The 91,748-nt window shown below is 30.4% G+C and carries 77 protein-coding genes and 1 tRNA gene (1 of these 78 only partly in view); 32 read left to right on the forward strand and 46 right to left on the reverse strand.

What is annotated here, in order from left to right; all coding sequences use genetic code 11:
* From Q0842_RS07250 to Q0842_RS07315, 14 genes are all read right to left on the reverse strand, one after another.
* Window positions 1-282 carry the beginning of a sensor histidine kinase gene (locus Q0842_RS07250; RefSeq protein ID WP_298496144.1) on the reverse strand. Its footprint begins 411 nt before the window's first position, so 282 of the gene's 693 nt are visible here — the first part of the coding sequence; it begins with the start codon at window positions 280-282; its stop codon lies beyond the left edge, outside the window.
* 522 nt (window positions 283-804) lie between these two features.
* A complete protein-coding gene (locus Q0842_RS07255; protein WP_298496146.1) occupies window positions 805-1,317 on the reverse strand; it encodes a hypothetical protein in 513 nt (170 codons plus the stop codon).
* Window positions 1,318-1,686: 369 nt separating this feature from the next.
* Complete coding sequence (locus Q0842_RS07260; protein ID WP_298496148.1) at window positions 1,687-2,472, reverse strand: hypothetical protein; 786 nt, start codon at window positions 2,470-2,472, stop codon at window positions 1,687-1,689.
* 83 nt (window positions 2,473-2,555) lie between these two features.
* Entirely contained in the window at window positions 2,556-2,912 is a 357-nt protein-coding gene (locus Q0842_RS07265; protein WP_298496150.1) for a VOC family protein, read from the reverse strand.
* A gap of 209 nt (window positions 2,913-3,121) precedes the next feature.
* On the reverse strand, window positions 3,122-3,790 hold the full coding sequence (locus Q0842_RS07270) for a hypothetical protein (protein ID WP_298496153.1): 669 nt from the start codon (window positions 3,788-3,790) through the stop codon (window positions 3,122-3,124).
* Between the two features lie 42 nt (window positions 3,791-3,832).
* The gene (locus tag Q0842_RS07275) at window positions 3,833-3,961 is read right to left on the reverse strand and encodes a hypothetical protein (RefSeq protein WP_298496155.1); all 129 of its coding nucleotides are present in this window, start codon (window positions 3,959-3,961) and stop codon (window positions 3,833-3,835) included.
* A gap of 241 nt (window positions 3,962-4,202) precedes the next feature.
* Window positions 4,203-4,802 (reverse strand): hypothetical protein, encoded by a 600-nt coding sequence (locus tag Q0842_RS07280; protein ID WP_298496158.1) that lies wholly within the window; start codon window positions 4,800-4,802, stop codon window positions 4,203-4,205.
* A gap of 194 nt (window positions 4,803-4,996) precedes the next feature.
* Window positions 4,997-6,313, reverse strand: a complete 1,317-nt coding sequence (locus tag Q0842_RS07285; protein WP_298496161.1) for a hypothetical protein — start codon at window positions 6,311-6,313, stop codon at window positions 4,997-4,999.
* Window positions 6,314-6,458: 145 nt separating this feature from the next.
* Window positions 6,459-8,204: an AAA family ATPase gene (locus Q0842_RS07290; RefSeq protein WP_298496163.1), complete on the reverse strand. Its 1,746-nt coding sequence runs from the start codon at window positions 8,202-8,204 to the stop codon at window positions 6,459-6,461.
* A 157-nt stretch (window positions 8,205-8,361) separates the two neighbouring features.
* The gene (locus tag Q0842_RS07295) at window positions 8,362-9,576 is read right to left on the reverse strand and encodes an ATP-binding cassette domain-containing protein (RefSeq protein WP_298496167.1); all 1,215 of its coding nucleotides are present in this window, start codon (window positions 9,574-9,576) and stop codon (window positions 8,362-8,364) included.
* Window positions 9,577-9,585: 9 nt separating this feature from the next.
* A complete protein-coding gene (locus tag Q0842_RS07300) occupies window positions 9,586-10,446 on the reverse strand; it encodes an N-acetylglucosamine kinase (protein WP_298496170.1) in 861 nt (286 codons plus the stop codon).
* A gap of 200 nt (window positions 10,447-10,646) precedes the next feature.
* Window positions 10,647-11,651 carry a type I glyceraldehyde-3-phosphate dehydrogenase gene (gene gap, locus Q0842_RS07305; RefSeq protein WP_298496173.1) on the reverse strand — a complete coding sequence of 335 codons (1,005 nt, stop codon included), beginning with the start codon at window positions 11,649-11,651 and terminating at the stop codon, window positions 10,647-10,649.
* Between the two features lie 18 nt (window positions 11,652-11,669).
* The gene (gene pfkA / locus Q0842_RS07310; protein ID WP_298496175.1) at window positions 11,670-12,656 is read right to left on the reverse strand and encodes a 6-phosphofructokinase; all 987 of its coding nucleotides are present in this window, start codon (window positions 12,654-12,656) and stop codon (window positions 11,670-11,672) included.
* Window positions 12,657-12,823: 167 nt separating this feature from the next.
* Window positions 12,824-17,194, reverse strand: a complete 4,371-nt coding sequence (locus tag Q0842_RS07315) for a translocation/assembly module TamB domain-containing protein (RefSeq protein ID WP_298496177.1) — start codon at window positions 17,192-17,194, stop codon at window positions 12,824-12,826.
* A gap of 271 nt (window positions 17,195-17,465) precedes the next feature.
* Here Q0842_RS07315 and tsaD point away from each other — a divergent pair, with 271 nt between their 5' ends.
* From tsaD to Q0842_RS07355, 8 genes are all read left to right on the forward strand, one after another.
* Entirely contained in the window at window positions 17,466-18,488 is a 1,023-nt protein-coding gene (gene tsaD, locus Q0842_RS07320; protein WP_298496180.1) for a tRNA (adenosine(37)-N6)-threonylcarbamoyltransferase complex transferase subunit TsaD, read from the forward strand.
* A 114-nt stretch (window positions 18,489-18,602) separates the two neighbouring features.
* Complete coding sequence (locus Q0842_RS07325; RefSeq protein WP_298496182.1) at window positions 18,603-19,241, forward strand: peptidylprolyl isomerase; 639 nt, start codon at window positions 18,603-18,605, stop codon at window positions 19,239-19,241.
* The gene (locus tag Q0842_RS07330; protein ID WP_298496184.1) at window positions 19,241-19,945 is read left to right on the forward strand and encodes a 16S rRNA (uracil(1498)-N(3))-methyltransferase; all 705 of its coding nucleotides are present in this window, start codon (window positions 19,241-19,243) and stop codon (window positions 19,943-19,945) included. Before Q0842_RS07325 ends, Q0842_RS07330 begins: the two co-directional genes overlap by 1 nt.
* Window positions 19,946-19,951: 6 nt before the next feature.
* Window positions 19,952-20,593, forward strand: coding sequence for a DUF4159 domain-containing protein (locus Q0842_RS07335; protein WP_298496186.1), 642 nt, complete (start codon window positions 19,952-19,954; stop codon window positions 20,591-20,593).
* A 12-nt stretch (window positions 20,594-20,605) separates the two neighbouring features.
* A complete protein-coding gene (locus Q0842_RS07340; RefSeq protein WP_298496188.1) occupies window positions 20,606-21,106 on the forward strand; it encodes a TrmH family RNA methyltransferase in 501 nt (166 codons plus the stop codon).
* Between the two features lie 21 nt (window positions 21,107-21,127).
* Window positions 21,128-22,216 carry an AI-2E family transporter gene (locus Q0842_RS07345; RefSeq protein WP_298496191.1) on the forward strand — a complete coding sequence of 363 codons (1,089 nt, stop codon included), beginning with the start codon at window positions 21,128-21,130 and terminating at the stop codon, window positions 22,214-22,216.
* A gap of 8 nt (window positions 22,217-22,224) precedes the next feature.
* Window positions 22,225-23,403 carry a class I SAM-dependent methyltransferase gene (locus tag Q0842_RS07350; RefSeq protein ID WP_298496194.1) on the forward strand — a complete coding sequence of 393 codons (1,179 nt, stop codon included), beginning with the start codon at window positions 22,225-22,227 and terminating at the stop codon, window positions 23,401-23,403.
* Between the two features lie 11 nt (window positions 23,404-23,414).
* Window positions 23,415-23,771: a hypothetical protein gene (locus Q0842_RS07355; protein ID WP_298496197.1), complete on the forward strand. Its 357-nt coding sequence runs from the start codon at window positions 23,415-23,417 to the stop codon at window positions 23,769-23,771.
* 7 nt (window positions 23,772-23,778) lie between these two features.
* Here the strand turns inward: Q0842_RS07355 and Q0842_RS07360 are convergent, their stop codons facing one another.
* From Q0842_RS07360 to Q0842_RS07370, 3 genes are all read right to left on the reverse strand, one after another.
* Complete coding sequence (locus Q0842_RS07360; protein ID WP_298496200.1) at window positions 23,779-24,237, reverse strand: RNA methyltransferase; 459 nt, start codon at window positions 24,235-24,237, stop codon at window positions 23,779-23,781.
* Between the two features lie 52 nt (window positions 24,238-24,289).
* A tRNA-Arg gene (locus Q0842_RS07365) sits at window positions 24,290-24,363 on the reverse strand.
* Window positions 24,364-24,500: 137 nt separating this feature from the next.
* Window positions 24,501-26,129, reverse strand: a complete 1,629-nt coding sequence (locus tag Q0842_RS07370; RefSeq protein ID WP_298496203.1) for a sodium/sugar symporter — start codon at window positions 26,127-26,129, stop codon at window positions 24,501-24,503.
* A 691-nt stretch (window positions 26,130-26,820) separates the two neighbouring features.
* Here Q0842_RS07370 and Q0842_RS07375 point away from each other — a divergent pair.
* The 5 genes from Q0842_RS07375 (at window position 26,821) to Q0842_RS07395 (ending at window position 31,321) form a co-directional block, all read left to right on the forward strand.
* The gene (locus Q0842_RS07375; RefSeq protein ID WP_298496205.1) at window positions 26,821-27,723 is read left to right on the forward strand and encodes an aldose 1-epimerase; all 903 of its coding nucleotides are present in this window, start codon (window positions 26,821-26,823) and stop codon (window positions 27,721-27,723) included.
* A gap of 38 nt (window positions 27,724-27,761) precedes the next feature.
* Window positions 27,762-28,151, forward strand: a complete 390-nt coding sequence (locus Q0842_RS07380) for a thioesterase family protein (RefSeq protein ID WP_298496208.1) — start codon at window positions 27,762-27,764, stop codon at window positions 28,149-28,151.
* Between the two features lie 69 nt (window positions 28,152-28,220).
* Window positions 28,221-29,780 (forward strand): hypothetical protein, encoded by a 1,560-nt coding sequence (locus Q0842_RS07385; protein WP_298496210.1) that lies wholly within the window; start codon window positions 28,221-28,223, stop codon window positions 29,778-29,780.
* 141 nt (window positions 29,781-29,921) lie between these two features.
* The gene (locus tag Q0842_RS07390; protein WP_298496213.1) at window positions 29,922-30,146 is read left to right on the forward strand and encodes a DUF2892 domain-containing protein; all 225 of its coding nucleotides are present in this window, start codon (window positions 29,922-29,924) and stop codon (window positions 30,144-30,146) included.
* A gap of 185 nt (window positions 30,147-30,331) precedes the next feature.
* On the forward strand, window positions 30,332-31,321 hold the full coding sequence (locus tag Q0842_RS07395) for a hypothetical protein (protein ID WP_298496215.1): 990 nt from the start codon (window positions 30,332-30,334) through the stop codon (window positions 31,319-31,321).
* A gap of 618 nt (window positions 31,322-31,939) precedes the next feature.
* Here the strand turns inward: Q0842_RS07395 and glyA are convergent.
* Window positions 31,940-33,211: a serine hydroxymethyltransferase gene (gene glyA, locus Q0842_RS07400; RefSeq protein WP_298496218.1), complete on the reverse strand. Its 1,272-nt coding sequence runs from the start codon at window positions 33,209-33,211 to the stop codon at window positions 31,940-31,942.
* Between the two features lie 200 nt (window positions 33,212-33,411).
* On the opposite strand from glyA, the gene fahA reads away from it, so the two are divergent.
* The gene (gene fahA, locus Q0842_RS07405; protein ID WP_298496220.1) at window positions 33,412-34,692 is read left to right on the forward strand and encodes a fumarylacetoacetase; all 1,281 of its coding nucleotides are present in this window, start codon (window positions 33,412-33,414) and stop codon (window positions 34,690-34,692) included.
* A 108-nt stretch (window positions 34,693-34,800) separates the two neighbouring features.
* Window positions 34,801-35,979 carry a hypothetical protein gene (locus tag Q0842_RS07410; RefSeq protein WP_298496222.1) on the forward strand — a complete coding sequence of 393 codons (1,179 nt, stop codon included), beginning with the start codon at window positions 34,801-34,803 and terminating at the stop codon, window positions 35,977-35,979.
* Window positions 35,980-36,025: 46 nt separating this feature from the next.
* On the opposite strand, the gene ytxJ is transcribed toward Q0842_RS07410, so the two are convergent.
* Window positions 36,026-36,415, reverse strand: a complete 390-nt coding sequence (gene ytxJ / locus Q0842_RS07415) for a bacillithiol system redox-active protein YtxJ (protein WP_298496324.1) — start codon at window positions 36,413-36,415, stop codon at window positions 36,026-36,028.
* A gap of 402 nt (window positions 36,416-36,817) precedes the next feature.
* Between ytxJ and clpB the strand changes: the two genes are divergently transcribed.
* A complete protein-coding gene (clpB, locus tag Q0842_RS07420; RefSeq protein WP_298496225.1) occupies window positions 36,818-39,424 on the forward strand; it encodes an ATP-dependent chaperone ClpB in 2,607 nt (868 codons plus the stop codon).
* A 375-nt stretch (window positions 39,425-39,799) separates the two neighbouring features.
* Complete coding sequence (gene deoC / locus Q0842_RS07425) at window positions 39,800-40,543, forward strand: deoxyribose-phosphate aldolase (protein WP_298496227.1); 744 nt, start codon at window positions 39,800-39,802, stop codon at window positions 40,541-40,543.
* A 171-nt stretch (window positions 40,544-40,714) separates the two neighbouring features.
* Here deoC and Q0842_RS07430 read toward each other — a convergent pair whose 3' ends face one another.
* The 6 genes from Q0842_RS07430 to Q0842_RS07455 form a co-directional block, all read right to left on the reverse strand.
* A complete protein-coding gene (locus Q0842_RS07430; RefSeq protein WP_298496230.1) occupies window positions 40,715-42,250 on the reverse strand; it encodes a YifB family Mg chelatase-like AAA ATPase in 1,536 nt (511 codons plus the stop codon).
* Window positions 42,251-42,315: 65 nt separating this feature from the next.
* Window positions 42,316-44,451 carry an OmpA family protein gene (locus tag Q0842_RS07435; RefSeq protein WP_298496232.1) on the reverse strand — a complete coding sequence of 712 codons (2,136 nt, stop codon included), beginning with the start codon at window positions 44,449-44,451 and terminating at the stop codon, window positions 42,316-42,318.
* Between the two features lie 11 nt (window positions 44,452-44,462).
* On the reverse strand, window positions 44,463-45,401 hold the full coding sequence (locus tag Q0842_RS07440) for a type IX secretion system membrane protein PorP/SprF (RefSeq protein ID WP_298496234.1): 939 nt from the start codon (window positions 45,399-45,401) through the stop codon (window positions 44,463-44,465).
* Between the two features lie 23 nt (window positions 45,402-45,424).
* Complete coding sequence (locus Q0842_RS07445; protein ID WP_298496236.1) at window positions 45,425-49,444, reverse strand: gliding motility-associated C-terminal domain-containing protein; 4,020 nt, start codon at window positions 49,442-49,444, stop codon at window positions 45,425-45,427.
* A gap of 63 nt (window positions 49,445-49,507) precedes the next feature.
* On the reverse strand, window positions 49,508-50,536 hold the full coding sequence (locus Q0842_RS07450) for a transglutaminase domain-containing protein (RefSeq protein WP_298496238.1): 1,029 nt from the start codon (window positions 50,534-50,536) through the stop codon (window positions 49,508-49,510).
* Window positions 50,537-51,253 carry a carboxypeptidase-like regulatory domain-containing protein gene (locus Q0842_RS07455; protein WP_298496240.1) on the reverse strand — a complete coding sequence of 239 codons (717 nt, stop codon included), beginning with the start codon at window positions 51,251-51,253 and terminating at the stop codon, window positions 50,537-50,539. It lies immediately after the preceding gene.
* Window positions 51,254-51,444: 191 nt separating this feature from the next.
* Here Q0842_RS07455 and Q0842_RS07460 point away from each other — a divergent pair, with 191 nt between their 5' ends.
* From Q0842_RS07460 to moaA, 10 genes are all read left to right on the forward strand, one after another.
* Entirely contained in the window at window positions 51,445-52,623 is a 1,179-nt protein-coding gene (locus Q0842_RS07460) for a molybdopterin molybdotransferase MoeA (RefSeq protein WP_298496242.1), read from the forward strand.
* A gap of 9 nt (window positions 52,624-52,632) precedes the next feature.
* Window positions 52,633-52,971 (forward strand): LysR family transcriptional regulator, encoded by a 339-nt coding sequence (locus Q0842_RS07465; protein WP_298496244.1) that lies wholly within the window; start codon window positions 52,633-52,635, stop codon window positions 52,969-52,971.
* Between the two features lie 45 nt (window positions 52,972-53,016).
* Window positions 53,017-53,370 carry a four helix bundle protein gene (locus Q0842_RS07470; RefSeq protein WP_298496246.1) on the forward strand — a complete coding sequence of 118 codons (354 nt, stop codon included), beginning with the start codon at window positions 53,017-53,019 and terminating at the stop codon, window positions 53,368-53,370.
* A 60-nt stretch (window positions 53,371-53,430) separates the two neighbouring features.
* On the forward strand, window positions 53,431-54,171 hold the full coding sequence (locus tag Q0842_RS07475) for a sulfite exporter TauE/SafE family protein (RefSeq protein WP_298496248.1): 741 nt from the start codon (window positions 53,431-53,433) through the stop codon (window positions 54,169-54,171).
* A 1-nt stretch (window position 54,172) separates the two neighbouring features.
* The gene (locus Q0842_RS07480) at window positions 54,173-54,757 is read left to right on the forward strand and encodes a molybdenum cofactor guanylyltransferase (protein ID WP_298496250.1); all 585 of its coding nucleotides are present in this window, start codon (window positions 54,173-54,175) and stop codon (window positions 54,755-54,757) included.
* Window positions 54,741-54,974, forward strand: coding sequence for a MoaD/ThiS family protein (locus tag Q0842_RS07485; RefSeq protein WP_298496252.1), 234 nt, complete (start codon window positions 54,741-54,743; stop codon window positions 54,972-54,974). The genes Q0842_RS07480 and Q0842_RS07485 overlap by 17 nt, the downstream gene beginning before the upstream one ends.
* Before the next feature lie 6 nt (window positions 54,975-54,980).
* Entirely contained in the window at window positions 54,981-56,066 is a 1,086-nt protein-coding gene (locus Q0842_RS07490) for a HesA/MoeB/ThiF family protein (RefSeq protein WP_298496254.1), read from the forward strand.
* A complete protein-coding gene (locus Q0842_RS07495) occupies window positions 56,056-56,499 on the forward strand; it encodes a molybdenum cofactor biosynthesis protein MoaE (RefSeq protein WP_298496256.1) in 444 nt (147 codons plus the stop codon). Before Q0842_RS07490 ends, Q0842_RS07495 begins: the two co-directional genes overlap by 11 nt.
* A gap of 68 nt (window positions 56,500-56,567) precedes the next feature.
* Window positions 56,568-57,479, forward strand: a complete 912-nt coding sequence (gene moaCB, locus Q0842_RS07500; RefSeq protein WP_298496258.1) for a bifunctional molybdenum cofactor biosynthesis protein MoaC/MoaB — start codon at window positions 56,568-56,570, stop codon at window positions 57,477-57,479.
* Window positions 57,479-58,486 (forward strand): GTP 3',8-cyclase MoaA, encoded by a 1,008-nt coding sequence (gene moaA / locus Q0842_RS07505; RefSeq protein WP_298496260.1) that lies wholly within the window; start codon window positions 57,479-57,481, stop codon window positions 58,484-58,486. Before moaCB ends, moaA begins: the two co-directional genes overlap by 1 nt.
* A 5-nt stretch (window positions 58,487-58,491) precedes the next feature.
* Here the strand turns inward: moaA and Q0842_RS07510 are convergent, their stop codons facing one another.
* Genes Q0842_RS07510 through Q0842_RS07525 form a run of 4 tightly spaced genes read right to left on the reverse strand, consistent with a single transcriptional unit; the run spans window position 58,492 to window position 61,529 of the window.
* A complete protein-coding gene (locus tag Q0842_RS07510; protein WP_298496262.1) occupies window positions 58,492-59,463 on the reverse strand; it encodes a type I phosphomannose isomerase catalytic subunit in 972 nt (323 codons plus the stop codon).
* A gap of 9 nt (window positions 59,464-59,472) precedes the next feature.
* A complete protein-coding gene (locus Q0842_RS07515) occupies window positions 59,473-59,931 on the reverse strand; it encodes a family 2 glycosyl transferase (protein ID WP_298496264.1) in 459 nt (152 codons plus the stop codon).
* 18 nt (window positions 59,932-59,949) lie between these two features.
* Entirely contained in the window at window positions 59,950-61,134 is a 1,185-nt protein-coding gene (locus Q0842_RS07520; protein ID WP_298496266.1) for a glycosyltransferase, read from the reverse strand.
* A 23-nt stretch (window positions 61,135-61,157) separates the two neighbouring features.
* Window positions 61,158-61,529, reverse strand: a complete 372-nt coding sequence (locus Q0842_RS07525; RefSeq protein WP_298496268.1) for a response regulator transcription factor — start codon at window positions 61,527-61,529, stop codon at window positions 61,158-61,160.
* Window positions 61,530-61,712: 183 nt separating this feature from the next.
* Between Q0842_RS07525 and Q0842_RS07530 the strand changes: the two genes are divergently transcribed.
* Genes Q0842_RS07530 through Q0842_RS07540 form a run of 3 tightly spaced genes read left to right on the forward strand, consistent with a single transcriptional unit; the run spans window position 61,713 to window position 67,530 of the window.
* A complete protein-coding gene (locus Q0842_RS07530; RefSeq protein WP_298496270.1) occupies window positions 61,713-64,802 on the forward strand; it encodes a hypothetical protein in 3,090 nt (1,029 codons plus the stop codon).
* Window positions 64,802-66,019 carry a hypothetical protein gene (locus Q0842_RS07535; RefSeq protein WP_298496272.1) on the forward strand — a complete coding sequence of 406 codons (1,218 nt, stop codon included), beginning with the start codon at window positions 64,802-64,804 and terminating at the stop codon, window positions 66,017-66,019. Before Q0842_RS07530 ends, Q0842_RS07535 begins: the two co-directional genes overlap by 1 nt.
* The gene (locus Q0842_RS07540) at window positions 66,013-67,530 is read left to right on the forward strand and encodes a cellulase family glycosylhydrolase (RefSeq protein WP_298496274.1); all 1,518 of its coding nucleotides are present in this window, start codon (window positions 66,013-66,015) and stop codon (window positions 67,528-67,530) included. The genes Q0842_RS07535 and Q0842_RS07540 overlap by 7 nt, the downstream gene beginning before the upstream one ends.
* 129 nt (window positions 67,531-67,659) lie before the next feature.
* On the opposite strand, the gene Q0842_RS07545 is transcribed toward Q0842_RS07540, so the two are convergent.
* The 3 genes from Q0842_RS07545 to Q0842_RS07555 form a co-directional block, all read right to left on the reverse strand.
* Window positions 67,660-68,865 carry a glycosyltransferase gene (locus tag Q0842_RS07545; protein ID WP_298496276.1) on the reverse strand — a complete coding sequence of 402 codons (1,206 nt, stop codon included), beginning with the start codon at window positions 68,863-68,865 and terminating at the stop codon, window positions 67,660-67,662.
* 118 nt (window positions 68,866-68,983) lie between these two features.
* Window positions 68,984-70,240 (reverse strand): oligosaccharide flippase family protein, encoded by a 1,257-nt coding sequence (locus Q0842_RS07550; protein ID WP_298496280.1) that lies wholly within the window; start codon window positions 70,238-70,240, stop codon window positions 68,984-68,986.
* Window positions 70,241-70,270: 30 nt separating this feature from the next.
* On the reverse strand, window positions 70,271-70,555 hold the full coding sequence (locus tag Q0842_RS07555) for an STAS domain-containing protein (protein ID WP_298496282.1): 285 nt from the start codon (window positions 70,553-70,555) through the stop codon (window positions 70,271-70,273).
* A gap of 327 nt (window positions 70,556-70,882) precedes the next feature.
* On the opposite strand from Q0842_RS07555, the gene Q0842_RS07560 reads away from it, so the two are divergent.
* Both Q0842_RS07560 and Q0842_RS07565 read left to right on the forward strand, forming a co-directional pair.
* A complete protein-coding gene (locus Q0842_RS07560; RefSeq protein WP_298496327.1) occupies window positions 70,883-72,019 on the forward strand; it encodes a response regulator in 1,137 nt (378 codons plus the stop codon).
* A 134-nt stretch (window positions 72,020-72,153) separates the two neighbouring features.
* Window positions 72,154-74,217 (forward strand): tetratricopeptide repeat protein, encoded by a 2,064-nt coding sequence (locus tag Q0842_RS07565; protein ID WP_298496285.1) that lies wholly within the window; start codon window positions 72,154-72,156, stop codon window positions 74,215-74,217.
* Here the strand turns inward: Q0842_RS07565 and Q0842_RS07570 are convergent, their stop codons facing one another.
* From Q0842_RS07570 to Q0842_RS07635, 14 genes are all read right to left on the reverse strand, one after another.
* Entirely contained in the window at window positions 74,218-77,427 is a 3,210-nt protein-coding gene (locus Q0842_RS07570; protein ID WP_298496288.1) for a type ISP restriction/modification enzyme, read from the reverse strand. It abuts the gene before it with no gap.
* Between the two features lie 113 nt (window positions 77,428-77,540).
* On the reverse strand, window positions 77,541-80,150 hold the full coding sequence (locus tag Q0842_RS07575) for a T9SS type A sorting domain-containing protein (RefSeq protein WP_298496290.1): 2,610 nt from the start codon (window positions 80,148-80,150) through the stop codon (window positions 77,541-77,543).
* A gap of 111 nt (window positions 80,151-80,261) precedes the next feature.
* A complete protein-coding gene (locus Q0842_RS07580) occupies window positions 80,262-80,759 on the reverse strand; it encodes a CAP domain-containing protein (protein ID WP_298496293.1) in 498 nt (165 codons plus the stop codon).
* A gap of 192 nt (window positions 80,760-80,951) precedes the next feature.
* Window positions 80,952-81,668, reverse strand: a complete 717-nt coding sequence (locus Q0842_RS07585) for a LytTR family DNA-binding domain-containing protein (protein ID WP_298496296.1) — start codon at window positions 81,666-81,668, stop codon at window positions 80,952-80,954.
* A 10-nt stretch (window positions 81,669-81,678) separates the two neighbouring features.
* Entirely contained in the window at window positions 81,679-81,996 is a 318-nt protein-coding gene (locus Q0842_RS07590) for an Hpt domain-containing protein (RefSeq protein WP_298496298.1), read from the reverse strand.
* A 2-nt stretch (window positions 81,997-81,998) separates the two neighbouring features.
* Window positions 81,999-83,045 carry an ATP-binding protein gene (locus Q0842_RS07595; protein WP_298496300.1) on the reverse strand — a complete coding sequence of 349 codons (1,047 nt, stop codon included), beginning with the start codon at window positions 83,043-83,045 and terminating at the stop codon, window positions 81,999-82,001.
* On the reverse strand, window positions 83,045-84,178 hold the full coding sequence (locus Q0842_RS07600) for an FIST N-terminal domain-containing protein (protein WP_298496302.1): 1,134 nt from the start codon (window positions 84,176-84,178) through the stop codon (window positions 83,045-83,047). The genes Q0842_RS07595 and Q0842_RS07600 overlap by 1 nt, the downstream gene beginning before the upstream one ends.
* Window positions 84,179-84,181: 3 nt before the next feature.
* Entirely contained in the window at window positions 84,182-86,140 is a 1,959-nt protein-coding gene (locus Q0842_RS07605) for a PAS domain S-box protein (RefSeq protein ID WP_298496305.1), read from the reverse strand.
* A complete protein-coding gene (locus tag Q0842_RS07610; protein WP_298496307.1) occupies window positions 86,140-86,679 on the reverse strand; it encodes a heme NO-binding domain-containing protein in 540 nt (179 codons plus the stop codon). The genes Q0842_RS07605 and Q0842_RS07610 overlap by 1 nt, the downstream gene beginning before the upstream one ends.
* A complete protein-coding gene (locus Q0842_RS07615) occupies window positions 86,679-87,089 on the reverse strand; it encodes a response regulator (RefSeq protein ID WP_298496309.1) in 411 nt (136 codons plus the stop codon). The genes Q0842_RS07610 and Q0842_RS07615 overlap by 1 nt, the downstream gene beginning before the upstream one ends.
* A gap of 134 nt (window positions 87,090-87,223) precedes the next feature.
* Window positions 87,224-87,517, reverse strand: coding sequence for a hypothetical protein (locus Q0842_RS07620; RefSeq protein ID WP_298496311.1), 294 nt, complete (start codon window positions 87,515-87,517; stop codon window positions 87,224-87,226).
* Between the two features lie 256 nt (window positions 87,518-87,773).
* The gene (locus tag Q0842_RS07625) at window positions 87,774-90,068 is read right to left on the reverse strand and encodes an FdhF/YdeP family oxidoreductase (protein WP_298496314.1); all 2,295 of its coding nucleotides are present in this window, start codon (window positions 90,066-90,068) and stop codon (window positions 87,774-87,776) included.
* 104 nt (window positions 90,069-90,172) lie between these two features.
* Entirely contained in the window at window positions 90,173-91,135 is a 963-nt protein-coding gene (locus Q0842_RS07630) for an alpha/beta fold hydrolase (protein WP_298496316.1), read from the reverse strand.
* Window positions 91,136-91,138: 3 nt separating this feature from the next.
* A partial coding sequence (locus Q0842_RS07635) for an adenine deaminase C-terminal domain-containing protein (protein WP_298496319.1) occupies window positions 91,139-91,748 on the reverse strand: 610 nt, incomplete at its 5' end.

The following is a 91,748-nucleotide window of genomic DNA, read 5'->3' on the forward strand; positions in this document are numbered from 1 at the left end:
TTCCATGTCATAAGAAAATAGATGATGTCCAATAGCTATTGTATTTACTCGATTATGTAGTTGCTTAATAAGTTCTTCGGTGGTCTTGTTGTTTTCTTGTCCTTGAATTTCAATTAAACTTAAAATAACAGCCAAATTATTTTTTACGCGATGATTAATTTCATGAATTAAAAATGTTTTGTCTTTTACTATTTTTTCAAGTTTTAATGCATCTTTTTCAATAATTAATTTTTGTTTGTCTATTTGTTTTTTTCTTCTGTTTTCTTGAATTAAAAATGCCAATAGTACAATGGCTATAATAAATATTAATAAAAGGTTATTTTGTAAAGTCTTATTTTCAGTAATAATTTCTTCTTTATGTATTTTTTCCTTTTTAAGTTCAAAATCTAAATTTTGCTCGTTTATTTTTATTGTTTTCAGATTAAAATTATGCGCTTTTTCAAATTCTACAGCTCTCTTATAAAAAAATATAGCCGAGTCTAATGCATTTTGCGCTTCAAAAGCTTCACTTTTTTTTAAATAGCTCGCAGATTTAATTTCAAGATAATTGGTGTTTTTAATATGGTAAAAAGCAGAATCAATATATTTATATGCAAGTGCTTCATTGTCTAGCTCTTCATAAATTTCACTAAGGTTTAAGTATAAATAAGCAACGCTTATTTTGTTGTTAAGTGCTTTACCAATAGCAATTGCTTTATTATTTAATTGTATAGATTTTTTGTAGTTTTTCTTATAGGCATAATAGAAAGACAGTAGTATACCAGCTTCAGAACTTTTACTTGTATCGTTTTGCTCTTCGGCATATTATTTGGCTTTTAAGGCAAATTGAAAAGATTTATTTCTTTGTTTTTGAATACGATACCAAGAAGAAACTCTTATAAGCCATGTTGCATAATATTTTTTTTTAATACTCTCACTTTTATCAATATTGTTTTTTGCCAATGTTAGGCTTTGAAAAGAACTTGGAAAGTCTTCCAAAATTTCAAAAATGAGCGCTCGTTCTATTAATAATTTGGTGAGGTGGTAGTCTGTTAAATGGTGAAGTGATAATATTTCGTTGGATAGTGCTAGTCCCTCATCTATTAAATTGGCATCAACAAGTACCTGAACCTTTAAAACTTTTAAATTATCTATTTGTTCTGCACTATAATTTTTAGGTTTGTTAGCAAGTACAAAATTTATTTCGTCTAGAACCTTAGCATGTTCATGATAAAAAATGAGGTTTTCTATTCTATCATAAAACACATCATAATTACTAGATTGGCTAAAGCAGTATATAGAATTAAGTAATGATAGGATTAAAAAAACAACTCTCAAGGTGGCTTATTTATAAATAATAGTTAACTATCGCTTTTTTAGTGATAATAAAACTAAAACGATTTGGTTTTTTTACTGCATTATAATTCTAATACTTCGTGAGTATTAAAAATTTTTTCAAAGTTACTATTTAAATTTAATGCAAGGATTTGAGAAAATACATTTCATAACAAAAAAGTTAGATTTTGTATCATTTATTATTTTTTGTAACCAATTTATAAGGACAAACACTAATTTTTGGATAAAGAATAACGACATTATTTCTAGTAAATCATGAAATAATAGGTAGTTATTTATTTGAGTCACAGAATGAAGAATACTTCCTAAAATCCGATTATTTTTATACGTTTGAGTAAGGTCTGGTGTTTTTTAATTCCAATAATCAACACATTTTTCTTGTTCTGCAATTCTCAAAACAGAAAAACCTAATGCAATTGCTTTACTAAAGTCTTCACAACCTTCTTCTTTGTCTCCCAATTCATATCGCGCTAATCCTCGAAGAAAATAGGCGTTTTTATTATTTGGGTCTATAGATATTGACTTATTACAGTCAGATACAACTCCAACTAAATCATTTGGAAACCTGGTCCCTGCTCTATTTATATACACTCTAGCATTTAATGTATCTGATACTAAATAGCTATTAAAATCTTCTCTGGCTTTATCAATCATACCAGTAGCCATATACATTCTAGCTCTATTAAGTTGCAATTCTGGATTAGTAGATTTAACTATTTCTTCATCAAGTTGTTTTATTAAATCTTTAAAGTTGGGTTTGGTCCAAAAACCCATTGTTGTCTTTATTCGTCCGCCACAATCGTCGTCAATAAGGTCAAATGCCAAATAATATTTCGTTTGATACATTTTATATTGACCACTACTCGGACACATTTTTCCATCTTTATCAATAAATTTAATAGTATCACCAGATACTTCATATTTTGTAACTACGTCTATTATTTGGTCGTTACCAAAATCTGCCTCTATCAATCCGTTTTCTTTAAAATTAAAGCCAATGGGTCCAGTTTGCCCAATTCTTACCCATTTACCAACAATACTATTTCCAGGTTCTATAACTGCCTGTTTGTTTTTATTATCATTACAAGACCAAACAGTTACAATTATTAAAATAAAAACAATCGATATTCGTTTCATATGTATCTCATTTTTAATGCTACTTTGTTGTTTTCTTTAAATAAAAAAGACACTTTTATGACGGTTCGTTTTTATTTTTTACTTCAAATATTTTGTCCAAATGTCAATAAATTACTGTCTGGGTCAAGAATTGAAAATTCTTTTTGTCCCCAAGGTTTAATTTCCAATTTTCCATTTGGGTGAATTTTAGTCTGTTTTTTTAATAATAATTTATAAAATTCCTCAATATTGTTAGTCCGAATATAGACTTGTCCATAATTTTCTTTCGGGTCTATTTCTTTAAATTCGAAGAAATGGATTTGGATTTGGTCTTTTTCCATTATCAAATAACCGTCAAAATCGGTACTTCCAAATTCCTTAAAACCTAATTGGTTTGTGTAAAATTCCCGAGTCACTTTTTTGTCACGCATCGGTAATTTCGGATTAATGTCCGTTAGCATATTATCTTGAGTTTTAAATCTATATTTATGTTGACCAAGTCAATTCAATATTCGCAATTTTACTTATTTCAGGACGTGTCAAAATTCTGAACAACGTGTTTGTGTATGATTTCGTTGCGTGTTTTAAGCACCTAATTTAGCAAATACAAACTGAACAGAAAATCCGTGAGGATTTTGTTAATAGGTTTTTATATAGCATTTAATTTTGTTCATTGTTGTATGCTGTGCATATTGTTCAAAGCATTTTGTACTATGAATAATCCAAAAACCCACAAAGAGATTGATTGAAACTCATCATAACGCAATAATTTTTGTGCCTCTCTAGATTCTGATAAATCAATGTGGTCTAAAAGTTTTTTCACTTCTTTTGGGGAAAATTTATCTTTACTTTTATAGTTTTCCTCACCAATTAACATGCTAAATTCATTTGCTAAATTCTTATAGTTCCCAGAATTTATTGTTTTAGCTAATCTTTCTTTTGATATCGCTTGCATCATTCCCCAATTTCCATCACCCTGCCATTCATTTAAAATTCCATATGTTTCAAAAAGTGTAAATTTTCTTTTTCCAACGTATCCTTTTAATTCAAAGTATTTTTTGAATCTTTTGTTGAATGTGTTTTTATTACATTTTGTTAATTCATAAAGATCTTTCTTATTGATTTTTTTCTTATAAATTAATTCTAAATATTTAACAAGTTGTTCATCAGAATATTGGCTGGAATCTTTAATTCTTAAATCAAGGAAACCTAAAAAATAGAATATATATATTAAAAAATTTCTAAATGAATTAAAATTATAATTACATAGGCATACAATTATAAATAGTACCGGAGTTTCATTTACATATCTTTTTCTTTTAAAATCAAAATCATCCATAAAAAATATGCGCTACTTTTTTCAAGTAGCGCATTTACTAATTTAGTTATTTTTAGTTCTAGGGGCTGGAGGTACAGTCTTTCCTAGCCTTGTTGGTGCATTTCCTCTGTTTAGTCCTGAAGGTTTTCCAGTTGTACTTGGTGCATTTTTTAATCCGCTTGATTTTCCCATTTTTTATAATTTTAAATTAAACTTAAACAAATTTAAATTTGTTTAGTTTTATGTTGTCTAAATTTTAATCGTTAGTAATTTTCTCATTACATAAAATGTTAATGTCTACGAAATTTGTGTGTTTATTTGCGAGGATTTTTCGAAGAAAATCTAATGTTGCAAATATGTAACTACCAATGTTTTATCAATAAACCGCAATTATATTTATAATTTGTTTGGCATAGTTTAATTTTAATAACGATTAATCCCAATTCCAACCTGTAATTACATAATTAAGTGTTTTAATCTCTTTTATTTTACCAAGCTTAATTCCATCAAATCCCCTGATATATAACTGACGTTTAGAACCAGTTCTTTTAATATATGATGCTTCTTTTCCATTCCAACTCCATCCATTAATATTGTCAGAATCGGATAATTGAATTGTTTTATGGTTGCCAAAAGTAGAACCGTTAAAACTTCTTATGTAAAGATTAATTGGGCCATTCATTTCAGCAATATAACTTGCCTTTTTTCCATCCCAATTCCATCCTCTCCAGTTGTCGTTTTCTTTGGCAACATCCTGTCTACTTGTCAAGGCACTAAAGTTAATTCCATCAAAATTTCGAATGAATAAAGTAGTTGTAGTCCCAGATTCTATAGCACAATAACTTGAAACTTTTCCGTCCCAACACCAACCTCTCCAATTACTTGCCTGAGCTACAGGGATTTCTTCTTCAACGCTAATTCCATTTCCAAAAGAATATCTTCCTCTTATTAGATAAGTTTTTCCTCCTTTAACTGCTAAAAAACTACATTTTCTTAATTGAAATTCATTTAATTCAGATTGAAAATCTTCCATTGTATTTTTGATTTAAATTAATATTCCTTGTTAAATAACCAAGTTCTAAATTATGCCAGCGACGGTCTAGGCTATGAGTAGTTGCGTGGTTTAGCGATTAACTTTGCAAGTACAAACCAAGTTGGAAATTCCGCAGGAATTCTCAAAGTAGGCGAGAACAAGCAATTACTTATAGCCATTGTTGTGCATAGTTTTTATTCTTTTTTTGCTTTTTTCTGTTTTTCGGATAATTCCTTTTTAACAGTTTTTTCTTTTACATCAGGATTATTTTTGATTTGCTCATCTATTATTTCCTGTAAAGGTCTTTTGGGTATTTCCAAAATATGATATTCTTCATCAAATATTTCTTTATATGTTTCTTTGAATTTGTCCTTTTTTCTTAGAGAATAGAATAAAGGCCAAGTCATATAATTTTCTTTATCAACTTCTCCATCATTTCCGATTTTCTTCATTAGTTCGTAGCATTCATCATATTTTTCATTTAGCACTAAATGTGCTAATTTAAAATCATCGCTACTTGCACTCCAATCTTTTGAGTTTATAATGGTTTTAGCTTCTTTCTTTTTGCTTTGCAAATATTGTGATAATGCTTTATTAACAACAAATACATTCTTAAAAGCATCATTATGATGTTTTTTTTGTAAGCAAGCAAAGTCTAATAATATGTCAGCTATTTTGTATTGTTTTGAACTCATAAGATCAAAACAAGTGTCATTTAATTTTCTATCAGCTTCTTCAATATCATCCTTTAATAATTTCCTCCATAATGTATGAGTAAGCTTTGTTGCAATCTCATATAAGCATTCATAAGTTTCTATGAAATATTCGAGTTCAACAGTCAATCTGTCGTTAACTTTAGTATCTCCAATTTTACAATGATTTTCTTTACATACCTTGATATATTGACTTGAAACCTTACCATCACAATGAACAAATAGGTTACGCCTCTCAGTTATTTCAATAAAGATTTTCCATATAGGAAGGTCTTTCCTCAAAGGCATTGAAAGCTTATTTTCTAAGTATTCAAAATGTTCTGTATGACTTTTTCTTAGAATTGTCTCAATTTCTTTTTCTATTATATACTCACGAGCTTTCTCGATTGAACTGAATTCTACTAATTGAGAGAAACTCAAATTTCTTTCTGAATTATTAAGATATTCTGGTCGAATGTCAAATAATGCTCTAAATAGTCTATTGAGAAAAGCATCAAATTGGGATATCAATGAAACGAATAAACTTTCGGGGATAATTTTAGATGCTAAAATTGAAATTTCTGAATTTTTTGATAACGTTTCAAAAATCTTTGATTCTTCATATTTTACAGCTATCGCTTTTTCACCATTTTCCACTTCAATTTCTTCAACATTCTCCTCTATAAATTTCTCGAACTTTTGACTGGCTTTTTTTTGATGTGGACCAATCAGAAGCATTGTCATTGGTAAAGTATCTTTTATTGAATCAATATGTCTTAAAAATGTATGTAAGTTTACGTGTAGTTCTTTTCCATTCATAAGGTTTCGTTCAAATTATGCACAACGTGTTTGTGTATGATTTCGTTGCGCGTTTCAGCAACTAATTTAGCAAATACAAACCGAATAGAAAATCCGTGAGGATTTTCGTAAGTAAGCCTGTACTAGCAATGAATTATACGCGTTGTTAGGGTACGTTAAACTTTTCATTTAATTCAATTTTATTCAAGACTTCAATAACTTCACTATCTATTTCAGATTTTTCAATATTTCGCGCTATTTTAAATGAATTTAGTGAGACTCCATATCTCTCTTGTGACCATTTGCTTAGTTTTTTTATTGCTTTCTTACCAGGTATTAAGGATAGTTTGTTTGATTCCCAATTTTGGTCAACGATATTTCTGGCAATTGAATTAGCTGACTTAACTGAAAGACTTTTGTCTCTTTGAGAAATCTCAGTTGCATAATTATCTGTGACTTCTTCTTTAAAGCTTTTTGCAATTCGTTTTAATTTAGTATCAATTTTCTTCAAAGTAATTGACTCCTCTTTATTTTCGTTTTTAATAGTTCGTAAAATTGCAGATGGTAAAAGAAGGTAATTTTCAATTTCCTTTTTTTTCCAAATATGCAAATTAATTGAGTGCTTTTGAGCTTCTTTATATCTAATTAATTTGTCCTCATCAATGTGATAATCAGAATCTAAAATACAGTAAGTGTTAATACTAATTTTACTGTCTTTAAAAACTTTATTTGAGCCAATTACACGTTGCCATCCTCCCCATCCTTCAACGAAGGTTTTTGGAATTGTATCTATAGGATCATTAGCATTATCAAATAAAGTATCTCTTAATATTCCTAATATTTTTGTGTCATCATGATTTCCTTCAACGATTAAGAATTTTTTATGCGAAAACATTCTAGCAATTTCCAAATTATGGACGCTACCAATATTTTCAATTATTTGCTGAACAACTGGAGAATTACTAGCGTAATTCAATCTTCTTATTGAAGAATCTACAGGCAATATATTATCAGGTTCAACTTCCGACATTATTTCTACTGAATGAGTAGCTATGATAATTTGTTTATAACGTCCTTTTAGAAGCCGAATGAGTTTTCTTTGTAAATCTGCATGCATATAAACATCAGGCTCATCTAAGATAACCGTTGAGTCGTCATCACTTTTACTAAGAAACCACATTGTTTGCAACCACATTTGGAGACCATGACCCATCCAACCAATCTCGGCAGAGAAATTGTTATCACTAACTATGAGTCCTAATGGTCGACCTTCAAAAGCAGATCTGCCATTAAGCTCTCGAATCCCTAATCCTCTCCATGTTTTTTCAGATAAATCTTTAAACTTCGGGAAGCATTCATAGTTATATTTGATTTGATTTCTAAAATGTCTTGAACTTAAGTATGAATCTAATCCTGATTGTACAGTTTTATATTTTAATACTGTTTCAGATTCTTGTAATGGAGAAATTTGAGGTAGTATATTAACTGATCGTATATTTATTTTTCTTGCCTGGGATTTAGAGCTTATTATATTCCCTTTTTGATCGTAAATAATTGCAAATACATCTGCTTCTTCTCCTATATAAATTTCAAATTTTGTTTTGTTGCTAAAATTTGCGGTAATTTTTGCAGGTGATTCACCATACATGTGAAACAAATTTTTAGTAGAAATATTTAGTTGAGATAGAGAAGGAGAAATTCCCAAGAATTTAGGGTTTAAATCTAACCAAATGGGTGAAGTTTTATAATAAATATTTATACATCTTGAGGCTACAATTCCTACAATTCTTAACACTTCTATTAATGTTGATTTTCCAGCATTGTTTTTGCCAACTAATATTGAAATATTTCCAAATTCAACAATTGTGGATTCAAAGCATCTATAATTTTCAATTTTTAGTTTTCTAAGCATATTTTATAATGTACCCTAACTAGTTATATAACAACTTTAACTACTATTACCCCTTAATAAACTCAGGATTAAGCAACAAAATACTGTTATGTACAATAAATATAAATATTACAAACTTGTAATCAAAATCTTATTCGACTAAATACAAATACAACTGCTAAATTACTTTTTTACCTACAGAGCCGGTTGGGTTTGGGGTGAGTTCAAAAATAAAATCGGGGGTAATAAAGTCTTCTTTTCTGTGCGATACATAAATAATAGCCGTTTCGCTTTCTTTGGCTATTTTGTTTACCAATTCTGAGAATAATTGGGCATCGGTATCGTCTAGTCCGTTGGTAGGTTCGTCTAAAATAAGTAAAGGCGGGTGTTTTACCATGGCTCTGGCAATAAGTACCAAGCGTTTGTGCCCGTTAGATAAAAACTGGAAGCTTTTATCTTTAATAGCCGTCATGTTTAAAAGTGCTAACCATTGGTTGGCAATACTTAGTTGCCTATCGGTTGGGTAATTATAAAGTCCTACAGAATCTACAAAGCCAGAAATAATCATACTTTCTATAGTATCTCTGCGTTTAAAACCACGTAGCATCTCGGAGGTATAAAAACCTATGTTTTTTTTAATATCCCAAACGGTTTCGCCACTCCCCTTTTTTATACCAAACAAAGTCATATCTGCCATATAGCCTTTTGGGTTATCGCCAGAAATTAACGAGAGTATGGTGCTTTTTCCTGAGCCATTTGGGCCTATAAGTTGCCAGAACTCACCAGGTTTAATTTGCCAAGTTATGTTATTAATTATAGGGCGTTCGCCATAACTTACAGAAACCTTATTGAGTTGTATTAAGGGGTTAAAGATTTCTCTATCTGTTTTATAAGGTTGTGGCAAATCTTGTGTAAAATGTATGGGCTTTGTTTCTTGTGGTGCTTCATACAATTTAGGTTCGCCATCTTTTAACACATAAATAGTTTTAATAAACTGTAAAATATCGCGTTTTCTGGTCGCTATTTGTATAATTTGAGTGTTTTGGCTTAATTGAGTAAGTGTGTTTTCTATTTTAGTTTGAGCTTGGATATCTAAACAATCAAAAACATTATCTAAAACAATATATTCGGGTGAAGATTTTAAAATATGATTGAGAAGCGCGCGTTTGCGTTCGCCTTCAGAGGAGTTTTTAAGACTGTTTTTTGTGGCTGTTTGCACATCAAAATGCCCATGACGTGTTTCTTCTTCTATAAAAGCATTGACTGTGAAATCTGAAAAAACAGCACCTTTACGTGTGTTTAAATCTTGAAACCACTTGCCTGAAGTAATATTTTTGAGAAGTTGTTTTTTATTCTCTGTATTAGAAATGTAAAATGCTTTATGCTTAGGCATAAGCATATTTTATAAATCTTTAGTGTGGAATGGCACTAAACCATCTATAGGTCTGCGCTCGAAATTACCAACGGTAAAGCCCATTTCTGCTGCCACTTCTTTAATTTCTTTTTGAGCAAAAAAGGCAATAGAGCCTGCAAAATGTACCGGAACGGTTTTAAGCTCTTCTTTATATTGCATAATCATGTTTGTTGCAAATTCTCTGATACCCTTTTTAATTAAATTAATAGTGTATTCTGAATCTTTATGCAAAAACATAAACTCTGCAAAGTTTGCTAAATAAGCATTAGGACTTGGTTGCTTGTATAGGTTGTATTTAATATAATCGGCATCCATGTTATACTTAGCACCAAAGGCTATCCTCACATTTTCTGGCATGTGATTAAAATAATAATCTTTAATTAATTGTTTGCCGTAATAATTACCAGAAGCATCGTCCATGAGTGTGTAACCCAATGAAATAACACGTTGGTGTAACTTTTCGCCATCGTAATAACTACAGTTAGAACCTGTACCCATAATACATACTACGGCAGCTTCTTTAGGGTGGTTAATAGTGGCATAAACAGCAGCTAAAGTATCTTCGTTAACTTCAACATGTGCTTTAGAAAAAATATCTTTTAATACCGATGTTAATAATTCTCTTGCATTATCGGTACCACAACCAGCACCATAGAAAAATACATGCGTTACGGCATCTGCATTTTCTTTTAATTCTTTACTCTTCTTTATGATTTTATAAAGCTTTTTTTCGCTTAAAATTGCTGGATTTAATCCTTTAGTACGGATTTTGTCCATTAATTTATTTCCGTTAGTATCTACAGCTAACCAATCTGATTTTGTAGAACCGCTATCAACAATTAAAATCATGCGTTTTAGAATTAAAAGGTTGTTTTCGTTACATGGCCTTTATTTTGCCCATGACACGTTAAAAAATAATATCCCGATATGTATCGAGAGGTGTTTAAGTAACTATTTGTGTTTATTTAAAGAAAACAAAAATAGATTTAAACTAAAAAAGCCACAGCATTATTCGTTGGAATAATGCTGTGGCATATATAAATTATGTATTATAGAGAACCGATATGTTGAGCTAAATCAACTAATTTAGTTGAGTAACCAAACTCATTATCATACCAAGATACTAATTTTACAAAACCATCATTTAAAGCCATACTTGCGTTAGCATCAAAAGTACTTGTTTTAGGCTCAGATACGAAATCTTGAGACACAACACCTTCTTCAGTATAACCTAAAACACCGTTTAATTCACCTTCAGAAGCTTCTTTTAAAGCAGCTTTAATTTCAGCCCATGGAGCTGGTTTTTCTAAACGACAAGTTAAATCTACAACAGATACATCAACAGTAGGGATTCTAAAAGCCATACCAGTTAATTTTCCGTTTAATTCAGGAATTACTTTTCCAACAGCTTTAGCCGCTCCAGTTGAAGCAGGTACAATGTTGTTTAAAGAAGCACGACCTAAACGGTAATCTTTTTTAGAAACACCATCAACAGTTGATTGAGTTGCAGTTGCAGCGTGAACTGTAGTCATTAAACCTTCAGCAATTCCGAATTTATCGTTAATTACTTTAGCTAATGGCGCTAAACAGTTAGTAGTACAAGAAGCGTTAGATACGATAGTATCAGCAGCAGTAATTTGCTTGTGGTTTACACCCATAACAAACATTGGTGCATCAGCAGATGGTGCAGAAATAGCAACCTTTTTAGCTCCAGCTTTAATATGTTTACCTGCACCTTCTAAGTTTGTGAAGATACCAGTACAATCTAAAACAACGTCTGCTCCAATAGCATCCCATTTTAAATCTTCTGGGTTACGTTCTGCAGTTACTCTAATGGTGTTACCGTTTACTACAAGATTTCCATCTTTTGTAGAAATAGTACCATCAAACTGTCCGTGAACAGAATCGTACTTTAATAAGTAAGCTAAATGATCTACATCTAATAAATCATTAATCCCTACTACTTCAATATCATTTGATCTAGATGCTGCTACTCTAAAAGCAATTCTACCTATTCTACCAAATCCGTTAATTCCAATTTTTAATTTTGACATAATCGTGTTTATAAATGTTTATGTGCTCATGATATCTGAGACACGCAATAATTCTAAGTTTATTTTTGTTTTTCCTTTAATGGCATTATCTAAAGGAGTAAGTTCCATTTTACCATCTAACAGACCTACCATATAATTGGTTTGTCCGTTTAACATAGATTCAACAGCCTTTACACCCATTCTACTTGCTAAAACTCTATCAAAACAAGAAGGCGCTCCACCACGTTGCATGTGCCCAAGAACGGATACACGCACATCATAACCTTCCATATTTTCATCAACATAGTCTTTTAATTGGAAAATGTTTTTTCCAATTTTATCGCCTTCAGCAACAATAACGATACTTGATGATTTTCCTGTTTTTCTACTTTTATTAAGAGATTCAACTAATCTATCTAATCCTAAATCTTCTTCAGGTATTAAAATTTCTTCAGCACCACCAGCAATACCAGCATTTAAAGCTATATGGCCAACATCGCGCCCCATAACCTCAATAAAGAATAATCTGTTATGTGAACTGGCTGTATCTCTAATTTTATCAATAGCTTCTACAACGGTATTTAAAGCCGTATCAAAACCTAATGTGTGTGATGTACCTACAATATCATTATCAATAGTACCAGGAATACCCATTACTGGGAAACCAAATTCTTGATTAAAAATAAGAGCTCCTGTAAAAGATCCATCTCCACCTACAACAACTAATCCATCAATATTATTATCAAGTAATTGTTTGTGTGCTTTTTTTCTACCTTCTTCTGTTCTAAACTCTTTTGATCTTGCAGATTTAAGTATTGTACCACCTTTATTAATGATACCTCTTACGCTTCTAGCGTTCATTTCTTTGAAGTCTCCTTCAATTAAACCTTCGTAACCTCTGTAAACTCCAACACACTCTACTCCATGATAAGCAGCAGTTCTAACAACGGCACGTATTGCTGCATTCATTCCTGGAGAATCTCCACCTGAAGTTAAAACAGCTATTTTTTTTATCGATTTCGACATTAATTTCTATTATTTAATATGGTAAAATTAATAAACAAAACGCACATATCGATAGTATTTTTTTTAATTAATGTCAATTTAAAACTATAACGTTTTAGTACATAAAACTAAAACGTTTTAGTTAATAAAAAAATAGCTAATACAATGAAGAACAGAGTAAAAAGCTTTTATTTTTTGGATGATGGCTTAATTGAAATGTATTCTGGTAAAGCACTTTCTTCTTCTTTTTTAATTTCTTCGGTTTCTGCTTTATTATTTTCTTTTGCTTTTTTGAAAAGTCTTTGAAGCAATTCCTTAAAGGTATCAAAATCTACATTATAAGAAAGACCAACGCCTTGGGTATACCCAATATCTTCACCAAAGTTTTGTATGCTATTCTCTCTATTAAAAACTTGAGCTGTAAGTGTGCCCTCTTCATTTAATAAAAAATCTATTTCTACATTACCAGCAACAACCGTTTCGGTAGCCCCACCAACGGGCACCCCAACTTTACCATTAATTAACACACGGTCGCTAATTTGTGTTTGTAGTGTCACACCAAAACGATCATCGGTTTGGTAATCGGCTCTGTTTTGTCCAGCTTCATAATTTAAGCCAACATTAACTTTACTATCACCAGAAGTAAAAATACTGTTTAAAATACCATTAAGACGTTCAGCGATGGTTCCAGAGGCATTAATATCATCTATACCACTAGAAAACGACCCTGTTGTTATTAAAAACAAGGCTTGCCTGTCTCTTTCGTCTTTAGACTCTAATCGATAATTAAGCTCTGACTTAATAATGGAGCTTACATTAGGAAATTCAAAACTAAAACTCGGGTCTAGTTGCTCTAAATCGCCATTTAAACTAATATTAACTTCAACAGGAATACTTCTATTTATAGGATTATCTAATAAAGGAGACGGATTGGTTTGCGTTTTATAAGTGGCAAGCATATCAATTTTTGGTGCTGCTGGCTCACCTTCCCATGCAATGGTGCCCCCTGGTTTTACTGTAAATTCTTTTTGAATTATCCCACCGTAGGCAAAATTATAAACCCCTTCGAAAACCGAGAAATCGCCCCACATATCAAATTTACCATTGGTATTTATTTCTACTAGCAAACCACCAACACCACGGCCTTTTAATGCATGGCCAGTATCTTTATCGATTATTAACTCTACCTCTGCATCTTCGGTAACATCTAATTCAAAATCAAGCTCTAATCCTTTTATTTCTTGAACGGCCACTTCTTCGCCCTTTTTACGTGCTTCTTTTTCTTCTTTTGTTATAAAATGAATGTATGAGTTATCTCCAAAAGATTCTGAATCGCTTAACGGAATTTTAAAAACAGTACCGGGTTTAGTTTCACCAACTACACTAATAACAAGCTCTTCGGTAGGACCAGAAATACTTGCTCTACCGCCTATAAATCCTGTACCATAATACAGAGATTCTTCAGTTTCTTCTGTATCTAAAACCAATAAACTTGGGGTTGTAATATTTAAACCTAAGCTCCAGTTAGAAAAATTTATATGACTTAAAGTGCCATTTAAAAACCCAACAGATTTATATTTTGAATCTATTAATTTAATTCTATTAAAAATAAAACTTTGGTTTTGTAAAGTCACAGACGCATTGCTATTAAAATCGTAATCTACATTAAGATACGGAATGCCAAGACCACCATTTTTTACTATTAAATCTCCGTTTATATCTGGTTTTTTTAGGTCTCCAACTACTTTAACATCACCATTTGCCTCGCCCCTAATATTTGATAATACTCCATCTAGTAAAGGGTTTAATGGAAATAAATTAAACGCATTGAAATCTAAGGTCACATCAATAGTAGATTTTCCGCCAGAAACAAAAATATCGCCTTTGGCTCCAAAAGATCTTGTTATATCATCTTTAATTGTGGCATCTACTTTGTAATTGGTTAAAGATTCGTTACCAATTACGGTTGCGTTAAAAGAGCCTAACATGAAATTATTGACTTTTAAATCGTCAATAACAATTGTTGAATTTGGTAAATAACTGCCGTTTTTCTGTAAAATATCTAATTTACCATTAACATTACCTGCTAAAGACAAACTATCTATATCTGGTGTTATTTTGGCTAAATCTACGTTTGTAAAATTAAGTTTTATATCTTTTTGTGTGGAATCTCTAATAAAGCCAGAGAGTCTTATTTCTTCGTTATTGTGGTTAATTTTAAACTTATCGATATCAAACTTAGTAAGTTTTTTATCAAAAGATATTTTATGAAATTTATCTTGATTTTCGTTAATCAACCATTTGTTGTCTTTTATTGTTACATCTGACTGTTTAAAACCTACAACAGATTCATTTTCTGCATTTATGGTATGAAAGAAACTTAAATTAAAGATGTCTTTATTTCGCTTACCACCAGAGAATTCAGACCTCATAAATAGCGTATCATTAACCGTTACGTTTATTAAATTAAATTTAGATACGTTATAGTATTTGGTATTTAAACTGTCTATTTCTACATAGGTATTAAATAACGGGTTGCTATTATCAACCTGCAATTCAATATTATTTGCAAAGTTTTCTAAAAACTTAATTTTGGGCGATTTAAAAGTAAGTTTAAATTTTTCTTCTTTACTTTCTACACGGCCTCTTATAAATGTGTTTTTAGCCAGTTCTAGCTCTGGGTAAATTACTTCTACAATTTTATTATATATTTTGAAATTAAAATCGATGCTTTGATTAGCAATTACTTCATGAGGTATATAATTTGTATAAATATGTCCTACTGAGTTTTCAAATAGTTTTTTTAAATCCTTTAGAAAGAAACGCCCTTTTAATTCGCCCTCAATAATATCTGGCGAATTAAACTCCACAAAACGAATATCTTCTTCAAACCTTGAAGACACATCAAACTTATCGAAATAATATGTGTCGTTTTCATTTTTATACATGGTTTTGCTAAAAGAAATTTTCCCAAAAGCATCATCAAAACTACTACTATTCATATTCATGTTAACCTTACTTTTAAAAATAGAAATACTATCTTTTTTAATAAAGTTTAGTTTGTTTAAATCTGCATAGTCTACAATAGCCTCAAAATCATACTTTCTTACTGTTTCAGAAAAATCTATTAAACCAGCGAAATTTAATTGTAGATTTTTATCATTAACATTTAAATTACCGTCAAATATTTTATTCTGAATATTACCAGCAACTTTTATTTTATTGTAGTTATAATCATTATAAATTAATTCGAAAATTTCTCCTTTTACTTTAGTGTCTACAGTCTCGGTTGTAAATCCTTTACCATTTACATTTACATCCAATGAAGCATTGCCCACTTTTGGGTCATTTAAAAAAGTACCAAAATCGAATTCTTCAAATATTATTTGTCCTTTATAATCGGCATTATCAATATCATTAATTTTAGTGATTTCTAAATTAGAATCAACAAATCCTAGCTCGGTTTTAATTTCTATATCTGCCAATACTTTTTTAGAAGTAACTTGAGAGTTACCTGTAATTGTAAAATAGCCTAAGCGCTCAAAAGACGAAGGAATTGCTTCGCCTAAAACATTTGGTAATAGCCCTTTTAAATCATTATAAGTAGATGATAAATTGGTAAAATTACCATTCATATAAAAATCATCTTCCTCTTTACTAAATAAGTTTTTAAAATTTATATCGCCATAAACTCTAGTATTGTAATTTGAATTTAACTTTAAATTACTCGTTTTTAAATTGTTTAATGTCCCAGATACATCTACACTAAACTTGGCAGATTGATTTCGGCCAAATTCATTATAAAATGTATTTAACTCATCTAATTGCACATTAGAATCGTTAAAGCTTGCATTTACATTAACCTTATCTACAAAATACTGCAAGTCTTCACGAATATAAGAGAACTTTAAATCGCCTTTTAGTACCGAATTAGGTGTTTTTATTTGCAAATTAGCAAATGTCATATCGGTTAAAGTATAAGCGAAATTTGTCATTAAGTTTTTTACTTCAACGCCTCTACTGTCTTTAAATGATAATGTATTTATACGTGTGCTTACATCGCTTCCATTTATTAAAAAATTGGTAGCATTAATATTTAAATTTTCAAAATGGAGGACTTTGGCTGTTTCTTTGTTTTCATCAGAAAGCATAAAAACACTATTATAAATAGAAACATCGCTTGATGATAATAAAAAATGACTCTTACCGGTTCTTGGGTTATCATCTTCAAATCTATCTACAAATACATCAAGATTTGTTTGAGTTTCGCCTTTATAGGTTTTTATATGGAATAAAAGATTTTCAATATCAATATCTCCAAAAACCAAATTGCCATTATATAAATTTCTAAAACTTAATATAGATGTGTTTAATTCTTCTATACTTATTAGCGTATCTTTTTTATAATCTTCAATGTAGATTTTTTTAATTTCAACATCGCCATTAAATTGCAAACTAACTTTATCTATATTAATGTTGGTTTTAAAATCATCATTTAATCGTTTAGTAGCATATTTACCCAATACTGTTTGTACTGCAGGAATAGAGAAAACCAGCACCGTTATGATGAAACAAAGCAGAATAATTCCTGCTACTTTTAATGATATTTTTAAAAATTTTTTAATGTCCTTAAAGTTATAACTTTATTAAAAATAAACTACTTTATCTTAGAGAATAGATAATTAATTATCAATATCTACTAAACTTCACTAACTCTATTTACTTCTCAATTGAAAAATAAATGAGTAGTTTTGTAATTACGAATAAAAGTAATGATTGCGATGTTTATTCGTTTTCAAAATTAACAATTATTGTGCCTAATATATATTAATGTCTTCACAAAATATTTACATTCTTGGAATTGAATCATCATGCGATGATACTGCCGCTTCAGTAATTCATAACGGACGCATTTTAAGCAATGTAGTTGCGAGTCAAAAAATACATGAAGAATATGGTGGTGTGGTTCCAGAATTAGCCTCTAGAGCCCATCAGCAAAACATCGTTCCTGTGGTACATCAAGCCATAGAAAAAGCTGGTATTACAAAAAATCAATTACATGCCATTGCGTTTACCAGAGGCCCAGGTTTAATGGGAAGCTTATTGGTAGGAACATCGTTTGCAAAATCTTTGGCTTATGGCTTAAACATTCCATTAATTGATGTAAACCATATGCAAGGACATATTCTAGCGCATTTTATTGAGGAAGATGGTTTTGAAAAACCACCATTTCCTTTTTTAGCTATGACTATTTCTGGAGGACATACACAAATTGTTAAAGTCGACAATTATTTTGATATGACCGTTATTGGCGAAACTATTGATGATGCTGTTGGTGAAGCTTTTGATAAAAGTGGAAAAATACTAGGTTTAGGATATCCTGCAGGACCAGAGATTGATCGAAGAGCAGCATTAGGAAACCCTAAAGCTTTTAAATTTACAAAACCGAAAGTTGATGGTTTAAAATTTAGTTTTTCTGGTTTTAAAACAGCGGTTCTTTATTTTATACAACGCGAAGTAAAAGCCAACCCCAATTTTATTAGTGAAAACCTTAATGATATTTGTGCATCTATACAATACACTATTATTGGTATTTTAATAGATAAATTAAAATTAGCAACTAAAGAAACTGGTATAAACCACATTGCTATTGGCGGTGGTGTTTCGGCAAATTCTGGTATAAGAAAAGCTTTAAAGGATGGTGAGCAAAAATTTGGATGGAAAACCTACATACCAAAATTTGAATTCACAACAGATAATGCTGCTATGATTGCCATTGTTGGGTATTTAAAATATTTAGAAGGTGATTTTGCTGAACAAGATATTGTAGCTTCGGCACGCTTAAAGATTTAAATAAATACAACTATTTAAAGTTATAAACAATCTCTTCTTAAAAACTTATTTAAGCTTTAATCATATCGCTTACTATTCCTTTTAAATTTGAAATTGAATTTAAAACCTACATTTATGTTTAAAAAACTACTTATTTTATTATTAGTTAGTACATCTACTTTTTTAACCGCTCAAACTTCAACAGAAAAAGAAATAGAAATTCTTGAAACCTCTGAGCAAGCTGAGGAATATTTGGAAACTAAAAAATCAAAAAAAAATAAACTCATAACTTTTAATGAAGAAAAGCATAAAACCATTTTAGCTAAAGAACTGTTTAAACTTAGTGTTGGCGGAACAAAAGTTAATGAGCGTGAGTTTGAAAAAACATACTATAAAGTAATTAATAAAAGCAAAAAAACGTATCATAGAGTAGCATACATTTATCTTGATGGCTCAAAACAAACTTTAAATAATATTAATGCATTGCGAGAAAAAATTATTGCTCAATACCATAATGGTGCTCCTTTTGATTTTTTAGCAAAACAATATTCTATGGATGCCAATGCTAATAAAGGTGGTGACTTAGGCTGGTTTGTAAAAGGCGAAATGCATTCTGAATTTGAAAATGAAGTTTTAAATGATAGTCATGAATTAAATGATATTTTTACAATAGATATTCCATCAGAAAACTGGTATTATGTGGTTTTAAAAACTCATGAACCAAAAGACATTTCTGAAATTGAAGTTTTAAAAATTGTTGAAACAAAACACTAATGCAGCTTTTTTATAGTCCAGACATAAACGAAAACACTTTGCAGTTTACTTTTGAAAAAGAAGAAAGTAAGCATATTGTAAAAGTGTTACGTAAAAATATTGGCGACACAGTACATATTACAAATGGAAAAGGCTGGCTATTTACTGCAGAAATTTCAATTCCTAATATTAATAAATGTACTGCTACCATTGTTTCTAAATTGCTGCAACCAAAACGTAAGTATCATTTACATTTGGCCGTTGCACCAACAAAAATGAACGATCGTTATGAATGGTTTTTAGAAAAAGCAACAGAAATTGGCATAGATAGCATCACTCCTATTATTTGTGATCATAGCGAACGTAAAGTAATTAAACCACAACGTTTTGAGCGTATTTTGCAATCGGCCATGAAACAATCATTAAATTGTTATTTACCAAAACTTAATGATGCTATATCGTTTCAAGATTTTATTAATCAAAATTTTGAAAGCGATTTGTTTATTGCACATTGTGAAGAAACCGATAGAAAATCTTTAAAAAAACAACTAAAGCCAAATACCAATATTACTATTTTAATTGGACCAGAGGGCGATTTTTCTGTTAAAGAAATTACCAAAGCACTTGAAAACAATTTTATTCCTGTAACTTTGGGAGAAACTAGATTGCGTACAGAAACAGCGGCTATTGTAGCTTGTCATTCTGTCGCTTTTATAAATGAATAGTTTTATATGAAATTATATTTTTCTTTATTCTTTTTCATCTTTTCGGTTTTCTGTTTCAGTCAAGACCTAGCTATTTTAAAATACAAAGGTGGTGGCGATTGGTATGGCAACCCAACTGCACTACCAAACCTTATTAAATTTTGTAACGAAAATATTAATACCAAAATAAATCCCAAACCACAAACAGTAGAAACCGGAAGTTCAGATATTTTTCAATACCCATTATTACACATGACAGGTCATGGTCATGTCTTTTTTAGCGAAACAGATGCCGAAAACTTATATAATTATTTAATGTCTGGCGGGTTTTTACATATTGATGATAATTATGGTATGGAACCTTACATTACTAAAGAACTTAAAAAAGTTTTTCCTGATAAAGATTTGGTAGAATTACCAACAAATCATCCTATTTTTAGTAGTGTTTACATATTCCCAAATGGTTTACCTAAAATACATGAGCATGATGGTAAACGCCCACAAGCTTTTGGACTGTTTAATGAAGACAGATTAATATTATTATTTACCTATGAAAGTGATTTAGGCGATGGTTGGGAAGATACCGAAGTGCATAATGATCCTGCAGATGTTAGAGAAAAAGCTCTTAAAATGGGCGCTAACATTGTTAAATATGCTTTTGAAAACTAAATTCTAAATGAATTGCAACTAACTCACTACAACACCAACTTTAAAAAACAACAGTTTCCAATTACTTTAATTTGCGATAACGTTACCAATGCACCAAATATTGGTAGTTTATTTAGAATAGCTGATGCTTTTGGTATTGAAAAACTAATACTTTGTGGAGACAATATACAGCTAGGTCGTAAAATGGCAAAAACTTCTAGGGCAACAGAGAAAGTTGTTAATTTCGAAATTTTAGAATCTGCTTCAGATGTTGTTAAACAGTTTAAATTAGATAATTATCAAATCATTTCATTAGAAATTACAGAATCCAGCAAACCCATTCATAAAGTTCAATTTTTAAAAGAACAACCCATTGCTTTGGTTATTGGTGATGAGAATTTTGGAATTTCAGAACAAATTCTAAATGCTTCCGATAATATTATTCATATTAATATGTTTGGTCAAAATAGCAGTATGAATGTGGTACAAGCAACCAATATTGCTTTATATGAAATTACCAAACAACTTTTGTAAACAGTTTTATATATTTACTTTATGAATTCAAACACAATTTCTAACGGTATTTTAAGAGCTGTGGGCATTATTATTGGTGTTGTAATATTGCTTTTCTTCTTATACCAAATTCAATCTGTAATTGGCTATATAGCTATTGCTTCTGTAATTTCTTTAATAGGAAGACCCATCGTATTATTTTTAGAACGAAAATTAAAGTTTAAAAATACTATTGCCGTAATTGTTACTATGCTACTACTATTAAGCCTTTTTATTGGCTTAGTATGGTTGTTTATACCATTAATTATAAAACAAGGCCAGAATCTATCGCTTTTAAATATAGAAGAACTACAAACAAACCTTGAGAATTTATATAGTGAGATTATAACCTATTTTGATTTGCATCAAATTGATGTTGAAGAATCATTAAAAGAGTCAAACCTTCTTTCAAAAATAGATTTCTCTTTAATTCCAGATTTACTAAACTCTGTAATTAGTGGCTTAGGCAGCTTTAGTGTTGGACTATTTTCGGTATTATTTATATCTTTTTTCTTTTTAAAAGATAGCCGTTTATTTGAAAATGGCATTTTAACGTTTATTCCAGATAATAAAGAATCGCGTTGGAAAACATCATCTACCAAAATTAAAGATTTACTATCAAGATATTTTGTCGGACTTATTTTTCAGATTCTTATTCTATTTATAATATACATGATTGGTTTACTTATAATAGGGGTTGAAAATGCCGTTGTTATAGCATTTTTATGTGCATTATTAAATCTTATACCTTATGTTGGTCCGTTAGTAGGGGCATTTTTAATGTTAACTTTAACAATGACTAGCAATCTTGGTCAATCATTCAGCGATGTGATATTACCTAAAACCTTTTGGGTTTTTATTGTTTTTATGATTGGGCAATTAGTTGATAATTTTGGAAGCCAACCTGTTATTTTTTCAAAAAGTGTAAAATCGCATCCTCTTGAAATATTCTTGGTTATTTTAATTACAGGTATTTTGTTTGGTGTAATTGGTTTAATAATTGCTATTCCTGCTTATACAGCTATAAAAGTGATTTTAAAAGCCTTTTTATCTGAAAATAAAATCGTAAAAAAATTGACTCAAAACCTTTAAGTTACACTTTGAATAAATCAATTTTAAATACTGATATACAATATTTTATAAATAATAATGAGAATTCCGTAATTAGCGATTTATTGCTTAAAGGAACTTCGTTTATTGATGTTGATACTAAATCTATTATTGAGCAAATTGAAGCCAGAAATAGAAGTAAAACAAAGCTTAAAACATGGTATGATACAGCAAATATTTACTACCCAAATAAATTAAATATTGAACAAACTTCTTCTGAAACTACTGCAAAATACAAATCGGAATTGCTAAAAGGTAATTCAATAATTGATTTAACAGGAGGTTTTGGAGTTGATTGTTTTTACTTTTCTAAACAGTTTAAATTGGTAACGCATTGCGAAATAAATGATAACCTATCAGAAATTGTTAGCCATAATTACAAACAGTTACAGGTTAATAATATTGAAACTATTAAAACAGACGGTATTGTATATTTAAAAAATTCAAACAAAATATTTGATTGGATTTATATTGACCCATCTAGAAGGCATGATAGCAAAGGAAAAGTATTCTTTTTAAACGATTGTTTACCTAATGTTCCTAAACATCTGGATACGCTTTTTACACACTCCAAAAACATTTTAATAAAAACATCTCCACTATTAGATTTATCGATAGGAATTGGAGAGTTAAAACATGTAAAAACGATTCACATAGTAGCAGTAAATAACGAAGTAAAGGAATTGTTATGGGTGCTTAAGCTTGGTTTTAAAGAAGCTATTACTATAGAAACAGTAAACATTAAAAAGAATAACACAAAACACTTTAAGTTTAATTTAGACGAAGAAAAAACTACTGAAGCTCAATACAGCTTACCACTCACCTATTTGTACGAGCCTAATGCTGCTATTTTAAAAGCTGGTGCTTTTAATCAAGTATCGCTACAATTAAAAGTTTTAAAACTACATAAACATTCGCATTTATACACGAGTAACGAACGTATTGATTTTCCTGGAAGAACTTTTAAAATTGATGAAGTTATACCTTATAACAAAAAAGCTATTAAAAACTTAGCAATACAAAAAGCTAATATCACTACAAGAAACTTCCCAGAAACGGTACAACAAATAAGGAAGAAGTTTAAAATAAATGATGGCGGTTTATCATATTTGTTTTTTACCACAGATATGAATAATCAAAAAATAGTCATTATTACCAGTAAAGTATAAAACTTAAAACTATGACGCTTGAAGAACTTGTGGGTGAATATTCTATAACTGGTACTAATCAAAATGCTGAATTAAGTAGCTATAAAGGCATACTTAATTTAGCTTTAGATGAAAACCAAAGAATAAAAGCTAAATGGTTAATTAATAACTCACAAGAGCAATTTGGAAATGGTTTTTTTAAAGATAATATACTTGTTATAAACTTTAACTATAAGAGTGAAAACACTATTTTTAAAGGAGTTGTCGTTTATAAATGTATTTCCAAAGATGTTTTAGAAGGGTTTTGGTCTGAAAAGCATGGCGACCCAAATTTTATTGGTGAAGAGCGTTGCTTTAGAAACAACCAATTAAAAGAAACCATTAATTAAACTAGGTTTATGATCTAGGCTTACTTATTCCTCTATCATATAACACTATACTACCAGCTACGGCTACATTCAGACTTAATTCAGACTTAAACTTAACTAAAAAGTGTGCTTTTTCAATGGCTTGTTTAGATAGTCCATGATCTTCTGCGCCAAGTAAATAAACACAACGTCTAGAGTGATTAAACGTTTCTAAGTCTTCAGCTGTATCGGTAAGTTCTACAGCTACTAATCGTGCTCCTTTTGGTAGATTATTATAAAAGTCATCGAACGTATCATAATGAAAATAAGGCATCGCTTTAACAGCATCATGTGTATCGCTAGCCTGTTTTGCATAACGATTTCCAATAGTAAAAATGAAGCTAGCACCTAAATTTTGTGCCGAACGCCACAAAACTCCGAGGTTTTCAGGTGTTTTTCCATTTTGAATACCTATTCCAAAAAATTCATTTGTAAAGTTATTATTCATAATATAAAAATTATAAAACAAAAAAGCTCCACTTTTGAAGTGAAGCTTTTTGTGAGCCCTGCAGGATTCGAACCTGCGACCGCCTCCTTAGAAGGGAGGTGCTCTATCCAGCTGAGCTAAGAGCCCTCAGAGAAAACATTTCTGTTTTCCGGAGTGCAAATATAAAATTAACTACATATCTAACAAAAGAAATGTTTATAATTTTTAAAATAAATTAAACATTGCTAAATGACACCTGTTTTATAAAATTAAAAATTTTATTTCTACCAAAATAAAGCATATAATACTGCTAGTAAAATACAAATTACCATAGCCCCAATATTAAACAAAGGTGTTGTTTTAAATAAGTCTTTGGTAATCTCTATGCCCTTAGTGTCATTAGCTCCTTTATTTTGTATATTACTCAATACCATTATAATTATCATGGTTAAAACAGCTGTAATTCCCATTTGGTGCATCCAAGGTTCAAAAACAGGAATAGGAATAAACTTTAGCGCTAATGCAATTGGAATTGACAAAACGGCACCCCATATAGCTGCATTGTTTGTTGTTTTCTTCCAGAAGAGCCCTAATAAAAATACTGCTAATATCCCAGGGCTTACAATACCTGTGTATTCTTGTATAAATTGAAAAGCTTGATCAATACCACCTAAAAGTGGCGCCACAATAACAGCAATAATTAAAGCTACTGCGGCAGATATACGACCAACATTGACCGTTGTTTTGTCATTGGCATTTTTATTAATATACTGTTTGTAAATGTCCATTGTAAAAATGGTAGATGTTGAATTTAGCATAGATGCCAATGAAGACACAACTGCTGCTGCCAGAGCAGCAAAGGCAACACCTTTAAGCCCTGTTGGTAAAAATTGCAATAACCAAGGGTAGGCTTTATCTGCTTGTTCTGTAGATGGCGTATTTAACATGCCAGCTTCTCCTAAATTAGCCATAATTGCCGGGTCGTTAACCATAACATAGGCTGCAATACCAGGAATAACTACTATTAAAGGAATTATAAGCTTTAAAAATGCAGCAAGCAAAATACCTTTTTGAGATTCTTTTAACGATTTGGCTGCCAAAGTTCTTTGGATAATATACTGATTGAATCCCCAATAGTACAAATTAGCCACCCATAAACCACCAACCAATACCCAAATACCAGGTAGATTTACATAATTATCATTCGATTCCTCAAGAATCATATGAAACTTTTCTGGTGCCGCTTCCCACACTTTAGAGAAACCAGCAAGTACACCTTCACCTCCAGAAACCGTATTTAACGCTAAGTAAGTAGTGACCAAACCGCCAAGTACTAAAAACACAACCTGTATAACATCTGTCCATGCAACAGCCGATAAACCACCGTATAATGAATATGCTGCGGCAAATAAAGCCAAACCTATAATGGCATAAATCATATCTACGCCCATGATGGTTTCAATAGCCAAACCACCTAAATATAAAACAGATGCAAGATTCACAAAAACATAAAGACCCAACCAAAATACAGCCAATATTGTTTTAAGATTCGTTGAAAATCGTTTTTCAACAAATTCTGGTATAGTATAAAGACCTTTTTCAATAAATATAGGTAAGAAGTATTTTCCAACTATAATTAAAGTTAAGGCCGCCATCCACTCATAAGAAGCAATTGCAATACCTAACGCAAATCCAGAGCCAGACATACCTATAAACTGTTCTGCCGAAATATTTGCTGCAATTAACGATGTTCCAATAGCCCACCATGGTAAAGATTTACTTGCCAAGAAATAATCTTCTGCATTTTTCTGGTGCCCTTCTTTATCTCGAGAAACCCATAACCCTACTCCCAAAATAAGAATAGCGTAAGCAACAAAGACTACATAGTCCCACATTTCGAATCCTGCTGTCATAATAATTGTATCAGTTTAGTTAGTTGTAAAGCTTCAAATATATAATTAAATAATTATAATTTAATATTGAATCCCCTTATTAATGAGTCACACATATCTAATTATTCTATTGTAATTTGTTGCTGTTTTTTCACATTAATTTATCTCTTAATAAATAAAATACAACTAGTAAACTCTTGTAGGTAATTTGTTAAAATTAATATATATATTTGATGTTTTATGATTAAAATAAGAAGAAAACAGAAACTTTTTAATGTATGTAAATCATCTATTTTATTGGATATTTAATACTTTTTAAGGCTTTACAAAAAAATAAAATACGTTCTATTTATAACATCATAATAAGTAATAATAAAACAACAGTAGACACTTTATTATAAACCTACAATAAATAAAAAAAAAGATAAAGCAATTTTTGTTATGTGGTTTTTAATCTCTAACTATATGCAAATTGAGAATATTGGTATTTAACAAAAATGATTTTTATTTGTTAAGTAGATAAACACTTTTGAAGTTAGTTTTGAAATTGAGAACTACTTACAAAATATAATAAAGACTGTTATATATAAAATATAAATTTTTATCTAAGTTAAAAATTCTTTAATTAAATTATATAAAATAACAACTTTAAATAAACAATTCTAATAGACTAATTAACAGCGTTTATTAGATTAAATAAAATTAATATATCGTGTATAAAATAAAGCATAATCAAGATAATAATATCATAGAAGTTGAACATTCAAACACTAAACTTTATGCCAAACTTTTTAATAACTATGGTGGCACTTTACAAGAACTATCTTTAAAAGGTCATGTTATAATAGAAAATTTAGCACCATTAACTTACGATTTAACTTATGCATCTTCCATATTATTTCCTTTTGCAAATAGAATAAAAGATGGTGCTTATAAATATAAAGGTGAAAAACATCAATTTGAAACAAATCTTAAAGAAGAAAACAACGCGCTTCATGGTTTAGTTTTTAATAAACCATTTCAAGTAATTGAAAAAAGCACGAGCGAAACATCTGCAACTGTTGTTCTAGAGTATAATGAAACTGGTATTTCTATAGGTTTTCCATATACTTATAATATTCAGTTAAAATATGTTTTTACTAAAAATACAGTTTCATTAACTGTTACTGCTAAAAACACATCACAAAAAACGTTTCCTTTTACACTTGGTTGGCATCCTTATTTTTTAAGTGATAATTTATATGATAGTGTTATATGTTTTGACTCTACAAAAAAAATTCTGATGGAAAACCGAAATATAACAGATGGTTTTAAGGATATTGATCCTATTACAGATTTTTATGTAAAAGATCAGAAATTAGATGATTGCTGGGTTTTAGACTCTGATGAAATTAAGTTTAAAACACCAAAGTATGAGTTAATAATGACTTCATCTGCTGAAAATAATTTTTTACAATTATATACTCCACCAAAAGCTAATAATATTGCTATAGAACCTACAACAGGAGTTTCAGATAGTTTTAATAACAAAATTGGTTTGCAAACCTTAAAACCAAATGAGTCTTATGAAATTACTTGGGATTTAACAATACAAGACAGTTTAATAAATGATTAAAGAATCATTATAATCTGTAAAAATTCTATTTATATTTAATGAACACATTCGAAACAACTTTAGTAGTTACTAAAGAACATATAGACGATTTAAACCACGTAAACAATGTACATTATGTGCAATGGGTACAAGATATAGCCAAAGCACATTGGCAGTCTAAGGCCTCTGCAGAAATACAAAATCAATATGGTTGGTTTTTACTATCACATTTTATTGAATATAAAAGTGCTGCTTTTTTGAATGATATTATTAATTTAAAAACTTACGTCGCAAAAGCAGAAGGTGTAAAATACACCCGTATTGTAGAAATGTATAACGCAAGTACCAATAAATTGCTTGCCAAATCAGAAACAATATGGTGTTTTGTAAATACTAAAACAGAGCGTCCAACAAGAATTCCTAAAGAAATTGTTGATTTATTTGATTAAAACATTAGTATCATACTAAATCATAATTTCAAAAGTTATATTTTTAGCCATCAAAATTTTTGTATTCAAATGAAACGTTACTTATACTTTACAATTACATTAGGAGTTTTAATGCTATGGAGTTCTTGTCGCAAAGATTTTGAATACACTCCTAGTACTGGAAACTTGGAATTCTCTAGAGATACTGTTTATTTAGATACCATTTTCACTAATATTGGTTCTAGTACGTATAATTTAAAGGTATATAATAAAAGTGATAATGATATTTCTATACCATCTATTGGTTTAGCTTTGGGTGAAACTTCAAATTACAGATTAAGTGTTGATGGCATTGCTGGAAAAAACTTTAATAATATTGAAATTTTAGCAAAAGACAGTTTGTTTGTTTTTATTGAATCTACTATCGATATAAATAACTTCCCAAATCCAGATGGTACTTATTTATATACAGATAAAATTCAATTTGATGCAGGATCAAACCTCCAAACAGTAGAGTTAGTTACATTAGTACAAGATGCTATTTTCATTTATCCAGATAGAGATAATACAACCAAAGTTATTGAAACCTTAACACTAGATATTGGTGGCGAGATTGTTGAAACCGAATTACAAGGCAGGGAATTATTACCAACAGAGCTTACATTTACCAATGATAAACCCTATGTTATTTATGGTTTTGCAACTGTGCCAAACGGAGAGACATTAACCATAAATGCTGGTGCACGTTTACATTTTCATGACAATTCGGGTATTATAGTATCAAATGGAGCAACTATTAATGTAAACGGCGCTTATAGTAACGACCAAGAATTACTTGAAAATGAAGTTATTTTTGAAGGCGATCGTTTAGAACCTAATTTTTCTGGTGTACCAGGGCAATGGGGAACTATTTGGTTGTTGGATGGCAGTATTAATAATACCATTAATTACACGACTATTAAAAATTCAACAATTGGTATTTTATCTGATGGTAATCCAGACGAAACAAACGACAAACTAACCGTAACCAACTCTCAAATTTACAACTCTAGCAGTTTTGGTATATTGGGAAGAAATACCTCTATAAATGGCGAAAACGTCGTTATTAATAATTCTGGCTTATCATCGTTTGCAGGCACTTTGGGTGGAAAATATAATTTTACTCACGCTACTATAGCCAATTATTGGAACGCTGGATTTAGGCAATTTCCTGCCCTACTTTTAAATAATTTTGTGTTAGATGAAGATAACAATGCAACCATTGCAGATTTAACCGAAGCTAATTTTAATAACTGTATTATTTACGGAAATGATAATCCTGAAATTTTACTTGATGAAATTGAAGACGAAAGTGTTGTATTTAATTTTAAGTTTACTAATTGTTTAATACGTTTTAACGACACCAATAATAGTTTTACTGGTGTTAATTACAATTTTGATGATACTACAAAATATGAAAACAATATTTTTAACCAAGATCCAAATTTTAAAGATACAGATGCCAATATGCTAATAATTGGTGATGATTCAGCTTGTATAAACAAGGGTTTAGCTAGTTTTGCACTACAAGTTCCTGTTGATATATTGAATGTAAACAGAACTACATCTACTGATTTGGGTGCATACCAACATATTACCTTTCCTGAATAAGAATAAGCTTAAAGGTTGTTATTCAACGTTTTTATTAATGTTTATTTTTTTGTTTTTTAATAATATTCTATATTGGTCGACCATTTTTGTTACTAAAAAAACAAATAGTAGCCCTAAATTAATTAAGAAACCTAATATCTTATGCCAAAATTAAAAAGAAACATGAGCAATTTTGATCGAATAATTCGATTTGTTGTTGTTCTAATACTTTTAACCTTATTTTTTGTTGGAGGAGTTAGAGGCGTTCTCGGGGTTTTATTGATTATCATTTCAATCATGTTCTTATTTGCAAGTGTTACGGCATTTTGCCCTTTCTACAAGTCAACAAATTTATCTACTTACGAAGCTGAAGATTTTATTGATTAATTAATTTTTTCTAATTATCTAACAAGATTTAATGGTTTCTAAACTTATACCATTAAATTTTAACTGGTTAGTTATCATAAACTTATGAAAACCTTTACAGATTATCTATTCGTCTATTATTTGCTAAATTAGTTACTGAAACACATAAATAATTATATAAAAAACATTGTACGTATTTGAAATAAATGATAAAAAAAACAACTTTTAAACTTTTCCTTTTACTAATCTTATTGATTGTTTTCGGTAAGAAGTCCTTTTCGCAAAAAATAATTGAGCATTATCAACCCATAAAAAAAGATAGCTTACAAATTGGAATAGGAGAAAATGACTTCTTGCCTTATATACAAAGTGGTTATATGCTAATGCTTCCAGAAGATAAAGTTATTGAAGGTGTAATCATTTTTCTTGAGGATTCTGGATATGATAAAAAGAATAAGAATGGTAAGCAGATGTATAATTTAGCTAATAAAAATGGTTTTGCGGTGCTATCGGTTTCAACTGAAATTCCTTTTGATTTTTACTTTTCTAAAACATCTATTCACTCAACACACAAACTAATTCAAGAAGCCTTTGCTAAACATAATTTGCCAAATAAAAATGTTTTCTTTTTAGGATCTAGTTTGGTAGGACATAGAGCTATGAGATTTATTAAATGTTTGAAGGAAGATGAGTATATATTTCAACCTGAAATAAAAGGTGTTATTATCTGTAATTTCACTTTGGATTGGACAAGAAAATGGTATCAGCATAAACGAGACATAAAAATTAATAAAATTAACCTTTGGGAACCAAGATTTATTAATTATATGTTGGAAACAAATTTGAACGGGACACCCAAGACTTCGCCTGAAAGTTATCATGATTTCTCACCATATAGCTACTTTGATGACAAGAATAGAAACATTAAAGTTTATAAAAACTATGCTATAAGAGCCTACATAGAGCCCGCAATTAAATACAGGTTAACAAAGTATTATAGAACGTTGTATGAAAACAATGCAACAGATATAGTTGGATTTTTATCCGAATTGGAACTTGCTGGAAATAAAAACACAGAATTAATCGTTTTACAATCCGAAGATAATCCATCACAAAAAAGGAATGCTCAAACAACTTGGAATACATTAAATAAAGATGAACTTATGGATTGGATTTTAAAACAAGCAGAAAAATAAACTTAATACTATAACGTATATATTTATTGATGTTTCTCTATGTACTTAAAAGTTTCTGCAGATTTTCTTTCGATTTTTATATACAAAAAAAATCCTTTAAAAAAATAAGAATAGTAGGCCTCTTATCTGGGCATATACCATGTAAACCTATAAATAATTTCCAGGTATGAATATATAAATTAATTGTTTTGCTAATTATGACTGTCTTCTTACTCTTTTATTTCTTCTGCTACGAAAGTTTTTATCACTCTTGGTTTTGGTAAAGTAAGTTACAAAAGTCCAAACTACACTTATAGCAATAACTAAAATAATTATCTGATAAAATTCATCTGGTAAATTCATACTCTAATATACAATAAAATTTCAACTTACTAACATACAGCTTTATAGCGCTTATAGCATCTTAAGTTTATAATCTATAAAATATATTTTAGCTTATAAACTTAAGCAAATAAATACTCGTGTTAGGGATTGAGAGGTATGTTTAAAATCCTTTTTTATTATTCAAAAAAGATTGAGTAGCGTAAAGCCCAAACCTTGTGGTAACGCCAAAAACAAAAAACCCCGCTATAAAGCAGGATTCTTTTAATCAACACTCAAGCCAATTAAGACTTAGTTTTATACAAATAAAGGTTTATCCTTCATCATGGTATTTACTTTTACTTTAACAGCCTCTAGTGTAGCCTCATCTTCGAAGTTAGTAATTACTTCATCAATTAAATCTACAATGGCAGCCATATCTGTTTCTTTTAAACCACGAGTAGTAATAGCAGCCGTACCTAAACGAATACCTGAAGTTACAAATGGTGATTTATCATCAAACGGTACCATATTTTTATTTACAGTAATATCGGCTTTTACTAAAGCTTGTTCTGCTTGTTTTCCTGATACGTTTTTATTACGTAAATCAATTAGCATACAATGGTTATCTGTACCGTTAGAAATAATATTATAATCTTTAGCAACTAAAGCGTTTGCCATAGCTGCTGCGTTTTCTTTTACTTGTAATTGGTAATGTAAAAAATCGTCTGTTAATGCTTCTCCAAAAGCTATAGCTTTTGCTGCAATTATATGCTCTAATGGTCCTCCTTGGTTTCCTGGAAATACTGCAGAATCTAAAAGTGATGACATTTTACGTAAGTTTCCGTTTTTAAGTTTGATACCAAATGGGTTATCAAAATCTTGACCCATCATTATCATACCACCTCTTGGTCCACGAAGTGTTTTATGAGTTGTTGTAGTTACAATATGACAATGTGGAAGCGGATCATTTAAAATACCTTTAGCAATCATACCAGCTGGATGTGAGATATCTGCTAATAAAATAGCACCAACGCTATCTGCAATAATTCTAAAACGCTTAAAATCTATATCACGAGAATAAGCTGAAGCTCCTGCTATAATTAGCTTTGGTTGCTCTTTTGTTGCTATTTCTTGAATTTTATCGTAATTTAAAACACCTGTCTCCTGCTCTACACCGTAAAATGAAGGTTTATATAATTTACCTGAAAAATTTACTGGCGATCCATGTGTTAAATGCCCACCATGAGACAAATCGAATCCTAAAATTTTATCTCCAGGATTTAAACAAGCATGATAAACCGCTGTATTAGCTTGACTACCAGAATGTGGTTGTACGTTAACATAAGCTGCTCCAAATAAAGCTTTTGCTCTATCTATAGCTATTTGTTCTACTTCATCAACTACTTCGCAACCGCCATAATAACGCTTTCCTGGGTAGCCTTCTGCATATTTATTTGTTAATACAGAGCCTGCTGCTTCCATAACTTGGTCGCTTACAAAATTCTCTGATGCAATAAGTTCAATACCATGTAATTGGCGTTCTTTTTCAGCTTGAATAAGTTCAAAAATTTGTTCGTCGCGTTGCATAAAATAGAGTTCTAGTTAAATAATGTGCAAAAATAGGAAATAGATTAGTTATTAGTAATAAAAAAAGTAGAATTACTTTTAAGTTTTCAACGGTTTATTAACGATTAAATTTAACGCATTTTTTAGAGTATTTTTTCTAATTAAATAAAAAAAATGTGTAGGTTTGATAAGAATTCAATAACCCTTTAATATAAAAAGTTATGCCATTATCCGCTAACAATCCAGATAGAACTTCGTGGTTACACGTAGACAAAAACTCAGATTTCCCCATTCAAAATATTCCTTTTGGTGTATTCTTAACACGTGATGATATTATTACAATAGGTACACGTATTGGTGATACAGCTATAGATTTAGGTGCTTTACACCAATTAGGTTATTTTGAAGGCATTCCGCTTACCGATGATATTTTTCTACAAGATACACTAAATGATTTTATTGCTGATGGAAGAAAAACTTGGCGTGCTGTTAGAAATAGAATTGCCGAAATTTTTGATGCCAACAACGAAACTTTAAAAAAGAATACCAAACATAAAGAAACTATTCTTTTCCGTTTAGATGAAATTGAAATGAAACTTCCTGTACAAATTGGCGATTATACAGATTTTTATTCAAGTATAGAGCATGCCACCAATGTAGGAACCATGTTTAGAGATCCAGATAATGCATTATTGCCAAACTGGTTACACATTCCTGTTGGGTATCATGGTAGAAGCTCGTCTATTATTCCTTCTGGAATTCCTGTACACAGACCACAAGGACAAACCTTACCAAACGGAGCAACAGAGCCGGTATTTGGGCCAAGTAAATTGGTGGATTTTGAATTAGAAATGGCTTTTATTACCACAGATGCCAACGATTTAGGTGAGCCTATTCCAATTGCTGAAGCCGAAGAGTATATTTTTGGATTGGTTTTACTTAATGATTGGAGCGCCCGCGATATTCAAAAATGGGAATATGTGCCTTTAGGTCCATTCTTAGCTAAAAACTTTGCTACATCTATTTCACCATGGATAGTGACATTAGATGCCTTAGAGCCGTACAAGGTAGAAAGCCCAAAACCATTAAAAAAACAGCTTGATTATCTTAAATTTAAAGGTAAAAAGAGTTACGACATTAATTTAGAAGTAGCCATACAACCACAAGGATCTAAAGAAAATGTAGTGAGTAACTCCAACTTTAAATATATGTATTGGAATATGTCACAACAACTTGCTCACCATACAATTAATGGCTGCCCAGTAAACTCAGGTGATATGATGGGAAGCGGAACAATTTCTGGTCCTACAGAAAATAGTTATGGCTCCATGTTAGAATTAACTTGGAAAGGACAAAAACCTATTACACTTAAAGATGGTACCGAACGTAAATTTATAAATGATAACGATACAGTTATTATGAGAGGGTATTGCGAAAAAGATGGAACTCGAATAGGTTTTGGCGAAGTATCAACTAAATTATTGCCAGTTTACAAGAAGTAAATCTTAAAAATTTTAAAATAATAAAAACGCTCTTAAGCTAATGTTTAAGGGCGTTTTCTAGTTTGGCATCATAATTGAAATATTTATATATAACCAAATAATAAGATTATGAAGAAACTACTACTTTTATCCATTTTCGCAGTATTCATGTTTTCATGTAATACAAGAAAACAAGTTGAAAAAGCTGTTAATTCTGGTAATTACGACCAAGCTATATCTACGGCTTTAAAAAAATTAGAAACTAATAAACATAAAAAACGTAAATACGATTATGTAATTATGTTACAAGATGCTTATTACAAAGTTGTTGAACGCGATTTAGCAACTATAGCACATTTAAAAAAAGATAATAACCCAGAGGCTTACAAAGCTATATACGAATTGTATCTAGATTTAAATGCACGCCAAAATGCTATAAAACCTGTTTTACCTTTATCTGTAGAAGGTAAAAACATAAACTTTAATTTTAATAATTATAGTAATGATATAGCTATTGCTAAAGCAAACGTTTCTGATTATATGTATGAAAAAGGGCTTAGCCTTTTAGAGTTTGAAGACAAAATAAAAATTAGAGATGCTTACAATACTTTAAGTTATTTAGAGCGTATAAACCCTAATTACGAAAACACACGCGAACTCCTAGAAGAAGCTCACCAACGTGGTACAGATTACATTATAGTATCTATTAATAACGAAACACAACAAATAATTCCAAATCGTTTAGAAAATGATTTACTAAACTTTAACACCTATGGATTAAATAAGTTTTGGAGTGTATATCACACAAATCCTGTAACAAATTTAAATTATGATTATGCTATGAATCTAGATTTAAAGCGCATAAATATATCGCCAGAACGCGTAAATAAGCAAGAATACATAAGAGAAAGAAATATAATAGATGGTTACGAGTATAAAAAAGACCGCAATGGCAATGCTGTAAAAGATAGTTTAGGTAAATACATTAAAGTAGATAAAATAGTTAGAGTAAAAGCAAGAGTAATGGAAACTCACCTAATAAAATCTGCTCAAGTTATAGGCAATGTTGTTTATAAAGATTTAAAATTAAATCAAACTTTAAACAGTTTCCCTATAGATAGTGAGTTTGTTTTCGAATCTGTTTTTGCAAGATATAGAGGCGATAAACGTGCATTAAACAATAATGATATAACACTTATAAATAACATACGTGTACCCTTTCCTAGTAACGAGCAAATGGTTTATGATACTGGCGAAGATTTAAAATTACAACTCAAGGATATAATTAATTCCTATGCTGTTAGATAAAAAAAACTCCCGATTAAGTCGGGAGTTTTTTTATTTAAAATGTTCTTTAAACAAAACGGTTTAAATCTACATCATTAATAGCACCATGAGAAGCATGTGTAACCACTACCCCGTTTTTAATAACCAAAATTTGTGGCGATTCGTGCAAGACTTGAAATTTGTAGCCAACCTCATTGGAAACCTCACGGTAATTTAGCAAATCCAAATAATGCAAATCTATATCATTTTCAGTTAAACCATAAGCTTCTACAAATTGATTCATTACCATTCTACTTATCCCACAACGGGTAGAATGTTTAAAAATCACCTGCGTTTTAGTGCTCGATTTATCATTTATAGTCTCTAATTGCGATAATTCACTTAAAGGAATCCAAGGCAATACTTTTTCTTCTTTTGGTTCAGCATTTCCGCCAAATAATTTATTTATAATTCCCATATACTTTTTTCTTTTCAATTTTTAATAAGGTATATCAACTTAATATAATGGCGTTACCACAAGGGTCGGGCTTTACATTACAAGTCCTCGCTCCCTTAAAAAAAGTCGCTGTGGGCTTTTCTTTGCAATCCCTAACGCAAAACGCTTTTGCGCTAACTCAAACCATTAAAATTTTAATCTCGTTTAAGTCAGTCGAAACCATTAACAAAACTTACAAACCGACAAAAAGTCACTAATAACAAGACTTAAAGCGACATTTTGTCTTTTAAAATGACTTGGTAAGATTATTGTCTTATACAAGATGTAAAATTAAAATAATAAAATAGATTTCTGTTTTACAATTAGAAAAAGAAAAGAAAAATGATAATCCTGGCATAACAGGAATAAACAAAACTTAATAAAATGAACTTAAACAATTATACAATTAAATCGCAAGAAGCCATACAGCAAGCGCAACAAATTGCACAAGGTTTCGGTCATCAACAAATAGAAAACGAACATATTTTCAAAGGGATTTTCGAGGTTGATGAAAACGTATTACCATTCCTTTTAAAAAAACTGAATGTAAACGTATCAATTTTAGAACAAGCTTTAGATAAACAATTAGAGAGTTTTTCAAAAGTATCTGGTGGCGAACTCATGCTTTCAAGAGAAGCAGGAAAAACACTTAACGAGGCATCTATCATTGCTAAAAAAATGAAAGACGACTATGTATCAATAGAGCATTTAATACTAGCTGTTTTTAATTCCAAAAGCAAAATAGGACAAATGCTAAAAGATCAAAGTGTTACAGAAAAAGGCCTAAAGGCTGCCATAGACGAATTGCGTAAGGGAGAAAATGTAACCTCTCAAAGTCAAGAAGAAACTTATAATTCGCTTAATAAATATGCTAAAAACTTAAATCAATTAGCAAAAGATGGGAAACTAGATCCTGTTATTGGTCGTGATGAAGAAATTAGAAGAATTCTTCAAATTCTATCACGCAGAACCAAAAACAACCCTATACTTATTGGTGAGCCAGGAACTGGTAAAACTGCCATTGCAGAAGGTTTAGCACATAGAATTATTGATGGTGATATTCCAGAAAATTTAAAAGACAAACAAATTTTTGCCTTAGATATGGGAGCACTTATTGCAGGTGCGAAATATAAAGGAGAGTTTGAAGAACGCTTAAAAGCTGTTATTAAAGAAGTAACAACAAGCGATGGTGATATCGTATTATTTATTGACGAAATACATACACTTGTTGGTGCTGGTGGTGGTCAAGGTGCTATGGATGCAGCTAATATTTTAAAACCAGCCTTAGCCCGTGGCGAACTTCGTGCTATTGGTGCAACCACTTTAGATGAGTACCAAAAATACTTCGAAAAAGACAAGGCATTAGAGCGTCGTTTCCAAAAGGTAATGGTTGATGAGCCTGATACAGAGAGTGCTATTTCAATACTTCGTGGTATTAAAGAAAAGTATGAAACACATCACAAAGTGCGTATTAAAGACGAGGCTATTATTGGTGCGGTAGAATTATCACAACGTTATATCACAAATCGTTTTTTACCTGATAAGGCCATCGATTTAATGGATGAAGCAGCTTCTAAACTACGAATGGAAATCAATTCAAAACCCGAAGAATTAGATGTTTTGGATCGTAAAATCATGCAGTTAGAAATTGAAATTGAAGCCATTAAGCGAGAAAAGGACGAAACGAAGTTAAAATCTTTACGTTCAGATTTAGCAAATATTAAAGAACAGCGTAACGAGATTAATGCTAAATGGAAATCTGAAAAAGAAGTAGTAGACAATATTCAAAACACAAAACAAGCTATTGAAAACTATAAAATAGAAGCAGAAAAAGCAGAGCGTGAAGGTGATTATGGTAAAGTAGCCGAATTACGTTATGGTAAAATTAAAGAAGCCCAAGAGCAACTTGAAATCTATCAAAAACAATTACAAGAGCACTCTGAAACATCATTAATTAAAGAAGAAGTAACCTATGATGATATTGCAGAAGTTGTAGCAAAATGGACAGGTATACCTGTTACAAAAATGCTACAAAGTGAACGCGAAAAGCTTTTAAAACTTGAAGACGAATTACATAAACGTGTTGTAGGTCAAAATGAAGCAATCGAAGCTGTTAGTGATGCTGTTAGAAGAAGTCGAGCAGGTTTACAAAATCCTAAAAAACCAATAGGAACCTTTTTATTCTTAGGAACTACAGGTGTTGGTAAAACCGAATTGGCAAAAGCGCTAGCAGAATACTTATTTGATGATGATAATGCCATGACTCGTATAGACATGAGTGAATATCAAGAACGTCATGCAGTAAGTAGATTAGTTGGAGCGCCTCCAGGGTATGTTGGGTATGATGAAGGCGGACAGTTAACAGAAGCTGTAAGACGTAAGCCGTATTCTGTTGTACTCTTAGATGAAATTGAAAAGGCTCACCCAGATACGTTTAATATTTTATTACAAGTATTAGATGAAGGCCATTTAACAGATAATAAAGGGCGTGTTGCTGATTTCAAAAACACAATCATTATTATGACATCAAATATGGGAAGTACTATTATTCAAGACCGTTTTGAGGCCACAAAGGATATCGATTCGGCTATTGAAGCAGCAAAAGTTGATGTGTTAGCATTATTAAAACAAACGGTTCGTCCAGAGTTTTTAAACCGAATAGACGATACAGTTATGTTTACACCATTAAGCAAAGAAAACATTATTGATATTGTTGATTTGCAGCTTAAAAGTGTTACTAAAATGATTGCACAACAAGGTATAACGTTTGATGCGACACCTGAAGCTGTAGCTTATTTAGCAGATAAAGGTTATAATCCAGAATATGGCGCAAGACCTGTTAAAAGAGTCATACAAAAAGAAGTATTAAATGCTTTGAGTAAAGAAATTTTATCAGGTAAAGTAACTACAGATAGTATTATTCTATTAGATGCTTTTGATGATAAGTTAGTTTTTAGAAATCAAGGCGACTTAGTAGTTGAAGAGTTATAACAATATTCATAGACTATTTGTAACTATTTAGTTTTTAAATAGTCTATTAGTTTGGTTGGTTAGTTGGAAAGCAACGCAAGTCTTATTTAAAGATAAGCGTTGCTTTTTTATTCGATATAACAAAAAATTTTAATCCTTTTAAACTAAATATAAAATAAACCGTCCAGAATATACTTTTTGGTCGTATATCTAGTTATTAATTAAAATAAGTTACCGTTAATCTAAAAATTATGATTTTTTATCGATTATTTGATATAAATTAATAATTTAGCTAGACGATATATTTAAGTATATAAATTTTAATTAATAGCAATTTGATTTTAATCCATTCCTCAAGGATTTAATCTTTAACAAAAAAAAACCTACTCAATACACATGGAAATTTCCAAATACATAGACTATACATTATTAAAACCATCTTCAACCGAACGTGATATTATTGAATTATGTAATACTGCAATAGAAAATCGTTTTTACAGCGTTTGTATAAGCAGTTGTTACGTTTCTTTAGCAAAACAGTTTCTTGCAGATTCGGATGTAAAGGTTTGTACTGTAGTTGGGTTTCCTTTAGGAAGTATGTCTACTGAAGCTAAAGTCTACGAAGCAGAAAAAGCTATTGAAGATGGAGCCGATGAAATTGATATGGTTATTAATCTAGGCTACTTAAAAAGTAGAAATCATGTATCTGTTCTTAAAGATATTACAGATGTTAAATTAGCTATAGGTAAAACACCTTTAAAAGTTATTTTAGAAATTTCAGAATTAAATAAAAATGAAATTATAAAAGCCTGTGAAATTTGCTTAGATGCAAAAGCAGACTTTATTAAAACCTCAACGGGGTTTTCTAAAAGTGGTGCCACTTTAACTGCTGTTAAAATTATTAAAAAAACAATTAGAAATAAGGCAAAAATTAAAGCATCTGGTGGTATTGCAGATTTTGATACTGCAATAAAATATATAGATGCTGGCGCAGATAGAATTGGTACTTCTAAAATTATTAAAAACAAAACAAGTAATAGGCAAATTATAAATACCAAAATTTATAAAGAGTATATTGAAACGGTTAGTAATATGAATCCTTCATCTACTAATGCGCAATCTAAAAAAGTTAAAAATTAGATTTAATATTTTACAAAGAATTTAAAGTAGGACAACTTAGCTAATACTAATAATTGTTTAAGACTTGGTTATGTTATAGTATGGAAATTTTAAGTTAATTATTTCTGGTTAATATCATCAGTTTAATTTATTTAAATATTTATATGTGTTTTTATAATTAACACATATAAATTACCCTAACCACCCATCACGATCTAAACTACGATATTGAATAGCCTCACTAATATGTGTACCGTTAACTACTTCATCTCCTTCCAAATCAGCAATTGTTCTTGAAACTTTAAGGATTCTATCATAAGCTCGAGCAGATAAATTTAATCGTTCCATAGCTGTTTTTAATAATTGCTTAGAACTTTCATCTAATACACAATGTTTACGAATTTGTTTGGTATTCATTTGTGCATTATAATGTACAGTATCAGAATCTTTAAATCGATTGGTTTGCACTTCTCGTGCTTTTGTTACACGTTTTCTAATATCTACTGATGTTTCACCTTTTCTATCATCACTTAACTTATCAAAAGGTACAGGTGTAACTTCAATATGAATATCGATTCTGTCTAATAAAGGACCAGAAATTTTTCCTAAATAGCGTTGCATTTCTGCAGGCGAAGATGTTATAGGAGCATCAGGATCGTTAAAATAACCACTCGGGCTAGGATTCATACTCGCCACCAACATAAATGACGATGGATAGGTTACTGTAAATTTTGCTCTAGAGATTGTTACTTCTCTGTCTTCTAATGGTTGGCGCATTACTTCTAAAACTTCACGTTTAAATTCTGGTAATTCATCTAGAAATAAAACACCATTATGGGATAAGGAAATCTCACTAGGTTGCGGATAACTGCCACCACCCACTAAAGCAACATTACTAATAGTATGATGAGGACTTCTAAATGGACGTTGAGCCATCAAACCAGTATCTTTTACTCTACCAACAACCGAATGAATTTTGGTAGTCTCTAAAGCTTCATGCAAGGTCATAGGTGGTAAAATACTCGGCAAACGTTTAGCTAACATAGTTTTTCCTGCACCAGGAGGGCCAATTAATATTATATTATGTCCGCCAGCTGCCGCAATTTCCATACAACGTTTTATACCTTCTTGTCCTTTAACATCGGAAAAATCAAACTCAGGGAAATCTAGGTTTTTTTCGAATTCTTCTCTCGTATTTATTATGGTTTGCTCTAACGGTTCGCCTTTATCAAAATAATTAATGACTTGCTCAATATTTTCAACACCATAAACCTCGAGATTATCTACAATAGCTGCTTCTTTAGCATTTTGAGAAGGTAGAATAAATCCTTTAAAACCTTCTTCTCTAGCTTTAACAGCTATTGGTAAGGCGCCTTTTATGGGTTGTAAACTACCATCTAAAGACAATTCGCCCATGATTAAATATTTATCTAAATCTTCGGCTTTAATTTGGTCGGTTGAAGCTAGAATCCCAATGGCTAGTGTTAAATCGTATGCACTTCCCTCCTTTCGTAAATCTGCAGGAGACATGTTAATAATAATCTTTTTTCCTGGAATTCTGTATCCGTTATTTTGAAGTGCTGCGGCAATTCTGAAATTACTTTCTTTAATAGCATTATCGGGTAAACCAACTAGATGGTAACCTATTCCTTTATCTACATTCACCTCAACTGTAATTGTTGAAGCTTCTACACCGAACACGGCGCTTGCAAAAACTTTTTTAAGCATATATTTTGTTTACTGCTTAAATGTAAGAAATGTATTTTAAAATTGAAATAAACTTCAGACTTGTATTATAATTTCTTAATAACAAATTCTGAGCGTCTATTTATTTCATGCTCTTCTTCATTACAAGAATCTTCGGTTTCACATTGTTGTATTGGATGAGATTCGCCATAACCTATAGCGGTAATACGAAAGGACTCTATACCTTTTGAAACTAAATATTCTTTTGTTGATGTTGCTCTTTTTTGAGACAAATCTTTATTATACGCTTTATTCCCTCTAATATCGGTATGCGATTCTATTTCAATTTGCATAGTTGGATATTTACCCATTAAATCTAAAACTGGTTGTAATACTTTTTTAACATCTTTACGTATGTACCAAAGTTTGTAATCAAAATTTATATCGTCTGTTGTAATAACAAGCTTATCATTTATTTTCTTAATATTAGGTTCAGTTGCAATAATTTTATTTATTCGATCTTCTTTCTTTTGTGTTTCCGTTTTAAGCTTATCAGCTTCTTGTTGTTGTTTTTCCAGTTCAAGCATTTGTTGTTTTTCAAATGTTTTCTGTTTTACTTCTTGTTCTTTTTTATAAATAGAAGCCAAAGATACTAATGCTAAAGAAGCATCGTTTTTTATATTTCTTTCATCCCCAATTATAATTTTGCGTTCGGCAGCTTCATAACCATCGGCACTTGCTTTAACTATAAGAGTTATTTCACAATTAATAATATCATTAAAAGCACCATCGTTTTTAGTAATACATGTAGCTATTATGTCATTATTATTTTCTGAAACTAGAGTAAATGTGACTTTTGAATTTGGAATAGCTTCATTAGTATTTTTATCTGTAACTATACCAGTAATATACTGCTTACAATCTTCAATTATTAGAGGTTTTATTTCTCTAAAACTATAAATATCATCACTCCCTTTTCCTTGTAACCTGTTTGATGATATATACCCAGCTTTTAATGTATTATCTATATAAAAAGCAAAATCATCATATCCAGAATTAATTGGCAATCCTAAATTATCTGGATTTTGGAAACTAGTTCCAGATTTCTTAGACCAAAACACATCTAAACCTCCAAGACCAAAATGTCCGTTTGAAGAAAAATATAAATCGCCATTTTCTGCAATAAATGGAAATTGCTCGCGGTGTTCGGTATTTATATTAGAACCCAAATTTACTGGCGCACCGTAAGTACCATCTGGTTTTACATCTACATAAAATAAATCGAATTCACCTAAAGTACCAGGCATATCTGAAGCAAAATACAAACGTGTCCCATCTGGACTTAATGCCGGATGTTCTACTGAAAAATCATCACCATTAAATGGAAGCGCTTCAATATTAGTCCAAACGTCTTCAATTAATTCTGCTTTATAAATTTTTAAATGGGTAACAGATTTATCATCTTTTACCTCCTTACCTTCAGTATAATTATTTCGTGTAAAATACATGGTTTTAAGGTCCTTGGTAAAAGCCACAGAACCTTCATGAAGCTTCGTATTTATTTTATTAGAAATAGACTCTGAAGCTATATTCCCTTTTGTAATACTATCTTTATGAATCTTATATATATCTAGAAATGGCTGATTGTTCCAACCATAGTAACTACTAAAAATATTCTTTTTATGTACTTCCTTTTTTGACGCTGCATACACTAAATCATCTTGATAAGGTAACATTCCAAATTCAGAATTCTCAGTATTAATAGCTAAGTTTTCTAGATTATAACGATTACCAATTGCTATAATATTTTCTTGCTTTACAACCTCAGCATCAAAAGCTTTTATAACTGCGACATCTCCTTTTTCTAAAAGAAATTCACGACTAACACTATTTGCATCTTTATAATTGCCAGAAGCTTTAAGTGCTTGAATGTACTTAAATACATTCTCGTCTGTTTTATTACCCCGTTTGCTGTTAACCAAATAACCATATAGTCTCGCAGACGATTTAAGATCGCCAATATTATAATAACATGTAGCTAAATTTTCAACAACTTGGGTAATACGCTGTTTTGTATTTACTTTTTCGTAAAACGGAATGGCTTTCGCATAGTCCGCACGTTCAAAATAGGTATTAGCTTTTCTTAAGTCATTATTAAAAATCTTTTTTACCGAAGATTCTTTTTCCTGAGCAAACCCAGAAAACATAAATATGAAAGCAAATATTGGTAGTAATTTTTTCATCAATAATAGTTTTAGAAAAATCTTGGCGATTTTTTATATCCTTCTTTTAAACCGAATAGCGACACATCAAACAATAACACAATTTCGTGAGATCCGTTGTTATAATTAGAAAAATCTGAAATAGTAGCATCATACGAGTAAGCAACTTTGAATGATGGTGTAACTCTAAACCCTACTATACCACTAATAGCATCGTTTAGCCTATATGAAAGACCTGCTTCAAAGCGATCGTGTATTAAAGCATTTAACGATACATCTAAATTAATAGGAGCGCCTTTAACAGCCCTAGCCATAAATGAAGGTTTTAATTTTAAATTCTCGTTTACAGGATATACATAACCACCAATCATATAAAAGTGCACCTCCTCTTTACCTTGTTTTGTAGCCACAACAGCATCATCTAGTTGTGTGGTACGCAAAAAATTAGGAGCAGAAAAACCAACATAATATTGATTAGTAAAATAATATGCTCCAGCTCCTATTGCCGGATATACTTGGTTAACATTATTAGTAAAGGTTGGGTCGTTAGGATTAATTAGTTTCCCTGAAAAAGCAGAATCATATAAAGTAAAACCCGCTTTTAACCCTAATGATAGCTTACTATTTTCATTTATATTTAAAAGATAAGCAAAATCTACATTAATATTTTTTTCATTTATTTCAATAACATCTTGCCCTATTTGATCGGTTGTAAATGTTACTCCCATTTCAATCTTATCATTAAAAGGCGTATGCGCAAAAAATGATAAGGTTCTAGGACTACCTATGGTATTTGTCCATTGTTTACGATAATTAGCACCAAAATTTATAACACCAAAGTCGGTTGTGGAGTAAGCAGGATTAACAACACTCATATTATAAGTGTACTGCGTAAATTGTGGGTCTTGCTGTGCTATTGACATATTGAAAAACAATACAACACATAGAACAGTAAATATATATTTTTGCATTTTTGAATTGGTATTGCTAGTCATTATCGTTTTAAATAAACTTGTCCTTGATATGGTTTTGTATCAAATCGATTAAAATTAATTACATAAAAATATACACCTGTAGGTAGTATATTGTTGCTCAAAAAACCTGATTGGTTACTTTTACCATCCCAATAGCCAGATTCTAGATTACCTTTAAAAACAACTCGACCATATCTGTTAAAGATTTCTATGTCATAATCAGGATAAACAAATTCTATGTTTTTCAATTCGAAAGTATCATTAATAGCATCTCCGTTAGGCGAAAAAGCATCGGGTATTATTAACTCTTCTGTAGAACAAACAGTTAAGTCTACCGTTATTGCTACTGCATTACTCTCGCATATAACACTTTCTCCATTAATTATCGTGTTTACTTCATATACGGCATAATAGATTCCATTATCTAATACAGAATCAGTATTTAATAAATTCCTTGTAGAAACATCATTTGAATCATACCAAATTAAAGTATGATTTATTGGAATTACAAATCGTGTATTTCCAGCTTCATCTTCTAATAAATCTGCAATTATTTTTTCTTCAATTCCACAAAAATCTGCTTGAACTGAATTTGGCAAAGGATGTATAATATCAACTAAAGTTATAACAATCTCTAAAGTTTCACTTTTACAAGTGGCCTCTTCTATTTGGGCAAAATAAGACATGCCATTTTGTAATATTTCAGACTCGAATAAAGGATTATCATTTTCATCAAACCATAATACATTTTCACTTCCTAAATACACATTTTCTAAAGTTGGTATATCTATACTGCAATGTGCACTTATAAAATCATCATTTGAAATACTTGGGTTTGATAGCGTGACATTAACAAGTGTTCTTTCTTCACTTTCACAACCTTCAGTAAAGGTTTGTGCTGCATAAATATCTCCAGAATACATTGTTAGCTCAAAATTAATATCTATAGGTGTTGTTATCGTTTCGTTCTCATATAGTATTATAGTGCTAGAAGTTTCAGCTTGAATAAGGGTTATTAAATCTTGAATTGTTGGATTGGTATCTAAACAAATAGTTATGGTTGATATTGTAGGCTTTGATGCAATATCTAAAAGCGTAAAATTAACTTCTACAATAGTACTTTCACAGGTTCCTGCTATAATTTGTTGAGCATAAATTGGACTTGAGACATTCTCTAGTAATTCTGTTAATGGTATTGATGTTGTACCAGCTGCATCCAAAAAATAAAAAATCTCACCTTCTCTTGATATAGAAGCATCAGTAAACTCTAAATCTTCTATAGTGAAAACCATTCCTCCGGCTGTGCAATAAATATTATTTAAAGGCACAGGGTTTGGAGCTACATCTGTAACTGTATAAGTAACTTGAATACGATCACTCTCGCACCCCTCTATAGCTGTTTGAGAAACCCAATATTCCTTAGTACTATCTAATGGTAAAGATGTACTAGTATATGCCTCTCCTGTTTCAGATGTATACCATTGTATTTTAGCAGTAGAAGTTTCTACTAACAAATCGCTTATAGTTGGTGTAGCAGATGAACAAAATTCGTTTACAAGCGGTGTAGGTGTACTTGCTTTTTCAACAAAATTTATTTCAGCTTGTGTTCTATTTGCACTAGTACATCCTCCTGATATTGTAATTTCTGCCCAATATGCTTTAGTACTAACTATAATATCTGATAAATTATAGGCTGTTCCTTCCATTTCTGAGTCATACCAAATGATATCTTGACCAGAAACATCTAAATCGCCAACTGTATTTGTTACTAAAGAGCAAAAAGTATTAGTGTTCAAAACAGGTGAGGAAGCTTGAGTTACTATGGTAACCATTATTTGATCTGATCCTAAATCGCACCCTGTAATAGCGCTATTAAAAATAACATTAAACACTTCATCTTCGGTAATTTCATAAGTATCTGGCAACGATGTTCCTGCTAAATCTGTAACAGTTATATCAACATCAGGGCCAGCAAATATTGACAAATCGCTTAGTGTTACTGGACCTGTAAGTAAACAAACTTCAAAAGTGTTTTTAATTAATGTTGCTGGTTCCTCATCTCCAATTCTAAAGGTTAAACGTGCATCAAATATATGTTCTGTACCATTTTGAGTCAATCCAATATTAATACCTTGTGCTTCATAATTATCAATTTCAATTTGACTTAGACCCCTACAAGTTGCATTATCATCTTGTACACTTCTAATTATAAATACATAATCACCATCAGGTAGTAGACTAACATCATTACTGTTTGTTAGATTTATATCAATACCATCGCCTTGTGTGTTATTTGTTAAAGACACACTTTCATCTCGAGGTTCAAACTGATTTGGTTCACTCCCCAATAAGTAAATATCGAAAGTTACAGGATTATATGTAATAAATTCTCCCGAAGGACTATCAAAACCAAACTGCAAACTAGTAGCATCGCACCTATTATCTGGAACAATACTAAAGATTGGATTTGGTGGTGGTGGAATTAAATTAAGAATAGATGTTTTGATTATATCTCCGCAATGCACAAACGTATTTGACTCATAAAAAATTAATTCATTGGTGCCTTGTATAAAACGATTTGAAGGTAATGTTATAGTTGCATTTCCATTTGAAAAAACAATTTCATCAGTAAAATTTATACTATTTATAGCATACGATACTGATAGTGATCCATCAATTGGAATAAATGTTGCATCAATAACATCTATAAAAGTGACTAAAATATCATCAAGCTCACAACCAGAAGTAGAAGAAACCGAAATTGAAGGTTCTAAAAACAAATCAACATTTGATGTTGGAACTGTTAATGAAGAAGTACATAATGGAATACCTGTGCCACAAGACGGCGGTGATGAAATATCAGTTATTTCTATGGTTAAAGTTTCACTAGTAGTTAATATAAGATCTGGAAATAAATTAAATGTAGCAGTTCCATTTTGGAAGTTAACATTTTGAGTATTTGTATGTGTGCCTAATTCACTACCTGTAACATTATAAGACAAATCATAGAACCCATTATCTAAAAGTGTATTGTTATATGTTAAAGTAACTAATCCGTTGCAAGCTACATCAAATGTTGCTTCAAGAACTAATTGTGCTTCTATACAAACTGTGAAAATTGAAATTTGCTCTTCACATATTGGGTGTTCTGGTAATACTTCGTAGGCAAAACTATATGAACCAGGTCCAAAATTATTATAAATATTTTGCACATTAATTTCAAAATCTACCCCACTTGAAATTTCGCCAGTTATAGGGTCACTAATATCTGTCCATTCACCATTAGTATCTTCATCGTCTAACCTAGAGAAAAGATTTAAAGCTGTTAATCCAGACATATCATCTGTTTCACATAAATTTAAATTTTGAGGAATACCTGGATTTGGAGATCTTCTAACTTCAACATCAATTATAGCAGAACGTGACGAACAGCCATTAACTGGAGGTATGGTATATGTGAAAGTATAAGTACCTATTGGAACATTGCCGAAATTAAAAAATTCGTCAGTTAAAACTCCTGTTGCCATATTACTGGCATCTTCTGTCCAAGTACCACCTACATCTGGCCCTATTGAATCGTTAATAGTATCAATAAATATGAATAAGTCAATAATATTAACCGAATCATCATCATCTGCCTTTAGAACTTGGCAGACATTATTAGTTCCAGGGTTTTGATTACTTTCCCCTGGATAACCTCCTAAGTTTATAATGACTGTTGCAGTACTAGTATCGCAAGCAGGGTTCATGTAAGTAAAAGCATGAGGACCAAACCTATTAATTTCCCATAGATTTAAAATTCCTGTAGATTCCTCTAAAGCATCCGAGTCAAAATTACTTAGTGCGATCCAGTTTCCTCCTGGGGTTTCGCCTATTAATACATCAAATAAATTAAGTGTTTGTAAACTTGGGTCTGCTTCTTTATTACATATAGTTATTTCTGAATCTGTACCTGCACATTGCGCTATAGCTGAAGAAAAATTAAATAAAAAAAAGTAAAATAGTATAACACGGAATATATTGCGAAAGCAAGAATTCATATTTATATAGAATTGAATTTAAATGGTTGAAGATATAAAAAAACTTACATAATGATTGAAATATTATAAAGACTTATACTTACTTTTTTCTACCTTAATAGAATAAGAAAACACAATGTCTTTATCTACCATAAAATGTACTATATAATTTCCTTTTTTTGAAAATTGATTCTTTAATTTTAAAATTCTGTTTTTGCAATTAAAAAGGTTTGCCTGAATCGTTTTACTACTAAAACCGCTACTTATAGTAAGTCGCATATCTTTTATTTTAGACTCATCTAAAATTTCAAATTTGAAAACAATAGTTTCATCAACTCTTATTTTTGTCTTTAATTTTTCAGGTGTTAATGGAATAATTGCATTTTTAAATGCACTACCGTAAACAATAGGAGCTTTAACAAATTGGTTAATTGTTGGTTTGTTTTCTGATAAGAGCCATTTAGAATTTAAAGGATAATTTTTTTTGTTAAATAAGTTAGGTGATGCTAAAAAATAGCCTTCATTATAATCTTGAACAAATTTGTATGTATTAATATTAAAATATCCACTTGCCATAGTAGCATCTACTAAATACCATTTGCCATTTAATTTTACGGCATTCCATGAATGATTTGGAAAATCTATTTCGCCCACATTTCTTGAGGTAGTTCTGCTATAACCATCAACAATTTTACATGTTATGTTAGCTAAAGTTGTAAGTTCTTTAATTAAATAAGCATAACCAGAACAAATAGTTTTCTTCTCTTTAAGAAGTTTTTGAAACATTTTTGATAACACTTGATTATTCCATTTAGAAAATGAAATACTGTCATTTTTATACTTTTTACGCTTTTTTAAAGTAGTTTCTCCAAAACTATGATCGGAAGTTATATTAGAACAAACCCAAGTATGAATGGATCTAAATTTTTCTACTTGGGTGTCTAAGTTATTTGTAAGCTTATAGACCAAAACTGGCAAGTTTTTTAAACTAGAGCCCTTATATGAATTGGCTATACTATCTGCTTTATTAAAATTAATGTGTTTAAAATCCGATTTTTGTGCTTCAATAAAAAAACTTAAAAGCAAAATAAATATGGTGAGCATTTTTTTCATTTAAAAAATGCGTTTTATTTTTTGCCATAATGTAGGTTTAGATTGGTAGACATTATTTACTTCCACCTCACCCATTAAAACACAAGATACATCTTGCTGTAATTCAATATTTAATATGGTATTTATCTTTGTTTGCTCTTTTTTTATCTTAATTTCTTTTGTTACAAAACCTAGATAACTAACCACTAAAACATCACCTTCTTTTAAAGCTTTTGGAAATATAAAAGCACCATCAAAATTAGTAGATGTACCAACTGTTGTACCTTTTAATATAATATTGGCTCCTGGTAAAGGTCCAAATTCTTCAACAACAGTACCAGAAAGCCGCTGTTCTTGTGCGGGAGTTTTACCAATTTTAGTATTAATTTTAGTAGATTCAATAATTTCTGTTTTGGGCTTTTGAACTTGAGCTTGCATGTAATTAAATGATGCTAAAGACAAAAAAGCTAGTGCTGCAACTCTTAAATATTTAAATCTAGTTCGCTTTTTAAATTCTGAAATTGTAATGTTTCTATTTAATTGTGACGTATCAAAATACCCACATGTATTACTTGCTTTACTTTTAAAGTAGTTAGATAATTGTTTATCACTCATACTCCTAAAGTCTACAACTTCTTTATTGCATGAATTACAGAACGCTCCATTTTTAGTTTTGTTAAACTGATTGAATTTTTCTGAGCACGGTTTGCTAATTGTAAGATTTAATTGCTGTTTCATGATATTATTTTTTAGTTTCCTCTAAACTATTAACATTAAGGAATTGTAAAAACCTAGTTTTAGTGTAATGCAGTTTTGATTGAGTGAACTGTATTTTTTTTTCATATTCATAATTTATATTTTTTTTAAAATCTAATTATTAATACTTAAACCATATTCGTTATATTTGTTAGGACATAACGCATTTAATTATGATTTCAATTACTGATGCTATTTCAATTGTTAAAGAACATAGTAAAGCATTACAAAAAAAGACAGTCAAAAAGGTTGAAAAAGCTGGTGGATATTTGTTATTTGAAGATATCATATCCCCTATTAACATGCCTCCTTTTAGGCAATCTGCCATGGATGGATATGCTTTAAATCTATATGACAATGTAAATTACAACTTAATAGGTGAAGTAAAAGCTGGTGATGACCATCAACCTATTTTAAAAAAAGGTGATGCTGTTAGAATTTTTACTGGTGCCCCTGTACCTAATTCTGCTAATGCAGTTATGATGCAGGAAAAAGTAGAATCAAATGGTAAAACTATAACTATAAAAGATAATATTTCATTAGAACTTAATATTCGCCCTTTAGGAGAACAAGTTAAAACAGGTGATGTAGCCCTAAAAAAAGATACTAAGTTAACGCCTGCAGCAATTGGTTATTTAATCTCTTTAGGCATCACAGAAGTTACTGTATATAAAAAGCCAAATATAGCTATTGTAACAACCGGTAGTGAATTGATTGAAGCTGGACAAGAATTAACTTATGGCAAAATTTATGAAAGTAACTCAAAAATGCTATTGAGTACACTATACAGTTTAAAATTTTATGATGTAACGCTATATAAAGTTGAAGACGATTATAATAATACACTAAAACTGCTAAATACAGTAATTAATGATAATGATTTAGTTTTAATTACTGGTGGCATATCAGTAGGTGATTATGATTTTGTTGGCAAAGCTTTAAAAGAATTGGAAGTTGAAGAACTTTTTTATAAAGTGAAACAAAAACCTGGAAAACCACTATTCTTTGGAAAAAAAGATAATACTCAAATTTTTGCTTTACCAGGTAATCCTGCTGCGGCGCTATCTTGCTTTTATATTTATGTGTATATCGCATTGCAAAAAATGATGCATCGAAATATTTTAGAATTACCACGAATACAAGCCAAATCAATATCAAATTTTCAAAAGAAAGGCGATAGACCTCAATTTTTAAAAGCCATTTTAAAAGATGGATTTGTTGAAATTTTAGAAGGACAAAACTCATCCATGTTACAAACTTTTGCACTTTCAAATGCATTAGTCTATGCACCTGAAACTGTTACAAAAATAAACAAGGGTGATATTATTGAAGTCATTCAATTACCTGTTTAAAAAAGTATTATGAGATACAAAATAAAAAGTAGAATCTGGATTGAGTCCGAAAACAATGTGCTCCTTGGCGAAGGTAGAGTACATTTATTAAAGGCCATTCAAGAAACTGGCTCGCTATCAAAAGCAGCAAAGACTTTAAACATATCCTATAAAAAGGCCTGGCAAATGTTGGACTCAGTAAATAAATCAGCTAAAAAACCAGTAACCATAAATAGTATTGGCGGCAAAGGTGGCGGCGGTGCAGAACTTACAGAGTATGGAAAGTCTTTAGTTATGGCTTTCGATGAAATCAATAAAAATTGCTGGGAGTTTTTAGATAAACAACTTGATAAAATAAATTTATTATAAGTGTCTTGAGTTATAAATACTTAAAATGCCTAAAGTTTAAAACACATGGATAATAAAGAATTTGCTAAAAATTTAGAATATAGAACAAGACAATTTGGAATATCTATTATCAAATTATCTAGTGCATTACCAAACTTAATTGAAGCAAAAGTTATTAAAAATCAAATTACAAAATCTGGCACAAGCATTGGTGCTAATTACCGTGAAGCAAATAGATCAAGGAGTAAAAGAGATTTTAAAAATAAAATAAAAATATCTGAAAGTGAAGCAAGTGAAACCGAATATTGGCTAGAAATAATATACGATTTAAATTGGATTGAAGTCGAAAAACTTAACCCTTTAATGAAAGAAGCAAAAGAACTTTTAGCACTTTTCACTTCAATTTCTAATAAACTTTAACACACTTATGGAAACACATGATTTTAGACACTTTTAATTTTAGACACTTTAGGCATTAATATGCTCAAAACCGAAAACATATATCTCTTTCTAGCTATCCTTCCTATAGTATCCTTTTTATACTCTAGTGTAGGTCATGGCGGAGCTAGTGGTTATTTGGCATTAATGGCTTTGTTTTCATTTGCGCCAGAAAGTATGAAACCTACTGCCCTGTTGCTTAACATTTTTGTTGCAGGAATTTCATTTTACTACTATTACAAGGCCGGACATTTTAATAAAAAGCTTTTTCTAGTGTTTGCTATAACATCAATTCCCTTTTCTTTATTAGGAGGACGATTTGATATTGATGCCTCAGTTTATAAAAAAGTATTAGCCGTTTTATTAGTATTTGCTATTCTAAAAATGCTAAACGTTTTTGGAAAAGAAAGCCAACACATAAAACAAGTAAAACGTTGGCAAGGGTTAATTATAGGGGCTGTTATTGGATTTTTCTCTGGACTTATTGGAATTGGTGGCGGAATTATATTAACCCCCTTAATTCTATTATTACATTGGGGAAAAATGAAAGAAGCAGCGGCGGTTTCTGCTCTATTCATATGGGTTAATTCTGCTTCCGCATTAATTGGTCAGTTTAGCGTTGGTGTTAGCCTAGAAAAAGAATCTTTCTTACTTGTTGCGATTGCTCTTACGGGTGGTGTTTTAGGTGGCTATTATGGAAGTAAAATCATTAACAACCAGCGTTTACGATATATTTTAGCTTTTGTATTAATTATAGCTTGTGGCAAATTAATATTTACTTAAAATGATAGACAAAAAGGACATAACAGGCATTATTTTAGCCGGCGGAAATAGTTCTCGAATGGGAACAGATAAAGGTTTTTTATTATTAAACAATAAACCTTTTGTAAAATATAGTATAAATGCTTTAACCCCTTTAGTTTCTGAGATTATTATTGTTTCTGATAATTCGGACTATGATGTTTTCGGATTTAAACGTATTGCAGATATTACTAAGAATGCTGGTCCCGTTGCTGGAATTTGTTCTGGATTAGAAGCCTCTAGAACAGATTACAATTTAATTTTAAGTTGCGATATCCCTTTGATTAAATCTCAAATACTTGAGAAATTAATAAAAAATATTGATGATACCTCGCAAATTATTCAAGTTGAAAGCAATGGAAAAAGCATGCCATTAATAGCGTTGTATAAAAAAGAAGTAGCAAGTACTTTTAATACATTTTTAAAAAATGATGAAAGACGATTACGGCTCGCTATTAACAGTTGTAAATCAAAGAATATCGTGTTAGATGAAGAAGACGCGATTACCACAATAAATGTTAACACTAAAACCGAATTAAAAGCACTAGAAGATGCATATAAACATTAAATATTTTGGTCAAATAGCAGAAATAACAAATACAGAAGAAGAATCTTTAGAGCTTAATGGACGTCTAGTTTCTGAATTATTAGAAATACTAAATCAAAAATATAACAAACTTAAGAGTATAGATTTTCAAGTAGCACAAAATCAAGAACTAGTTTCTATTGAAACCGAATTAACTGGAGCAGAAATTGCATTATTACCACCTTTTGCAGGGGGATAATTTATTATGGGAAGATACAACAGACATATCATTTTATCAGAAATTGGTCAAGTAGGTCAAGACAAAATTTCAAACGCTAAAGTCTTAGTTATTGGAGCTGGCGGTTTAGGCTGTCCGGTTCTACAATATCTTACTGCTGCAGGTATTGGTACAATTGGTATAATCGATTTTGATGTAGTAAATATTTCAAATTTACAACGCCAAGTACTTTACGGTAGTTCTTCTTTAGGACATAATAAAGCAATTGCCGCCAAAAGCCGATTAGATGATTTAAATAATGAAATTTCTATTATTGCTTACCCAGAAAAATTAACACATAAAAACGCTATTCCTCTATTTAGTGAATTCGATATTATTGTTGATGGTTCAGATAATTTTGAAACTCGCTATTTGGTTAATGATGCTTGCATAATTACTAACAAGCCTTTAGTTTTTGGAGCCATTTATAAATTCGAAGGTCAAGTATCTGTTTTTAATTATAATAACGGACCAAGTTATAGATGTTTGTTTCCTAATCCTCCAAAAAAAGATACCGTACCAAATTGTTCAGAAATTGGAGTTTTAGGTGTTTTACCGGGTATTATCGGTAGCATGCTGGCAAACGAAGTTTTAAAAATCGTTTTAGCAATTGGAAATGTGCTTTCAGGAAAATTACTTTGTTATAATGCTTTAACATCTCATACTTTAACATTAAAAATAAACAGAAATGAAGTTCAGATTCATTCTGTTTTAATAGATAAAGACAATTTTGAAAATAGAAATAGTCAAGTTAATTGTGAAGTTGAAACACCAATAGTTTCAGTAACAGAATTATTACCAGCAGAAAACATTCAATTTATTGATGTAAGAGAATTAAATGAATTACCAAAAATTGAAGGTTTAAGAGTAACCTCCATTCCATTAAGTCAGTTAGAAAGCCATTTAAACAAAATAGATTCAAATAAAAAGAAAGTGCTTTTCTGCCAATCAGGAATTAGAAGTAAACGAGCGATTACAATATTACAAGACGCACATATTACAAACTGTTTTAGTTTAAAAGAAGGCGCATTAGAATTAAATAATTACACAAAAACATTCACAAATGAAAGATAAAAAACCAAAAAGCGTATTTAAAGAAGGCGCTATAACCTCAGATTTTATAGGGAATTCTATTTACAAACATCAAACAAAAACAAGTATAGGTGCACATAATATTTTTTTAGGTCAAGTTAGAGCAGATGAAATAGATGGTAAAACCGTTTCAGCTATAGAATACACGGCTTATGAGGATATGGCAAATCAGAAATTTCATGAGATTAGAGAATCTGCCTTTGCTAAATTCGATTTAACTTGTATGCATATTTACCACAGCCTTGGCACTGTAAAAGCAGGAGAAATTTGCTTATTTGTATTTGTGTCTTCACCAAGACGAAAAGTGGTTTTTGAAGCTCTAGAATTTATAGTAGAAGCTATAAAAGCAGATGTTCCTGTTTTTGGGAAAGAGATTTTTGAAGATGAGAGTCATCAATGGAAAGTAAACTCTTAAATGTTTAATTTGTTTTAGAAATTTATCGTTAAGTCGAGAATAACTAAAATTCAACATATCAACATAAAATGGTAGATATAACTCACAAAAGTACCACACTAAGAACCGCAATTGCTCAAGCCGTTGTAAAAGTTAGTAAACCAGAAACAATTTCTGCAATAGAAAATGATACTGTACCAAAAGGCAACGTATTTGCTATGAGCAAAGCTGCAGGTTTGTTGGGTGTAAAACGCACACCAGATATTTTACCAGATTGCCACCCCTTACCTATTGAGTTTACTGGTATAGAATATAAAATAGATGGATTAGAAATAACAATTTTATTTACTGTAAAAACCATTTACAAAACAGGCGTTGAAGTTGAAGCTATGCACGGTGCTAGTGTTGTTGCTTTAAATATGTACGACATGTTAAAACCTATTGATAAAGGCATAGAAATTCATGCTATTAAATTGCTTACCAAAAAAGGTGGAAAATCAGATTTTAGAGATAAATTTAGAAAAGATTTAACTGCAGCCGTTGTTGTGTGTAGTGATTCTATTTCAGCAGGACATAAAGAAGATAAGGCCGGAAAAGCTATTATTACAAAGTTAAAAACTTGTGATATTACACTATCTGAATATGTAATTATTCCAGATGAAAAAGAGATTATTCAAAAAAAAGCTAAAAGTTTTGAAAAACAAGGTGTCGATTTAATAATTTATACTGGTGGTACTGGTCTCTCAGGACGCGATGTAACACCAGAAGCCTTAATACCTATTTTAGATAGACGCATTCCTGGTATTGAAGAAGCTATTAGAAATTATGGACAAGATCGCATGCCTTTTGCCATGCTTTCTAGAAGTGTTGCAGGTACAATAAATAATACATTACTATTGGCATTACCTGGTTCTACAAATGGCGCCAAAGAGTCTATGGACGCCATATTCCCATCTGTATTACATATTTTTAGAATTTTAAAAGGTGCAAGACACGATTAATGGATAAACATAAAAACATACTCCAAGACACACATGGTAGAGACCATGCTTACTTACGCATTTCATTAATTGAAAGATGTAATTTACGTTGTACTTATTGTATGCCCGAAGAAGGTGTAAAGTTATCTCCTAAAAGCGATTTAATGACTTATGAAGAGATTTATGACATTGCTAAAACATTTGTAGACCATGGTGTAACTAAAATTAGACTAACAGGTGGTGAACCCTTAATTAGAAAAGATATCCCTGTAATTTTAGAAAAATTAGCAACCTTACCAGTTGAACTCTCAATAACATCAAACGCTGTTATTATTGATAAATTTATAGATATACTTAAAACCAATGGGGTTAAAAAAATTAATGTGAGTCTTGACTCATTAGACGAAGCTAAATTTAAACACATCACTCGCAGACATGAATTTAAAAAAGTTTACAATAATATTCTATTACTTGTAGAAGAAGGCTTTACAGTAAAAGTAAATGCTGTTTTAATGAAGGGTTTTAATGATAATGAAATTATAGATTTTATCAATTTTACAAAAGATTTACCTATTACTGTTCGCTTCATTGAATTCATGCCTTTTGATGGCAATAAATGGGATATGAGTAAAATGGTGTCTTATGCAGAAGTAATGACTTATGTTAATACAACTTATAAAGACAATCAAATTGAACGGTTACAAGACGCACCTAATGACACATCAAAAAACTACAAAATTAAAGGCTATAAAGGCAGTTTTGCAATAATTAGTTCTGTTACTAATCCGTTTTGCGATTCATGCAACAGATTAAGATTAACAGCCAATGGCCAATTAAAAAATTGTTTATTTTCTTCTGGAGAATCAGATTTACTATCTGCGTTGAGGAATGGAAATTCCATAGAGGCTATTATTCAAAAAGCTGTTCAAGCTAAATTTAAAGTTCGTGGTGGCATGAACACTTTGGAAAAACTAAAAGAACCTAAACTACATAATAACAATAGAAGTATGATTACTATTGGTGGTTAAACATTTTATTTATCAATATAAACCTCTAATAGTTTTGCTTGATTAGAATTAAGAATAACCTTTTTAGCTTTTGCAGGAATTAAAATGGTTTCTCCAGTTGTTACTGTTTCAGTTGATCCATCTACTGAAATATTAGCACTCCCTTCAACACACATAAAAATCACAAAAGAATCTAAGTTATCATATTGCTTTTCTTGTAAAGCACTAACTTCCAAAATGTTGGTTGTAAAATACTCACAACTTACCAAACTAGCGCTACTGTTTTCTTTTAAAAAATAATTAGCTTTAGATTCGGTTTCAAATTCTTTAGTAGCTTGTTCTGCTAATTGAGTATGTAATTCACGTTTTTGTCCATTATTATCTACTCTATCCCAATCGTAAACACGATATGTGATATCTGAAGTTTGTTGAATTTCAGCTGCTAACACACCTGCACCAATAGCATGAATTTTTCCAGCTGGAATAAAAAAGCTATCGCCTCTTTTAACTTGTTCTCTATTAAAAATAGTATCAACATTTTTTGATGTAATATGATTTAGCATTTTAGGGCTAGTATTTTTATCTTTTAAACCTAAAACAATATCTGCACAATCATCGCTATCCATAATATACCACATTTCGGTTTTACCAAAGGAGTTGTGGTGTTTTTTAGCCATTTTATTGTCTGGATGTACTTGAACAGATAAGTCTGTTTTAGCATCTAAAAACTTGATAAGTAAAGGGAAATTAGTTCCAAAATTGTTAAAATTTTTAGTTCCTATAAAATCTTCTTTATGTGCTTCAAGCAATTTTTTTAGACTATCGCCTTTATAAAAACCATTACTTACAACCGATACATTTCCATTAACATCTGAAACTTCCCAGCTTTCACCAATATTGTCTTTATCTTCACCTTTTCCTAAGACGCTAAATAGTTTATTGCCTCCCCAAATTTTTTCTTTTAAAATGGGATTAAATTTTATAGGATATACTTTCATTACTTTTTGTTAATTAATTTTTTCTAAATAATCTGTTATAGAAAACACACTTTGGAATAATGTTTTTTTTATGCTACTTTTCTCTTTAAGCTTGTTATTGTAATTTAAAATAACATCTTGATTTTCTCTTATATGTTTTATTACACCACTAATACTATGCTTTTTATTGTTTAACAAATTAGTGCTAACGTAGCCTATATGTTTCAAATCGAACTGGCTAAACATAAACCTAGCACCAGAACGTACTGCAGAAATATCAGATTTGAATTTTTTGATATCTACAATTGAAACATTTGTTTTACTCATTTCTTTTATATCTTTTAAAACTTGATATGTTGTATCTCTACTTGCGTTATTTACAAAACATAGATCTAAATATTTAGTTTTATTTAAATGCTTAATAAACTTATCCTTATCAATATTTTTTTCATCATTATGACATACTATAATAATACCTATACGTTTCATCTTGTGTATGTTTTAACGTTAAGCTATTTTAAATGAACTTTCTTTTAACAGTTTAGAGCTTATTTTTTTGCCTCTATAAACCCATGCTATTTGAGCTAATTGACCAATAATTTTTACGGAGTCTTTCATTGAAAGCTTTGAACCATCAGCATGAATCCATCTTTTTAATGGTTGCTCACATAAAATTGCTCTTGCTTTTTTTAAACCGAAATGTTGAGACATCCTTTTAAAAATTTCAACATCAAATATCCATTGCGTTACAAACTTTTTTCCAAAAGCAATGTCTATGACATCTTTACTAAAAATTTTGGCGCCACATTGTGTGTCTTTAAAATCCATTTTTAAAATCTTTCTAATAATAAAGTTAATTGTTAAACTAATTATTTTACGAGCAGACTCTTTTGTAATGTTTGCACCCATTCTTGATATTCTTGATCCGCTTACAATTTTAAAGTCCGATGTTTCAATAGTTTTTACTAAATCATCAAAATCTGCTAAATCTGTGGATAAGTCGGCATCAAGAAAACCTATATAATCTAAATCTTCTTTTTTTGCCATGTGCAACATGCCTAAACGAACAGCTTCAGCTTTACCGCCATTTTTCTCACAATCATAAACCGTAATAAAATCTTCTCTTCCTTTTTGTAAATCTTTTAAAACTTCCAAAGTTTTGTCTTTACTACCATCATTTACAAAACATAAATGGTAACCAGAATTTTTATCGATATAACTAATAAACTCTTCACTTAACAAACGTTCTTCTTCATTATAACAAGGTATTACAACTCCAACACAGCGTTGTTGAATCATAACATTACTATTATTAGCAATATTTTCAGTTTCTGGAGCACCAATTAAGCGTTTTACACGTGCACTAATTTCATTTAGACTTAACGGTTTTTTCATGTAATCATTAATACCTAATTCAAAACCTTCAGTAATTGTTTCATCTTTAGTATTTCCAGATAAAACCATTATTGGTGTATTAGCGTTTTTAGAATTCCTAACATGTTTTACAATATCTAAACCAGAAACGAAAGGCATATTAATATCTACAATTACTAAATCTGGATTGTATGCATCATAAAGCGCTATACCTTTATTTGGATCTATTTCAATCTTAACATCATATCCCAATTCCTTTAACCTTTTTTGCAAAGGAAGTAATACTAATTGTTGATCGTCTATGGCTAATATTTTCATGATTATAGTTTTTAAAAATTAAATTAATGTGTTTCGAAAAAAATGTTTAAACGTTTAATACGTGCACAAATTTCATCTAAACTTGTTGGTTTTTTTATGTAATCATTAATACCTAATTTGAAGGCTTCGGTAATAACATCAGGACTGGTATTACCAGATAAGACGATTATTGGTGTTGATGAGTTTTTATTAATTCTTATGTGATTAATAAATTCTATACCAGAAACATCTGGCATATTAATATCTACAATTACTAAATCTGGTTTAATTCTATTAAAGATTCCAATTCCTTCATTGGCATCTGTTGTTGTACTCACTTTATAACCTAATTCTTCTAATCTTTTTTTTAAGGGTAAGAGAACTAATTGTTCATCGTCTATTGCTAATACTCTCATTTTAATGGATTTTGTTGATTAATTATAGGTCAAATTTACACTTGATGTTGCTATTAAAATTAATAATTAGATTAAGTAATATGCAAGTGTAGATGAATGGTAGATTTGTGTAGATAAATAAAATAATTTGTAGAAATTAAATTATTTATCTTTACCCTGTGGCTATTACAGCTCGAGTAATTAATGAAAGAAACCTCAAACAAATACTTAATCGCTGCTATCCTTTTAGGGTTAGCATTTCATGGTAGTTCCATATTTTTTACTTTGGAAACTACTTATGATGCGTTAATACACTTATTCTTTGCAGATCACTATGCTAATAGTTGGTTTGAACCCTGGAATTATGAATGGTATACAGGTTTTACCGTACAGAGTTATCCTCCTTTAGTACATCAAACTATTGGGCTATTGTCTATGATTGGTGGTTTAAAGTTTGGCATGTTTAGCGTTGCTCTTATTGCCATTGTTTTATTTGTAACTGGAACATATAGATTTTCTTTGATGATGACAGCCAACAAAACCGTTGCTGGTTATGCTTGTGTATTAGCTGTATTTTCATCTTCGTTTGTTGAGACCCTTCACATTTTTGGTCAATTACCTAGTATTGTTGGTGTTTCGGTATTAATGCATGCTTTACCAGAAATCTATTTATGGTTAAAGACTGGTAAGAAATGGTACTTAGCAACTAGTTTATCACTTATTGCTGTAACTGTTACATCACATCATGTGACCCCTATTTTTGGTATGGTATTTTTTATATTTCCTTTAATAGGTATGGTAATAATGGATGTTTCTAGAGAGCAAGTCAATACCATGAAAGAAGTGACATTCAAAATATTTTTGAATACTTTTTTTAAGCTTTTTAAACGTATTGTAAGTTTCGGAATGTTGTCCTTAGTATTAATTATTGGATGTATTTTTCCATATTGGTTAAACTCTAAAGCCAACCCCATAACACAGGTTCCTATTCCCCATGGTTCGCGTGATAATTTTTTAGAAATCACCTCTTCTGGTTTGGTATTCTTTTTAATTCCTTGGGGAATTTTACTCATACTTTTACCTTATATATTCTATAGATATTATAGTAAACGCTATTTGTTTTTTGGTTTATCGGTAACTATATGTACTATTTTAGGTACTGGAGGAACCACGCCTGTACCTTTAAAAATGTTAGGGGAAACGGCATTTAACATATTAACTTTAGACCGTTTTACACTTTGGGCATCAATTTTATCAATTCCTTTAATGGGTGAATTTGCTTATCGTTTTGTTGAAGGCGATTTAAAGACACTAATACAAGAGAAATTTGGGGCCGTTTATCATAGAATAATTGGTGGCATCTTAGCAGGATTAGCGGTATTTATGGTGGTATTTACTATGAGTTTGAATTACTTCAGACCATCGCAACCACAAAAAATAAAGATGTTGCCTATCGTTAATTTCTTAAATCAGGATGATCATGATAAATGGCGATTCTTAACATTAGGTTTTGGCGATCAAATGGCTTGGCTAAGTGCACAAACCAATGCTATGACTGTGGATGGTAATTACCATTCGGCAAGACGCTTACCAGAACTAACAACCAGACCTATTGAGCGATTAGAAAACTCAAAATTTAAAGGTGTTGCTGGTATTGGGTCTTTACAACAATTTTTAACCACACCAGAAAAATATAATCTTAAATACATATTTTCTAACGATAAATTTTACGACCCCATACTCTATTTCTGTGGTTGGCAACGTTTAAGGCAATTAGAAAATGGTATTATGGTTTGGGAGCGACTTAACATTCCGCCAGTATCATCCATATTACCTAAAGAAGATGTTGCTAAATGGCTAAAAATACATTGGGGTATTATGCCTTTTTTAACTGTTTTAATTGCATTTATTTTAAACATACAAATGCTTTGGGTAATTGCTTTAAAAACCCGTATTAAACCAATACCAGACTTTTTAAAATTTCCTGTAACCTATAAGAAATTTAATAGAAATGTATTACGCATTACACATGTTTGGTCTTTTATTTTAGCTGTTGTTGTGTTTTACGGTATTTATTTGTTTTATTTAAAAAACGATACCCAAAGGAGTCCTGAAAATGCCATTATTGCGTATTATGATGCTTTAGACTTTAAAGAATTTGAAAAAGCGCATAGTTTAATTGATCCTATTAACACTATTCCCATTGCCCAATATATGCTAGAAATTTCGGTAACTGATGGTTTATTGAGTAGTTATGCCAAAATGGATGCTATAGAATCTGAGATCACCAAACACAACGATAGTACAGTTTCTGCAAAGGTGACTACACAATGGATTACTCCTTTAGAGAAAATTGAAAAAGTTGATTACAAATCATTATCTAAACGCAATGGCAAATGGTATTTACAAGCAGACGATTTAAATAATGACTTACCACCAGATCAATTATATTCTGATAATGTAACCAAATATTATAATCAAGGTCGTAGACGTATTACTACCGAACAAACCCATCACGAAGATATTTTAAAACAGCCTGTTTTAGAAGTCGTCTCTGCTAAATTGGTGCAATATGATGGAAGTTATGCCATAATTGGCGAAGTGCAAAATATAGATAATGTGCCTGCAGATGTTATTTTAAAAGGTACACTTTATAATAACGACAACAAACAACTAGCTACGTATAATGCCAAATACCATGTAAAGCATAAATTAATGCCTAAAGAATCTAGTAGTTTCCGTATAAATTTTGAAGGTATTGCGTGGTCAAAAACACAAGATTCTATACCAGACACTTTTAATCCAGACGAATTTACACCCGTTGAGTTTGAGGAACAACCAACTAAATTCAACTTACAAGTTGCAGGAAATGTTGCTGGGTCCGACTTATACAAAAATGTAGTATTAAGTGCCATTAACATAAAAGATAACACCATAAATGGAAACTTATTTAATAGTGGCATTCAAGAAATAACCATTCCGCAACTTTTAATAACGTATTATGATGATAACAAAAATATGGTTTGGGTAGACCATTTATTTGTAAAAGCTGGAGTAAGGCAACAACGTAAACAACATTTTGAATATTACATTTTAAAAGATGGTAAAGTCAATATTATTAATGAAAGCATGAAAAACATTTTTGTAAACGGTTTGCCAAACGAAGACATCTCAGATAAAATAGTACCTAACAGAATTATTAATCATACCAATGCGCAATTACAACCTATTACGCATCCAGATTTTAGTTATATCAAAATAGAAATTAACACCTATATAGGAAGCCCTAATTAATGCAGTTAAAACGTACATATTTATTTCTTTTAGGATTGATTTTATTATCATCGTTTGTTGTTGTGCAACAAAATGAAACGCTATCTAAAATTGCATTATTAACCACACAAACCAAGTTTGAAGTTGGGAATACTGTCGTTTTAAAATTTTCAACTTCAAAAAGCACAAAACCACTACTCTATTGCTCTAACAGTTATGGTTCAACATTAGTTAACGCTACGTTAAACAATAAAATACTAGAGTATAATATCCCAGAAAATATCACGAAAAAAATAGGCGTCTTAAATTGGAAATTATTAGACAAAAATAATGCACTTTCTGGTAAGTTAATCATCAATCCAAAAGCGGAGGTGGCCACTATGGAAACTTATATTGGTCCACCAAGTATCGAAGCTGGCGGAGATGATTATACCATGTTAGTTGTGATTCCTACAGATTCATTAGACAATCCTGTGCCAACAAATACTTTGGTAAATACTAAGTTTCAGTTTTTAGCTTCAGAAGAAAATAAAGACATTGTTACAAATAATTTAATTGCTTTCAATAATATTTATTCTAAAAAAGAAAGCGGACGCATGTTGGTTTCTTCTGAAAGTTTAGGTGTTAACTCAAAAGAATTTACTATAAATATTGCTGCCGCAATACCTACAGACTTTACCATTTCTGCATCACGACCTCATGTTTATGCAGATGGAAATCAAATTACAACTTTCTCTACTTCTGTAATAAAAGACAAACACAAAAACTTGGTTAGTGATGGTACGTTTGTTACGTTTTTTATTACTAATTCTGATGGTAACATTCTAAAATCTACAGGTACAACTATTAATGGTATTGCAACAGCAAAAATGATTCACCCAGATTATGCAGATACATGGAGTATTAAAGCATATGTAGATGGTATGTCTGAAAGCAATAGTATTTCTCTTGGCTATAAACAAGTTATTCAAGATTTTGAAGTTATATTTTCAGAAAAAAACAGAACAATTACTGTTGGCCCATTACAAAGTTTTATGAAACAAATGATTCCTGATGGATTACATGTAAAACTGAATATCTTTAAAGATAATAAGCTAGTAAATACTTTAACCAAAACATCATTTAATGGGTATGTTACATTTAATTTAAAGCCTGCTATTTATCAAAATGACATCTATAATTTTAGTATTGAAACTGTTGGACTATCAAAAGATTTTAAAACAAAAAAACTATGGTAGGTCTTAGCAAAAATATCATGCGTAGCATATTAATACTCTCATATATTTTGCTGGTAGGTTTAATAATATCTGGTGTTAGCGCATTATTTAGTTATCTAAATACTGGAGCAGATCGCAGTACAATGCTACATACCGAAATTAAAAAAGTAGATCAATATTTACCAAAAGTTAATTGGCAGCCTTTACAAAATGAAGGTAGGCCCATGGATAACCAAACATTAAACGCCTTGCAAAACGATTATTTAGATGCTTGGTATGTTAAGCAAATTGCTTACAAAACTAACAAAACTGCTGGTATTAAAGATTATTATACAGATAGTGCCAGAGAAAATTTATTTGCATTTATTGAAAGAAATAAAGCTGAAAACATTAGCATTGAAGGGACTACTTTAAATCACAATCCTACTTTAGAATTTTTTAGTGAAGACGGCCAATTAGCAGTTATTACAGACCGAAATGTTATAGAATATAAACGTGTATTTAAAACAGATACTTTGGTTATAGAAACTAAAGAAACATCCTCTTACAAAATTGTGTTTTTGTTAGAAGATGGTTTTTGGCGTATAAGACATATGGTTAAAGAAGCTGCAGAAACATATAAAGAAACACCTAAAACAGTTTCGGTTAATAGTTTAAATATAAAAGGCATTAATTATTACCCACAAGCAAACCCTTGGGATATGTTTGGCGAAGCATTTTCTAAAGACACCATATCAAAAGATTTTAAAATTATAAAAGACGCTGGATTAAATTCTGTTCGCCTTTTTGTGCAATATGAAGATTTTGGAAAAGCCACTATAGATTATAAAAAACTTGAAAAACTTAAACAGACTTTAGATCTAGCTGAAGCTAGTAATCTAAAAGTAGTTTTAACCCTTTTTGATTTTTATGGTGATTATGCTGTAATGAATTGGACACTAAACCAACGCCACGCAGAAACTATAGTTAATGCCGTAAAAGACCACAACGCTTTGTTAGCTTGGGATATTAAAAACGAACCCAATTTAGATTTTGATTCTAGAGGAAAAGTGAATGTTGTTGCTTGGTTAGATTCTATGATAGATTTGGTAAAGTCTTTAGATGCTGTACATCCTGTCACTATTGGTTGGTCTAATACACAAAGTGCTTCGATATTAAAAGATAAAGTAGATTTTATCTCGTTTCATTATTACGAAGATTTAGATAAATTAGATGAAGCAATTAAAACTATGAAAACCGAAATACCTAGTAAACCATTAGTACTTCAAGAATTTGGATTGTCCTCCTACTCTGGTTTATGGAATCCTTTTGGAGCTTCTGATGAGGATCAGGCAAACTACCACAAAAAAATCCAAGAACAAATTGCTGCTAATGGCTTACAATTTATGTCTTGGACTCTATATGACTTTACTAACATACCAAAGGAAGTCGTTGGACGACTTCCTTGGAGAAAACGGGCTCAAGAGCATTTTGGCTTTATCGACCAGAATGGAGAGACTAAACCCGCCTTTGACTATATTTCAAAAAATTAGTATCTCAATATTCATTTTTAAATCTTGAAACTCTTTTAAACTTGGGGCAAAAAAGGTGATTTCGAATATATATCTAAACAGTAGTGTAGGTATATCTGAGTAGGCAGATAACTACTGTTTAGTATTTGTTTATGCTGAAGCAGTTACTATGCGTTTAGATTTTTTTTCAATTATTTTATTAAAATTCTCTAAATATAAATCTGCTATTTGAGACATTGGGTGTGCTGTTGCAGCTTTATAATTTGTTTTGGCAAGTGTTAATCTATGTGCTTCATTGGTTACAATGGCTTCAATAGCTTTAGCTAAACTTTCAACACTTGTTGGTTCAAAAAACTCACCTCTGTAACCTTCATCTTGTACTAGTAAAGCTAAGTCGCCTAAATCTGGCATAACTACTGCTTTTCCATAACTACCTGCTTGGTGTAATACTCCAGAACTTCCTGTTGTAGATGTGTATGGAAATACTACTACAGCACTTTCATTAAACAACGTTGGCACTTCGTACTCTTCAACATAACCTGTAAATCTTACTTGTGGTACATGTTTGTAATCTTCTTGAACTTTAGCTAAATATCCTGGTACATTTGGGTTATCTGTTCCTGCAATAACAACTTCTAAATCTAATCCAGTTGATGCTCTTACTAACTCAACAGCTTCAATCATTCCTTCTACTTTTTTATAGGTTCCAAACTTCCCAAAAGTCATAACCTGTAAAGGGCCTTCTGGTAAGGTATAATCTGGTTCTTCTGGAATTTCGAATGTGCCATGTGGAATAAGTTTTACATTTTTAGCACCATATTTATCTTCTAAAATATCAACATATTTCTGCATCGTTACAGCAACAGTATCTGCCTGAAGAATCAATTTGGTTAAGGTTGTTCCAATAAATCCATAAATTTTTTGCATTAATTTATTAGAGGTAAAACCTGCACTTCCTAAATCTACTTCTTCAAGAATATTGTGTAACAACACGATATTAGGAATCTTTTTTAATTTACATACTAATGGTAGCATTAAACCTAAAGCAGCAGCAATTTTTTTATCTCCAAATTTCATAAACTGCAAATTGAATAATACAGAGTCTGGTTTGGTTTGGTTAATTGCCTTTGTAACAGATAAAATGTTTTTATAACTATTAAAAGACCAACATTCTTTTACTGTAATCTTACAACCAGCTTCAGTAAATTCAATATCCTTTGCGCCTTCTGTTTTATCAGTTAACAAAATAAGTTCTGTAACATCTTCTTTTTGTCTAAACTGCTTAACTAAATGGTAAGCATATTCATTTAAAGTGACTTTACTTGGCGGATATGCTGTTACAATTGCTAGTTTCATGATATATGTTTTTTTATGTGTTATTTACTAATTACAGTACAAATTTGCGTTATATTCATCTATAATTCGGTTGTCTTTAGATAGGACGACGATTGCTGTAGATGAATGGTAATTTGCATTAGATTAAGTTATTTTTAGACTTTATTTGATCATATTTAAAGAATGCCAATTGAATTGCCAATAATAAAAGCATGGCTATAATTTGCATGTGCACTACTTGCTCTAAACTATCATGGTAAAAAATGACTAATCCCATTTGTAGCATTCCAAATACACCCGATATTACAACAGGAATATATTTATCTAAAGACAAGTAGTAGTAAGCGAAAATATTAGAAATAGCAAACATAGATGTTGCTATGGCATATTTCCACAATAAAGGAGCCATGGCAATATAACTATCACCAAAAAGTAGTGTAATTATAGTTTCAGGAAAACTTAAACAGGCTATAATTATAGTAATGGATATAGCAGCTATATATCCTACATATTTAAATAATGTTGGTGCTGTTTCTTTACCATCTTTTTTAAGTTGCACTACCGTTGGCAATAACAACATAACAAACATCCAAGCAATAAAGTAAACGATTCTACCAATTAAAGCTAATGAAGCATATAAACCAGCCTCGTAAGACTCAAAATAATGCTTTACCAATAAAATATCACTATTGTTAATTATAATTTGAGTTAACTCATAAAACGCTGTAATAACAAAGAAACTTTTTATTTCTTTTGAGTGCGTTTTGCTTAATACTAATGCTTTTTTAGAAATAATATTTGGAAACTTAAATGGCAATAAACCAAATACAAATGATGCTAAAATACCTACTGCTATAACAACTGATGATTGAATATTAAAGATTAATATTAATCCCAATGTTATAATTAAACGACTTAACATTTCACTTTGATACGTAATAGACAACGATTTAAAAGCTTTTTTTCCTTGAAAAACACCACGGTTTACACTCATTAAGAAATAAAGCGGAACACCACAACCAAAAACAACAAACATATTAGATGAAGACGTATTAAAAATATTTTGCAATTGGCTAGCAAATACTACAATGAGTACGCCCATAATAACACCAACTAAAAGTGCATTTTTATATATCGTTGAAACGAAACTTTTAAAAATATCATTTTCAAATAATACTGAGAATTTAGCAGTAACTAATTGAAATGTCATGGCTGCAAAGCTTAACACTAATAAAAAAGTTATTAATACAGCAGCATCTGCAAACTGTGCTGGCCCTAAAACACGTCCAAGAATTAAATTATATAAGTAGTTTCCACCATTTACGGCTAAAACACTCAACATAAATAATTGTTCTGGTGTTATCTTTTTAGTTTTTAAAGTAGCTAAGATTTGCATGATTTTCATTTATAAATTTTAATTTTCTAATTATGCTGCCTTAGCAGTTAAAGGATTGATAGATTGGTAAATGTCTTTACAACCATAACCTACAACACAAAATGCTTTATTATTTAATTTTGCTTCTTTAAACAAATCTTCAATAATTTTTAATCCATTTCTATTAATGGCTGTAACAGCGTCAATATTAATTGTAACAGATTTAGAGTAAGCTAACAAGAAATCTAAATGATCTTTAAATTGTTTTTGTGTATTAGAATTAATTACACCTTCTAATTTAAACTCGCCGTTGCTTTCTTTAATTTTAAGTGACATAATGTTATATTTTAAATTAATATTTTTTTGATTTCTGATACAAATATCAATCAAGAATCAATGGAGGGAGTTTAAATTTCGTTCAATAGCTATTAGCTTTAGACGAATGAATCAATTATTATGTTAAATCATTAAGCTTAAATTTTTCTTTGATTAATAGCTGTTTTACAAAGTTTAAAACAAGTATAAAATTACATTTATTAGCGTAATATCGGACAAATATAACATTTTATCGATAATTTAATAATTTTTATGCTATATTTCTTTCAAAATTATACTATATTTACCACGAATTAAATACAAACAACCCCAAATTCAATACTCATGATTAAGATTCTAGCCATAGATGATCAACAATTAATATTGCTATCATTAGAAAAACATTTAGGCGATTTAGGCTTTGATATAAAATGTGCAAATTCAGGTGAAGAAGGTTTAAAACTTTTTGATTCTTTTAAACCAGACATTGTTATTGTAGATATTAATATGGACGGAATGTCTGGTTTAGAGGTTGTAAAAACAATTAGACTTGAAAAAAAATCTGATACAAAAATATTAGTGCTATCTGGTAATACCAATGAAGACACCATTATTGATGGATTTGATTTAGGTATTGATGATTATATGAAAAAACCAGTATCTCTTAATGAGGTAACCGTAAGAATATCTAGAATCTTTGGAATCAAAACAAATAAAACACAAAGCAATACAACTAAAGACCAAATGCTTCAACAACGATGTGTTGGTGTTGTTATTCCTTGTTATAATGAAGAAGAAAGACTTTCTAGTAAAGAGTTTCTAAATTTTATTGATAGTAATTTAGGTTACCATTTATGTTTTGTTAATGATGGTAGTAAGGATAATACATTGGCTGTTTTAAACAACCTTAGTAAAGGAAGAGAAAACAACATAAGTGTTTACAATTGCGAACAAAATGGTGGTAAAGCTGAGGCCGTTAGGCAAGGTGTATTGCATTTAGCTAAAGACCCTCAATTAGATTACATAGGCTATTTAGATGCCGATTTATCTACAGATTTTAGAGATTTTGACGATTTAGTAAAAACCATTGAAACATCTAATTTTAAAATTGTTAGTGGTTCTAGGATGAGCAGAATGGGTGCTAATATTACCAAAGAATCTGCTCGTAAAATAATTAGTAAGACCATTAATCTAATTATACGTACCATTTTAGGAATGCCTTTTAATGATACACAATGTGGCGCCAAAATAATGGACAAGGAAATTGCTAATCTTGTGTTTAAAGATAAGTTTATTACACAATGGATTTTTGATGTCGAGATTTTTATTAGAATGCGTAAACATTATGGCAAGAAAAAAGCGATTTCGTATATCTGTGAACAACCATTAAAAAGATGGATTCATGCCGATGGTTCTAAATTATCTATGAAAGACTCTATAAAAATTGTTGGTCAATTAGGGCAAATAGCCATTCACTACAGATAAAATTGTAATAATCAAGATGACAAAAGTTTGTTTTAATCACGAATGGGCTATTTGTTTAGTTAAGTTACCACTTACTACAGATTAATGATTAAATACTATTGATTAACTTGCGCATGTTATTAATTAAACACATTATGCCCCTTAAAAAATCATTACTATTCCTAGCTTTATTTGTATCTTTTTTAACCTTTGCTCAAGATATGCAAGAAGGCTTTACCTATTTAGAAACAGGTAAATATGCTAAAGCAGAAACCTTTTTTAAAACGGTTTTAAAAGACTATCCAGATAATAAAACAGCCAGATTATGTTATGGAAGAGCTATTGGATTACATGGTAAGCCGGAAGATGCCAATAAACTTTTTATTGATTTATTAGCCGATTATCCTTCAGATTTTGAAGTGAAATTAAATTATGGCGAGTCGTTATTATGGACCAGCAATTTTCCAAAAGCAAAAACATTTTTTAAAGGTTTAATTGACGAAGATCCTAAAAGTTTCCCTGCTTTATTAAGTTACGCCAATACCTTATCAAATTTAAAAGAATATGAAGAAGCACTACTTTATGTAGATAAAGCTCTTGAAGTATTACCAGGAAACCCAAATGCACTAACCTCAAAAAAATATATGTTTTTAGGCTATGCCTACCAAAACCAACAAGCACAAAACTATGAAGAGGCCGAACGTCTTTTAAAAGAAAGTTTAAAACTTTTTAATGATGATAAAGACACGCTATTAAATCTCGCAAACTTATATTTAATTGCTGGCACATTTGATAAGGCCGAAACGACTTACCAAACCATTGCTAAAAATCCCGAAAACAAAACACTAGCTTTAAACGGATTAGCATTAGTAAACCATTTAAAAGGTAAAGAAAAAAATGCATTAAGTATAAGTACTGAAGCTTACAATACCATACCTAATTTAAACGATACTACCTTAATACAACAAACTAAAGAACGCTATATTCAAGCACTTATTTGGAATAAAAAATTTAAAGATGCTCAAAATTTAATTGATACCATTATTGAAGAGCAACCTAACCAAAATTGGATTTTAGCCTTACGTGCTACTCTAAATATTTATAAAAGTGATTTTAAAAAGAGTGTTGCAGATTACAACCGTATACTTGTAAACGACAGTAGTTCGTTTGATGGTAACTTAGGAAAAGCAAATGCCTTAAAAGCTATTGGTAAATATGATAATGCCTATACATCGGCAGAAAACACCTTAACGTTTTACGACAAGCAAAAAGATGCCACCAACTTTATTAAAACATTAAATACAAGTTTTACACCATTTTGGGAAACTAAAGCCTCCTACTCTTTTGATAATGGGGATAATAAAGCCTTTGGCATACAAACTAAAATAGAATTTCCAATATCAACAAAGTTTAAATGGTTGGCTAACTATGGCTACAGAACTACAAGCAATAAAGTAACCAATAACGACGCCACATCAAACGATTTTTCTTTAGGGTTATCGTATCAATTATTACCTAACATAACGTTTAAAGGCTTGGCAGGAGTTACTTCTGCAAAAGCCAATACAAGCGACTATACGCAATTTGTAACCGATTTAAGCTTAAATATTAAACCTATTAAACTACAAGTATTAGATATTGGTTTTAAAAGCGAAATACAAAGCTTTAATGCCGAACTATTAGATCGAGAAATTGTAATGAATAATATTTATGCCAATTACAGTTTAAGTACCAATTTTAATTTAGGTTGGTTTACGCAGTATTTTTATACCTGGCAAAACGACGAAAATGCCAGAAACCTATTGTTTACCTCCTTATACTACAATATTTTACCAAAACCATCGCTTAAAGCGGGTTTAAATTACCAATATATTACCTTTAAAAACCAAGTGCCAACAATTTATTTTAGTCCAGAAAAATTTAATGCAGGCGAAGTATTTGTAAACATTATTAAAGATGAAGCCATAACAAAACCCAAAGAATGGTTTTATGAGTTAACGGCCGCCACAGGTTTACAATATATTGAAGACGATAGTAACCAAAGTACCTACCGTATACAAGGTAAATTAGGTTATAAGTTTTCTGAACGTGCCTTACTTAACCTTTATGGTACACGAAGTAATATTGCATCTGCTACAGCTGCTGGTTTTACTTTTAATGAAATTGGTCTACGTTTTAAATGGTATTTGTTTGATGCTCCAATTTTTAGAAAGTCGTAATTACTCAATTTCTATTTTATCAATTTCTTTCATGATTCTATCGGTTTCTCTAAGAGCAACTATAATTTTTTTATAATGTAAAATATCTTCAAACTTTAATTGGCGTTCCTTTCTGTCTTTTAGCCATTTTTGTGCTGGTTGATAACCACCAATATAAAACTCCCATGCCGTTAACGGTATATTATCAAAATACTGCTCGTTGTTTATCCAAACATTTCCAGTTTTGTTTTTTGCATCAACTTCTACCCAACTTTTTGCACCAAATTTTTTAGAAACTATATTATCGCCATGGTTTGGGTATGTTATAAAATCATCTTCTACGTACATAGGTTCTAGTAAATGTGTATTTCGTAAAACACTACCCAAATAAGTTAATTGTCTAAAGATATGTTCGTTTTTAGGATATGGCACTCTTGGGAAATCTATTTTTAAAAACTCCTTGTATTTTTCTCTATACTTTGGCGAGTGCAATACGGCATAGATGTAATCTAAAAGGTCTATTGGTGCAAAGGTTTTTTGTGTATCTTCTTTTTCGTGAGTAAAAGTTAAACCTAATTTTTCGGCAATTTCTTTTACGATTTCTTGATTTAAGTTTGGTGTTCTTTTTTCTTCAACGAAAATACTATCTCCTTCCTGTCTTGTATTTAAATAAAGTGGAAAAACTTGACAACCTTCTTTGGTTTTATTAGAAATAAAACATTGGTCAGATATATTATTTGAAATGAATATATGATGAAAATTATTACCAGCCAATTGCCTTGTCGAAATTATTGCTAAACTTTGTTTATTGACATTATCTAATACTTTGGTGTTTAGCCTTGCTACAAAGTCACCATCATAATAAATCCAACGTTCATCAAAACATCTATAATTTTGTTTGATTAATTTATCTGTTCTGATATCGTTACTTTGAATATTTAATCGAGCTTTATTTAAATTCCATTTGTCGTTGTCTTTTAACTTTAAGTTGTACTTAATACTTAATTCATCATCTGTGAAATTCGAATTTTTAAAATCCATAAGTTTATCCAGAAGAACTTGTTTTTCAAAAGATGTAATGAATTTATCTTTCTTTGTTAATAGACCTAAAGAGTTAATGAGATAAATTTCGTTTAAAGCAAATCCTTTATTATAAGATTCTTCTGCATCAAAATCTTTTTGCACCATAAAATAATTAGGTGCTTTATTTGGTAATTCAACAAATGGTATTGTTTCTAAATTGTTTTCATTTAAAAAATGATATTTTAAATCACGTTTACCAAATAAATCATAGTGAAAAACTTTTCCTAATTGGTTAATTTTCTTCTTCCCTGTTTTTACAAAAATAGTAATAGCTACACCTTGCATAATGTCAAATACGTTTTGGTCTGGTGAGCCATCAGGGCAAACTTCCTTTTTCTTTGAGTTTCCGTGTAAATCTATAGTATAAATTTTATCATAGGTTTTAAGTAAATTCCAGCGCATACCTCTAAATGTTGGATTGTCCAAAAATCCGTGAGGATTAATAAACGCTAAAACACCACTTCCGTTTTTTTCAATATAATGTTGACTGTAACGTATAAATTTTACATAGTCATCGTTAATAAATTTTGAATTTTGTTCTTTTAATTTTTCTTTTCCTCCTGGTTCTTTTTTATAGTCTTGCATTAAATCCATAATCCACTTTCCTTTATTGGCACTTTCACCACTATAAGGTGGATTTCCAATCACACACATTACAGGTGTATCACGTTTTATATGGTTGGCTTCATTGGCTTCACTACTTAACCAATTAGAAAATAAAGTTCCTGTGTCTTTATGGTGTGCTTCTAAAGAGTTGGTTAAGTAAATATTTAAACGTTCGTTTTTAGTTGATTTATAACCCGTTTCGGTTAGTAACATGTCTAATTTTAGATGTGCCATAGCGTAAGAAGCCATTAATAACTCAAAACCATTTAACCTGGGTATTAAGTGTTCTTCTACATAACCACTCCAAGCACCTTTCATGGCTTTAAAGTTTTTGTTGTAAATAAACTTTACAACTTCGGCTAAAAAGGTTCCTGTTCCTGTTGCTGGGTCAAGTATTTGTACTTTGTGTACCTCGCGTTCTATTTGTTTGTAACCTGTTGCAGAGCGTTTGTCGGGTGTTTGGGTGTCTAACTTTATTTTGGTTTTACTGGTATCTGCTAAACCTTGAGGTAAATCGAACTCGGTTTTTAAAATATCGTCAACCGCACGCACTATAAAATTTACAACGGGTTCTGGCGTGTACCAAACACCTCTTGCCTTACGTAATTTTGGGTCGTATTCTGCCAAAAATGTTTCGTAAAAATGAATTATCGGGTCGTTGGTTTGTGTGCTTTTTCCAAAATTGTGTAAAAGTTGCTCAACGTTTGTTGCTCTAAACACTTCTGCAAGGTTATCTACAACTGTTACTATACGGTCGTCTATATCTGGACCTGCGATATAGCCAAAAAGTTTTCGTAAAAACGGATTTGATTTTGGTATGAGTTCTGCGGCTTCTTGTCTGCTAAAATCATTTAAAGTTGGGTCGTGCAAACGGGCAGCAAACATACCATAAGCTAGAGTTTGAGCATATATATCTGCAAATCCTTTAGGTTGTAAATCGTGAATTAATATTTGCTTAAACGTATCGAATTGGCCTTTTAAAGACGTGTTTTCTTGTGTTTCTTCATCGGATGTAATGGCGCGTTCTAAAATGTCTTGTAATAAACGTGCTTTACCAGCCATCATTTCTGCCAGTTTTTTTGACGATTTAATGGTTTGCCCAATGTGTGTAGAAAAGTCTTTTATTAAGTTTTCGAACTTTAAAAAATTATCGGGAATTGGTTTAACAGTATTATTTTCTATGTCGCCAATTTTTATTTCGTGAACTAACTCACCATTTTGGAAGAATTGAAACCAGATATAATCTGTAATTATTAAATTATCGAGTGCTTTTTTGTAGCGTCCAAATTGCTCTTTATACGATTTACTGTTTAGATCTTTTCCTATGTCCTTTGCCTCAATGTAACCCACTGGAATTTTTCCTTTTGTGATTACATAATCAGGGTTTCCGCAATCTGTAACATTTGCAGGTTCGTTTGTAATTTCAATTCCTTTTACTAAGGTTCTAATTAATGTTTCTAAATCTCCTCTATACGAATGTTCTCTTGATATTCCAGATTGAAGTCTTTTGCTAACTATTTCTACGTATTCTTTTATTGTCATTTGCTCAATTTGATAACTTCCTTTTTCAAAGAGGAAATATACCACAAATCAAACAAAAAAAAGGCAAAAAACTTTCGTCTTTTGCCTTACTACATAGAATAATTTGCTATTAATTAATCCAATAGTAGTTTCGTGGTTTTATAATTGGTTTGGTTACTTTTAATATGTATAAAATAAATGCCAGAACTTAAATTACCGCGTTGTAGCGTAACTTCGTTATTGCCTTTTATAGCATTAACTTCAAGATTTTTTACCAAGTGTCCTAGTTGGTTATAAACCATTAACGTAACCGTTTCTGAATTTTCCGCTGTAAAGTGTACCGTTGTTTGCGAATGCATTGGGTTTGGTATGGCTACCGTTTCAACCTGGTTAGTTTCAACACTTTTATTAGCAGATAATGTGCTTGTTTTCGAGAAACGTAATTGCTCTAAAGTCATTGTTTTAGTTACCTGTTGCCCGTTTTCGGCTAACATGGTAAATACTATTGAGGTTACATCGTTAACTTCTAATGGCATACCGTTAATAGAATTAAAATCTGAAAACAATAAACTGTATGCTGTTAAATCATCTGTTAATTGAATGCTTGTTTTGTATTGTGTTTCCCAATTACTAATGCTTTCTTTTACCAATCGAACAATAAGTGTTCCTGTACCTTTTGCTTGTAATTTAAAGCTATTATAATCTGTTAAGTTAATTGGGTTAAACTTTGGTGTTAATGCTCTATAAGCAGCAATATATTCGCTTGTGGTTGCTTCTAAGCTTATGTTACGTTCTATAGCATACTCATTACTATCAAATTGTGTATTATGAGTTTCTATAGTGTATTTTGTAACGGTTGTTGTTGGTGCTGCATCATCATATCCCCAAGGCCCATCAGACATAAATAAATCATCTGGAGTTTCAACACCATCACCAATTCTAAATCCTATATCAAAAAGATTTCCTGCATCAACTTCAATATCCGATATATAATTACCATCTAAATCTATTACAGTCGATACGTATTCTACATTTTCAGTTTCTGTACCTCGCAATCCGCCATCAAATACAACCGCTTCACTTCTATTTGTATTAACAATTTTTAAATTTAATTTACCGTTTTGGTAAGTTCCTGTTCTTACAAATACTGTTGGAGGTGTTGAGTTATTATAACTTGTTACAGGCTTTTGTACATCTAATAATGTTACTACCTCTTCTCCTAATTTTATTAAATCGTCTAAAGAATTAGACCAGATTTGGAAATTATAAAACCCAACATTACTTTCATACTTATCTAAATTCCAATGGCTTTCTATCGCGAAATTAGCATCGTTATTTATTGATTTTGCTGAAAGACTTAAAACAAACTCTAAGCTACCATCAATAGTTCTAATTAATGATTTTATAAATTGTTGTTCTTTAATTTCTATGGTTGATACAGATATTAATTGTGCACCTAATAACCTATCGCAGATGTATTTTGTGTGTTCGTAAACGCCTTTATCAGTTTTAAGTAATAATATAGACGCTACCGTTTCGTTGTTTCGCATATAATCTACAGAATGCACATCGGTAGCATTTGTAATACCAATTAAATCTTTTGGAGACGACTCAATTACAGACTCTTCATTTATAACTTCTAAGGGAATAAAATCTGATAATTGAATACCACTACCTTTACTTGCATTGCCTTTACCATATTTGGTTGATTTTACAATACGTTTTGCAGTTGTTTTATCGAATTTATAACTACTTTTTGCTCTTCCAAAATTACGTTTGCTAATTTGTTGAGATAGTCTGTTATTACTTTCTAAACCACCTTCATTAGCACTAGATGTTGTAGTAAATTCTAGTACAGGACAACCAGAGTAACCAGAGCATGAAGGATCTTCACAATCAATTAACCCATCGCCATCATCATCAATACCATTATCACAAATTTCTTGTGGTACTGGGGCTGTAGGACAACGCGCACCATCGTTTTGAGAGCTAGAAGGTCCAAAAGCAAATAGATTAGAATCCATTTCACCATTTTCAATTATGTCTTGAACATTTTGAATAACGTATATAGTTCCTGTTTGGTTAGCCGATACATAAAAACGACCTGAGGCATCAAAATAAACAGCGCCATATGTATATTTTAATCCTGATAATATTGGTACAACACCTAAACTTGTCATGGTACCAGTTTCAGCATCAATACGGTATAAAATATTAGTGTTTTTTTCAACTGAGTATAACTTACCATCAACAGCATTAAAAGCCCAATCATGAATACTTATGCTTTTAGAAAGTGTTTTAGTTTCTATATAAGAACCATATTTGTTAGAATCTGGATTAACATCTAAAGCAAAATAAGACGTTCCTCCTCCTTTTAAATAATAAATACCATTTGCGCTTACATCACCTACATAACGACCACTTGTTGGTAACTCGTCTATATAAAAAGTTGTAGTTTCAAAATTTTTACCAATACGAACAACTGTTTTTGCTGGGGTACTTAATGATCCCCAAATATAACCATCGGCTGGATTGTAGGCTGTAGCATTAATATTGCCTTCGGTAACATCTTCTGCTACTGTATATGAGTTTCCAGAAGCTAAATCAATAGCATACACATCATTGTATTGAAATAAGTAAGCATTGTAATCGCAATTAAATGGCTCACCTTCTGTGCTTGCTCCAATTTGAGCAGTAGCTTGTAATGTGAATGTTGACAATAATAATAGTAATAATTTTTTCATGATATGCTTTATTTATAGGACAAAAATATTTTAAAAGACGTCCTGAAACTTTATTAATCGTTAGGCAAAGATTAAGTGTAGTTGAATGGTAGATTTGTATAGATAAGCTAATTATCGTTTTACAAAAATGTTTGTAAAATAATTTCTACCATTTGTATCTTTTGTTGTTGATACTCCAAAATCTGTAAAAGCAGGGTTTTCAATATTCCTTCTATGGCTTTCACTTTTTAACCAAGCTCTTATAATGGCTTCTGCAGTAGTATAACCATAGCCCACATTTTCCGAAACGTTTTTAGCGTTTACTTCCTTTTTTAGATTTTCTAATCGGGTATAAAAATAATCGTGGCTTGCTTTACCCTGCTCTACCATATATTGATTATGTGACATAGCTTCCTTTGAAGCTTCATTAAGGATATTAAGCGACGATAAGTTTTTAGAAGTTCTATAAGTATTAATTAACTCAATAATTTGAAGATCAATTTGAGTGTATTCTATTTGAATACTTGACGATTTATATTGCTCAGGAACTTCAACATCTTCTTTTACAGAACAAGATGTAAACAAAATATTTAATAATAAAACGACTAATATAAAAGTTAATTTTTTCATGAGGTATAGATTAATTTCATGACAAAATTATATTGTAAGCTTGCTGTATTTTTTATTTTTCGATTAGCGCATTTTTTAATGTAGACGAATGGTAATTATTTAAAGATAATTGATTTGAAAGAGGTTTATATAAAATAAAAAAAAGGCAAAAGATTGCTCTTTTGCCTTTTATAAAATCTATTAAATTTTTGATTATAATAAGTTTAGACGTTTCATTAATTCTGGTCTGTTTGAACGACTTACAGGAATAACATCTTTTTTAATAAGTACACTATTATCTTCAATATCAATAATTTTTTTAATATTGATAACGTAAGATCTATGCACTTTTAAAAACAAATCGTTTGGTAATTTTTCCTCAATTTTTTTAAGTGTAGAATGTACTGTGTAATTTTTATCTTCGGTTTTTACTTGAATGTAATCGCCTTTTGCTTCAATTAGATATATACTAGGAATATCTATTTTTATTAGACGCCTGTCTATATTAACATATAAATCGTTACCAGAACTTGTTTCTACCTTTTCTGTTGAAGACGATGCACTTACAACAGGTTTAGAAACTTTGTCTTCAGCCTTTTTAATCGCTTTTTCAAATCGTTCTTGGGTAATTGGCTTTACCAAATAATCTACAATACAGTCGTACTCAAAAGCTTGTATTGCAAAATTAGGATCTGAAGTTGTTAAGATTATTTTTGGTGGATTTTTAAGGGTTTCAATAAAATCGAATCCAGTAAAATCTGGCATATGTATATCTAAAAAAATAAGATCTACTTCATTTTGATTCAAATACTTAATGGCTTGCATGGCATTAGGAAAATCATCTATGAGATTTAATTTTGGAATATTAGAGCAAAGTTGTCCAATAATAGCTCTTGCCGTAGTCTCATCATCAATAATAATACAATTCATAAAAGTAACACTATAAGGTCGCTAAGAAGTCTGTAATGTTTTGCATGATAGCATCAAAATCATCTTTACCTGTTTTACTTTGATCTAATAAACTATTTTCAAAGTTTACAGCAACTTCATAACTTTTTTCAAGGCCTAAAATACTAATTTTATGTTTAAGTTTATGGACATTTTCTGCAGCTTCTTTAAAATTATCATTTTCTATATTTTTAAAGTAAATGTCTTTTTCCTTTGGGAACTCATCTTTTATAATAGTTATTAGCTTTTCTTCAAAGGCTTTATCACCGCCAGATAATTGATTTATATATGATAAATTAGGTTGTTCCATTATTATTTTTTTATTGTGAAATAGAAAGTCGAACCTTCATTTAATTTAGATTCAACCCAAATTTTTCCACCGTATAATTCTACTATTTTTTTTACTATAGACAAACCTATACCCGAAGATTCTGGGGTGTTTTCTAACTTTTCAAAGGTTTTAAATATTTTTTTAAAATATTGTTCTTCAATACCTTTTCCATTATCTTTTATATAAAATTGCCAATGTTTCTTTTTTTCTTCAACACCAACTTCTATAGTTCCTTGCTCTTTATCGTTATATTTTATGGCATTAGCAATTAGGTTTTGAAACAATTGTTGCAATCTATATTTATCACCTTTTACTGTTGGCAAATTGCTTTTTGTAATGGTGATATGTTTTGGAATTTGAATGATGTTTAATATACTGTCAACTAAATTATTTACATCTACATCGTAAACTTCAATTTGTTCCTTACCAATGGTTGAATACTCTAAAATACCATTAATTAAGGTATCCATTTTTTCAACATTATTTCTAATTAAACTTAATGTGTTTTTACCATTATCATCAAACAATTTTTCATAATCTTCTTTTAACCAAGCTGTTAAAGTGTCTATGCTACGTAGTGGAGATTTTAAATCGTGAGATACCATGTGAGCATAATCACTAAGTTCTTGATTTTGGTGAGCTAACTCATTTAAAAGCGATTGTTTTTGCTTGTTTATTTCTATAATTTCTTTGGTTTGATCATCAATAAAATCAACCAAATTAGAACCTGTTAGCTCAACATTTTCTTGTTTATCTTCTTCTTTTAAATTATAAAATTTTAGTGTATCGATAACACTTTTTAATTTTTCAATTACTTCTTTTTGCTCGTCTGCTTCTTTTTGTAATTTTCTGTTTGCAGCATATAATTCATCAGAACTAATAGCCATGGCTCTTTGAATCATTTTAGACTGTTCGTCAAAATTATTGTACGACAAGTCTACAGCATTAAGAAACTCAGTTAATTCTTCATTGTTTTTTAATTCTTCACTTAAATATTTACGTATTTGTCTTTTTAAGAGTGAATTCATTATTCGCTTATTAGCGTTATGGTCATGGTTTGATTATGTAATTGGCAAGATACTTCGCCATGAAAAGGAGCAATTTCTCCATAGGAATAAAAACCACTAATTACAGCGTCATTACCTATTACTTCAATAACTTCTTCTATTTCTTCTTCTACACGTTGGTCTAAAACTAATTTTCTACCAATACAACTTACTAACAACGCTAATTCTGGCTTATTTTTTCGATATTCTAAGGCTTGTGTTGCAGCACGTTCTGATGCATTTGCAATATTATCTACATTAGTCATCATGAGCTGTACTTTAGAGTTTTCTTTAATATCTCCAGCTAAAATTACAGCATTTTCTTGTTCATTTATATTTAATATAGACCTTACAATAGATTGATTTTCGTCTGTAGATTTCACATTTAATGGATACAATAATGCAGCTCCTGGCAAGTCTTTAGCTTTATCACCTAAATAACTTTTATATAAATCTAAAGCCGGTTGACCATCTAACTCATACAAGGTATTTCCTTCAGATTTTGTTACTATACGTTCTGGTCCAAAAGGTGTCCATCCGCCATGAATTGAGAATGATACTTCTAATGAATCTCCATAAAAACCAATAGCCACTAACTCGCCTTCTTTAGGGTTTTCATTATATGATGCTAAGGTTTTTTCAAAACGATCATCGTCACCACATAACCCACCAGTTATTAATATATTTTCATCTGTAGAGGCACTCATACCTTTGGTAAGTTGGCTTCCGTTAATAAAACTACCTTCTGAAACTACTAATACGTATTTTAAATCTTCTTGTGGAAGTTGATTTATTAAATCGTTTCCTGTTTTATAACTATCTAAATCTGCATTTAAAACGTTACTTGTTTTTATTTGAAAAGTGCTTTTTTCAAACTCTATAGCTGTGATAGTTATACTTTCTTGATTTACTGTATTTGACGAAATCTCTGCACACGAAGATGCAAAAACTATATGTCCATCAGGAAAAAGTTGCTTAATATCCTCATATACTGTAGGACCTTCTAGCATATATCTATTACCAAATACTAAGACTAAAGGTTCTTTTAGTTCTTGTTTTGCTTTAACATATTCCCAATCTTTATTTTTATGTTTTACTAATTGTACCGTTTTCATAAATTATTTTTTTAGTGTAAAAAAGAATGTTGTTCCTATATTTGGTTCACTTTCTAACCATATGTCTCCTTCATGTAAATCAACTATCTTTTTTACTATGGATAACCCAATTCCTGTAGAATCTTTACTTTTATTTAAAGCATGAAATACTTTAAAAATTTTATTGTGAAATTTTTTCTCAATTCCCATACCATTGTCAGAAATTGAAAATTGATAATGTGTTTTAACATCTTTTACATCCACTTTAACAAAACCTTGTTCTTTATCTATAAATTTAATGGCATTACTAATAAGGTTTTGAAACACTTGTTGTAATTTAGTACTATCACCTTTTAATGTTGGAAGTGTATTTAATACCTCGACAGTTACATGGTCTGGTTTGTACATTATTTGAATTAAATCTGTAACAACTTCATCCAGATTAACATTTACTTTTTCATTTTCATCTGTACCAACACTAGAATAATTTAAAACATCTGTAATAAGTTGTTCCATTTTTTCTAAAGTAGTATCAACAAGTGCTAAGTTTTGTAAACTTACATCATCTAACTTCCCAACATTATCTTCTTTAATCCAGGTTATTAAAGCATTAATACTTCTTAATGGTGATTTTAAATCGTGAGATACTATATGTGCATACTCTTGTAATTCATCATTACTTCTTTCTAGTTTAGAAAGTAGTTTCTCTTTTTGAAGTTCTAGATTTTTAAGTTCGGTAATATCTAAATGTATACCAATAGAACCAACTAATTCTCCTTCTAAATTATAATTAGGCGCGCCACTTATTAACCAATACCTAACTTCTCCTGCTTTATTTTTAGCCTTAAGTTCATAAGAATTAGATTCCCCTTTTTGGCGTTTTTTATTCTGTTCTTTTATAATTTCAGAACCTCCATCAATAGCAAATAATTCTCCAGCATTTTTCCCTAATACTTCTTCTTCACTATAACCAGACATTTCTGTAAAACTCTGGTTAATCATTAAGATTTCGTCGTTGATATTAACTTCTGCTAAACCTAAATTCATGTTAGCAATAATGTTGTAGTACTTTTGTTTTTGTGCTTCTATACTTTTTCTATAAGTTCTATTTAGGGTTACATCTTTAAACGTCCATAAATAGCCTTTGGTTGAACCATTTGTTACTATTGGTATATAATTGCGCTCAAGTATTTTACCATCTAGCATTTCTAGCTCGTCACCTAAAACTGTTTTTTTATTTTGATGTATGGCTCGCATTCTTTCTAAGAAAGCTTCTGGATTTATAAACAACACTTTGTTTTGCTCTGATGAAGCTTTACAATCCATCCCTATTAAATCTGATGGATTTGCATCAATATTAAAAAGCTCACAGAATTTATTATTTGTAAGTACAATTTTTCTGTTTTGGTCTTCTAATACAATACCACTATCTAAATTTACAACTAGTGATGCTAGTCTGTTTTCAGATTCTATTAATTTTTCTTCTGATATTTTTTGGTCTGATATATCTCGAACAATACCTTGAGCTGCAACTGGTTTTTTATTTTTATCAAAAATAATACTTGCATTTATGTGTACCCATTTCACCTCTTTTGATTTGGTATACACTCTTGCCTCATAATCTTTAAAATAGCCTTTGTTGGATAATTCTAAAAAAGAAGACATCGCATATTCGTAGTCTTCTTTATAAATAAGTTTAGTAACGTTTACCTTATCTCTAGTAATATCGTAACCAAATAACTTGGTTGCTGCTTCATTAAATTTTAAGATATTACCTTGTAAATCCATTACAACGTATGCATCTACAATATTTTCAAATACACCTTGAAGTTGTGAAGATTTCTCGTCTAGTAGTTGTTCTAAGCGTTGGGAAGTAAAATATAATTCTCTTGATTTTTCTTCAAGAATTTTTTCTGCTGCTTTTCTAGCAGCTTTTTCTCTTTTTAAAGCACGTTCTAATATTTCAGCTTGATTTTGACTCATTAATTTTTATGAATAACAAATCTAACTTCTGTTCCGTCTTCTTTAATTTTTTCTAAATCTATTTTTGCAGTCGAATCAAAATGTTCAAATGTTTTATTCATTAAACCTAAGCCAAAATGATGCATGGCTCTACTTGATGTGTAGATCATTACTAATGAATCTTCTGTTTTTTCTACAACTTCAAAAGTAGGTAATTCTGCATCTGGGTATATTTTTCTAACTTCTACATGAATATGATTTTCTATAGATGAAATCATTTCAATTGGGTCTTTATAGGTTGCTAAAAGATCTGGATAACTTTTTTCTATAACACTAAAAAAGTGCTCTGCATAAACTAAAAGTAAATTATCAATAGATATTCCTGTATTTTCACTTAAATGCTGTAATAATTGTAGCATTTCAGAAAAACTATAAGTTCCTACGGCTGTATAAACACCTTCTGATTCTAAGGTAGAACTTGAGATAATATTATCTACCATTTCTAGACCAAACTTATCTTCAACTAACTCTAAGAACTCTGTAAAAACTATTCCTTTCATTATATTTGTTTTAATTCATTAATACTCCAATAAGCCAATAATTTTTCAATTTTAGAAGTATACTCCTCATATTTTAAAGGTTTTAAAACATAACCTGCAATACCTATTTTATAACATTCTAATAAATCTTTTTGATTACTAGAAGTAGTTAAAATTATGGTAGGTATATATTTTAAAATGTCATCATTTTTTAGAATACTTAAAAATTCAATACCACTAATTTTGGGCATGTTCAAATCTAACAAAATTATGTCAGGTAATTCGTCTTTTTTTTCTAAAATTTTTAAAGCTTCTTCACCATTATTAGCCTCTGTTATTTTATGATTCAATTTTAATGATGAAATAGTTCTATTAAATTTCATCACTTCAATCATATCATCTTCTATTAATAAAATGTTTAAAGCTTTCATGTTTTTTACTTTTAGTTTATTGTTCGTTGTCAAAACTAAAGTATTAAATTGTAAGATAAATTCTAGTTCGTTTAACTCAAATTTAGTGTCGGTGAATAACGCTTAAGTGTCGACGAATGGTTTTTGGAGAAATTTTAAGCTACTTCTTTGTTAAATAGCTCTAGAGTGTTTTTTTGTGCTTCAAACTTAATGTTTTTAAGCTCTTGCAAGTATGGCAAAGATTTTAATTGATCATTAGTATAATTCATTTCTAATTTTTCAATAAAATTTAAATGCAATAAATTTTTATTTAATACCGAACTTATGTCTCTATTTGGTAGGTTATTAAATTCATTAGTTTTAGTCTCTAATGAATTTTCTTTTTTTTTGATTTTTAAGCCTATGGAAAGGTTTAAACTCATGCTACCAACTTTTATTTTAAGCCTCATTTTTGAAGGATTTAATAAATTAATTTTTTTATTATGGTACAAAGATGTAACACAAATATGTTTTTAATTAATAAATTCTTTATAACAATTTTAATCTATAGATTGATGACTATTTTATATAGACGAATGGTAATTATTCAATTTTAAAATTGGTTAAGTAGCTTATAAAATGGTACTTTAGAGTGTAAACAACAAATTGTATTATTTCTATAAATAGAGATACAAATTTTTAATTATAAGAGCGTTTAATTATTACTTAAGCCTCTTCAATTGTGATTTTAACACTTTTTGATGCCGGAGTTTTAGCTGTATGTGCATAAGAATCTAAAGGCACTAGTATATTGGTTTCAGGAAAATATGTTGCACAACAATTAACAGGAATATTATAACCAACAACTTTAAAATTATGAGCTTTGCGAATAGTACCGTTATATTCAGATTTTAGATTAACTACATCTTTCTCTTTTAGATGGCGCTTTTTCATATCGTCACGATTCATAAAAATGACTCGTCTTTCATTAAAAACACCTCTATACCTGTCATCTAAACCGTAAATAGTGGTGTTGAATTGATCATGACTACGAATGGTCATCATTATTAATTCACCTTCTTTTAATTCCCAAGCAGGAAGTTTATTAATTGAAAAATTTGCTTTTCCTGTTTTAGTTTTAAAGTTTCTTATTCTTGCGCCATTTGGCAAATAAAACCCAGATGGCTGTTTTAATTTTTTATTATAATCTGTAAATCCGGTTACAACCTCGGCAATATCATCACGTACTAAACTGTAGTCTTCTTTGTATTGTAACCAATTAACTTTAGTGTTTTCTTTTAAAGTAGCATGTGCTATACCGCAAACAACGGCAACTTCACTCAATAAGTTTTCGGAGCAAGGTTCTAAAACTCCTTTTGTTGTATGCACAACACCCATTGAGTTTTCTACACTTTGTATTTGAACTCCTGTTTTTTGATAATCCTTTTCTGTTCGCCCTAAACAAGGTAAAATTAAAGCCTCTTTTCCTGTTACTAAATGAGATCGATTAAGTTTTGTACTTACGTGTACCGTTAAATCACAATTAGCAATTGCCTGTGCTGAATATGCTGTATCTGGTACTGCAGAAATAAAATTTCCTCCCATTCCAAAAAAGACTTTTGCTTTTTTCTCGTACATCGCTTTTATAGAGTCAATAACTGAATAACCGTGCTTATTTGTTGGTTTAAAGCCGTATTTACTTTCTATTTTATCAAGAAATGCTTGCGGAGCAGATTCCCAGATACCAACGGTTCTATCGCCTTGCACATTGGAGTGCCCACGAACCGGACACGTACCTGCGCCTTCTTTTCCTATACTACCTTTTAATAATAATAAATTAACAATTTCGCGAATATTATCAACGGCATTTTCATGTTGTGTTAAGCCCATAGCCCAACAAATAATGATTTTATTGTTAGTTAAAATTAAATCAAGAACATCATTAAAAATTTCTAACGATACTCCTGAGGCTTTTAAACATGTTTCAAAATGATACTTCTTTAAATCTGTAATAAATGCATCATATCCAGAGGTGTATTCATTAATAAATGATTTATCAAATACATTGCCTTCAGCTTCTTCTTTTTCCAATAATTTTAACAGAATTGCTTTAAAAAATGCTACATCTCCGTTGATGGTAATAGGTACAAAAACATCTGTTATTTGCACGCCTCCTTTTAATATTTTTATTGGATTTTGCGGATTAGTAAATTTCATTAATCCAGCTTCTGGAAGCGGGTTAATAGTTATTATTTTACCACCATTTTTTTTAGTTTTTTCTAAAGCCGTTAACATTCTTGGATGGTTTGTCCCTGGGTTTTGCCCAACAATCATAACCAATTCTGCTTTATATAAATCATCTAAAGTTACAGACCCCTTACCTATTCCTAAAGTTTCAGACAAAGCACTTCCGCTTGCTTCATGACACATATTTGAACAATCTGGAAGATTAGAGGTGCCATATTCTCTAACAAATAATTGATACAAAAAGGCGGCTTCGTTTGTTGTTCTGCCAGAGGTATAAAAAACAGCTTCATCAGGGTGGTTTAAATTATTCAATTTCTCGCCAACCTTTTTAAAAGCCGCTTCCCAAGAAATGGGCTGGTAATGCGTTGCACCTTCACTTAAAAACATAGGTTCTGATAATCGACCAGATTTCCCTATTTGAAAATCAGACCAACCAGACATGTCATCAATGCTATGTTTAGCAAAAAATTCGGCTCCTATGGTTTTATTTTGAGCTTCTTCAGCAATGGCTTTTATACCATTTTCGCAAAACTCACCTAAAGATGATCGTTCATCGTCTGGATCTGGCCATGCACAACCTGGACAATCAAAACCGCCTTTTTGATTCATTTTAAGCGTTAACTTAAAAGCATCAGCAGCATTCATGTATTTTGATACTTGCCCTATTGAATTTTTTATTGCTGGAAACCCCACACTATTTTCAGATGGTTTGGTGATTTTTAAATCTAAAAATTCTTCTGGGGTATTGGCCTTTTCTTCTGGCGATAAACTCATTTTAATAAATGTTTTTATTTTCTATTAAAATAACAAAATAAAATTATAGTATAAACGAATCTTTTAAACTCTTTAAACTTAAACAATAACTGCTATAAACTCAGTTATTTATTATGTTTTAAGCAAAAGCTTAATGCGCGTTTTTCGTTATAATATACATTGCTTTTATCAACAAAACCAGCGTGTCCGCCATGATTTGGCATTTCTAAATATAAATTAGAATTGTTTTTAGCTTCGTTTATGGGATAACATTCTGGAGATAAAAAAGAATCATTCAACGCGTTTATAATTAATGTTGGCACTTTTATATTAGGTAAGAATTGCAGGCTGCTACATCGCACATAATAATCTAAAGCATCTTCAAAACCATGCGCTTTGGCTGTATAAACATTATCAAAATCTGTTAGAGTTTTAATTGATTCTAGTACTTGTTTAGTTAATAATTCTGGATAGCGTTTTTGTTTTGCTTTAAGTTTATTTACTAAATGCTTTAAAAATCTATCGTGATATAACTTATTTTTAAATGTGTGTAACTCTCTTGCAGAACCTGTTAAATAACAAGGCACAGAAACCGCTATTGCAGATTTTATTTGTGTTGGTACAAGCGCTCTTTCGCCCAAATACTTAAGTATAATATTTGCGCCTAAGCTAATACCTTTTAAATATATTTCAGAATAGTTTTTATTAGTGGTAGTATGCTCTATTACAGCTTCTAAATCTGCGGTTGCACCAGAATGGTAACTGTAATATTTTAAATTATCTTCACCACTACAACCTCTAAAATTTACACTTACAGCATCAAAATTATTTTTATTAAATAGTTTAGCGGTTCCTGTCATGTAAGGACGCTGTCCGTTTCCTTCCAAACCATGAAGCAAAATAATGAGCTTATTGGTTTTTTTATTTGAATAACTCCAATCTAAATCTAAAAAATCTCCATCTTTTAAAGTGATGCGTTCCCGTTCTTGTTTAATAGAAACACGCCTTAATAAGCCAGAATATACTGTTGAAACAAAACCGTTTTTAAAATAAAAACGAGGCTTATAAGATGATTTTATTATTGGCATAAACTATTTTACTTCTAAAGATGTGAAACTAAAATCGGTTCCATTAAACAAACCTTTATCGCTTAATTTTAGTGATGGTATAACTAATAAAGCCATAAAAGATAGTGTCATATAAGGCGCATGTAATTTACTACCTAGTTGCTTTGCTATAGTATCAAGCGCTGCATATTGTTTACCAATAGTGGCGCCATCTTTATCGCTCATTATTCCTGCTACTGGTAGTGATACTATGTGCTCTTCAGAATTAGAAATAGCACAAATACCACCTTTGTTTTTTATAATTAAATTAACTGCTTTGCAAATAGCCTCATCGGAAACACCAACAGCAATAATATTATGAGAATCATGACCTACAGAAGATGCTATGGCTCCTTCTTTTAACCCGAAATTTTTGATAAATGCCAAAGCAGGTTTTTGGTTTTCATAACGATTAACAACGGTCATTTTTAAAATATCTTTATCAATATTTGAAACTATATTTCCGTTTTTAATTTTAGCTTTTTCAATTAATTCTTTTGTAACCAACTGCCCTTCTAAAGCCTCAATAACTCTAATTTTTTTGGTTGAAGATGGGATACTAAAATCTGTTATGTCTTTTTTAGTACAATTAAAA

This window comes from uncultured Algibacter sp. (genome assembly GCF_947495675.1).
GTDB lineage: Bacteria > Bacteroidota > Bacteroidia > Flavobacteriales > Flavobacteriaceae > Algibacter_B.

Coding starts and splice junctions, on each gene's coding strand:
- Q0842_RS07470 (WP_298496246.1), top strand. CDS start 53,017: ATGGATAATAAAGAATTTGCTAAAAATTTAGAATATAGAACAAGACAA.
- deoC (WP_298496227.1), top strand. CDS start 39,800: ATGGAAATTTCCAAATACATAGACTATACATTATTAAAACCATCTTCA.
- Q0842_RS07270 (WP_298496153.1), bottom strand. CDS start 3,790: ATGGATGATTTTGATTTTAAAAGAAAAAGATATGTAAATGAAACTCCG.
- Q0842_RS07485 (WP_298496252.1), top strand. CDS start 54,741: ATGCATATAAACATTAAATATTTTGGTCAAATAGCAGAAATAACAAAT.
- Q0842_RS07385 (WP_298496210.1), top strand. CDS start 28,221: ATGAAACGTTACTTATACTTTACAATTACATTAGGAGTTTTAATGCTA.
- Q0842_RS07555 (WP_298496282.1), bottom strand. CDS start 70,555: ATGTCACTTAAAATTAAAGAAAGCAACGGCGAGTTTAAATTAGAAGGT.
- moaA (WP_298496260.1), top strand. CDS start 57,479: ATGGATAAACATAAAAACATACTCCAAGACACACATGGTAGAGACCAT.
- Q0842_RS07325 (WP_298496182.1), top strand. CDS start 18,603: ATGTTTAAAAAACTACTTATTTTATTATTAGTTAGTACATCTACTTTT.
- Q0842_RS07570 (WP_298496288.1), bottom strand. CDS start 77,427: ATGACAATAAAAGAATACGTAGAAATAGTTAGCAAAAGACTTCAATCT.
- Q0842_RS07565 (WP_298496285.1), top strand. CDS start 72,154: ATGCCCCTTAAAAAATCATTACTATTCCTAGCTTTATTTGTATCTTTT.
- Q0842_RS07615 (WP_298496309.1), bottom strand. CDS start 87,089: ATGAAAGCTTTAAACATTTTATTAATAGAAGATGATATGATTGAAGTG.
- Q0842_RS07490 (WP_298496254.1), top strand. CDS start 54,981: ATGGGAAGATACAACAGACATATCATTTTATCAGAAATTGGTCAAGTA.
- Q0842_RS07445 (WP_298496236.1), bottom strand. CDS start 49,444: ATGAATTCTTGCTTTCGCAATATATTCCGTGTTATACTATTTTACTTT.
- clpB (WP_298496225.1), top strand. CDS start 36,818: ATGAACTTAAACAATTATACAATTAAATCGCAAGAAGCCATACAGCAA.
- Q0842_RS07290 (WP_298496163.1), bottom strand. CDS start 8,204: ATGCTTAGAAAACTAAAAATTGAAAATTATAGATGCTTTGAATCCACA.
- Q0842_RS07380 (WP_298496208.1), top strand. CDS start 27,762: ATGAACACATTCGAAACAACTTTAGTAGTTACTAAAGAACATATAGAC.
- Q0842_RS07530 (WP_298496270.1), top strand. CDS start 61,713: ATGAAAGAAACCTCAAACAAATACTTAATCGCTGCTATCCTTTTAGGG.
- moaCB (WP_298496258.1), top strand. CDS start 56,568: ATGGTAGATATAACTCACAAAAGTACCACACTAAGAACCGCAATTGCT.
- Q0842_RS07280 (WP_298496158.1), bottom strand. CDS start 4,802: ATGGAAGATTTTCAATCTGAATTAAATGAATTTCAATTAAGAAAATGT.
- Q0842_RS07455 (WP_298496240.1), bottom strand. CDS start 51,253: ATGAAACAGCAATTAAATCTTACAATTAGCAAACCGTGCTCAGAAAAA.
- Q0842_RS07580 (WP_298496293.1), bottom strand. CDS start 80,759: ATGAAAAAATTAACTTTTATATTAGTCGTTTTATTATTAAATATTTTG.
- Q0842_RS07460 (WP_298496242.1), top strand. CDS start 51,445: ATGATTTCAATTACTGATGCTATTTCAATTGTTAAAGAACATAGTAAA.
- Q0842_RS07345 (WP_298496191.1), top strand. CDS start 21,128: ATGAATTCAAACACAATTTCTAACGGTATTTTAAGAGCTGTGGGCATT.
- Q0842_RS07355 (WP_298496197.1), top strand. CDS start 23,415: ATGACGCTTGAAGAACTTGTGGGTGAATATTCTATAACTGGTACTAAT.
- Q0842_RS07630 (WP_298496316.1), bottom strand. CDS start 91,135: ATGCCAATAATAAAATCATCTTATAAGCCTCGTTTTTATTTTAAAAAC.
- Q0842_RS07260 (WP_298496148.1), bottom strand. CDS start 2,472: ATGAAACGAATATCGATTGTTTTTATTTTAATAATTGTAACTGTTTGG.
- Q0842_RS07540 (WP_298496274.1), top strand. CDS start 66,013: ATGGTAGGTCTTAGCAAAAATATCATGCGTAGCATATTAATACTCTCA.
- tsaD (WP_298496180.1), top strand. CDS start 17,466: ATGTCTTCACAAAATATTTACATTCTTGGAATTGAATCATCATGCGAT.
- ytxJ (WP_298496324.1), bottom strand. CDS start 36,415: ATGGGAATTATAAATAAATTATTTGGCGGAAATGCTGAACCAAAAGAA.
- Q0842_RS07430 (WP_298496230.1), bottom strand. CDS start 42,250: ATGCTTAAAAAAGTTTTTGCAAGCGCCGTGTTCGGTGTAGAAGCTTCA.
- Q0842_RS07465 (WP_298496244.1), top strand. CDS start 52,633: ATGAGATACAAAATAAAAAGTAGAATCTGGATTGAGTCCGAAAACAAT.
- Q0842_RS07535 (WP_298496272.1), top strand. CDS start 64,802: ATGCAGTTAAAACGTACATATTTATTTCTTTTAGGATTGATTTTATTA.
- Q0842_RS07390 (WP_298496213.1), top strand. CDS start 29,922: ATGCCAAAATTAAAAAGAAACATGAGCAATTTTGATCGAATAATTCGA.
- Q0842_RS07335 (WP_298496186.1), top strand. CDS start 19,952: ATGAAATTATATTTTTCTTTATTCTTTTTCATCTTTTCGGTTTTCTGT.
- Q0842_RS07285 (WP_298496161.1), bottom strand. CDS start 6,313: ATGAATGGAAAAGAACTACACGTAAACTTACATACATTTTTAAGACAT.
- Q0842_RS07625 (WP_298496314.1), bottom strand. CDS start 90,068: ATGAGTTTATCGCCAGAAGAAAAGGCCAATACCCCAGAAGAATTTTTA.
- Q0842_RS07515 (WP_298496264.1), bottom strand. CDS start 59,931: ATGAAACGTATAGGTATTATTATAGTATGTCATAATGATGAAAAAAAT.
- Q0842_RS07510 (WP_298496262.1), bottom strand. CDS start 59,463: ATGAAAGTATATCCTATAAAATTTAATCCCATTTTAAAAGAAAAAATT.
- Q0842_RS07525 (WP_298496268.1), bottom strand. CDS start 61,529: ATGAGAGTATTAGCAATAGACGATGAACAATTAGTTCTCTTACCCTTA.
- Q0842_RS07275 (WP_298496155.1), bottom strand. CDS start 3,961: ATGGGAAAATCAAGCGGATTAAAAAATGCACCAAGTACAACTGGAAAA.
- Q0842_RS07475 (WP_298496248.1), top strand. CDS start 53,431: ATGCTCAAAACCGAAAACATATATCTCTTTCTAGCTATCCTTCCTATA.
- glyA (WP_298496218.1), bottom strand. CDS start 33,211: ATGCAACGCGACGAACAAATTTTTGAACTTATTCAAGCTGAAAAAGAA.
- Q0842_RS07590 (WP_298496298.1), bottom strand. CDS start 81,996: ATGGAACAACCTAATTTATCATATATAAATCAATTATCTGGCGGTGAT.
- Q0842_RS07440 (WP_298496234.1), bottom strand. CDS start 45,401: ATGCAAAAATATATATTTACTGTTCTATGTGTTGTATTGTTTTTCAAT.
- Q0842_RS07295 (WP_298496167.1), bottom strand. CDS start 9,576: ATGCCTAAGCATAAAGCATTTTACATTTCTAATACAGAGAATAAAAAA.
- gap (WP_298496173.1), bottom strand. CDS start 11,651: ATGTCAAAATTAAAAATTGGAATTAACGGATTTGGTAGAATAGGTAGA.
- Q0842_RS07480 (WP_298496250.1), top strand. CDS start 54,173: ATGATAGACAAAAAGGACATAACAGGCATTATTTTAGCCGGCGGAAAT.
- Q0842_RS07600 (WP_298496302.1), bottom strand. CDS start 84,178: ATGAAAACGGTACAATTAGTAAAACATAAAAATAAAGATTGGGAATAT.
- pfkA (WP_298496175.1), bottom strand. CDS start 12,656: ATGTCGAAATCGATAAAAAAAATAGCTGTTTTAACTTCAGGTGGAGAT.
- fahA (WP_298496220.1), top strand. CDS start 33,412: ATGCCATTATCCGCTAACAATCCAGATAGAACTTCGTGGTTACACGTA.
- Q0842_RS07265 (WP_298496150.1), bottom strand. CDS start 2,912: ATGCTAACGGACATTAATCCGAAATTACCGATGCGTGACAAAAAAGTG.
- Q0842_RS07605 (WP_298496305.1), bottom strand. CDS start 86,140: ATGAGTCAAAATCAAGCTGAAATATTAGAACGTGCTTTAAAAAGAGAA.
- Q0842_RS07300 (WP_298496170.1), bottom strand. CDS start 10,446: ATGATTTTAATTGTTGATAGCGGTTCTACAAAATCAGATTGGTTAGCT.
- Q0842_RS07595 (WP_298496300.1), bottom strand. CDS start 83,045: ATGAATTCACTCTTAAAAAGACAAATACGTAAATATTTAAGTGAAGAA.
- Q0842_RS07495 (WP_298496256.1), top strand. CDS start 56,056: ATGAAAGATAAAAAACCAAAAAGCGTATTTAAAGAAGGCGCTATAACC.
- Q0842_RS07330 (WP_298496184.1), top strand. CDS start 19,241: ATGCAGCTTTTTTATAGTCCAGACATAAACGAAAACACTTTGCAGTTT.
- Q0842_RS07450 (WP_298496238.1), bottom strand. CDS start 50,536: ATGAAAAAAATGCTCACCATATTTATTTTGCTTTTAAGTTTTTTTATT.
- Q0842_RS07370 (WP_298496203.1), bottom strand. CDS start 26,129: ATGACAGCAGGATTCGAAATGTGGGACTATGTAGTCTTTGTTGCTTAC.
- Q0842_RS07395 (WP_298496215.1), top strand. CDS start 30,332: ATGATAAAAAAAACAACTTTTAAACTTTTCCTTTTACTAATCTTATTG.
- Q0842_RS07585 (WP_298496296.1), bottom strand. CDS start 81,668: ATGAATTGTATTATTATTGATGATGAGACTACGGCAAGAGCTATTATT.
- Q0842_RS07550 (WP_298496280.1), bottom strand. CDS start 70,240: ATGCAAATCTTAGCTACTTTAAAAACTAAAAAGATAACACCAGAACAA.
- Q0842_RS07620 (WP_298496311.1), bottom strand. CDS start 87,517: ATGAGGCTTAAAATAAAAGTTGGTAGCATGAGTTTAAACCTTTCCATA.
- Q0842_RS07545 (WP_298496276.1), bottom strand. CDS start 68,865: ATGAAACTAGCAATTGTAACAGCATATCCGCCAAGTAAAGTCACTTTA.
- Q0842_RS07360 (WP_298496200.1), bottom strand. CDS start 24,237: ATGAATAATAACTTTACAAATGAATTTTTTGGAATAGGTATTCAAAAT.
- Q0842_RS07410 (WP_298496222.1), top strand. CDS start 34,801: ATGAAGAAACTACTACTTTTATCCATTTTCGCAGTATTCATGTTTTCA.
- Q0842_RS07520 (WP_298496266.1), bottom strand. CDS start 61,134: ATGAAAATATTAGCCATAGACGATCAACAATTAGTATTACTTCCTTTG.
- Q0842_RS07610 (WP_298496307.1), bottom strand. CDS start 86,679: ATGAAAGGAATAGTTTTTACAGAGTTCTTAGAGTTAGTTGAAGATAAG.
- Q0842_RS07435 (WP_298496232.1), bottom strand. CDS start 44,451: ATGAAAAAATTACTACCAATATTTGCTTTCATATTTATGTTTTCTGGG.
- Q0842_RS07575 (WP_298496290.1), bottom strand. CDS start 80,150: ATGAAAAAATTATTACTATTATTATTGTCAACATTCACATTACAAGCT.